This is a genomic window from Pseudothauera rhizosphaerae (assembly GCF_004801305.1).
Lineage (GTDB): Bacteria > Pseudomonadota > Gammaproteobacteria > Burkholderiales > Rhodocyclaceae > Pseudothauera > Pseudothauera rhizosphaerae.
Map to the genome: position 1 here is coordinate 54863 of NZ_SSOD01000005.1, position 113757 is coordinate 168619.

A 113757-nucleotide genomic window follows, 5' to 3' on the forward strand; every position below is an offset into this window, starting at 1 on the left:
CCGCCCGCCTAACCCCTTGCCCGAACCTGCCGCATCAGCGGCGCCAGAACGAGGGCGTGAGCACCACCAGGAAGGTGAAGATTTCCAGCCGCCCGAGGATCATCGTGAACGCCAGCACCCAGCTCTGGAAGGTGTCCATGGCCGCGTAGTTGGCGTCCGGCCCCGCTGCGCCCAGGCCCGGGCCGGTGTTGTTGATGCAGGCCACGACGGCGGAGAAGGCGGTGATGATGTCCAGCCCGGTGGCCGACAGCACCAGGGTCAGGGAGACGATGGACACCATGTACATGAAGGAGAAGCCCAGCACCGCGTGCAGGATGCTTTCGGACACCGGCTGGTCCCCCAGGCGCACCGGACGCACCGCGTGCGGGTGCAGCGAGCGCACGATCTCGCGGAACACCTGCTTGTAGAGGATGATCGCGCGCATCATCTTGATGCCGCCGCCGGTGGAGCCGGAACAGGCAATGAAGCTGCCGAGGAAGAGGATCCACAACTGGGCGAACATGGGCCACAGCGTGTAGTCGTAGGTGGTCAGGCCGAGCGAGGTGGCGATGGACACGACGTGGAAGGCGACGTAGCGCAGCGTGGCGGGCAGGTCGGCGTGGGCGTGCAACTGGTCCAGGTAGAGGGTGAGGCCGGCGATGCTCAGCGCGAGCACGGCGAAAAAGAAGGGAATCTCCGGATCGCGCAGATAGGGCCGGACGCTGCGGCGCACCAGCGCGAGGTAGTGGGTGGCATAGTTGAGCCCGGCCAGCAGCGCGAAGACGATGACGACGACTTCGACCTTGGGGTTGGCGAAATGACCGATGGAGGCGTCCTTGCTGGAGAATCCCCCCAGCCCGGTGACGCTGAAGGCGTGGATCAGCGCGTCCCAGCCGTCCAGCCCGGCGTACCAGAGGCTGAGGCCGCAGGCCACGGTGAGCAGGGTGTAGGTCATCCACAGGCCCTTGGCGGTTTCGGTGATGCGCGGGGTGAGACTGCTCTCCTTCATGGGCGTGGGGATCTCGGCCTTGAACATCTGCCGCCCGCCGATGCCCAGCAGCGGCAGGATGGCCACCACCAGCACGATCACCCCCATGCCGCCGATCCAGTGCATGAAGGTGCGCCACAGGTTGATGGAAATGGGCAGATCGTCCAGCCCGGAGAGCACCGTGGCGCCGGTGGCGGTGAGGCCGGAGACGGCCTCGAAGTAGGCCTGGGTGAAGGTGAGCTCGGGCAGGAAGGCGAGCAGGGGCAGCGCGCCGAACACGGGCAGCACCACCCAGGCCGAGGCCACCAGGAAGAAACCGTCGTGCACGCGCAGGTCGCGGGTATGGCTGCGGGTGAAGGTCCACAGCACCGCGCCGCAGCCGATGGTGAGCAGCAGCGCGCGGTCGTAGGCGAGCGTGGCGCCGTCCTCCAGCCAGGCCGAGACGCCGAGCGGGAAGCCCATCAGCAGGCCGAAGATCATGATGATCAGGCCGAGGGCGTTGAGGGCGGGATGGTAGGCGCGCATCGCGGATGCGGTCTCTGTCGGCCTACAGGAAGGTGAAACCGACCTGGAACAGCTTTTCCACCTTGCGCACCAGGTCCTTGTGCGTACAGAACACGATCACGTGATCCTCGGCTTCGATCAGCGTGTCGTGGTGGGGCATGATCACCATGCGGCGCAGCACCTTGCCGTCGATGCGCCGTTCGTCGCGAACGATGGCGCCTATGGTCGCGCCCTTGGGCAACTGGATTTCCTCGATGCGGTGGCCGACCACCTTGGAGTCCTTGGGGTTGCCGTGGGCGATGATCTCCAGCGCCTCGGCAGCGCCGCGGCGCAGGCTGTGCACGGCCACCACGTCGCCCCGGCGCACGTGGGCCAGCAGCGAGCCGATGGAGGTGTGGGCCGGCGAGATGGCGATGTCGATGGGCCCGCCCTGCACCAGGTCCACGTAGCTCTTGCGGTTGATCAGGGCCAGCGTACGGCGCGCACCCATGCGCTTGGCCAGCGACGCCGCCATGATGTTGTCTTCCTCGTCGTTGGTCAGCGCGACGAAGAGGTCCATCTCGTCGATTCCCTCGTTCTCCAGCAGCTTCTCGTCGGTGGCGTCGCCGCGCAGTACCAGCGCGTTGCCGAGCTGGGTGGCGAGGAGTTCCGCGCGGCGCTTGTCCACCTCCAGGATCTTCACGTGGTAGTCGGCCTCGATGCTGCGGGCGAGGCGAAAGCCGATGTTGCCGCCGCCGGCGATCATGATGCGGCGCATGGGCCGGTCGGTGCGGCGCAGCTCGCGCATGACCTGGCGGATGTGCACCGTGGCGGCGAGGCAGAACACCTCGTCGCCGGGCACGACCACGGTGTCGCCCTCCGGCATGATGGGCTCGCCATTGCGGTAGATGGCGGCGATGCGCACCTCCACGTTGGGCAGGTGGAAGCGCAGGCTCTTCAGCGGATGCCCCACCAGCGGGCCGCCTTCGAAGGCCTTCACGCCGATCAGGCTGACCACGCCGTTGGCGAAGTCGAGCACCTGCAGCGCCTCGGGGAAGGCGATCAGGCGCTTGATGTAGTCGGTGACGATCTGCTCCGGACAGATGGAAAAATCCACCGCGAAGTTGTCCTCGCCGAGCAGCTCCGGGTACTCGACGAAGTCGGTCGAGCGCAGGCGTGCGATGCGGGTGGGCAGGTTGAACACCGCCTTGGCGATGCGGCAGGCGCACAGGTTGGTCTGGTCCGACTGGGTCACCGCGATCAGCAGGTCGGCGTCGTCCGCGCCGGCTTCGCGCAACACCGAGGGTGCGGCGGCGTTGCCGCACACGGTGCGTATTTCGAGCCGGTCGCGCAGCGCGGCCAGGCAATCCGCGCTGGTGTCCACCAGGGTGATGTCGTTGGCCTCGGAAACCAGGTTCTCCGCCACCGACGCGCCGACCTGGCCGGCACCGAGGATGATGATCTTCACAGACAGTACCCAGAGAGGGGTGAGGCGGCCGATTCTACGCCCGCGTTTCCCGTAGATGAAACACGTTGTTGCGCCGCATCAACGGCATCTCCTCACCGCCGTACCTACGTAGGTACGGGACGGCCACCTCACGTCATCCTTCCTCGTTGCGCCGCCCGGCCTGCAGGCCGAGCTGCTTGAGCTTGCGGTACAGATGGGTGCGCTCCAGCCCGGTCTTCTCCGCCAGACGGGTCATGTTGCCGCCTTCCAGGCGCAGGTGGTGCTCGAAGTACAGGCGTTCGAAGGCCTCGCGCGCCTCGCGCAGGGGCTGGTCGAGGGGCAGCCCGTAGCAGGAGGCTTCGGCCGGCTGGGCGATGATGCGGCGCACGTCGTTGAGCGAAATCTCCTCCTCCAGCGTACCCAGCGCGATGGACTTCACCGCCGCGCGCAGTTCAGCGTAGCCGCCCGGCCACGGGTGGGTGCGCAGCGCATTGAGCGCCGCGGTGGAGAAGTGGTGGCGCGGCACCTCGCCGGCCTCGACCAGGTGCAGCAGGATCTGTGCCGCCAGCTCGGGCAGGTCGTCGCGGATGTCGGCCAGCGAAGGCGGCACCAGGCTGACCTCGAACAGGCGGGCAAGCAGCAACTCGTCCCAGCCCTCGCGATGCAGGCTGTCCTGGCCGTGGTCGGTGGCGACCACCATGCGCAGGTCATAGCGCTCCAGGCGTTCGAGCACGAAGGCCAGGTTCTTCTGCTGCGGACGCGACAGGCGCGCCAGTTCGCCGGCGAACACCACGCCGCCGTGGGCGGCCTGCAACTGGCCGATGTCGATGGGCGCGTGCAGGGTCGCCAGGTCGATCCAGTGCGGGCTGGTGGCGAACACGCTGCGCGCGGCGAGTTCGGCGATGCTGCCGCCGCCGACCTTGAGCAGCAGCACGCGGGAGCTCTCGCCGATCTGCTCGATGCGCCGGCGCAGTTCGCGCAGCGGCACCGAGCGCGTGAACGCGGCCAGCGACAGCGCCACCGGCGCGCCCGGCGTGGCGGGGCGCTGCAGGCCGCGCTTGACCGCGGCGAGCAGCTTCTGCAGCGCGATGGGCTTTTCCAGGTAGTCGATGGCGCCGATGCGGGTGGCCTCGACCGCCGTGTCTATGGTGCCGTGCCCGGACATCATCACCACCGGCATGCTGAGCTGGCCGTTGGCCGCCCATTCCTTGAGCAGCGTGATGCCGTCGGTATCGGGCATCCAGATGTCGAGCAGCACCAGGTCGGGCCGCGCCGTATTGCGCGCCGCGCGCGCCGCGGAGGCGTTCTCGGCCAGCACCACGTCATGACCTTCGTCGCGCAGAATCTCCGAGAGCAGCTCGCGGATGCCCATTTCGTCGTCAACAATCAGTATGTTCGCCATGTTTCCGTCGTATCAGTGTTGCGCCTCGGCCAGCCGCAGGCGGATGCGCACCTCGGCGCCGCCGCCGTCGCGATTGGCCAGCCGCACGTCGCCGCCGTGTTCGTCGGCGATCTTCCTGACGATCGCCAACCCCAGCCCGGTACCGCGCGACTTGGTGGTGAAATAGGGTTCGAAGGCGCGCGCCAGGATCTCCGCCGGGAAGCCCGGCCCATTGTCGCGCAGGATGAGTTGCGCGCGCTCGCCGTCGCGGCGGGTGATGATCAGCAGTTCGCCGTTGTGGTGGCCGGCCAGCGCATCCTCGGCGTTCTGCAGGAGATTGTGGATGATCTGCCGCAGCAGCGTGGGGTCGCCCAGCACCGGCGGCAGGTCGCGCGCCAGTTCGGTACGGATGGTGATGGGCGTGCTCTCGTACAGGTTCAGCACTTCCTCGATGAGCGCGTTCAGGTCCAGCGCGCCCAGGTGCGGCGCGGGCAGGCGGGCGTAGTCGCGGAAGGCGTTGACCAGCTTCTTCATCGCCTCGACCTGATTGACGATGGTGCGCGTGGCGCGTTCGAGCATCTGCCGGCCGTCCGCGTCGAGGCGGTCGTGCAACTTCTGCATCAGGCGTTCGGCGGAGAGCTGGATGGGGGTCAGCGGGTTCTTGATCTCGTGCGCCAGGCGGCGCGCCACTTCCGCCCACGCCGCGGTGCGCTGCGCGGCGATCAGGCTGGAGATGTCGTCGAACACCACCACCGCGCCGCCGCCGGAACTCGCCGGCAGGCGGGCGCCGTGGATCAGCAGGGTCTGCGGCGTGGCATCGCTGCGCTGCAGCTCCAGCTCGCAGTGCCAGTCGCCCTCGTTGTCGGCGAAGCCTTCCAGCAGCGTATCGCGGAAGTCCAGGTGGCGCGGCCACTTCGCCAGCGGCAGCTCCTCGAAGCCTTCCAGGCGGTCGCCGAGGATGTCCATCGCGCCCCGGTTGGCGGCGCGCAGCGTGCCGTTCTCGGCGAAGGCCAGCACGCCGGTGGACAGGTTGGCGAGCACGCTTTCCAGATAGGCGCGCGCGGATTCCACCGCGGCGCGGTTGCGCTCGGCGACGGCGCGCGCATCGTCGAGCTGGCGCGTCATCTGGTTGAAGGACTGGGTGAGCACGCCCAGTTCGTCGCGCGCGGGCAGCGCACGCCGCGGCGAATAGTCGCCCTGAGCCACGGCCTGCGTGCCTTCGGCAAGAATCAACAGCGGCGCCACCAGCCGCCGCGACAGCACGAAGGCCAGCGCCACCGCGGCGAGCAGGGCAAGCAGCAGCGACAGGGTCAGCGTCAGCAGGTAGATGCGGGTCAGCCCCTGGCGGCCGAGGGTGAGCTGCTGGTAGTCGCGGTAGGCTTCCTGCACCGCGTCCACGTGGCGGGCGAAGGTTTCCGGCACCGGCTGGCTGAGCATCAGGAAGGGCGGCTCCTCGGCCAGCGAACGCCCGGGCAGCGGCACCACCACGCGGATCAGCAGGCTGCCGTCGGGGCGGCTGTCCACCAGGCTGAACTTGCGGAACTGGCGCGCCTGGCGCAGGTGCGAGAGCGCCGGCAGATCGGGGATCAGGCTGCCGCGGCCGTCGGACACGGTGGCGATGAGCTGGCCGTTGGCCGAGACCACGGTCGCGGTCGCCACCCCGGCGTTCTCGCGCAGGCGATTCAATTGCGTGGTGGACACCGCCGGCCCGTCGATTTCGAGGGCCATGTCGTCGGCCTTGTCGCCCACCTGGCTGACCAGGTAGTCCAGTGCGTTCTGGCCCAGCGCGATGCCGCCTTCCAGGGCCGAATCCACGCGCACGTCGAACCAGGACTCGATGCTGCGCACGACGAACTGCAGCGACACCGCATACACCACCAAGCCGGGCAGCAGCGCCATCACCGCGAACATCAGCATCAGCCGGTAGGTAAGGCGGGAGCCGAACTGGCGCGCCTGGTACTCGCGCCACAGCCCGCGCAACTGCACGGCGACGAGACCCGCCAGCGCCACCGCCACCACGCCGTTGAGTGCCAGCAGGTAGGGATAGGCGCCGGCGAACAGCTCGGTGTTCGCGCTCGCCGAGGCGAGCAGGAAGAGCGAGATGCCGGCGACGGCCGCGGCGACGATGAGCGTGACGCGTTTCATCGGGCTACCGGTGCTCCGGCGAGGAAGGTCCAGGTCATCCAGTCCGTGTCGAGGCGCCAGTCGCGGCTGCCGATGGCGGTGACCTGGAAGGGCTTGGGCAGTTGCGAGGTGTCCAGGCGGAAACGCAGCGCGGCGTTGTAGGACTGGCCGCCGCCCAGCGTGTCGCGCTCGGCCACCTGCCAGTTGCGCACGCGCTGGATGGTGCGCACCGCGCCTTCCAGCGTGTCGAAGCTCTGGTGGAAGCTGCCCAGGGACAGGCGGTAGCTGCGGGTGATGGCGTGGTAGGCGATGCGGTAGTTAAGGCGGCGCTCGACCACCACCTCGTCGAACCAGTACCAGCGCGGCCGCTCGATGACGAACTCGGTGACGAAGTACAGGGACACGCCCCGGTTGATGGCGTCGGTGAGGCGGGGGTTGAGCTCGAAGTCGATGTCCGCGTTAACGACGTAGCCCTCCTCGCGCAGCACGATCTCGCTCTGGCGCAGCACGGCCTCGTCGGCCGCCGCCGGCAACGGCAGCCAGAAGGCGAGCAGCAGCAGGCAGCGCAGCAGGCGCTCAGGCAAGCTTGGAGAGGAGGGCGTAGTAGAAGCCGTCATGTTCGGCGGTGGGCAGTAGCTGATGCTCCAGCCGACCGCCAGTGGCCACGCGGCGGGCGTCGGCGTGGCGGGCGCAGAAGCGGGCGATCTGGCCGCGGTTCTCCTCGTCGAAGACCGAACAGGTCACGTAGAGCATTGTGCCACCGGGCCGCAGGATATGCCAAAGCGCATCGAGGATCTCCGCCTGCTGCGCGGCGAAGCGCGGGATGTCCTCGCGCCGGCGCAGCCACTTGATGTCCGGGTGGCGGCGCGCCACGCCGGACGCCGAGCAGGGCACGTCGGCCAGGATGCGGTCGTAGGGGCGGCCGTCCCACCACTCCGCCGGCCGGCGCGCGTCGCCCACCTTGACCTCGCCGGCCAGGCCGAGGCGGGCGAAGTTCTCCGCGATGCGGCGCGCCCGGCGCGGATCGAGCTCCAGCGCGGTGAGCTGCACGTCCGCCAGTTCCAGGATGTGGGCGGCCTTGCCGCCAGGCGCGGCGCAAGCGTCCAGCACACGTCCGGCCTGCACCCCCAGCCACTGCGCCGCCCATTGCGCACCGGCATCCTGCACCGAGATCCAGCCCTCGGCGAAGCCCGGCAGGCGGTCCACCGGACACGGGCGTTCGAGCAGCAGCGCGCCGTTGTCGAGTTCCCGCGCCGCGATGCCCTGCTCGGTGAAGGCGTCCAGCACCTGCGCCGGCGTGGCGCGGCGGCGATTGACGCGCAGGGCCATGGGCGGATGCAGGTTGCCGGCCGCGAGCGCGGCCTCCCACTCCGCGGGCCAGGCGGCGCGCAGGCGGGCGATCCACCAGTCGGGGTGGCGGTGGCGCGCGACCTCGTCGGCCCCGCGCCAGCGTTCCACCTGGTCGGCCTGGCGGATGACGTTGCGCAGCACGCCGTTGATCACGCCCTTGAGGCCGGGCGCGCCGTGGGCCGCGGCCTCCACCGCCTGGTCCACCAGGGTGTGCAGGTTCTCGGGACGGGTTTCCATGCGGTGCAGCGCTACCTTCAGCAGCGCCTGCCAGGGCTCGACCAGGGGTTTCTGCATCAGCCGGCGCAGCACGGGGTCGGCGCGGCCGTAGTCGCGCAGCGTGCCCCAGGTCAGGTCGCGCACCGCGCCACGGGTGGCGTCGCTCCACTCGGGGTGGGCGCGCAGCAATTCCTCCCAGGCGTCGGTCAGGTTGGCGCCGCCGCCGACCGCGCTCACCAGCTCTGCCGACCGCAGCAGGCTGTAGGCCAGGCTGTCCGGGGGCAGGGGCGCACGCGGGGCAGCGGGACGGGGGCGGGACGGCGCTGGCCGCACGGAGTGGCGGCTGGAATTCGGGGAACGGGTCACGGTGACGGGGGCAGTCGCCGCCCGTGCTCAGGCGAGCAGGCGGCGCAGGTGGTTGGGCAGCGCGAACTGGGCGCAATGGACCGCGCCATTGTAGTGCTGAAGCGGCGCCAACTGGCGCTCGGCGATGCGCGCATTCACCTCGGCGGCAGCCAGGGCGGCGGGGTCCAGCGCATCGGACGCGCAGGCCATGCCCCACAGGCTGCCGTACAGGGGGATGTAGAGAAAGTAGGGCTGCACGCGGGCGAAGGCCGCGCGCAGGTTGTCCACCAGTTGACGCACCCGTTCGGGGTGGAAGATGGGTGCGCCGATATGCAGGGTGATCGCACCCTGCTCGGTGAGCAGGGCCTTGCAGTCGGCTAAGAATTCGCGCGAATAGAGCGCTTCGGCGGGACCGACAGGGTCGGTCAGGTCGAGCACGATGAGGTCGAAACGCTCGCCGATGGCGGGCGCGACTTCCCGCACGTAGTGCAGTCCGTCTTCCACGCGCAGTTCCAGGCGCGGATCGTCGAGAGCACCCTTGTGCACCGCCTGCAGGTGTTGGCGGGCGATGTCGATGACCTTCGCGTCCAGCTCGACCAGCACCACGCGCTGCATGGTCGGATGCTTGAACAGTTCCTCGGCCGAGCCGCCATCGCCGCCGCCGATGATCAGCGCGGAGCGCGGATCGGGGTGGGCGATGGCGGGCACGTGGATGAGGTTCTCGTGGTAGAAGAACTCGTCGCGCTCGGAGGTCATGAAGCAGCCGTCGAGGCGGAACAGCTTGCCGAACTGGGGCGTGTCCCACACCTCGTAGCGCTGGAAGGCCGATTCGCCTTCGTCGAGCAGACGGCCCTTGCGGTAGAAGAAACCGGCGTCTTCGTTGAGCCACTCCAGCAGCAGCTCGTCGGTCGCCTTGCCGTCGTGTCCGCTCACGGCGATACCTCGGTGGCGATCCGGCCGCGGATCACGTCGTGGCGGGCGTCGTCTTCCGGCTTCAAGGTATCGATCACGCGCCGGAACACGCGGCGGGCGCGGCCGCTGTTGTCGCGGGAGAAGTTGCACACGTAGACATCGAGGGTGACATCGCCGCTTTCTGGCCAGGTATGGATGGCCAGGTGCGATTCGGCGAGGACTACGGTGCCGGTCACGCCGGCTTTCTCCCCGTCGTCGTGGGTGAATTGGTAGAAGTAGGCTCCCAGCGGCGTTAGGCCGGCGGCACGGCATTCGTCGACGCACAGCGTCTCCAGCACGGCACGGTCCTTGAGCAATTCGGGAGGGCAATGACAGCGGTACAAATCCGCAATCAGATGAAGTCCGTTCATGGTGCGCTTCGATCCAACCACAGAAAAGCGGCCGATTTTACCACGCCGGAGGCGGAAATATTCCTGCCAATGGATCCCGGCCGTTGAGGCCGGCGTCCGCGCCGGCCTGTTCCACGTGGAACACAGCCGGACTCAGGCGGCGATCAGATCGTAGGCCAGCTTGGCGATCAGCACCGCCACCACGCCGAGAAACATCTTGCGCACGAAGGCCGTGCCGTGGCGCAGCGCCATCCGCGAACCGCTCACGGCACCGGCGAGATTGCATGCCGCCATCAGCAGTCCGAGCTGCCACAGCACTTCGACGTTGAATGCGAAGTAACTGATGGCCGCCAGATTGGTCGCCACATTGAGCACCTTGGCGGTCACCGACGCGCGCAGGAAGTCCATGCCCAGCGTGCGGATGAACAGGAAGATAAGGAAGCTGCCAGTGCCTGGACCGAAGAAGCCGTCATAGAAACCGACCGCCAGGCCGATCGCGACCGCAACCGCGGCGGTGCGCAATGGCGACGCGTATTCGCGCGAATGCAAGCCGAGATCCTTCTTGACGAAGGTATATGCGGCGACGCCGATCAGCAGCACGAGGATCAGCGGCCGCAGCACTGATGGCGGCAAATAGGCCACCGCCTTGGCACCGTACCAGGCACCGACCAGCGCCGCGAGGGCTCCGGGCGCCGCCGCTGCCCAGGGAATGCGCACCCGGCGCGCGTATTGCACCGCCGCGCTCGCCGTGCCGATGATGCTGGCGATCTTGTTGGTGGCGAAAAGGCTCGCTGGTGCAGCCGACGGGTAAGCCGCGAACAGGGCTGGAACCTGGATCAGCCCCCCCCCGCCGACCACCGCGTCGACGAAGCCGGCGAAGAACGCTGCGAGACCGAGAGCGAGAAAGACGAAGTCGTAGTCCATTCAGTTCCGTTTCACGTGAAACAATGTCCGCCGCCCGACCCGTCTATTTGCCGATGCAGAAACGGGAGAAGATGACACCCAGCAGATCGTCCGAGGAGAACTCGCCGGTGATTTCGCCGATGCTCTCCTGAGCGAGGCGCAGCTCCTCCGCGAACAGTTCAAGCGCTCCGACCTCCCCGGCCGCGTTGCCCACGTGCTCCAGTGCCGTACGCAATGCCTGCAGATGACGTTCGCGGGCGAGCACCAGATCTTCACCGTGGGCGTGCCAGCCAGCCACCCGCAGCAACTCCGCACGCAGCAGATCGACACCCTCGCCCGAGCGCGCCGACAGATATACCCCGACCGCACCGCCCTCTTCGACCCGCCATGCGCGCTCGCCGTACAGATCGATCTTGTTGTGCACGGTGATGCGCTCGACGTCCTGCGGCAAGCGCGCATCGATCCCGGCCGCCTCGCCTTCATCCGCGCCGGCGCCGGCATCGACCAGCCGCAAGATGACATCGGCGCGTTCGATCTCGCGCCAGGTGCGGGCGATGCCGATGCGCTCCACCTCGTCCGTGGTCTCGCGCAGACCCGCGGTATCGATGACGTGCAGCGGGATGCCTTCGAGCTGTATGGTTTCGCGCAGCGCGTCGCGCGTCGTGCCGGCGATCTCGGTGACGATGGCCCGCTCCTCGCCCACGAGCTGGTTGAGCAGGCTGGACTTGCCGACATTGGGCTGGCCCACCAGGACCACGTTTAGCCCGCTGCGCAGCAGCGCCCCCTGGCGGGCGCGGTCGAGCAGACCTTCGAGGCGGGCGCGCAAATGCGCCAAGCGGCCGAAGGCGTCGGCCTTTTCCAGAAAGTCGAGTTCCTCTTCGGGAAAATCCAGCGTCGCCTCAACCAGCATGCGCAGGTCGATCAGGGCGTCGCGGATCTGCGTGACCTCGGCCGAGAACGCACCGGACAGCGAGCGCAGTGCCGAGCGTGCCGCCGCGGCCGTAGACGCCTCGATCAGGTCGGCCACACCTTCGGCCTGCGCCAGATCCAGCTTGCCGTTGAGAAAGGCGCGCTTAGTGAACTCACCGGGTTCCGCGAGCCGCGCCCCCAGTTCCAGGCAACGCCCCAGCAGCATCCCCATGACCACGGGGCCACCGTGACCCTGCAGCTCGATGACGTCCTCGCCGGTAAAGGAATGGGGTGCCGGAAAGTACAGCAACAGCCCTTCGTCGATCGCCTCGCCCGCCTCGTTGCGGAAGCGGGCGAACAGGGCCGTACGCGGTTGCGGCTCGCGACCGCAGAGCGCGCGCGCGAAGGGCAGCAGATCGCCGCCGGACACGCGCACCACGCCGATGCCGCCCCGGCCCGGCGCGGTGGCGACGGCCGCTATGGTGTCACGCGGCCTTGCTGCCGGGCTTTGCACCCTCGATCATCCGGGTGATCTGCCACTGCTGCGCAATGGACAGGATGTTGTTCACCACCCAGTACAGCACCAGGCCGGACGGGAACCACAGGAACATGAAGGTGAACACGATGGGCAGCGCCATCATGACCTTGGCCTGGATCGGGTCCGGCGGCGTCGGGTTGAGCTTCATCTGCACCAGCATGGACACACCCATGATGATGGGCAGGATGAAGTACGGGTCCTTGGACGACAGGTCCTGAATCCAGCCCAGCCAGGGCGCGTGGCGCATCTCCACGCTGCCCAGCAGCACCCAGTACAGCGCGATGAACACCGGAATCTGCACCAGGATGGGCAGGCAGCCGCCGAGCGGATTGATCTTCTCCGTGCGGTAGAGATTCATCATCTCCTGCTGCATCTTGGCCTTGTCGTCGCCGTACACTTCCTTCAGGCGCTGCAGGCGCGGACCCAGCACGCGCATCTTGGCCATGGACTTGTAGCTCGCCGCCGACAGCGGGAAGAACACCGCCTTGATCGCCACCGTCACCAGGATGATCGCCCAGCCCCAGTTGCCAGTCAGGCGGTAGAACCAGGACAGCACCCAGAACAGCGGCGCGGCGATGACCGTGAGGAAGCCGTAGTCCACCACCAGGTCGAGGCCGGGGGCGATGTCTTCCAGCTTGTCCTGCTCCTGCGGACCGGCGTACAGGCGCAGCGCGATGCTTCCCTTCTGGCCGGGTGCAACCTCGGCCACCGGCAGCATCACCCCGGCGCGGTACAGGCCCTGCCCCAGCGGATCGGCGTAGAACTCGCGCTGCAGGCCGTCCTGCGGCAGCCAGGCGCTGACGAAATAGTGCTGCACCATGGCCACCCAGCCGTCGGCGGCCTGGCGTGCGAACTTCGCCTTGCTCTCGGCGATGTCCTCGAACTGCACCTTCTGGAAGCGCTCCGCGTCGGTATAGAAGGCCGGCCCGGTAAAGGTCTTCACGCCGTACAGGTCCACACCCTCGGCCGGCTTGCCGTCACGGGTGAACTGGAAGTAGGCGCGGGGCGCGATCGCCCCTTCTCCAAGGTTGTCGATCTCGTAGGCGATGTCCACCAGATAGCTGCCACGATGGAAGGTCAGCAGCTTGGCTACCTTGATTCCATTCTCGCCGCCCTGCGCCTCGAGGCGCACGGTCAGGCTGTCCTGGCCGTCGGCCAGTGCAAGCTCGTCGCCCGGCAGCGCAAACAGCGTCTTGTGGTTGGGCAGGCCATCGCCGATCAGCCCCGACTGCGCGGCATACACGTGCCGCCCGCCGTCGTCGAAGAGCACGAAGTTCTGCGTGCGATCCTCGTTCGACTTGTGCGCCGGCAGCTCCATGCGCACGATGTCGCCGCCCTGGGCGGAGATGTCCACCACCATCAGGTCGGTGCGCACCTTCAGGCGCTGCGCCGTGTCCGGAACAGCCGCGGCCTGCTGTCCGCCGGGCAGGCTCGCCGCCGCGTCCAGGCTGCCACCGGCAGTGGGCGTGGGTAGCGATGCGGCGCCCGTGCCGGAGGCCTGCGGCGCCACCGCGGCCGGCTGCGGCCGGTTGTACTCCAGCCAGTTGGACCACAGCATCACCAGCGCGAACGAGAAAACAAGGAAGAGGATGAGGCGACGTTGGTCCATACCGGCTGTCATCGATTGTGTATTCGTTGGTCGAGGAACGGAATCATACCCGCCCCGTGTGCACCGTGTGCGGTGCTTCAGCCCCCGCTTTCCGGCTGCTGCGTCGCGCGCGGCAGCCGGGCCAGCAGCCGGCTCACGTCTTCGTTGAGCATCGCGCGCGTCGCGTCGTCGGCCTTGGCATGCAGGCGCACGATCAGGTCGCAGGCCGGCAGCCCGGCGCGCATCTTGCGGAAGTTCTCGCGCACGATGCGCTTGAGCAGATTGCGCAGACTTGCACGCCGCGCCAACTTCTTGGCCACCACCACGCCGAGCCGCGCGCTATCCAGCCCGTTGGGGCGGTAATGGACGATGAACCAGCGCCCCTTCAACGCCCGCCGAAAAGCAAAAACGGATGAATACTCATCCGTTTTGCGTAGTCTGTGGGCGTCGCGAAAACTGAGGTCAACGCCCGGAAGGCTCGTCACCTCAGACAGCGAGGCGATGACGGCCCTTGGCGCGACGGGCACGGATCACCGCACGGCCGCCACGGGTCTTCATACGGACCAGGAAACCGTGGGTGCGCTTGCGGCGGACGACGGAAGGTTGGTAGGTGCGTTTCATTTTTCAGCTTGCCTGAGGAAAGGTCAAACGCGGTATTTAATTGTGTAATCCCATGTTTGTCAAGCATAATTTTTGGCCCAAGCTGTGGATAAGTCCGCCCGCGGGGAGTAGAATCGCCCGGGTCGCCTCCGCCGGCTCAAGGAGGGGTCCGGTCCGCCCGCTGTGGCAGGCAGGCCCGCCGGCCCAGGCATCCCTACAACACATCAGGCCGCCGACTCCCCTCGTGTGCCCCGCGGCACATCCGCGGGCGGGCGCGTTTTGATTACCGTGTCGCATGCACAGACCGCACGTTCCGTGAACCAAGACTTCTGGCCCTTCTGCCTGGCCCGCCTCGAACAGGAACTGCCCGCTCAGCAGTTCAACACCTGGATCAGGGCTCTCGCCGCCAGCGAAGAGGATGGAACGCCCGCGCCGTGCGTCCGCCTGCACGCGCCCAACCGTTTCGTGCTGCAGTGGGTACGCGAGCGCTACCTGAACCGCATCGGCGAGCTCGCCGCCGAGTTCTTCGGCATCGCGCCGCAGATCGAACTCGCCCTGCCGGCGGCCGGCGGGCCCAGGCCGGCTGCAGCCGCCATGCCCAGCCAGCCGGCCGCTGCCGGCGAACCGGCGGCCGCACCCGAGCCCCCGCCCGAGCCCGAACCGCTGATCACCACCGCCGACCTGGCCTACGAGAAGACCCGGCTGAACCCGGACTTCACCTTCGACACCCTGGTCACCGGGCGCGCCAACGACCTCGCCCGCGCCGCGGCCATGCAGGTAGCGCAAAACCCCGGCACCTCCTACAACCCGCTCTTCGTCTATGGCGGCGTCGGCCTGGGCAAGACCCACCTGATCCACGCCATCGGCAACGCGGTGTACCGCGCCAACCCGCGCGCGGTGATCCGCTACGTGCACGTGGAGGACTACTACGCCGACGTGGTGCGCGCCTACCAGCAGAAGAGCTTCGACGCCTTCAAGCGCTACTACCGCTCGCTGGACCTGCTGCTGATCGACGACATCCAGTTCTTCAACAACAAGAACCGCACCCAGGAAGAGTTCTTCCACGCCTTCAACGCGCTGACCGAGGCACGCAAGCAGATCGTCATCACCTGCGACACCTACCCCAAGGACATCCAGGGCCTGGAAGACCGCCTCATTTCCCGCTTCGACTGGGGCCTCACGGTGCAGATCGAACCGCCCGAACTGGAAATGCGCGTCGCCATCCTGAAGAAGAAGGCCGAGGCCCTGCGCGTGGCCGTGGACGACGACGTGGCCTTCCTCATCGCCAAGAACCTGCGCTCCAACGTGCGCGAGCTGGAAGGCGCCCTCAACAAGGTGGTGGCCTACGCCCGCTTCCACGGCCGCGGCATCTCGCTGGAAGTGGCCAAGGAGGCGCTCAAGGATCTGCTCAACGCCCACAACCGCCAGCTCACCATCGAACACATCCAGAAAACGGTGGCCGACTACTACAAGATCAAGGTCGCCGACATGCACTCCAAGAAACGCACCCGCGTGGTCGCCCGCCCGCGCCAGGTGGCCATGTGGCTGGCCAAGGAGCTCACCCCCCTGAGCCTGCCCGCCATCGGCGACGCCTTCGGCAACCGCGACCACACCACCGTGCTGCACGCCTGCCGCACCATCACCGAGCTGCGCCTGGGCGACCACCAGCTCAATCACGACGTCCACGTGCTGACCCAGGTTCTCCGCGGTTAAGCTTACCGATCAACCTTCACTCAACGAGACGCCATGCTCCTGCTCAACACCACCCGCGACGCGCTCCTCGCCCCGCTGCAGTCGGTGGCCGGCATCGTCGAAAAGCGCCACACCCTGCCCATCCTCTCCAACGTGCTGATCGAGAAGCAGGGCGATACGCTGACGCTCCTCGCCACCGACATCGAGATCCAGATCCGCACCGCCACCGGCGGCCACCAGGGCGGGGCGGACGCGTCCATCACCGTGGGCGCGCGCAAGCTGCAGGACATCCTGCGCGCCCTGCCGGACAGCGCCGAAGTCGCCCTCACCCTGGACGACAAGCGCCTCACCGTGAAGGCGGGAAAAAGCCGCTTCGCGCTGCAGACCCTGCCCGCGGCCGACTACCCGCGCCTGAACCTGCCGGACGGCGACGCCGTGCGCCTCACCGTCAGCCAGCGCACCTTCAAGCGCCAGCTCGCCCAGGTCGCCTACTCCATGGCGCAGCAGGACATCCGCTACTACCTCAACGGCCTGCTGGTCATCGCCGACGGCCCTGAGCTGCGCATGGTGGCCACCGACGGCCACCGCCTCGCCTACGCCGCCAGCGCCCTCGACACCCCGGTGGAGCAGCGCACCGAAGCCATCCTGCCGCGCAAGACCGTGCTCGAACTCTCCCGCCAGCTCGCCGACAACGACGATCCGCTGGAAGTGCTGCTGGCCGGCAACCAGGTGGTGTTCCGCTTCGGCGCCATCGAGCTCATCTCCAAGCTCATCGACGGCAAGTTCCCCGACTACGAACGCGTGATCCCGCAGAACCACCCGCGCATGATCACCTTCGACCGCCTGCCGCTGCTCGCCGCCCTGCAGCGCGCCGCCATCCTCACCAACGAGAAGTTCCGCGGCGTGCGCCTGGTGCTCTCCGACGGCAGCCTGAAAATCCTCTCCACCAACGCCGAACAGGAAGAAGCCGTCGAGGAACTGGAAGTGGACTACCACGACGTGCCGCTCGACATCGGCTTCAACGTCACCTACCTGCTCGACGTGCTCAACAACCTGTCCACCGAACAGGTGGAATGGCGCTTCAACGACGGCAATTCCAGCGCGCTGATCACCCTGCCCGGCAATGAGCAGTTCAAGTACGTCGTGATGCCGATGCGCATCTGACGACTCCCGCCCGATGATCAGCGGCACCTGACTCCTCCCCCTTCAAGGGGGAGGTTGGGAGGGGGATGGGTTTCCATACAGGCAGCAACCCATCCCCACCCTGGCCCTTCCCTTGCAGGGGAGGGAACTCCGTTCTTTATGAATCACCCGAGATGACCATGTCCGAACCGCAACAGCCCCAAGGCAACCCCGCCGACAACGCCTACGACGAATCCAGCATCCAGCAGCTCGAAGGGCTGGAAGCGGTACGCAAACGCCCCGGCATGTACATCGGCGACACCTCCGACGGCACGGGCCTGCACCACATGGTCTTCGAAGTGGTGGACAACGCCATCGACGAGGCCCTGGCCGGCTACTGCGACGACATCGTCGTCACCATCCACGCCGACAACTCCATCTCCGTCACCGACAACGGCCGCGGCATCCCGATCGGCGTCAAGATGGACGACAAGCACGAACCCAAGCGCTCCGCCGCCGAGATCGTCATGTGCGTGCTGCACGCCGGCGGCAAGTTCAACCAGAACAGCTACAAGGTCTCGGGCGGGCTCCACGGCGTCGGCGTGTCCTGCGTCAACGCCCTGTCCAAGTGGCTGCACCTGACCATCGCCCGCGACGGCAGGAAGTATCTGCTCGAATTCGAGCGCGGCGCACCGCAGAACCGCGTCATCGAAATCGTCGACGGCGTGGAAACCAGCCCCGCGCGCATCGTCGGCGAAACCACCAAGCGCGGCACCAGGGTGCACTTCCTCGCCGACGACGAAATCTTCGGCACCGTGGAATACCACTACGAGATCCTCGCCAAGCGCCTGCGCGAACTGTCCTTCCTCAACAACGGCGTCAAGATCCGCCTCCTCGACCAGCGCACCGGCAAGGAAGAGGACTTCGCCTTCGCCGGCGGTGTGAAGGGCTTTGTCGAATTCATCAACCGCAGCAAGACCGTGCTCCACCCCACCGTGTTCTACGCCGCCGGCACCACCCGCATCCCCACCGGCGCCGGCCACGACGCCGAACTGGCGGTGGAAGTCGCCATGCAGTGGAACGACAGCTACCAGGAACAGGTGCTGTGCTTCACCAACAACATCCCGCAGTCCGACGGCGGCACCCACCTCACCGGCCTGCGCGCGGCGATGACCCGCGTCATCAACAAGTACATCGAAGAAAACGAGATCGCCAAGAAGGCCAAGGTGGACATCACCGGCGACGACATGCGCGAAGGCCTCGCCTGCGTGCTCTCGGTCAAGATGCCCGACCCCAAGTTCGCCAGCCAGACCAAGATGAAGCTGGTCTCCTCCGAAGCCCGCCCCGCGGTCGAGGAAGTCGTCGCCGACAAGCTCACCGACTTCCTGCTGGAAAACCCCATCGACGCCCGCACCATCTGCAACAAGATCGTCGAAGCCGCCCGCGCCCGCGACGCCGCCCGCAAGGCGCGCGAAATGACCCGCCGCAAGGGCGTGCTCGACGGCGTGGGCCTGCCCGGCAAGCTCGCCGACTGCCAGGAAAAGGACCCGGCCCTGTCCGAGCTCTATCTGGTCGAGGGTGATTCCGCCGGCGGCTCCGCCAAGCAGGGTCGCGATCGCAAATTCCAGGCCATCCTGCCGCTCAAGGGCAAGATCCTCAACGTCGAGAAGGCCCGCTTCGACAAACTGCTGCAGAGCCAGGAAATCGCCACCCTGATCACCGCGCTGGGCACCAGCATCGGCAAGGACGACTACAAGCCCGAAAAGCTGCGCTACCACCGCATCATCCTGATGACCGACGCCGACGTGGACGGCGCCCACATCCGCACCCTGCTGCTCACCTTCTTCTACCGCCAGATGCCCGAACTGGTGGAACGCGGCCACATCTACATCGCCCAGCCGCCCCTCTACAAGATCAAGCACGGCAAGACCGAGCTCTACATCAAGGACGACCACGAACTCAACAACCACCTGCTCAAGCTCGCCCTGGACGGCGCCGCCCTGATCCCGCGCGAAGGCGCCGAACCCATAGCCGACGAAGCCCTCGGCGGCCTTGCGCGCAGCTACCTGCTTGCCGAAGCCGTCACCCGCCGGCTGGCCAGCCTGATCGACCCCGAAGTGCTGCAGGTCATGCTCGCGCACAACATCGAAGTCAGCCTGGAAGACGAAGCATCCGCCCAGGCCTCCGCCGCCCGCATCGCCCCCCACCTGCCGGACGACATTGGCATCCGCGCCCAATTCCACGACGAAAGCGAAGCCTGGCGCCTCCTCATCGAGCGCATGCACCACGGCAACCGCAAGTTCGGCTGGATCGAAGAAGACTTCCTCGTCTCCGGCGACTACCGCAGCATCCGCAACGCATCGGAAGCCATCGCCGGCCTCATCGGCCCCGGCGCCGAAATCCGCCGCGGCGACAAGCGCCAGCCAGTCACCCGCTTCGCCGACGCCATCGGCTGGCTGCTCGCCGAGGTCGAACGCGGCCTCACCAAGCAGCGCTACAAGGGCCTCGGCGAAATGAACCCCGAACAGCTCTGGGAAACCACCATGGACCCCGCCGTCCGGCGACTCCTGCGCGTGCAGATCGACGACGCCATCGCCGCGGACGAGATCTTCACCACGCTGATGGGCGACAACGTTGAGCCCAGGAGGGCTTTCATCGAGGGCAATGCGCTGTATGCGCAGAATATCGATGTGTGACCCCATCTACTGACTGGACGGGCACTGTTCATGCAGAAGGGCGGTAACCCTATTCGGGCTACCGCCCTTTTTTTGTATGGATGCGACGGAGAATTGGAGCAGCTACAAACCCAGCTTGCGCCGAACCCCGCCGTATTCTTTATGCAATGACTACTGTTCGGCCATTGCGGTCGTCTGGACTCGTCGATATGGCCGGCAGCTTCGCGAAACAAAGCGACCTCCTGATGATCAACGTATTCAATATTGTGGGAATACTGGTGGATACTGTAAAGTGCAGTACATTTACTGTGGTTCCTGGAGAGGTTATGGCCACCGTCAAGACTGCCACGCTCACATTTCGTATCGACCCCGGCCTGAAAGAGGCACTTCGCATTGCGGCGGATCAGGAGCATCGATCCATCGCGAACATGGTCGAAGTTCTGATTCGGGGCTACTGTGAGCGGCACGGCATTGCGATTCCGCACTCCGAGGAAACCAAGAACAACAACGGAGTTCGTCCATGATCAAGACGGTCGAGCAAGCTTGCCGGTTCAACCCCATCATCCACGACTAATCAAATGCAAGCGGATTTTCTGGATGCACATGAGCGTCATTGGGACGATGCCGAGAGGCTTTTTGCAGAAGGGCGCTACGCCAACGCGGACCACCTCTACGGTATGGCAGCAGAGTGTGGACTGAAACGACTGATGGTGAGATTCGGGATGGCGGTTAATCCTGTGACAGGAAGCCCTACGGATAACAAGGACTGGAAGCACGCCAACAATATATGGGCCCGCTTCGAGAGTTACCGCAGCGGCAAAGTGGAAGGAAATGACTACGGACTGCCTACGCCTAGTCCATTTGATAATTGGGATGCCTCTGACCGTTACGCGCACCAATCCAACTTTAACCAGGCGGGTGTTCAAGTTCACCAGGCCGGTGCAGCGGCCATCTGTGAACTCATAAAGAAAGCACAACGGGAGGGGTTGCTGGTATGAAAAAGAAACTTTTCGATCTGTTTCCTGAGCCTATCCCAACCTTTGATCTGATTTTGCCGGCGGTTCGGGATTGGCTGCAGGCTTATAGGGGGTCGTTGAATGATTTTCTGAGCAATGAAGATGATTGGCTGCTTGTCAATCGCGATCTCAACGGGCGCGTGCGTCTGATCTTGCCCGAGCGGATTAAAGAAAGTGAACAGCGCATGCTGTGGGATCATCTGGCGTCAAACTTGATGCAACGTCTGGGTAAGCACGCCTATCCGAAAAATGCCGAAATTCTTTTCGAAACAAACCGGAAGCAGGCGCTCCAAGGGGCAACCAGTTATTTGGTAGATGGTTTCATTAATGTATGGGTGGTGGATCGGCTGGCGACAGAGGCCAACTGGGCACGCATTGCGCCAGAAACCGAGGGTGTGCCACGTATTGTGTTTTTCTCTATCAAAGGTGGTGTCGGCCGCTCGACAGCTTTGGCAGCCACTGCCTGGAGTCTTGCACAGAAGGGCAAGCGTGTCTTGGTGCTTGATCTTGATCTTGAATCTCCCGGCTTGTCTTCTGCGCTGCTGCCGCCAGAACGTCAGCCTATGTACGGCATTACCGATTGGCTGATTGAAGACCTGGTAGACAACGGGAATGTCATTTTCGAAAGCATGGCCGCCACCAGTAATCTTTCCCATGACGGAGAAATTCATATCGTGCCCGCGCATGGGGCAGATCACGGCGAGTATATTGCCAAGCTGGGCCGTGTCTGGATGCCCAAGTTGCAGGTGGATGGAACGCGTGAGGCGTGGTCGTCTCGGCTAGATCGCTTGCTGAGGGATCTGGAGAAACGAATTCAGCCCGACGTGGTGCTGATCGACTCGCGTTCCGGTATCGATGAGATTGCTTCTGCGTGTATTACTGAATTGGGTGCCAATCTGATTCTGTTGTTCGCACTGGAAGGTGAGCAGACATGGAACGGCTATCGGATGTTATTCGAGCAATGGCTGCGTGCGGGCATCGCGCAACAAATACGCGAGCGGTTGCAGGTAGTCGGGGCCATCGTTCCCGAGCTTGATCGAGCCGAGTACCTTGCGGGCTTGCGCGAGCATTCATATGAAGTTTTCGTCGACACACTTTACGATGAAATTGCGCCAATCAAGATAGGCGAGGTTGGACGCAGACTTGATGGTACGTGGTGGGTTGGCGGTTTAAGCGAAGGCTGGAACTTCGACGAGGCTGATGAAGCTGCTCCGCACCATCCATGGGCAGTGAACTGGCATCGCAGTTTTGCAGGGCTACTCTCCTTGCAAGGGAGGCTTGCTGCTATCGACACCCAAGAGGTGAAGTCTGTTTTTGGGGCATTAATCGATGGCGTAAGCAATGCCGTTGATGGGAGGGAAACGCCATGACGCAAACCCAGCAACTACGCGAAGCCATCTTGGCTGCGCCATTGGAGACCAGCAGCTTCGGCGAAACCCCACAACCCGGAACTTTGTATTTACCTCCTTCACATCTCAAGGCATTGAGATTAGATGTGCACATCGTTGTCGGTGGCCGAGGGGTTGGTAAGTCGTTCTGGACAGCTGCGCTGCAATCCGAACCGCTTCGCGGTCAACTTGGAACGGTTTCGTCCGAACTGCAGGGTATCGAAGTGTTTGCTGGCTTCAGCAGCTCAGAAGCCATAGAAAGTTATCCAAATGCAGACGTATTTTTCGCTTTTCTTGCCCAGAATGGTGACCCCTACGATTTGTGGCGTGCAGTGGTCCTGCGTTGGGTCGCACGGCGGGTAGGCGAAAATATTCCCAGCGACAACTGGCAAAGTACCGTGGAGTGGTTGAAATCCGATCCGGAGGCTGCCGCGCGTCTGATGCAACGTCAGCGGGATTGGAAGGGACTGATTCTCTTTGACGCGCTGGATCGCACGAGCTCAGAGTGGCGGCGGATGGATGAGATCGTGCGGGGGTTGTTGCGCACGATTCTTTGGTTGAAAACCTTTCCCGGCCTATACGCCAAGGTATTCTTGCGTGAAGATCAGGCGGAGCGCACGGTGTTCAACTTCCCGGACGCATCCAAACTGACTGCGACCAAGGCTGAATTGGCATGGGCCAGACATGACCTGCATGGCTTGCTCTGGCAACGACTCATCAACGCACCGGATATTCATGGCGAGCGTATGCGCAATGTCTGCCCAAGCGTCAAGCTGGGTGATGTGTGGCGTGTTGCGCAAGACATGAAATCGGAGTCCGAGGCGCAGAAGAAGGCTTTTGAAGCGCTGGCTGGCCCATGGATGGGGCGCGACAAGCGTCGTGGCGTACCATACACATGGTCGGTCGGGCATTTGGCTGATGGGCGTGGACAGACGTCACCACGATCTTTCCTTGCCGCAATCCGACAGGCGGCGGAAGACTCCAGTGAGCGTTATTTGCAGCATAACTATGCCTTGCACTTCGAGAGCATCAAGCGCGGCATCCAGAAGGCGTCCGAGATTCGCGTCCAAGAGATGGCCGAAGATTACCCATGGGTGCCTGACGTTCTGTCTGCCTTGAGCGGCATGAACGTACCCGTGGCATTCGATGCCGTGAAGAAGAAATGGGAGGAACAATTTCCCGCTGGCGTGCAAAGCATCAGTTCTACGCGTCTCCCTGCACAGCACGTTGATCGTGGCTGGGACGGGGTGCGTGAAGATTTGCAGCGTCTTGGCTTGCTGGAAACTAAGAAGGACGGGCGCATCGACATGCCCGACCTTTACCGCGTCGGTTTCGGCCTCGGCCGCAAAGGTGGTGTTAAGCCCAGGAATTAAACCAATGGCCATTTGCCGCCTCTCGTCGCGCGCCCATCGGTGGCGCCAGCTTTCTGATGCAGCATCTGGCTGATGCCAGGAGTTACAGACGCAGCACGGGCTACTTCACCAGCTCTTTTTTTGAGGTGGCAGGTGAGGCGCTGGAGTACATCCCCGAGGTCAAGATCGTCTGCAATGTGGATATCCCCCCGGACGACCTGAAAGTGGCGCAACTGCGTGAAAATAAGATGCTGGGCTGCTGGAACAAACACGGCAGGGTAGCTTCCGGTCAAGCCTTACTCAGGGGCGGGCGACCGCAGTACTTGCCAAAGCTGCCGCCAGTATCAAAGCGGCTGGCCGGTAGCAATGGCCGAAGAGCAGCCGGTTAAAGCCCGTCGTTGCACATAATGCCTACGATATCCAGCAGGCGCCCACTTGGTAAGAAGTGCAGCTTTTTTTCTATGAGCTAAGAAACTCGACGACTTCCTCACATTCAACGAGTACACCATCCCGCCTGACGCGGGCAAGGTATTGAAGAAAGAGGCCGGCACGCACGCCAGAGCCGGGTATGAACGTCACGCCACCCCATGCCCCACCTTGCCCCCAAGCTCCTCTACACCGACGACGCCCTCATCGTCGCCGACAAGCCCGCCGGCCTGCGTTCCGTCCCGGCCGGCGGCGAGGATCGCCAGGATTGCCTCGCCCGCCGCGTGCAAGCCGAGTACCCGGATGCACTCATCGTCCATCGGCTGGATGCCGCCACCTCCGGCCTGGTGCTGCTGGCGCGCGGGGTGGAGATGCTGCGGCGCATGAGCCTGGCATTTGAACAGCGGGTGATCGGCAAGCGCTACATGGCGCTGGTGCACGGCCATGTCGCGCAGGACGAAGGCGAGATCGCCTTGCCGCTGGCCGCCGACCCGGATGATCGGCCGCGGCAGATCGTGGATGCTGTGCACGGCCGGCCGGCGCTGACACGCTATCGGGTGGTGGAACGGCTGGGCGAGGGCGAGGCGGCCGTGACGCGGCTGGAGCTGAAGCCGCTCACCGGGCGCTCGCACCAGTTGCGGGTGCATCTGCTGTCCATCGGCCACCCCATCGTCGGCGATCCCCTCTACGCGCCACCCGAGAGCGCTGCCGCGCACCCGCGCATGTATCTGCACGCGGCGGGCATCGCCTTCATCCATCCGGAGAGGCGGGTGCCGATGCGGTTCGACAGCCCGGCGCCGTTCTGACTGCACACCGTTCGGGCTGAGCCTGTCGAAGCCCGCTTGCCGCGAATGCCCTTCGACAGGCTCGGGGCGAACGGTGTCGCGCCCCGCTCAGGCCTCCGCCTTGATCCTCTCCAGCAGCAGCGGCCTGACCTGCGCGACCCAGGTGTCGATACGGTCGTTGGTGTACATGCCCTGGGTGCGCTCGTCGATCACCAGGCCGACGAAGCGGCCGTTCCTGACCGCGGCGGACTGCTGGAAGGTGTAGCCGTCGGTGGGCCAGTCGTCGGCGACGATTTCCGCGCCGTAGCCCTGAAAGATTTCGTAGATGCGCATCAGCGAGCTGCAGAAGCGCTCGGAGTAGCGTTCCTGCGCGCCCAGGCCGAAGAGCGCGATGCGCTTGCCGGAGAAGTCCGGTTTGTCCATCTTCACCAGGAATTCCTCCCAGTTCGGCTCCAGGCAGCCGGCGCTGCGCCCCGGGACTTCTTCCACGCCGTAGCTGGGCGTGCCGAGGATGAGGGCGTCGTACTTCAGCATGTCCGCCGGTTCGATGCGATTCACATTGACCGGCTTGTCGGCGATCCCGTCGCCGAGTTTCTTGTGGATCTTTTTCGCGATCAGGCGCGTGGTGCCGGTTTCGGTGCCGAAGAAAATGCCTATCTTGTCCATGCTTTCCGCCGTTTCGAGGTGGCCGCGCCGGTTGGGGATGCGACGCCGTTGCCCGGGTTGTCGTGAGCCCGACACGCGCGGCGACGACAAGGCGCCGTGCGCGGGGTCCAAGGGGCAACGGAAGCAATCCCCATACCGGCCGCCGCACCGGGACAACCCGTTCCGGGTTGTGAAATTCGTCACACCTCGTGACATTTTTCACGCTCTTGGAGGACAATGCCGGACGGCGCCTTACCTTCACCAAAGATGAGACGTCATACGCACCAGACATAGACGTCCGGGATGCCCGCCCCGCCCGCCGTTGCTGAATGCGGCAGCGCTGCAGGCCTGGCGGACGGCCATCGAAAACAGTGAAACAGTGGATCGATCGAAGGGGAATTGAGATGAAGACGACTGCCCAGCGCGTGACGATGGCGGCCGTGGCGCTGCTCGCTGCCGCGTGTGCGACCAAGCCGGTGGATACACCGTCCGTCGTGGAGGTGCCGCAGGGAACCACCGACGGACAACTGGAGTTCAAGCTGGCGGGCGGCAACTACGCCTGCGACCAGGGCGTTCGTGTCGGTGTGGAGCGCGAGCACGACGGCGCCAAGAACCACCGCGTCGCCGTGAACTGGAAGGGCAAGCGCCACGTGCTCGAGCGCGATCCCTCCTACTCCGGCCTGCCCCGCTTCGAGGACAACCGCAGCGGACTGGTGTGGATAGACCTGCCGTGGAAGAGCGTGCTGCTCGACGGCCGTACCCACAAGCCGCTGGCCACCGAGTGCAAGCTGAGCTGACCGGCGCGGCAACCGGATACCGTTCGGGCTTCGACAGGCCTGTCCTGAGCGAAGTCGAAGGGTTCAGCCCGAACGGTAGTTGATTGGCGAATCCGCGCCCGGCGGCGCCCGCACCAGCATCGCGCCCAGCCTGACCAGCAGCCACATCGCCAGCAGCGGCAGCACCAGCGTCTGCAGCAGGAACACCACCGCGATGCGGATCACGTCGTCCACGATGCGCTCGGCGGCGAGCTTGAGATTGTCGATGTGCCTGTCGAACTCCCAGGCGCGCGGGCGCTCGCCGTCGGCCGCGGCACCGAGGCCGCGCAGGCTCTGTTCGGCGCCTTCGATGCTCGCCTGCTTGGCCTCGTATTCCTCTTCCATGAAGGCGCGATAGGCCAACTCGCTGCCCAGCGCTGCGAGCGGGACGATGAAGCGCACCAGCAGGAGCGCCACGAAACCGCGCAGCAGCCAGGCCGGCGGCCGTCGCCCGCGCCAGCAATTCCACGCCACGCCGATGGCCGCCGTGCTCAGCACCGCGCTGATCACCCACGACGCGCCGATCTTCATCAGCAGCAACTGCGCCCCGAAGGCGATGCTGGCCGCCAGCATCAGGGAGGAAAACTGCTCCACGAGGTCGTTGAGCGGGTCCAGCACCTGCCCCGGCGCGAGGGTCACCCCCACCACCACCCCGCCGCTGACCTCCGTGCCCTGGACCACCGAGATCACCGCGTTGAGCGCGCGCGCCGTGGCAAAAGTGGCGACCGCGCGCTTCAGACCGGCATCCGCATAGCGCTCCGCCAGCCCGTCGAGCGGCCTCAGCCACGCCAGCAGCGCCACCACCAGCAGGGCTGCGACGAGCAGCGCACGCCGGGCCATCAGCACGCTCCCCGTGCCGCACGGATCGGCGTTGCGAAGGGCGGGCGGCCTGTGGCGACGGCGGGGGAAAACAAGGTATCGGCCATGGCGGGATCGGGCGGCGAAAGAACACATATTATTGGCCCGACAACGAAATGCGCCACACCCGCGCCGCGCAGAACCACGCCCGCACCCCGCTGTCTCGTCCATTGGCACCGCGACACCGGCGACACCCCATCGAAAGGACCACCGACATGCACCCGCGCAAAGCGCTCCTGGGCGGAACACTGGCACTGCTGACGCTGTCCTTCGGCCTCGGCGTGGCCGGCGATCCGCCCCGCGCACCGGGCGAACGCGGGAGCTGGCGCACGGCGCCGCGCCACTCCAGCGGCATGGCGCCGGACCCGGTGGCCCATGCCGGCACGGCCATCGTGCAGGTCTATGCCGCGCCCACCTACGGCTGGCGGCGCTATTTCGCGGTGCATCCGTGGATCATCTACAAGCGCAGCGGCGCAACCGCCTTCGTGCGTTACGACGTGATCGGCTGGGGCCGCGGCGGCGACGTGGTGCGGCGCGACTACGCGCTGCCCGACGGACTGTGGTTCGGCGCGCGCCCCAAGCTGCTGGCCGACCACCGTGGCGCCCACGTGGACGCGATGATCACCGCCATCGAAGCGGCCATCGCCAGCTACCCCCACCGCCACGAATACTGCAGCTATCCCGGCCCCAACAGCAATACCTTCCTCGCCCACATCGGCCGCGAAGTGCCGGCGCTGCACCTGGACCTGCCTGCCAACGCCATCGGCAAGGACTACCGCCCGCTCGGCCGCGCCCTGGGCCTGTCGCCTTCCGGCAGCGGCGTGCAGGCTTCGCTGCTGGGCCTCCTGGGCCTCAGCGTGGGGCTGGAGGAGGGACTGGAGATCAACCTGCTGGGCCTGAACTTCGGCATCGACTTCAAGCGCCCGGCCCTGCGCCTGCCGTCCATCGGCCGCCTGGGCATGGACGACCTCGCCACCACCGCGCCCTGACATGCTTCAGCCGCGACGGTCCTCGCCGGCGCCGTCGGCGGTGTAGGTTTCGCGCACCTCGCGGATCACCTCGCCTTCGATCACCAGCCCGCCGGACGGATGCTGGCCCGGCGGCGGGTTGTCGCGCATCTTCTGCATGTTCTTCCTGATCGCGCGCGTCTTCCACCACAGCCAGCCCCAGACCACGGCACCCACGGTGAGCACGGCGGCGAACAGCACCACCGAGAACATCAGCGCCAGCACGAACAGGCCGCCGCCGGCGATGGCGGCGGCGATCTTCTTCCACGGGCTGAGCGGGGCGCCGGCCTGGAAAGGGATGCGGCCGAAGGGCGGGGTGTTGCGGAACCTGGAATGCATGCTGTGTCCTCGTCGTGATGCGTGGCGGGGGTGGCCCCCGCGCGGATGGAGTCCGACTGCCGGCGCGCGGAAAGATTCCCGCGCGCGCCCCGCCAGTCCATCGTCGTTACCCGCTACCATACAGCGCTTTTTCGTCAACGCGCTTCCTTTCGCCCGGTCCTTCCGCCGCCATGAACCTGGAAATGCTGTGGGTCTTCACCCTGCTCGCCGCCTGCGTGGTTGCCTTCATCGCCAACCGGCCGCGCATGGACGTGGTGGCGCTGACCGCGCTGGTGGCGCTGGTGCTGGCCGGCACGCTGGAGGTGGACGAGGCCCTGGCCGGCTTCAGCGAGCCCAGCGTGATCCTGATCGCCGCCTTCTTCGTCATCGGCGAAGGCCTGGTGCGCACGGGCGTGGCCCACCGCGTCGGCGACTGGCTGGTGAGCACCACGCGCAGCAGCGAAACGCGCCTGCTGGTGCTGCTGATGCTGGCGGTGGCGGGGCTCGGCTCGGTGATGAGCTCCACCGGCGTGGTGGCCATCTTCGTCCCGGTGGCGCTGAGCGTGGCCGCGCGCATCGGTGCCGGTCCGGGGCGGCTGATGATGCCGCTTTCCTTCGCCGGGCTGATCAGCGGCATGCTGACCCTGGTCGGCACGCCGCCCAACCTGGTGGTCAATAGCGAACTGCAGCGCGCGGGCCTGGAAGGTTTCGCCTTCTTCGACTTCACCCCGGCCGGGCTCATCGTGCTCGCCCTCGGCATCGCCTACATGCTGTTCGCGCGGCGCTGGCTGCCCGCCGGGCCCGAGGCGCCGCCCGGCGCCGGCCAGCGCCGCCGCCACCTGCGCGAACTGGCGGAGGACTACCACCTGGTCAGCCGCGTGCGCCGCATGCTGGTGAGCACGGATTCGCCGATGATCGGCCACACCCTGGGCGAGCTGCAGTTGCGCGCCCGCTACGGCGCCAACGTGATCGCCATCGAACGCCTGCGCCAGTTCGGCCAGGTGACGCTGACGACCTCGGCCAACCGCGAAATCCTCGCCGGCGACATCCTCATCGTCGACTTCGTCCGCCCCGAGCTGGACATCGACCGTTTCCGCGCCGAGATGCGCCTGCAGGAGCGCGCCTTCAAGCGCGACTACTTCACCGACATGTCGCGCGAACTGGGCCTGGCGGAAGTCATCATCCCGCCCGGGTCCACCCTCATCGGCCACTCCATCCTCGAACTGCGCATGCGTTCGCTGCGCGGCATCAACGTCATGGGCCTGCGCCGCAACGGCCGCTCCCTGGACGAGACGTTGCTGCACCGGAAGCTGAAGATGGGCGACACGCTGCTGATCGCCGGCACCTGGAAAGCCATCCGCCTGCTGCACACGCAGCCGCAGAACTTCCTCGTGCTGACCCTGCCGGCCGAGATGGACGAGGCCGCCCCGGCCGCGAAGCGCGCACCCTTCGCGCTGCTGACGCTGGCGCTCACGGTCGGGCTGATGGTTTCCGGCGCCGTGCCCAATGTCATCGCCGCGCTGCTCGGCTGCCTGCTGATGGGCGCCTTTCGCTGCATCGACCTCAACAGCGCCTATCGCAGCCTGCACTGGCAGAGCCTGATCCTCATCGTCGGCATGCTGCCCTTCGCCATCGCCCTGCAGAAGACGGGCGGCATCGACTTCATCGTCGCCGCGCTGCTCGGCCTCACCGGCGAGGCTTCGCCGCGCACGGTCATGGCAGCCCTGTTCGTGCTCACCGCGATCGTGGGGCTGTTCATCTCCAACACCGCAACCGCCGTGCTGATGGCCCCGATCGGCGTCGCCCTCGCGCAGCAGCTCGGCGTCTCGCCCTATCCCTTCGCCATGACGGTGGCGCTGGCGGCCTCGGCGGCCTTCATGACCCCGGTGTCCTCGCCGGTCAACACCCTGGTGCTGGGCCCCGGCCACTACCGCTTCACCGACTTCGTGCGCGTCGGCGTGCCGTTCACGGTGCTGGTGCTGCTGGTGTGCGTGGCCGTGCTGCCGCTGCTGTTCCCGTTGTGAGCCTCAGATCAGTCCCATGCTGCGCAGCACGGTGACCGCCGCACTGGTGGTGAAAAGCGAACCCAGCGTCGTCAGCGCGATGATGTTGGCCGCCAGCGGCGCGTTGCCGCCCATCGCCCGCACCATCACGTAGCTCGCCGCGGCGGTGGGTGCCGAGGACATCAGCAGCAGCACGCCCAGTTCGATGCCGCGAAAACCCAGCGCCGCGCCGCCCGCGACGAAGAGCAGCGGAATCGCCGCCATCTTGGCAAGGCTGGCGAACAGCGTGCTGCGCAGATCCTCCCGCAGGCTGCGGAAGTCCAGCGAAGCGCCGGTACACAGCAGCGCCAGCGGCAGGGTGAGGTCGGCCAGGTACTGGCCGGACTGCAGCGCGACCTTGGGCAGCGGAAGGCCGGTGGCCGACACCACCAGCCCCGCGACGATGCCGATGATCAGCGGATTGCGCACGATGCCCTTGAACACGCGCGCCATGCCGCCCCCGCCGCGGTGCAGCGAGCGCTGCAGCGTGATCACCGCCAGCACGTTGAACAGGATGGTGATCAGGCCCAGGTAGAGGGAAGACGCCACCAGCCCCGCCTCGCCGTAGGCATTGATGCAGTAGGCCAGGCCGATGATGCCCATGTTGGAGCGGAACGCCCCCTGCACCACCACGCCGCGGTCGCGCTCCGGCTCGATGAAACAGCGCGCCAGCCATTCCAGCAGCACGAAGGCGGCGAGCGTCGCGGCGGCGCCGTAACCGACCAGGCCGAAGTTGGCCGCCTCCTCGATGCGGGTGCCGCTGATGCTGACGAACAGCAGTGCCGGCAGCGCGATGTTGAACACCAGGCGCGAGCCGCCATCGACGAAGGCGTCGGTGAGCATGCCGGTGCGCAGCAGCAGCACCCCCAGCGCCAGAATCACGAAGATCGGCCCGGTCACCGAAAAGGAAAAAGACAGATTGGCAAGAAAATCGGACATCGTCGCGCCGGCCCTTGATCGAAGAATCAAATATTGTCGCCAAGCGGCCGGAAGCGTGCATCCGCACAAATACCGACGCATCCTTCAAACATATTTTCGAATCCTCTCAAACATATCGACGCATTCCTCAAACAAAGCGCGGAAATCCTTGCGCCCGGTCCATTAGGTAATGTAATAATAATCATTCTTGTTAATATCGCCGCGCAGACACGCGCGCCCCACGCCATGTCCGCCGCAAACAAACTCGCCCGGCGCGACATCGCCGAGCTCTACATCGAACACCACGGCTGGCTGCAGAGCTGGCTGCGCAAGAAGCTCGGCAACGCCGCGGACGCGGCCAACCTGGCCCACGACACCTTCGTCCGTCTGCTCGGCAAACAGCACGACCTGGAAATCCGCGAGCCCCGCGCCTACCTCACCCGCATCGTCGGCGGCCTGCTCAACGACCACTGGCGCCGGCAGGCGCTGGAACAGGCCTGGCTCGAAACCCTAGCCGCGCAGCCCGTGCCCCTGGCCCCCTCGCCGGAAGAACGCTGCCTCATCATCGAAACCCTGGAAGAAATCGCCCGCCTGCTCGACGGCCTTCCCCCTCGCACGCGCGACATCTTCCTGCTCTCCCAGCTCGACGGCCTCACCTACCCGCAGATCGCCACACAACTCGGCCTCACCCTCAACATCGTGCAAAAAGCCATGACCTGCGCCGTCACCCGCTGCTACAGAGCCCTCTACCCGGCGGCCTGAACCCGCCGGCACCGCACGCCCATGACGACCCTGCCCGACACCATCGACCCCACCGACGACGCCAGCCCGCTGCCCGAGGCCGTCACCGACCAGGCCATCCGCTGGTACGTCCGGCTCTCCTCCGGCCTGCAGACCGACCGCGACACGGCCGAATTCACCCGCTGGCATGCCGCCCATTCCGATCACGCGCGCGCCTGGAAGCGCCTGCAGAACATGGGCAGCCGCCTCCAAAGCAGCGCCGCGCAGATACCCGCCCCGCTCGCCCGCGGCATCCTCCGCCGCATCGGCGCCGCCTGCGGCACCCGCCGCGCCTTCATCCGCGGCCTCATCGTGGCCGGCAGCGGCGGCGCGGCGCTGCACCTGGCGCAAGGCCAGATTCCGCTTCAAACCCTCCTCGCCGGCACCCTGGCCGACGCACGCACCGCTACCGGCCAGCGCCAGCGGCACACCCTGGCCGACGGCACGCAACTGCTGCTCAACACCGCCACCGCCGTGGACGTTCGCTACAGCGCGCACGAGCGCCGCATCGTCCTGCTCCACGGCGAAATCATGGTCGGCACCGCCCCCGACGACGCCGGCCGCCCCCTCCTCGTCGCCACACCGCACGGCATCCTGCGCCCCGTTGGCACCCGCTTCAGCGTGCGCCACGACGGCACGGCCGGCCACGCCACCGAAATCGCCGTCGCCGAAGGCGCCGTGGACATCCACCCCGCCGCCCTCGCCAAACCCCTGCGCCTCAACGCCGGGCAGCAGACCCGCTTCACCCCCCACCACGTCGACGCCCCCGCCGCGCTCGACGAATCCCGCCAGTCCTGGACCACCGGCACCCTCTCCGCCGAAGGCATGCGCCTGGCCGACTTCATCGCCGAACTGGACCGCCACCGCCCCGGCCGCCTGCGCTGCGCCCCCGAAGTGGCCGGCCTGCGCATCACCGGCTCCTGGCCCCTGGAAGGCCCGGACCCCGCCGACCCCACCGCCCACATCCTCGCCTCGCTGGAACGCCACATGCCCGTGCGCATCCGCCACCTCACCCGCTACTGGGTCAGCGTCGAAGCCCGGCCGGCCGGCTGAAAGGCTGCCCGGTGCTCAAATCTCGATGACAGTGTCGCTGTAAAGCGCAACCAGCGGATCATGGGTCATCAGGCGCATCGGCTCGACCAGCGCCTGCGCGACGAGAATGCGGTCGAACGGATCCTGATGGTGCTGCGGCAACTCTTCGACAGCCACTGCATGTTCGGCCGCGACCGGCAGAAAGCGATAGCCCGACTCCCGGAAATAACGCATCGCATCCTGACCGGACACCGGCATGTCGCCGCGTCCAAGCGAATGTTTGATGGCGATTTCCCAGATGTTTGCGGCACTGACCCATACGGTGGTCTTGGGCGAGGCGATCAGCTCGCGCGCCTTGCGCGACAGTCGCGGGCTATCGGTAATGGCCCACAAGGCAACGTGCGTATCGAGCAGGAGATTCAAGACTGCCCCCCGTCCATGAACAGGCGAGCCACCTCGTCGTTGCTGGCATCGATGGAATCGGGCACCTCAAACACCCCCTTCGCCACGCCGATGCGCTTCCCGGCGGGAACGGTATCCATCGGCACCAGCTTGGCCGCAGGGCGGCCGTTGCGGGCGATGATGATCTCGCGCTCCTGCCCTTGTTCAATAGCCTCGACCAAGCGGGACAATGAAGACTTGGCCTGCAACATGTTGACGGATTGCATCGCACTCTCCGGTCTAGTCAATATCGAGGTTAGTCTAGTCTAGCTAATCACTACAAACAAGCTGCTGCCATACCCCTTGACCACCGGCCACGCACAAGCCGGATGGTGTTCGGGTAGCCCTTGCCGGAGAGTTTGACTGCCGCGCCCGCATCGATCAGAGCCTCCAGCCAGCGGATACCCTCGGCTCCGTCCTCCCACATTGCCAGGTCAGGCGGTGGCGAGCGTCAGATGCCCGATCGGCTCGGCCGCCGGACGCACCTTGATTTCGATGTCGTAGCCGAGGCGGTTCAGGCAATCCATCAGCTTGCGTTCGGACAGGTTGGTGAAGTCGCCGCGCATCATACCCGACACCTTCGGTTGCGGGATGCCCATGCGCTTGGCCGCCGCTTGTTGCGTCAGGCCGAGGGCACGCATCGCCTTCCTGATCTCGACCACCAGGCCGGTCTTGATCTTCAGTTTCTCGGCGTCGGGCAGTCCAAGATCGGCGAAGACGTTGCCCGAGCTGCGTTGAACTTCGACGCCTTCAATGATTCGTTTTTGCATCTCGTAGCTCCTGTGCCATTGCCTCGGCCACCTTCAGCCGAGCGCGGATGATGTCCATGTCCACCTTCGGCGTGGCGATCCCGCTCTTGCTCTTCTTCTGGAAGCAATGGAGGACGAACACCGCTTCCGCAAACTCAACGATCCTCGCGGGTGTGCCACAGCCGCAGCATGTAGATGGTCGATTCCCGAATCTCGTAGCGCATCTCATAGTGCCCCACGAGCAGCCGCCTGACCTCACGCGGCTCGAACTCGAAGAGTTGCTCACCGATTCGTGGATTGGCTGGCAGCATGGCCGGAGCCTTGGTCAACGCCTGTACCGCCCGTGCAGCAGCCGGCTTGTTCACCGGAGCCAGGAATTCGTACAAACGCGCCAGATCGGCAAGCGCCTTGCTGGTCCACTTCAACTCCATCAGCGCGGCACCGGCAGCGGCACCTCGGTGCTCAGGCTATCGGCCCATGCCTGTACGGCCTGGTGATCGACGACCAGGCCCGCGTCCACATCGGCAAGAGCCTCGCGGGTCAACCGCTCGCGCTCTTCTTCCTGGTCGAGCCAAGCCGACAGCGCCTGCTTCACGATCCAGCCACGTGAGCGTTCCAGCCGCCCGGCCATCTGATCCACTTTCTTCGCTAGCGCAAGCGGTACGTGCGCGGTAAGCACCTTGGTATCGGTTCCTGCCATGTTGAACTCCTCCATCGAAACTTGAGCTTGCCGAGGCCGGCCTGAAATCAACCAACTTGCCGACGCCAACCGATTCAAATTGAATCGTAGTGATTGACATTGAATCGGTCAAACCGATCGGTTCGTCAGTGTCCCCCTGCCCGCTCAACCCCCCCGCCCCAAAAAAACTTGGCAGTTTTTCCCATCTCATCCGGCTTTACCTCAGAAGCCGGACGCAGAAGGCGGGTTGCTCCCTCCGCGTGCGCCGTGCTTCCAGTCCCCGCCAAGGGTTTCGCCAATCACGCACACGCAAGGAAAGGAACTCGCACATGCAGGTCCATCGCAGCGCAAACCTCCCCGCCGCCAGACGGCTCACCCCCATCGCCCACGCCCTGCTGTGGCTCAGCGCCGGCGCCCTCGGCTGGGCATCCCCCGACGCCGCCTGGGCACAGAACGCGCCGGCCGCGGCGCAGGCCCAGGCGCAGCACGGCTTCGACATCCCCCCCGGCCCGCTGGACCAGGCCCTCGGCCGCTTCGGACGCCAGTCGGGCGCGCAGATCGTCGTGGATGCCAACCTCACCGCCGGCCTGCACAGCCCCGGCCTGAGCGGCAGCCACACCGTGCTGCAGGGCCTGAACCGCCTGCTGGCCGGCACCGGCCTGCAACCGGTGCTCACCGCCGAAGGCGAATACACCCTGCGGCCCATCCCCGTGGCCACCGGCGACAAGGTGCTCGGCGCCGTGCATGTGGTCGCCAACTTCGAACCCACCGCCGCCGAGGACGCCGCCACCAACTACACCGTGCGCCGCTCCTCCAACGCCACCAAGCTTGATCTCTCCATCAAGGAAACCCCGCAAAGCCTCTCCATCATTACCCAGAAGCAGATCGAAGAGCAGAACCTGGGCAACGTGGCCGAAGTACTCGACGCCACCCCCGGCGTCACCGTCAACCAGTACGGCCCGGCCGGCGCCGGGGCGGCCCAGTACTACTCCCGCGGCTACCAGATCAACAGCATGCAGATCGACGGCATGCCCACCGGCATCAGCAGCGCCGGCGGCATCGACCTGCTGGCGGGCTCGGACACGGCCATCTACGAGCGCGTGGAGATCATCCGCGGCTCCACCGGGCTGACCACCGGGGTAGGGGACCCCAGCGCCAGCGTCAACTTCGTGCGCAAGCGCCCCACCTACGAGCCGCAATACAGCGCCCGCGCCAGCTACGGACGCTGGGACAGGCGCCGGGCCGAAGTGGACGTCTCCACCCCGTTCAACGAATCGGGCAGCCTGCGCGGGCGGGTGGTGGCCGCCTACCAGGAAGGCGACAGTTGGGTCGACCGGGTCAGCGAGCGCAGCAAGGTGCTGTACGGGGTGGTGGAAGCCGATCTGCTCCAGGACACCACGCTGACCCTGGGCGGCACTTATTCCTTCCGCCGCGTCGATGATGCCGCGCTGCATGGCGCGAGCTATTGGTCCACAGCCACCAACGCATACGAAGGCATCGACTTCGGCCGCAGTTTCAACGCCGCCACCGACTGGTCCTATGCCGAACAGGAAAACCAGAATTTTTTCATCGGCCTGGAACACCACTTCAACGACGACTGGAAGATTAACGTCAATTACCAGTACACCGAGGTCGAAGCCGACCGCAAGTACGGCATCCTGGGTGCGGACCAAGGCTACAACCCGGCCACGCAGGAATACTACTACCTCATCAACCGGACCGCGCCGGAAAACGAACTAAAGAATCTGGACATCTATCTCAGTGGCAAATTCCAGCTATTCGGCCGCGACGCCCAACTCGTCGTCGGTGCCAACGGCTATAAGGGTGAAACCTTTTCGCCGAATTATTTCAACCTCCAAAACAGATACAACTGGAACTGGATAACGCTGGAGCAATGGAACAACGGCAATATCCCGATCAACGCCGCCTACCCCACTCGCCCGGACGGATATCCAACCAAATACCCGCTCGAAAAATATCTCACCTATTACAACTACCGGACGACCCACTACGGCGGCTTTCTCAGCACCAAATTCAGCCCGGTGGAACGTACAACCGTCATCCTGGGTACCCGATACATTGTATGGAAGGATGAAACAGAGTATTGCCAGAACGACGGAAAACATACTACTCCGCCTTACAAGATCACCTACGTTTGTCCCGGTTACGGTGCCGATTTCTTCAACTTCGAGGAAGACGGCAAGTTCGTTCCCTATGCGGGGTTGATCTATGACATCACCCCTAACACTTCGGCCTACATCAGCTATACGGGCATCTTTCAGCCTCATGATGCTACCGATGCCGCCTACGCGTATGACCCTGGATCTGCGCGAGGCTACAAGCCACTCGACGCCAAGACCGGCAATACCGTCGAACTGGGCGTCAAGTCCGCACTGCGTGACAACACGCTGAACCTGCATGCCGCCGTGTTCCGAATGAAAGAGAAGAACATTGCCTGCAACGATTCGACCATCTACCGGGATGAAAACGGAAACCAAATTACTCATCCCGACGGAGGTGTATGGACAAAAAACTGTGAGGGCCCCACCGTGAATGGTGCGGAACTCTCGATTGCCGGCCAGGTTACCCCGAAATGGCTGATCAATGCCGGCTATACCTATCTGCACGCAGACCCGGTAGATGTAAGCGGCGTAGGTAGTGCACTCAGTACCGTTGGTATTGACAGCAATGCGACCGTTTTCCCAAAACATGCGCTGAAGTTTTTCACCAGCTATCGCTTCACCGACAAGCTCACCTTGGGCGGAGGTATGAATTTCAAGTACAAGACGGAACTCTCTTCTAACGACTCAATGGCATGGACAGGAGAGCAGGGCCGCATATGGGCAGATAAACTTAGCCACGGTAGTTATGCCGTTGTGGATTTGATGGCCCGCTACGCCATCGACAAGCACTTCACCGTCGGGCTCAACGCCGGAAACATCTTCGACCGGGAATACCGCGTCAACAATCGCGGCAGCTATTACGGCACACCGCGCAACGTCACGGTATCCCTGCTCGCCAAATTCTGATCACTCTTCGATAAGGAGGCCACCATGCATTAGATTCAGTAAATAATTCTTGTTCTTGTTTCTTTTCTCATTTAGTCAGAAGGAGCATCACATGAAAACCACTTTCAAACTCACCGCCGTTGCTGCGCTCGTCGCCGCTTCCCTGAATGCTGTTGCGGCCGACAGCGACTTCCAGTTCTCGTCGATCGATCCGGAGGATTTCGTCTTCCGGGGTAGCGCGGTTTACCAAGGAGCTTTCGACTACAACGGCGTAACGTACAGCGCCGGTAGCGCCTTCGACTTGACCCAACTGCCGGATGGCGATACGCGGCTGGTCAAGCAGGTTACCGTCGGCGGCGCCCTCAGAAACGCCATCTTCCGCTTCTACAAGCAGGACTACTCGATCGTGGTCGGTAATACCCTGCAGGCGGACCTCAACCGCAGCTTCGTCAAGGACATCGTTGGGTTGAACACTGCTGAATCGGCGCTGCCCACCAGCGGCAGCTACACCTACACCGGCGTCGTGTTCAACCATAATGACAAGTACACCCAGCCGGGCACGGGCGCGACCATCATCAACGATGGCCAGTTCAGCTACACCATCGACCTGGCGGCGCGCACCGGTTCGGGCACGGTGTCCAACATCCGCGGCAACCGCCCCGTCTATGGCGAGTTCGAGTTGAACGGCACGCTGCATACCGCGGCCATCGCGGTGCAGGCCGACGGCACGCTGGGGGTGAAGAACGGCAACGTCACCCTGACGACGGACAACCTCGACCTCGAAGACGAGTTGGCCGCGGCCGGACCCAAGTATGACCTGGGTATTTTCGGCCCCAACGCCGAGGAAGTGGCCGGCCGCATCCACGGTCTGTCGGACTTCAACGGCATCGGCGGCTACGCCCTGGTGGGGAAGCGCTGATTGATACCTTGTAGCCCACCTAGCCGGGTATCGGTCGCAGTACCGGACCGATACCCGGCGCTTCTTTTTGCAAGACCGAAATCCACGCCCATGTCCGGAAAACGCGCCCTGCCCATCGCCCTGGCAACAGGCTTCATGCTCCTAACAACGCCGGCCGGCGCGCAAGGCACGCCGCCTTCCCCTTCTCCGGTCATCCAGCCCATAGACAGTCTGCGTCCCCTCGGGCCGGCCCCGGAAGAGCGCTTCCAGACGGACAGACCCCCCGCCCGCGACGACGAGGACAACGGCAAGGCCAAGAAGCAGCCCGTGACACTGAGCGACGAGGACGTGAAGAGCAACCCGCAGATCGCGGAATTCCTCCTTTCCACCGCCTTGCAGCGCCGGGACTGGAGCACGCTGGCGCGAGTGATCCCGATCTACCGCCAGATCGAAGGCCACGACCCGCTGCTGGTGCATTACACCCAGGGCGCCCTGTACCGCCAGCAGCGCCGCCATGACCTGGCGATTGCCGAATACCGCCAGATGCTGCGCGCGGACCCCGGCCTGAACAACGTGCGCTTCGACATGGCGGCCATGCTGTTCGAGAACAAGCAGTACCGCGAGGCGGCCGAAATCTTCACCGCACTGATCGACGACCCGGCGCTGGAAGAGCGCTTCCGCGAATTCTCGCTGCGCTTCCTGGAGCAAATCCGCGCCCAAGGCCGCCCCAGGACTCGCCTGCGCTTCCGCGTGCTGCACAACGACAACGTCAACCAGGCCACGGACGAACGCTTCCTGGAAATCGGCGGCTGGATCTTCCGCAAGAGCGATGAGTACATGCCGAAATCCTCCTACGGCACCAACTATTCGCTGTTTCTGGACCAGGCTTTCAACGTGCGCGGCAACCACTTCCTGACCTACGACCTGTCGCTGGACGGACTGCGCTACAACGGCCACGAGGATTTCAACGAGAAATCCGCCACCCTGGACCTGGGCTACAAGTACCAGGACGTGGATTCCTGGTTTTCCTTCGGCCCCCTGCTGAACAGGCGCTGGCTGGGCGGCGAGCACTACGGCGACAACTGGGGCCTGAACGCCGGCTACGGCAAATGGCTGACGAACAGGTGGCAGGCCACCTTGAACGCGCAGTGGATCAGGAAGGACTACGCGGACGAGGTGCTGAGTTCCTACAACGGCGACCAGTACGTGCTGTCGCCCGGCGTGGCGGTGGTGCTGTCCAACCGCAGCGTGGTGTTCGGCGGCCTGGCCGTGCAGCGGGAGCGGCTGGAACAGGAGGACGAGTCCTACCGCCAGTACGGCGCCAACCTAGGTTTCTCCCACGAATGGGAGTCGGGTTTCAGCGTGAACGGGTACGTGCAGTACGGGCGCAGGAAGTTCGACGAAACCCACTTCCTGTTCCTGCGCAAACGCAAGGACCACCGCATCAACGCGGTACTGAGCGTGGGCCACGCCAGGCTGAGCTTCTTCGGCATCGAGCCCCGGCTGAGCTACCAGTTGGAGAAGATCGACAGCAATATCCCGGCGCTGTATTCCAGGAAAACCAACCAGTGGATGCTGTCGCTGGAGAGGACGTTCTGACCCGGTAAGCGGCGAGTCCCGCGCTTTGCGCCGGTTGAGGCTGGCAAGAGTCAGCTTGTCTCTTCAGACTTCCGTGGCGGCCATTGCCTAGCCGCATGCAGCACGCGCAGCACGCGCACCAAGTCGCCGGCCATGTCATAGACCAGGATGTAATTCTGGTGCGCCACCAGTTCGCGGGTGCCGGCGACACGGCCAGGCCGGCCGAGGCCGGGATGATCGGCCAGGCGGCCGGCCTTCTCCGCAAACAACTCATCGAGGGCCAACGCGGCGGCTGGGTTGTCCTGCGCAATGTAGGCACGAATCTCCCGCCGGTCGGCGGCAGCCAGGCGCGTCCAGACCAATTTCACGATGCTGGGCCACCCATCATGCGCCGCGTTTCAGATCGCCAAGCGGCGGCTTCAGCTTCCACTTCCTCGGCCGGCACCAGGTCGCCGGCATTTGCCGAGTGCAAGCCGGCTTGCACTTGGCGGCGGAACCAGGCGTCATGTTCGGCCGCTTCCTGCTGTTGCCGCACGAAGTCCCGCATGAAGTCGCGCAGAAGTTGCGCGCCGGTGCGGTCGCGGGCCTTCGCAGCCACGGCGAACTCGTTTTTCAGGGCCTCATCGACCCGGAAGGTAAAGGTTGCCTCGCCCATGGTTTTGCCCTCATGTGTTGCATGGTCAGTACAGAGTAGCACATCACCGAACTCGTCATGACTCCGGCTGACCGTCCAGGGACGGCGGGATGACCTGATAGAATCGCGGCTTTCCCGCCTGTGGTGGGCGCTTGCGCGCTTCTACCCGCTCTTCCTTCGATGACTGACATTTCCGCTCCCTATCCGCCCGAGCTGATGCGCGACGTGGCCCGCCGCCGCACCTTCGCCATCATCTCCCACCCCGACGCCGGCAAGACCACGCTCACCGAAAAGCTGCTGCTGTTCGGCGGCGCGATCCAGCTCGCCGGCACCGTCAAGGCCAGAAAGAGCGCGCGCCATGCCACCTCCGACTGGATGGAGGTGGAAAAGCAGCGCGGCATCTCGGTGACCAGCTCGGTGATGCAGTTCGACTACGCCGGGCACACCATCAACCTGCTGGACACCCCGGGCCACGAGGACTTCTCCGAGGACACCTACCGCGTGCTCACCGCGGTGGACGCGGCGGTCATGGTGATCGACGCGGCCAAGGGCGTGGAAGCGCAGACCATCAAGCTGCTGGACGTGTGCCGCCTGCGCGACACCCCCATCATCACCTTCATCAACAAGCTGGACCGGGAAGTGCGCGAGCCCTTCGACCTGCTCGCCGAGATCGAGGACGTGCTGAAGATCCAGTGCGCGCCGGTGACCTGGCCGGTGGGCATGGGCAAGGCCTTCCGCGGCGTGTACCACCTGCTGGAAGACCGCGTGCTGCGCTTCACCGCGGGCGAGGAGAAGCGCACCGAGGCGGAGATGATCAAGGGCATTGCCAACGCCCAGCTCGACGAGCTGTTCCCGATGGAAATCGGCCAGTTGCGCGAGGACGTGGAGCTGATCCAGGGCGCCTCCAACCCCTTCATGCTCGGTGAATTCCTCGCCGGCAAGCAGACCCCGGTGTTCTTCGGCTCCGGGATCAACAACTTCGGCGTGCAGGAAATCCTGCAGGCCCTGATCGACTGGGCGCCGCCACCCCAGCCCCGCGTCGCGGGCACGGACACGGAAGCCACCCGCATGGTGCAGCCGGCCGAAGAGAAATTCTCCGGCTTCGTGTTCAAGATCCAGGCCAACATGGACCCCAAGCACCGCGACCGCATCGCCTTCTTCCGCATCTGCTCGGGGCGGTATCAGTCGGGGATGAAGGTGAAACACGTGCGCGCCGGGCGAGAGATGAAGCTCGCCAATGCGCTCACCTTCATGGCGAATGAACGGGTATTGAAGGACGACGGCGTAGCCGGCGACATCATCGGCATCCACAACCACGGCCAACTGCAGATCGGCGACACCCTGACCGAAGGCGAAGCCCTGGGCTTCAAGGGCATCCCCTACTTTTCCCCCGAACTCTTCCGCGCCGCCCGCCTGCGGGACCCGCTCAAGTCCAAGCAGTTGCAGAAGGGCCTGCAGGAACTGGGTGAGGAGGGCGCCATCCAGGTCTTCGAGCTGGAAGGCGGCAACATGCTGCTGGGCGCCGTGGGCGTGCTGCAGTTCGAGGTCGTCGCCCAGCGTCTGAAGGACGAATACAAGGTGGACGCCATCTTCGAACCGGCCGACATCCACACCGCGCGCTGGCTCACCTTCCCGGACGAGGTCACGCGGCGCAATTTCGAGCGCGAGCAGGTCATGCGCCTGGGCAAGGACGTGGACGGCAACCCGGTGTATCTGGCCAGCACCCGCTACAACCTGGAGGTGACCATGGAAAAGTGGCCCAAGGTGGCCTTCCACGCCACCCGCGAACACGGGCAGGTGCTGGCCTGAGGGCTGTGCAGTACGGCCGTCGGCCAGCCTATGGTTCTTTCGGCGGCTGCGCCCCCTCTCCCCGGCCCTCTCCCACGAGGGGAGAGGGAGAAAACCGGTGCCCGGACGAACGTTTCGGAAGCGAAACTCCCCTCTCCCCTCGTGGGAGAGGGGTTGGGGGAGAGGGGGTGCCCCCCAGGGGCGAAACGCTTGATCGAACCAACGAGTACGCACAATGAGCGTCACTGACACTACCCGCGGCCTCGGCCGGGTCATGACCTGGCTGGGCGCGCTGGCCCTGCTGGGCGTGCTGTGGATGGTCTTCAGCGACCAGCTCGAACGCCGCTACAACCCCAACCGCGACTTGGTGGTAACACCCGGCAGCGGCGGCGAACTGGTGCTGCAGCGCAACCGCCTGGGCCACTACGTGGCACCCGGCACCATCAACGGCCGGCCGGTGGTTTTCCTGCTCGACACCGGCGCCACCCAGGTCTCGGTGCCGGCCCACCTCGGCCCGGCACTCGGCCTGTCTCCCGGCGCCCCGGCCCAGGTCATGACCGCCAATGGCCCGGTCACCGTGCGCGGCACCGCGATCGCCGAACTCGCCCTCGGTCCCTTCCTGGTGCGCGACGTGCGCGCCCACCTCAATCCGGGCATTGGCGACAATCAGGTACTGCTGGGCATGAGCGTACTCAAACACCTGGAATTCACCCAGCGCGGCGACACGCTGATCCTGCGCGCGAACGGCGGCTGATCACCGCCCCCGAGGCTATTTCCAGCTCAGGTCCAATTTGCGGTGCGAGGCGGCGCAGTCGCGCAGGTACAGGTTGATGAGGCTTTGGTAGGGGATACCGACCTCTTCGGAAAGAGACTTGAAGTAGTCGATGGATTCTTCGTCCAGACGGATCGTCACCTGCTTTTTCAACTGGGAAGCGTAGGGATTCTTCCTGGCCTTGGAGAAATCGTATTCCTCACGCATGGGGGCACCTTTACGGGTAGGACTTCATCTCGCTGGTCGTCGCCTTTCGGGCGGAGATGCTCAGAAGGGCCGATCGCCCGCCGACGCCGACGCTTCCGCCGCCTTCAGCTCTCCGCCCAGCACCTCCACCAGCGCCGGCAGCAACTGGCGCAGTTCGCCGGTCATCAGCGCGAAGCCGGCATCGAACAGCACCTGGGCGTCGGTGTCCTTGTCATCGAGCTGCTCCTTGACCACATCCAGGAAGTCCAGGCGCTTGATCTCGGTCTTCTCGGTCAGCACGAAGCTCACCCGGTCGTCGAAGGTCAGCGCGAGGCGCGTGGGCAGCTTGCCGGCCGCCAGGTGGGCGCGTACATCCTCGCCGTCCAGGGCGTGGCGCACGTAGCGCACGGCGGCCTTCTCGTCGGCCACGGAGCGCAGTTCGCAATCCTGGTCGATGGTGAAGTTGCCCGCCGCCTCGCCGCCAGCCAGCCAGTCGGCCATGGCCGCCACCGGGCTGCGCTCGGTGCGCACCAGCGCCAGCGGCAGGCTGTCCAGGGTCTGGCGCAGCACTTCCAGCAGGTCTTCGGCGCGGGTCTGGCTGGGGGCGTCGATGCCCAGCCAGCCGCCCTCCGGGTCGATCCAGGCGTACATCTTGCGGCGACGCGTGAAGGCCCGGGGCATCAGCTCCTGCTGCACCTGCTCGCGCAGTTCCTTCATCTGCTTGCGGCCCGGCTTGTAGCCCTGCTGGGCGGCGATTTCCTCGGCGCGTTCGTCGGCCACCTGGCGCACCACCGAGGGCGGCAGCAGACGCTGCTCCACGCCCAGACTGATGAGCCACTGGCCGCCCACGGCATGCACCAGCCGGTCGTCACCGGTGGGCGAGACCCAGCCGCGGGACTCCGGGTCCTGGCTGCCGCAAGGCGCGAAGCGCCGGCGGGCGAGCTGTTCGTCGAGGGTGTCCGCGGTGATGTTCCACGGGGCGGGGAGGCGGTAGATCTGCAGGTTCTTGAACCACATGTTCGGTCGATTCCTGATGCTGAAAAAAACGAAACCCGCGCGGCGCACCACCGCAGCGGGGGTGAAAGGGAAAACCTGCTTACTGCAGCCGGCAGGACTCGGCGATCATGCGGATCACCCGCAGCGTGTCCAGATCGGACTCGTGGTAGGCAGAACGCACGTACCCGGCCACCTGCACGTCCTGCCCGGCACCTTCCGCCAGCGTGGTGGCGTACTGGAAGCGCAGGAAGACCTCGCCGGGCTCGGGTTCCTCGATCCTGATGGTCAGGCTGCCGCCGGCATGTTCCGCTGTGGCGGCGGACTCGAAACGCATCCAGTCCAGTTCGGCGAAAGTCACCTTGTCCTCGACCACCGCCCCGCCGAAGTGCAACTCGCGCGCCAGCGCGCCTTCGCTGCGTTCGACGATCACGCAGCGGTCCAGGCCGGGCAGAAAGGGCCGGGGATCCTCGGCCCGGCACAGCAGGCCGAACCACACCTCCTCCCGCGTCAGGTTGGCCTGCGCCGGATCGGCGAGGTCATTGACCTGGACCAGATGCTCGAACTTCACCCACGTGCTCCATCTCTTTTGGAGCGACAGTTTACCCCGTATAAGATCGGCCCATGAAACTCGAACGCCTCCTCCAATCCCAGGGCTTCGGTTCGCGCAAGGAATGCCGCGCCCTGATCCGCGCCGGACTGGTTGCCTTCGACGGCAACCCCGAAGACAACCCGTTCGCCGAAATCAGCCCCGAGAACTGCACCTTTTCGGTAGACGGCGAAGACTGGCAATACCGGGAGAACGCCTACCTGGTGCTGCACAAGCCGGCCAACCACGAATGTTCCCACCAGCCCCAGTTCCACCCCAGCGTGTTCGCCCTGCTGCCCGCGCCGCTGGTGGGGCGTGGCGTGCAGTGCGTGGGCCGGCTGGACCAGGACAGCACCGGCCTGCTGCTGCTCTCCGACGACGGCCAGTTCATCCACTACTGGAGCTCGGGCAAGAAGCGCGTACCCAAGGTCTACGAAGTCGCCACCGCCGAACCGGTCACCGACACCCAGATCGCGGCCCTGCTCGCTGGCGTGCACCTGCACGACGAACCGGCGCCGGTCGCCGCCGTGGCCTGCGGGCGGACCGGCGAACGGGCGCTGCGCCTCACCGTCACCGAAGGCAAATACCACCAGGTCAAGCGCATGGTGGCCGCGGCCGGCAACCACGTGGAACGCCTGCACCGCAGCCGGGTGGGCGGCTTTGACCTGCCGGCTGAACTGGCGCCCGGCGAATGGCGCTGGCTGGACGAGGCCGATCTCGTCCGCCTGGCCGACTTTCCCACCCCGTGATGGAGGCTGCCGACCCGCTGCTGCTGGCCGTCGCCTGGGCGGCGATCACCCTGTTCGGCATCTCCAAGGCCGGGTTCGGCGGCGGATTCGGCGTGCTGGCGGTGCCGCTGATGGCCCTGGTCACCTCGCCCGCCCACGCCGCCGCGCTGATGCTGCCCTCCCTGCTGGTCATGGACGCCATCGGCCTGGTGGTCTTCCGCCAGCGTTTCGATGCCGCCCTGCTGAAACTCATGCTGCCCGCCGGACTGGCCGGCATCCTGCTCGGCACCCTGGTGTTCCGCCTCATCGATGCCGCGGGACTCAAGCTCATCCTGGGTACCGTTTCCATCCTCTTCGTGCTGCAGCGCTGGCTCGGCACACCGCACAAACCGGTTGCGGAGTCGCGCCGGGAACGCTGGTCCGGCCGCTTCTGGGCCATGGTCTCCGGCTTCACCAGCTTCGTCGCCCACGCCGGCGGCCCGCCGATCTCCATGTATCTGATCCCGAAGCGCCTCGACCATGTGATCTACGTCGGCACCTGCGCCATGTTCTTCGCCGCGGTGAACGCAGCCAAGTGGGTCCCCTACGGCCTGCTCGGCCTGTTTCCGTCGCAGACTCTGCAGACCGGTCTGGTGCTGGCGCTCGCTGCCCCTTTCGGTTACTGGCTGGGTCTGCGCGTGTTGAAGGGCCTGGACGGCCACCTGTTCTACCGCCTGCTCAACCTCGCCCTGCTATTGACCGGTTTGAAGCTGGTATGGGATGGCTTGGCCGGTTGAAGGGAGAAGGATGGTTTTTCTGTTTTTGTTTCTTTATTAAAAGAATAGAAATACTAATAGTGCCCCTCTTTCTGTGGATAAGTTCCTCCATGCCTTGTCCGGAGAAGGATTCGGCCCCCTGAAAAACGCTTGGCAAGTCTGCCGTACGGCTGTGGAGAAAATGTAGACCGATTCGCCCGCTGCTTCCGTTCTGCCCTTTACCCACAAGCCTTCCCCATCGAGTTCGTCCACTTGTCCACTGCCATGCTCGCCACCGACCGTCCGGCCGTCCCCGATTGCGAAATCTTCTGCCGGGTTGTGGATAACCTCGGGGATATCGGCGTGTGCTGGCGCCTGGCGCGGGATCTGGCCACGCGCGGGCTGGGCGTCCGGCTGTGGGTGGACGGCTGGGCCACCCTGGTCGGGCTGTGTCCGCCGGCGGCGGACGGGGCGTGCGTGGCCGGCGTGGAACTGCGGCGCTGGACGGAGCCGTTTCCGGACGCCGTGCCCGCCCGCCTGGTGATCGAGGCCTTCGCCTGCGACGTGCCGCCACGCCACCTGGAAGCCATGGCTGCCCGCGAGCCGAAACCGGCCTGGCTGAATCTGGAATACCTGTCGGCGGAGGACTGGGTGGCCGGCTGCCACGGCATGGCCTCGCCCCATCCGCGCCTGCCGCTGACCAAGCGCTTCTTCTTTCCCGGCTTCGTGCCGGGCACGGGCGGTCTGGTGCAAGAAAGCGGTCTGGTGGATGCACGCCGTGCCTTCCAGGCCGATCCGGCGGCGCGTGCCGCGCTCTTCGCCGCCCTGGGCGTAGCGCCAGCGCCGGATGCGCTGGTGGTGTCCCTGTTCGCTTACGGCCACGGGCAACTGGCCGGACTGCTCGACGCTTGGGCGGCCGGCCCGCGCCCGGTCTGCCTGCTGGTGCCGGAAGGGCGCATGGCCGATGCCCTGGCCACCGCCTGCGGGCGCAGCGCCCTGGCGCCGGGCGAAGGCCTGCAACGGGGCGCGCTGGACATCCGGGTGCTGCCCTTCACCGACCAGGACGGCTACGACCGCCTGCTGTGGGCCTGCGACCTGAACTTCGTGCGCGGCGAGGATTCTTTCGTGCGCGCCCAGTGGGCCGCGCGCGCCCTGGTGTGGCAGATCTACCGTCAGCAGGAGGATGCCCACCACGTCAAGCTGGACGCTTTCATGGCGCGCTACACCGCTGGTCTGGACGCGGACGTGGCCGCTGCCTTGCGTCGTTTCTGGCGTGCCTGGAACGAGGTCGCCGAAACCGAAGGCGGCGCACCGGAAACCCCGGCGGCGTGCTGGCCGGCGTTCGCCGCCGCGCTGCCGCGCCTGGCCGCTCATGCACGGGAATGGAGTGCGGAACTGGAAGCTCTGCCGGACCTCGCGCAGGCACTGGCGAAATTTCTCGAACCGGCTGTAAAATGCTGAGTTTTTAATAGTTTGCAGCGGCGCTGCCGCGGCTGAAAGACTCCAGGGAACAGCATGAAAACCGCACAGGAACTTCGCTCCGGCAACGTCATCATGGTCGGCAACGACCCGCTCGTGGTGCAGAAAGCCGAATACAACAAGTCCGGCCGCAACGCCGCGGTCGTCAAGATGAAGCTCAAGAACCTCCTTACCGGCGCGCCGGCCGAGTCGGTGTACAAGGCCGACGACAAGTTCGAGATCGTCGTGCTCGAGCGGAAGGAAGTCACCTACTCCTACTTCGCCGACCCCATGTACGTGTTCATGGACGCCGACTACGAGCAGTACGAAGTCGAGGCCGAGAACATGACCGACGCGCTGAAGTACCTGGAAGACGGCCTGCAGTGCGAAGTGGTGTTCTACAACGGCAAGGCCATCTCCGTGGAACTGCCCAACTCCGTGGTGCGCGAAGTGACCTACACCGAGCCCGCGGTCAAGGGCGACACCTCTGGCAAGGTACTCAAGCCGGCCACGATCGGCACCGGCTTCGAACTGATGGTGCCGGCCTTCGTCGAGATCGGCGACAAGATCGAGATCGACACCCGTACCGACGAGTACAAGAACCGCGTGAAGTAAGCGTTTCGAGCCGTGACGCTCCGGGCCCGCAGTGCGGGCCTTTCGTTTTTGTGCCGCGCCTGCCGGCGTTTTTTCGCAACAGGGTGCAAATAGCGGATGGCCGGTGTTGAATTCGCGCTCGAAGCAGGTAGTTTTGCAGGAATGTTGCGTCCGCCCCATCCCGACCGGGAGCCGAAGATGAAATCCTTCGCGACGAGCCTCGCGGCCGTCCTAGTCCTCAGTCTTGCAGCCTGCTCGGCCGATGCGCCGGAACCCGAAGCGGCGGCTCCCGCTCCGGTCGGTACCCAGCCGCCGGCGCCGGTGGTGGAACGCATGATTCCGCCCGAGCAGCCCTCGGCGGTCGAGGCCGAAAGCGAGGCGGAACCGGCAGGCGCGGGAGCGCAGCGCGGCGACGACGAAGCCGGCGTGCGTGAGCGTGACGCCAAGGAAGCCACCGAGGAAGCCGCGCGCCGCATCCTCGGTGCCACTCGCGAGGCGGCGCAGAAGCTGCGCGATGCCGGTCTGGGCGCGGTGCAGTCGGTGCGCAAGGACGCCGGCGAGGGCGCAGCCGAGGCCACGGCGGCCGAGTAAGTTTCCCCACGGGCCACGGCGGCGGGCGGCCGCCTATAATCCCGACGCCTGCCCTCCACGCGTCGACCGCCACAACATGCCCACCCCGCCGCCCGACCGGATCCGCATCCGCGGAGCCAGCCAGAACAATCTGCGCCACCTGGATCTCGACATCCCCCTCAACCGGCTGATGGTGGTCACCGGGGTGTCCGGCTCGGGCAAGTCCTCGCTGGTGTTCGACACCCTGTACGCCGAAGGCCAGCGCCGCTACGTGGAGACCTTCTCCCCCTACGCGCGCCAGTTCCTGGACCGCCAGGACCGCCCGCGGGTGGACCGCATCGAGGGCGTGCCGCCGGCCATCGCCATCGACCAGACCAACCCGGTGCGCACCTCGCGCTCCACGGTCGGCACCATGACCGAGCTGGCCGACCACTTCAAGCTGCTCTACGCTCGCGCTGCCCACCTGTACTGCCGCGGCTGCGGCGCGCGGGTGGCGCGGGACATGCCGGACAGCATCGCCGACAGCATTACCGAGCGCGCCGCCGCGGCCGGCGACCCGCGCCTGGTGATCGCCTTTCCGGTCCCGGTGCCGGCCAACTACGGCGAAGCCGAGATCACCGCGCTGCTGGAACACCAGGGCTACACCCGCATCCACGCCCGCCAGGACGACACCCTGCTGGTGGTGCAGGACCGCCTGCGGGCGTCGAACGCGGAGCGCAGCCGTCTCGTGGAAGCCTTGGAAACCGCCCTGCGCCACGGCCAGGGGCGGCTGTCGGTGCATGCCCTGGGCCAGGCCGGCGAACAGGTGTGGCGCTATTCCGGCGACCTGCACTGCGCCGACTGCGACATCCACTACTCGGAGCCCACGCCCGGCCTGTTCTCCTTCAACTCGCCCATCGGCGCCTGCGACACCTGCCGCGGCTTCGGCCGCGTCATCGGGGTGGATTTCAGCCTGGTGATCCCGGACGAATCCAAAACGCTGGCCGGAGGCGTGGTGAAACCCTGGCAGACCGCCTCCTTCCGCGAATGCCAGGACGACCTGGCGAAGATGGCGAAGAAGTACGGCGTGGCCATGGACGTGCCCTTCCGCGACCTGCCGGAAGAGCATCGCCGGTGGGTGCTGGAAGGCGACCCCAAGTGGAAGAACTGGGACAGCTCCTGGCCGCGCCTTTGGTACGGCGTGCGCCACTTCTTCGACTGGCTGGAGAGCAAGGCCTACAAGATGCACATCCGGGTGCTGCTGTCGCGCTACCGCAGCTACACCGAGTGCCCGGCCTGCCACGGTGCGCGCCTGAAACCCGAGGCCCTGCTGTGGCGCCTGCCCATGGGCGGGGGCAGGGGGCTGGCGATCCACGAGCTGTTCGCGCTGCCCATAGACCGAGTGCGCACCGCGGTCGAACAGCTCGCCCAGCCCGGCCATGCCGTGCGCACCGGCGCCGATGAAGCCACCGAACTGGTGCTCGACGAAATCCGCAGCCGGCTGCGGTATCTGGCCGACGTGGGCCTGGGCTACCTCACGTTGGACCGCCAGTCGCGCACGCTCTCCGGCGGCGAGGTGCAGCGCATCAACCTCACCACCGCCCTGGGCACTTCGCTGGTCAACACCCTGTTCGTGCTCGACGAACCCTCCATCGGCCTGCATCCGCGGGACATCGGCCGCATCCTCGGGGTGATGACCCGGCTGCGGGACGCGGGCAACACCCTGGTGGTGGTGGAGCACGATCCGCAGGTCATGCTGGCTGCCGACGAACTGCTGGAGATCGGCCCCGGCCCCGGCGAGCGCGGCGGCAACATCGTCGCCCGCGGCACGCCGGCCGAGATCGCCGCCGATCCCGCGTCGGTCACCGGGCCGTGGCTGGCCGGACGCAAGCACATCGCCGGCGGGCGCAGCCCGCGCCCGGTGGATGAAGGCACGCCGCGCCTCGTGCTGCGGGGCGCGCGGGAACACAACCTGGCCGGCATCGACGTCGCCTTCCCGCTGCAGCGCCTGGTGTGCCTGACCGGCGTCTCCGGTTCGGGCAAGTCCACGCTGATCCAGGACGTGCTGTATCCCGCGCTCGCCAAGCACTTCGGCGAGGGCACCGAGGCGCCCGGCGCCCACGATGCCCTGGTCGGGCTGCAAGAGCTGGCGGGCGTGGTCCTGGTGGACCAGTCTCCCATCGGCAAGAGCTCGCGCTCCAACCCGGTGAGCTACGTCGGCGCCTGGGATTCCATCCGCAACCTGTTCGCCGCGCTCCCGGAAGCCAAGCAGCGGGGCTATTCCCCCGGCACCTTCAGCTTCAACTCCGGCAACGGGCGCTGCCCCACCTGCACCGGCTCCGGCTTCGAGCACGTGGAGATGCAGTTCCTCTCCGACGTGTGGCTGCGCTGCCCGGACTGCGATGGCAAACGCTACCGTCCCCAGGTGCTGGAACTGCAGTGGCGGGGCAAGTCGGTGGCCGATGTGCTGGAACTCACCGTGCGTGAGGCGCTGGACTTCTTCGCCGGCCAGCCCAAGGTGCATGCCGCGCTGGCACCGCTGGTGGAAGTGGGCCTGGACTACCTGCGCCTGGGCCAGCCGGTGCCCACGCTGTCCGGCGGCGAGGCGCAGCGCCTCAAACTTGCCGGCCACCTGGCCCAGGCCGCGCAGAAGAAGGGCGCCAAGCGCACCGGTGCGGGTAGCCCCGGCCTGCTGTTCCTGTTCGACGAACCCACCACCGGCCTTCACTTCGAGGACGTGGCCACCCTGCTCGGCGCCTTCAACACCCTGCTGGACGCGGGCCACTCCCTGGTGGTCATCGAGCACAACCTGGACGTGATCGCCGCCGCCGACTGGCTCATCGACCTGGGCCCGGAAGGCGGCGAGGACGGCGGCCACGTCGTTGCCGAAGGCCCGCCGGACGTGGTGCGGGAGCATCCCGAGTCCCACACCGCGGCCGCACTGCGCGACTACGCCGGGGCGATCGGCGAGATCGCGGTAGGAGCGGGCTTGCCCGCGATCACCCGGCAGGCAAACGAACCCCGCGCCATCTACCGTCCCGTCGCCGCCCCCGTCATCGACATCCGCCACGCCCGCGAGCACAACCTGAAGAACATCAGCCTGACGATCCCCCGCGACCGCTTCACCGTGGTCACCGGCCTGTCCGGCTCGGGCAAGTCCACGCTGGCCTTCGACATCGTGTTCGGCGAGGGCCAGCGCCGCTACCTGGAATCCCTCAACGCCTACGCCCGCCAGTTCGTCCAGCCCTCCAGCCGGCCGGACGTGGACGGCCTGTTCGGCATCCCGCCCACGGTGGCCATCGAGCAGCGCACCAGCCGCGGCGGGCGCAAGAGCACGGTGGCGACGCTCACGGAAATCCACCCCTTCCTGCGCCTGCTGTACACCAAGCTCGGCACCCAGTACTGCCCCGACTGCGGCGTGCCGGTGACGCCGCAGAGCTTCGACGCCATCGCCGCGCAGATCCTGCGCGACTTCGACGGCCGCTCGGTGGAGCTGCTGGCGCCGCTGGTGGTCAACCGCAAGGGCCTGTACACGGAGCTCGCGCGCTGGGCCAAGGGCAAGGGCCATGAGCAGTTGCGCGTGGATGGCGAATATCTCGCCACTGCCCGGTGGCCGCGCCTGGACCGCTACAAGGAACACGACATCGACCTGCCGGTGGGCATCGTGCTGGTCGGCACCACCCAGGAAGCTGTGCTGCGCAGTCAGCTCGCCGAGGCGCTGGAGCACGGCAAGGGCGTGCTCAAGGTGCTGGAACTGGGCAAGGTGGGCGCCGCGCCGGTGACCTTTTCGACGTTGCGCGCCTGCCCCTCCTGCGGCACCAGCTTCCCCGAGCCGGACCCGCGCCTGTTCTCCTACAACGCCAGGCATGGCTGGTGCCCGAGTTGCTACGGCACCGGGCTGAAGCTGGCCGGCAGGGTGGACGACCCGGATGCGCTGGATTTGGGAGTGCTGAAAAATGAGGTTGACGCCGCCACCGACGAACCCTGCCCGGCCTGCCAGGGCGCGCGCCTGAACCCGGTGGCGCGGGCGGTGCGCTTCCGCGAGCGCGGCCTGCACCAGCTCGCCGCCCTGTCGGTGGATGGCGCGGCCGGCTTCTTCGGCGAACTTGCCCTGAGCGGGCGCGAGGTGGACATCGCCCGCGACCTGGTCAGCGAAATCCGCGCCCGCCTGGACTTCCTGCGCCAGGTCGGGCTCGGCTACCTGGCCCTGGACCGGGCCGCGCCCACGCTCTCGGGCGGCGAGGCGCAGCGCATCCGCCTGGCCGCCCAGCTCGGCTCCAACCTGCGCGGCGTGTGCTACATCCTGGACGAGCCCACCATCGGCCTGCACCCCCGCGACAACCGCATGCTGCTCGACACCCTGGAGGCCCTGCGCGACCGGGGCAACACCCTGCTGGTAGTGGAGCACGACGAGGACACCATCCGCCGCGCCGACCACGTCATCGACCTCGGTCCCGGTGCCGGCGTGCGCGGCGGCCGTGTGGTGGCCGAGGGCGGGCTGGCCGAGCTGATGGCCGCCCCCGAATCGGCCACCGGCCGCTACCTGCGCGAACCGCTGGCGCATCCCATGGGCCGCCGCCGGGAGGTGCCCGCCGGCCATCCCGGCATCGAGGTGGCGGGCGCGTCCCTGCACAACCTGCGCGACATCGACGTGCGCCTGCCCCTGGGCCGCCTGACGGTGGTCACCGGCGTGTCCGGCTCGGGCAAGTCCACGCTGGCGCGGGACGTGGTGCATGCCAACCTGGTGCGCCTGCTGGGCGAGGCCGGGCCGGCGGGCCGGGGGAAGACACGCGGGGCCGCCAATACCGTTCGCGCTGAGCCTGTCGAAGCGCATTCCCAGCCGGCGAAACGGCCTTCGACAAGCTCAGGCCGAACGGTCACGGGTTATCCCACCGGCTGCCGCGAACTGCGCGGCTGGCAGCAGGTGGGCCGCGTGCTGGAGGTGGACCAGACCCCCATCGGCAAGACGCCGCGCTCCTGCCCGGCCACCTACGTGGGCTTCTGGGACGCCATCCGCAAGCTCTTCGCCGATACCTTCGACGCTCGCACGCGGGGCTGGAATGCCTCCCGCTTCTCCTTCAACACCGGCGCCGGACGCTGCCCGGCCTGCGAGGGGCAGGGCCAGATCACCGTGGAGATGAACTTCCTGCCCGACGTGAAGACGCCCTGCGAGGTGTGCGGCGGCGCCCGCTTCAACCCGGAGACGCTGGCCGTGCGCTGGCGGGAGAAGACCGTGGCCGAGGTGCTGGCGATGCCGGTGGAGGAGGCGGTGGACTTCTTCGCCGCCCACCCCTCCATCGCCCATCCGCTGCAACTGCTGCAGGACGTGGGCCTGGGCTACCTGACCCTGGGCCAGCCCAGCCCGACGCTCTCGGGCGGGGAGGCGCAGCGCATCAAGCTGGTCACCGAACTGGCCAAGGTGCGCGGCCGGGCGGGGGAGTCCGCCAGTACGGGCGGACGTCCGCTGCCGGCCGAAAAGCACACCCTGTACGTGCTCGACGAACCCACCGTGGGCCTGCACATGGCCGACGTGGAAAAGCTCATCCACGTGCTGCAGCGCCTGGCGGACGCCGGCCACACGGTGCTGGTCATCGAGCACGACCTGGACCTGATGGCCGAGGCCGACTGGATCGTGGACCTGGGCCCGGAAGGCGGCGAGGGCGGCGGCCGCGTGGTGGCCGCGGGACCGCCGGAGGCGATCGCCGCCGCCGATTCCCATACCGGGCGCCATCTGCGTGAATTCCTCGCCGCCCGCGCGGGGAACCCGGACGCCTCTTGAGCGATCCACAACGCATTACTGCATTGCAACAACAGGAGTCAGCGATGAATCGCAAGCGCATCCGCGTGTGGGACCTGCCCACCCGCCTGTTCCACTGGTCCCTGGTGGTGGTCGCCGTCGCGGCGGTCCTGACCGGCGTGAACGGCGGCAACATGATGGTGCACCACCAGCGCCTCGGCGTGATCCTGGTCGGCCTGATCGCCTTCCGCCTGACCTGGGGCGTCATCGGCTCCCAGACCGCGCGCTTCACCCGCTTCGTGCGCGGCCCCGGCGCCATCGCCGCCTACCTGCGCGGCCAGTGGCGCGGCATCGGCCACAACCCGGTGGGCGCGCTATCGGTGCTGGCCCTGCTGGGCCTGTTCGGCTTCCAGGCGGTGAGCGGCCTGTTCACCAACGACGACATCGCCTTCGAAGGGCCCCTGCGCGCGCTGGTGGACAAGGCCACCAGCGACTGGATCACCGGCGTGCACGGCAGCATGCTGTGGTGGCTGGCCGGGCTGGTGGCGGTGCACGTGGGGGCGGTGGTGTTCTACCTGCACGCCAAGAAGGACAACCTGGTCAAGCCGATGATCACCGGCTGGAAGGAAGTGGACGACCCGGAGGCCGACTCCACCCGCGGTGGCACTGTGGTGGCCTTCGTGATCGCGTTGGCCGTGGGGCTCGCTGCGGCGTGGATCGCCGCAGGCGGCCTGCTTCCTCCGCCCCCGCCGCCGCCCGAACCGGCCGCCGTGCCGGCCTGGTGAGGCGTCCGCCAAAGAAAAACGGCCACCCGGGGGTGGCCGTTTCCAAGTCCGGCTGCGCGCGGGCTTACTTGGCGCGGTAGCTGTCGTGACAGGCCTTGCAGGCCTTGCCGACTTCGCCGAAGGCGGCCTTGATGGCACCCTGGTCGCCGGTGGCGGCGGCGGCGGCGAGGTCGTTGGCAGCCTTGTTGAAGCTCACGGCGACCTTGGCCACACCTTCGCCGTCGGTGAAGAACTCGCCCTTGACCTTGGTTTCATGGAAGCCGCTGCCCTTGTCGCTGCCGGCGGGGTACAGCGCGCCCATGCCGGAGTTGGCGACCGCGGCGATGACGCTGGCGGCGGCGGCCACCTGGTCCTTGTTGTACGGCACGGCGCCGTCCACCACCTGGGCCTTGATCTTGCCCATGTTCCAGGCCATGAACGCGTAGCCGGCCTGGCGGAACTTGATCGCGTCTTCGGGCTTCGTCTGGGCCACCGCGGCGGTGGCAATGGACAGGGCGGCAACGCCGAAGACGGCGCCGGCAAGGAGTTTCTTCATGGATGACCTCTCAGTCTGGTTATTGGAAATGAATGCTGCGTTGCGGAAAACTGCGCACCGGACCCGACTGCGACAGCAGCGATGGGAAAATGGTTCAATCGAGTCTATCAGCAATTTATGATATTCCGTGAGCGTTCACTTCCGCGGCCTCCCGTCTTCTGTCGCGGAAACTGCTAAAGGAAGCGCCCCGAAGGTCGTAGATAATAGCGACTGCAACCGAAACACGCCGGCCGGGTGGCCGGGCACAGGGAGTACATCATGCGTCGCCTCGCCGACCTGCCGATCTGGTTCCGACTGACAGCCGTGATCTGGCTGATGCTGATCGTGGCGTGGACCACCATGATCATCTGGGAAACCCAGGTGAACCGCGATACCGCCATCGATCAGGCCAAGGATTTCGCCGCCACCGTCAACGAGATGACCATGGCCGGCCTGACCGGCATGATGATCACCGGCACGGTGGGCCAGCGCGACGTGTTCCTCGACCAGATCAAGGAGCTTTCCGCGGTGCGCGACCTGAAGGTGCTGCGCGGCGAGGCCACCACCCGCCTGTTCGGCCCGGGCAGCGATACCGAGCGTGCCACCGACGGGGCCGAGAGCGGGGTGCTGGCCGGCGGCGAGCCGGTGATGCGCGTCGAGCGCGACGCCCAGTACGGCGAGCACCTGCGCGTGGTGCTGCCGGCGAAGGCGTCGAAGAACTACCTGGGCAAGGACTGTCTGATCTGCCATCAGGTGCCGGAAGGTGCGGTACTGGGCGCGGTGAGCATGCGCATCTCGCTGGACAAGGTGAACGAGGCCGTGGTCGGCTTCCGCAACAAGATCTTCCTGTTCGCGATCCTGGTGTCCGTGCCGCTGCTCGGCTTCGTCGTGCTCTTCGTGCGTTCCTTCGTCACCCGCCCCCTGTCGCACCTGACCGACAGCCTGTCCGACATCGCCCGCGGCGAGGGCGACCTGACCCGCCGCCTGGACGTGCGCGGCCAGGACGAGATCGGTTTCACCGCCACCACCTTCAACCAGATGATGAGCACCATAGGCGGGCTGGTGCGCCAGGTCAGCCAGTCGGCCGAGGCGGTGGCGCAGTCGGCGCGCGGCCTGTCGGCGAGCGCGGCGCGGGTGGCACAGAGTTCACACCGGCAGAACGACCAGTCGGTGAGCGCGGCCGGCGCGGTGGAGGAGATGCTCGACAACATCACCCACATCGCCTCCAGCACCGAGGCCGTGCGCGACCGCTCCCGCGACAGCCTGGCCCGCTCGCAGGAAGGCAAGAGCAGCCTGGAGCAGTTGATCGGCGAGGTCGGCGAAGTCCAGCAGGCCGTGCGCCACATGGCCGAATCGGTGTCCGCCTTCGTGGACTCGACCAAGTCCATCACCAGCATGACGCAGGAGGTGCGCGAGATCGCCGAGCAGACCAACCTGCTCGCGCTCAACGCCGCCATCGAGGCCGCGCGCGCCGGCGAGCAGGGCCGCGGCTTCGCGGTGGTGGCCGACGAGGTGCGCAAGCTGGCGGAGAAGTCCGCGCGCTCGGCGAGCGAGATCGACGACATCACCCAGGAGATCACGCGCCAGTCGCAATCGGTGCAGAAGTCCATCCAGCGCGGCATGGAGCACCTGGATTCGAGCCGCAAGGCGGCCGATGAAGTGTCGGACGTGCTCGACGCGGCCAACGCGTCGGTGAGCGAGGTGGGCGAGGGCCTGGACCGCATCGCCGGCGCCACCGAGGAGCAGCGCCGCGCCAGCGAGCAGGTGACGCAGAACATCGACGCGATCGCCAACATGGCGCGGGAGAACAACCAGGCCATCGAGGACACGGTGGCCGCGGCGCAGGAACTCGAACGCCTGGCCGCCGGCCTGCAGGAATCGGTGTCGCGCTTCCGCGTCTAGCCGCCGCGCTGCAGGAAAAACCCCCGGCTCGCAGCCGGGGGTTTTTCGTTGACCGGCCGCCGTGCGGCCAAGGATCGCGCTCGACGCGTGGTCAGCCGAGGCGGATGGGCACGAACAGGCGCGCGTCGCCGCGCTGGATCAGCAGCGCGAAGCGGTTGCCGGCGCGGTCGAGCAACTGGCGGAATTCCTCCACCGTGCGTACCGGCTGGTTGTTCAGCGCGAGGATCACGTCGCCCTGCTGCAGGCCGGCGCGCGCGGCCGGGCCGCTGGCCCGCTCGACCACCAGGCCGCCGGCCACGCCGAGCTGGCTCGCCTCGCGGGGGTTCAGCGCGCGCGCCGCCAGCCCCAGGCGGCTGCCGGCGCTTTCGCCGGCAGCCGGCTCCGCCGCGGCCAGCGGCTCGCTGCTCATCTCGCCCAGCACCGCGGTGACGTCGCGCGTCTTGCCGTCGCGCCACAAGCGCAGGCGCACCTTGGTGCCGGGGCGCTTGTCGCCGATGATGCGCGGCAGGTCGGCCGAATCGGCCACTTCGGCGCCGTCCACGCCGAGCACCACGTCGCCCGCGCGGATGCCGGCCTTCTCCGCCGGGCTGCCCGGTTCGACGCTGGACACCAGCGCGCCGGCGGCCTTCTCCATGCCGAAGGATTCGGCCAGCTCGCCGCTGACGCCCTGGATGGTCACGCCCAGCCTGCCGCGCTGTACGCGGCCGAACTCGACCAACTGGTCCTTGACGTTCATCGCCACGTCGATGGGAATGGCGAAGGAGATGCCCATGAAGCCGCCGGAGCGGGAGTAGATCTGCGAGTTGATGCCGACCACCTCGCCCGCCAGGTTGAACAGCGGGCCGCCCGAATTGCCGGGGTTGATGGCCACGTCGGTCTGGATGAAGGGCACGTAGTTCTCGTCCGGCAGGCGGCGCGCCTTGGCGGAGATGATGCCGGCCGTGACCGTGTTGTCGAAGCCGAAGGGGGAGCCCACGGCCACCACCCATTCGCCCACGCGGGTGCGCTCCGGGTCGCCGATCTTCACCGTCGGCAGCCCGGTGGCGTCGATCTTGAGCAGGGCGACGTCGGTGCGCGGGTCGGTGCCGACCACCTTGGCCTTGAACTCGCGCTTGTCGATCAGGCGCACGGTGACCTCGGTTTCGCCCTCGCCCACGACGTGGGCGTTGGTCAGCACGTAGCCGTCGGCGCTGACGATGAAGCCGGAGCCGATGCCGCGGCTGATGCGCGGGCCGCTGCCGGGCATTCCCGGCATGCTTGGCACGCCCGGCAGCGGAATGCCGAAGCGGCGCAGGAAGTCGTAGAACGGGTCGTCGGCGAAGGGGCTGCCGTCGGCGATCGCCGGGGCCTGCTGGACCACGCTGATATTGACCACGGCGGCACCGACCTCTTCGACCAGGTCGCCGAAGTCGGGCAGGCCGTAGCGGCTGGGCGATGCGCCTACTGCGGGCGCGGGGGCGCTGGCGTGGGAGGACGATACCGTGAAGCCTTCGGGCAGGCAGGCGGCGAGAGTCAGGGCCAGGGTGCTGGCAACGATCAGGTTTCGCATCGTCATGGGGCTTCCGCGTTGAAAAAAGGACAGGGCTGTGGACGCGCAATCGCGCGCGCCGTTCCCCAGGCGGGGAAACTGGGGCCGATGCGCGCTGTTTCAAGCCTTGTCGTTCCCCTGCCGGGGCCGGTTCAGAAGCTCGCGCGTACGCTCAGGTGGACCTGCCGCCCGATTTCGTTGGCGGGGCGCTGCGTGCCGTGGAGGAACTGCAGCGGCCGGTGCGCCAACTCCTGGTGGCGGCCGAAGAGGTTGATGCCGGACAGGCGCAGTTCGACTGGTACGCCGCCCAGGCGGGTGCTGCGTGCGACGCTGAAATCCACCGTGGTATAGGCCGGCACGCGGTAGCGGAACTCGCGCACGTAGCCCGAGCCGGCGTCGATGGGCCCCATGCGCAGTACGCTCAGCGAACCCTGCCACAGGCCGAGGCGCTGCAGCAGCGTGAGCCCGGCGGTGTAGGGGGCCACGCTGTCGCGCACGCTGCGGTCGTTGCTGGAGACCCGGATCAGGCTGTGGTTGAAGATCAGCTCGCCGTCCCGCCACGGGTGCAGGTTCAGGCGGTACTCCAAGCCGTTCAGGCGCACCGTCCCGTCGAAGTTCTCCCAGCGCGTCGAGCCCAGCACCTGCTGCACCACCGGCGGGCTGGCCAGCGGCAGGCCGGTCACGTCTACCGGACGGCGCTGAACCAGATCGCGGATGCGCTCGTGGAAGAGGCGCAGGTCCAGCGTGCCGGCGGCCACCGGCAGCACGCCGAGATAGCCGACCTCGAAGGCATCGATGCGCTGCGGCTGGATGTCCGGGTTGGGAAGGTGGCGGTAGTTGAGCACCTGGCCCTCGTGCACGATGCGCACGTCGGCCTCGCGTTCGAACAGGGAGGGCTGGCGCCAGGCGCGCGACCAGCCGATGCGCACGGTCTGCGTCGCCTGCGGCTGCCAGTTCAGGAACAGGCGCGGGGCGAGGCGGGTGCGGTCGGCGTCGATGCGTTCGGCCATGGCGCCGGCGTTGACCAGCCACCGGGGCGCCAGGCGCCACTCCAGGTTGCCGAACAGGCGCCACTCGTGCTGGCTCTGGGCGCCTTTGCCATAGAACAGGTAAGGTGCGTCCAGCCAGTCGCGCCGCCATTCGGCGCCCCACAGCAGTTGTGTGGCGGCGCCGGCTCGGAAGCGGTGCTGCAGTTCCACGTTGTCGCGCCGGCTGTCGCGGTCGTTGTCCACGGGAATGCGCTTGGCATCGAGCAGGTAGTCGCGGACGGCGGGCGGCAGGGCTCCCTCGATGGTCTCGATATTGCGGCTCGAATCCACGAACCAGTCGTCGCGCGTGCGTTCGCGGTTGTGATAGTAGGCCAGCGACCACTCCTCGTCCGGCGCCGGGGTGTGGCGCCAGCGCAGGTGCAGGCTGCGGTCCAGGTGGCGCGCGGTGCGCGTGGCGCTGCTGTCGAACAGCACGCCGGAGTAGCCCATGTCGCGCTCACCCTCGCTGAGCCCGGCCAGCAGCGTGAGTTCGTCGCGCTCGCCCAGGCGCAGGTCGCCGCGCAGGTTGAGCACGCGGATGTCGCGCCCGTCGTGCATGTCCGGCATGCCGTCGTCGCGCTGGCGCTGCGCGGTCAGGCGCAGGCCGAGGGGTCCGTGCTGCATCACCGCGCGTGCGGTCACATCGGCGATGCCGCGGTTGCCCGCGTTCACCTGTACCGAGCTGCCGGACTCCGCCGCGGTGTGGCGGGTGATGATGTTGACCACGCCGAGGAAGGCGTTGGAGCCGTAGGCCGCTGAATCGGAGCCGCGCACCACCTCGATGCGCTCGATGTCCGCCAGCGCGACCGGCAGCGCGCCCCAGTCCGCGCCGCCGAAGAAGTAGGGCGAATAGATCGAGCGGCCGTCCACCAGCACCTGCATCTGGTTGGGGTAGTCGGAGCCCAGGCCGTGGTAGGTCACCCACTGGTCGTTGCCGCGTTCCTGGCCGACCTGCATGCCGGGCACCAGGCGCAGCAGGCGGGCGAGGTCGCGGTAGCCGGTGGCGGCGATCAGTTCGGCGTCGATGACGGTGGCCGCGCCCGGGGTGTCCTGCACCGGCTGGGGCAGGCGCGAGACGGTGAGCACCACCGGCAGCGCCTCGAAGAAGGATGCTTCGTCCCCCACCTCGGCACCCGCACCCGCGATCCCCGCGATGGCGGCCAGACCGAGTCCGCAGAGTGCACGGAGAGGTTCCCGTAGAAGCATGCCGTTGTCGTTTTCGTGGTCGGTGCGAATGTGTCCGTTATAAGCCGTTCGTCCCATCTGCGGCTCGTTCCGGAGTATATCGCCTTGCGCGCATGTACGCAGATCGGCGCCCGCGGGGTAACATCCGTCATCCGCAACAACAGACGCGCCCCGGCGTGGCAGGATTTGCCATGACGCTAACCGATCTCCGCTATCTCGTCGCGCTGGCCCGCGAACGCCATTTCGGCCGGGCGGCGGAAAAGTGCCACGTGAGCCAGCCGACCCTGTCGGTGGCGATCAAGAAGGTCGAGGAAGAGCTCGGCGTGCAGCTCTTCGAGCGCAGCGCCACCGAAGTGAAGATCACCGAGACCGGGCGGCGCATCGTCGCCCAGGCCGAGAAGGTGCTGGTGGAGGCCACCCAGATCCACGAGATCGCCGCCGCCGGCAAGGATCCGCTGTCCGGCCCGCTGCGCGTCGGCGTGATCTACACCATCGGCCCCTACCTGCTGCCGCGCCTGATCCCGCGCGTGCACCAGATCGCGCCGCGCATGCCGCTGATCATCCACGAGAACTACACCGCCCGCCTGGCCGACGCGCTCAAGCGCGGGGAACTGGACGTGATCATCATCTCGCTGCCCTTCGACGAGCCGGGCGTGGTGGCGCAGCCGGTATACGAGGAACCCTTCCGCGTGCTGCTGCCCAGCAGCCATCCGTGGACGGAGAAGTCGCACATCGACGCCGGGCAGCTCGCCGACGACCAGTTGCTGCTGCTCGGTGCCGGCAACTGCTTCCGCGAGCAGGTGCTGGAGGTCTGTCCGCAGTGCCGCAACGTGGGCGGCCTGCAGCGCACGCTGGAGGGCAGCTCGCTGGAGACCATCCGCCACATGGTGGCCACCGGCCTGGGCGTGACCGTGCTGCCCAGCTCGGCGGCCGACGAGCTGGAGGGGCAGAATCCCCTCGTCGCGGTGCGTCCGTTCACCGCACCGGAGCCCGCGCGCCGGGTGGCGCTGGCCTGGCGCGTGACCTACCCGCGCAGCGGCGCGATCGACGTGCTGCGCACCGCCATCTTCGAATGCGGCCTGCCTGGTGCGCGCCCGATCGGGCGCGCACCGCTGCCGGAACCCGCCTGAACGGGCGGGCAGCTAGAATAACCATCATGCCGCGATGGGTTTTCACGATGATGCCCATGCCGAGATTCAATTGGCTGGCGGCGCATGGATTGAATACGATGCAGCCATAAAGCATGCAGGTGTCCGGCACGGTGCCGGATGCCGTCGCGACAACGCCAACCGACCGTACAAGGAGAACGACCATGGACATCGACATCGGTATCAACAAGAAGGACCGCGCCAAGATCGCCGACGGCCTGTCGCGCCTGCTGGCCGACAGCTACACGCTCTACCTCACCACCCACAACTTCCACTGGAACGTCACCGGGCCGATGTTCAACACCCTGCACCTGATGTTCGAGGCGCAGTACAACGAACTGGCGCTGGCGGTCGATCTGGTGGCCGAGCGCATCCGCGCGCTGGGCTTCCCGGCGCCGGGCACCTACAAGGCCTTCCAGAAGCTCGCCAGCCTGCAGGAGCCGGAAGGCGTGCCGAGCGCGGAAGACATGATCCGCATCCTGGTGCAGGGCCAGGAAGCGGTGGTCAAGACCGCGCGCAGCGTCGCCCCGCTGGCCGACAAGGTGAGCGACGAGCCGACCCTGGACCTGCTGACCCAGCGCATGCAGGTGCACGAGAAGAACGCCTGGATGCTGCGCAGCCTGCTCGAAGCCTGAGCACGGCCGGCAGAAAGGACGACGGGCCCGCAAGGGCCCGTTTGTCTTGGTGCCGCGAGAGCGTCACCCCCCCTTGGCCGCGCGTTTCTTCGCCGCCGGTTTGTCGGCCGCGCCGGCCTTGGGCGCCCGCGGGGCTTTCGCCTCGAACTCGAAGCCGACCTTGCCGTCCGCGCCGCGCACCAGGAAGGCCGAGAACTTGCGCCGTGTGCGCGCCGAGACGAAGCCCTTGAGCAGCTCGGTCTTGCCGTCGGCGAGCAGCTTCGCCATCTGCTCACGCTCGATGGGCTGCTGCAGGATCACCTTGCCGGAACGGAAGTCGCAGGACTTCTGCGCCCCCACCGACTTCTCGCACACGTAGGCCATGCCGTGCTCGAACACCCGGCCGCCGCACTTGGGGCAGGCGCCGAGGGGCTGCTGGGCGGAGAAATCCACCTCCTCCCCGCCGTCCTCGTCCCTGGGCTGGCCGAAGTCGAAGGTGGGCTGCTTGTCCCCGTTGAGCACGATCTCGGCGTTGAACAGCCGCCCCATCTTGTTGCGGAAGCCGGTCAGCGGGCCGACCCGGCCTTCGCGCAGCAGGGTTTCGATCTCCTCGTACTCGAACTGGCGCCCGGCGACGATCTTCCAGGTGCTCCAGTCGCAGGCCTGGCAGGCGAACTTCTTGTAGTTCTCCCTGACCACCCCGCCGCATTTCGGGCACGGCGTCTTCAGGGTCACGAAGTCGCCCGGCACGGTGTCGGACTCGAAGCGCTTGGCGCGCTCCACCACCTCCCGCGCCATCTCGGCGATCTCGCCCATGAAGGCCTCGCGCGACAGCTCGCCGCGTTCCATGCGCGCGAGCTTGTACTCCCAGCCGCCGGTCAGTTCCGGCGAGGTCAGGGCATTGACGCCCAGGCCCTTCAACAGCGTGATCAGCGAGAAGGCCTTGGCGCTGGGGATCAGCTCGCGCCCCTCCCGGTGCAGGTACTGCTCGGTGATCAGCCCTTCGATGATCTGCGCGCGGGTGGCCGGCGTGCCCAGGCCGCGTTCGGCCATGGCGGCGCGCAGCTCCTCGTCGTCCACCATCTTGCCGGCGCCTTCCATGGCGGAGAGCAGCGTGGCTTCGTTGAAGCGCGCCGGCGGCTTGGTGACCAGGGACTTCAGGGCGATCTCCTCGGCGCACACCGTCTCGCCGGCCTGGATCGGCACCAATTGCGGGCTGCCGCCCTCGTCCTCGTCCACCGCCGCGGCCTTGCCGTAGATGGTCAGCCAGCCCGGACTCACCAGCACCTTGCCCTCGGTCTTGAAGGCCTCGTTCTCGATGCGCGTGATGCGGGTGGTGATGCGGTACTCGGCGGCCGGGTAGAACACCGCCAGGAAGCGGCGTGTGACCAGGTCGTAGATCTTCTGCTCCGCTTCCGACAGGTGCTTGGGCAGCGTGCCGGTGGGGATGATGGCGAAGTGGTCGGAAATCTTGGCGTTGTTGAAGATGCGCTTGTTGGGCCGCACCCAGCCCTGTTTGGCGATCTCGCCGGCGAAGGGGGTGTATTCCTCGGGCAGGGTGCGCAGCACGTCCTTGACCGTGGCCAGGTAGTCCTCGGGCAGCGCGCGGGCGTCGGTCCGCGGATAGGTCAGCACCTTGTGCTTCTCGTACAGGGCCTGGGCGATCTGTAGCGTGACCCGGGCGGAGAAGCCGAAGCGGCCGTTGGCCTCGCGCTGCAGGCTGGTGAGGTCGAAGAGCAGCGGCGAGAGCTGGGTGGAGGGCTTGGCCTCCTCGCTCACCGTGCCCTGTTTGCCCTCGCACTTGGTGCGGATGGCCTCGGCCTTGCTCTTGTCCCACAGGCGGAAGGCGGTGGCGTGCTCGTCGCCCTCGGGCTTCCTGAAGTTCTCGTCGAACCAGCGCCCCGGATAGTGGCCGGCGGCGCAGGCGAAGTCGGCCTCCAGCTCCCAGTAGTCGCGCGGCTTGAACTTGCGGATGCGCTCCTCGCGCTCCACCACGATGGCCAGCGTGGGCGTCTGCACGCGGCCCACGGTGGTGAGGTGGAAGCCGCCGGTCTTGGAGTTGAAGGCGGTCATGGCGCGGGTGCCGTTGATGCCGATCAGCCAGTCGCTCTCGGCGCGGCAGATGGCCGCCGAGCGCAGGCCCTCCACCTCCTGGGCGGCGCGCAGGTGGGCGAAGCCGTCGCGGATGGCCTGGGCCGTCATGGACTGCAGCCACAGGCGGCGCACCGGCTTGTCGGTCTTGGCGTGCTGCACGATGTAGTTGAAGATCAGCTCACCCTCGCGCCCCGCGTCGCAGGCGTTGACCAGGCCGTCCACGTCCTTGCGCTTGATCAGCCGGGTGAGCAGCTTGAGGCGGTCGTCGGTCTTTTCCACCGGCTTGAGGGCGAAGCGCGGCGGGATCACCGGCAGGTGGGCGAAGGTCCATTTGCCGCGCTTGACCTCGTATTCGTCCGGCACCACCAGTTCCAGCAGGTGGCCCACGGCCGAGGAGAGCACGTATTGGTCGGACTCGTAATGGTCCTTTTCCTTGGTGAAACCGCCCAGCGCGCGGGCGATGTCCGCCGCGACCGAGGGTTTTTCCGCGATGATCAGTTGCTTGCTCATGCCGTGGGGGAGTGGGTCGGGCGTGCCGGAAGGCAATGCCGACGGGTGGATGTGGAGCGGCGGATGATAAGCAGCCGGCCGTGACGCGCGCAAGCGGCGTTACGGCGAAGGGGGTTATTGCAGGGCAAGAACGTCTTCGTCCTCGCCGTTGAGCAGTTCGTCCAGAATCAGGCTGTCCAGCGGCTGCTCCTGTTGCCACAGCACCATCAATACGATGACCTTGAGGCGGTGGAGGTTGACGTTGAAGCGCTCCAGCGCCAGCGCGCGTTCGATGATCAGCTCGCGGGTGGTGGCGTCGAGCACGCCGGCGTTTTCCAGGAAAGCGATGAAGCCGCGGCATTCGGCGTTCAGACGGGCCATCTCGACGTCGGCGTAGATGCGCACCGAATCGCTGCGCGGCGAGATCTCGGGCCACGCCGCGTGGGCCATCTCGCGCAGGCCGGAGAGCCATTCGAGCGCTTCGGAGATCTCGTCGTCCTCGAAGCCGGCGGCCGACAGCTTGCGGGCGAGCTGCTCGGCGGCCGGACAGGCCCCGGCATGGACGTAGCTCTCGAAGAGGTAGACCAGAATATCGAACACGATGACCTCCTGCTGGGCGGCGGCGGGCGAGGGATGCTGCGGTACGGCGGACGCGGACCCGGCGGGCGGTGCGCTGCCGGCGGGGTTCAGCGGCGCTGGAACCGGCCCCCCGGCAAGCGGGCGACACGGCCGTCCAGTTCCATGGGGAGCAGGATGGCGTACAGCGCATCCACCGTCAAGCCGGTGCGTTCGGCCAGCGTGTCCAGGTCCACCGGGTCGTGGCCCAGGTGCGCGAGCAGGCCTTCGGCCTCGTCCGGGAGGGCCGTCTGCGCGGCGGGCGGGTTCGGGGCGGGTGCCGCCGGGCCGCCCCAGCGCAGCTCTTCGAGGATGTCGGCGGCCGTCTCCACCAGCTTGGCGCCGTCGCGGATCAGGCGATGGCAGCCGCGTGCCAGCGGCGAATGGATGGAGCCGGGAATGGCGAACACCTCGCGCCCGCTCTCGGCGGCCAGGCGGGCGGTGATCAGCGATCCGCTGCCCAGCGCCGCCTCGACCACCAGCACGCCGCGCGCCAGGCCGGCGATGAGGCGGTTGCGGCGCGGGAAGTTGTGCGGCAGCGGCGGAGTGCCGAGGGGGAATTCGCTGAGGATCAGCCCCCGTTCGGCGATGCTGCGCGCCAGGGCCTGGTTGCGTGCCGGGTAGATGCGGTCGGCGCCGGTGCCGATCACGGCGATGGTCCCGCCCCCGTCGGCGTCCAGCGCGCCGCGGTGGGCGGCCGCATCGATGCCCAGGGCCAGCCCGCTGACGATGGCGAAGCCCTGTTCGGCGAGATTGCGGGCGAAGGCGCGTGCGTTGTCCTGGCCCTGCGGCGTGGCCGAACGCGCGCCGACGATGGCGAGCGCGGGCCGTTCCAGCAGGGTGAGGTCGCCCTTGGCGTAGAGCAGCACCGGCGGGTCCGGCGCGTCGTAGAGGGCTTGGGGGTAGCCGGCGTCGGCCAGGGTGAGGACGTGGTTGCCCGGTTCTTCCGCCCAGGCCAGCGCCGTGTCGATGGCAGCCTGGTCGGGCGGGGCGAGCACGGCGTCGGCCGTCTCACGGCCGACCACCGCGACCAGGGCGCCGCGCCCGGCGGCGAACACCGATTCGGGCAGGCCGAAGGCGGCGAGCAGGCGGCGCTGGCGTTCCGGCCCGATGCCGGCCGCCAGCGTCAGCCGCAGCCAGGCGGCGAGATCCTGCGGCGGCCGCGGCAACTCAGGGCTTGCGCACGCCGTCGCCCACGGTGACCTGGCCGTCGGTATGCATCACCAGCGCGTAGGCGACGCGGTCGAAGACGCGGAACACGAAGGCCAGGCCGTAGCGCTGCTGCGGCAGGGCGAAGGTCTCGCGCTCGTACTTCACGCTGCCGCGGTTGCGCCACAGCGCCAGCACGTGGCCGCTTTCCAGGCCTTCGCGCTCGCCCACGTTGAGGATCACCACGCTGTGGGTGCCGGCCACTTCGACGCCCCGGTGGATGGCGATGATGCGGCCGTCGATCTCCGAGTCCGGCGCGTGCGGCACGTAGGAGAACACGGCGGGCCGATCACTGGGCAGCGCCAGGTCGCCCGCGCCGATTTCCTCCAGCGCGCTGGCCAGCCGCAACGTGGCCGGCGTGCCGTGTTCGGTGACACGGGCGGAGCCCAGGTGTACCGCCTCGTAGCCGAGCACTTCCTTGGTGAGCGGGTCGGTCAGCGGGCGGGACTTGCGATAGACCTGCCAGTTGTCCTTGCCGGGCTGCACGTTCTTGGCGAACACGGTGTCGTTGCCGCCGGCGAACACGCGCTCGCCGTCGACGGCGATGATGGTGGCCGATCCGGCAATGGCCTTGTCGTCGACCACCAGCGGGGCGACGAGGAAAGGTTCGATGACGTCCAGCGGGATGCTGGGGATGGGTTGCTCGGCGGATTCCGAATACACCTGCGGATAGAGCTTCTGGTCGCCGAGCCGCCGGCCGATGGAAAGCCAGGGGCCGTTGCGGTCGAGGAAGATGACCTGGCCCGGATAGATCAGGTGCGGGTTGCTGATCTGCTCCCGGTTCAGCCGCCACACTTCCGGCCAGCGCCACGGCTGCTTGAGGAAGCGCCCGGAGATGTCCCACAGGGTGTCGCCGCGCACGACGGTGTAGGTATCGGGGGCGTCGTCGGCGATTTCGACGGGCTGCTGCGCCGCCGCGGTACCGCTGAGCAGGGTCGCAACGCTGAGCAGGAGAGGGAATATAATGCGGATCATCGCTCGCTTCCGGTTGGTGCGGGCCGGGGCAGACCGGTCCGGAACGCAATGAGCCGGACGGGAGTCGAAGCGGCAGATTCCGGCGCCGTTGCGACCCGCATGCCCGGCCCAGCACGTGGGCATGTCAAAACGCTTGAAATTCTGCACGTAATGTCTTCACCCGGCAAGCATTTATGGCTCTACTACCCATTCTCCGCTATCCCGATCCCCGCCTGCACACCCGCGCCGCCCCCGTTGCCGTGGTGGACGACCACATCCGCAAGCTGGTGCGCGACATGGCCGAAACCATGTACGAGGCACCCGGCATCGGACTCGCGGCGACCCAGGTGAATGTGCACAAGCGGGTGGTGGTGATCGACGTGACCGAAGACAAGTCCGCGCTGATGGCCTTCATCAACCCGGAGATCGTCGAACGCGCGGGCGAGCAGGTGTGCGAGGAAGGCTGCCTGTCCGTGCCCGGCGTCTACGAGAAGGTGACGCGCGCCGAACGCGTCAAAGTGCGTGCCCTCGATGCCGACGGCAAACCCTTCGAGCTGGAGGCGGAAGGCCTGCTCGCGGTGTGTGTCCAGCACGAAATCGATCACCTGGACGGGAAGGTGTTCGTGGAATACCTGTCGCCGCTCAAGCTCAACCGCATCAAGGCCAAGCTGGTCAAGAAGGCGCGCATCACCGCCTGACTCGCCGGTGCCGCCCGGCGCCGACGTTTCCCCGACGAGACTCCCCATGTCCGAACTCAAGCTTGCCTTCGCCGGCACGCCCGAATTCGCCGCCTGCGCGCTGCGGGCCATCCTCGACGCCGGCTTCCGCGTCGCGCTGGTGCTCACCCAGCCCGACCGCCCCGCCGGGCGCGGCATGAAGCTCACCCCCAGCCCGGTCAAGCAGGTGGCGCTGGAGCACGGCATTCCGGTGGACCAGCCCGAGCGCCTGCGCACCCCCGAGCAGCGCGCGGCCCTGGCGGCGGCGGCGCCGGACGTGCTGGTGGTGGCCGCCTACGGCCTGCTGCTGCCGCCCGAGGTGCTGGCCCTGCCGCGCCTGGGCTGCATCAACATCCACGCCTCGCTCCTGCCGCGCTGGCGGGGTGCGGCGCCCATCCACCGCGCCATCGAGGCCGGCGATGCCGAGACCGGCATCACCATCATGCAGATGGACGAAGGCCTGGACACCGGTCCCATGCTGCTGGCGAAGCGCATCCCCATCCTGCCCGGGGACACCACCGGCAGCCTGCACGACCGTCTCGCCGTCCTCGGCGCCGGGCTGGGGGTGGAGGCCCTGCGGCGCCTGCCGGACGGCCTGCCGGCCACGCCGCAGCCGGCGGAAGGGGTGACCTACGCCGCCAAGATCGCCAAGGCCGAGGCCGCGCTCGACTGGCGCCGCCCCGCCGTCGAACTGGCGCGGGCGGTGCGTGCCTTCGATCCGTTTCCGGGCGCCCACGGCACGCTGCGCGATACCGGCGTCAAGGTCTGGCGTGCGGAGGTCGTGGACGGCCCGGGCCTGCCGGGCGAGGTGCTGGCCGCCGGCGCGGACGGCATCGTGGTGGCCTGCGGCGCGGACGCGCTGCGCCTCGCCGAGCTGCAGCGCGCGGGCAGCAAGCGCATGGCGGCGCGGGAATTTCTCGCCGGTTTTCCGGTCTCTGTGGGCGACCGCTTCGCACTCGCAGCGGATTGAAAACCCCCGTTCCGGCCCCAAATGAACGGGACGCTCACCGGAAACAAGGAAAGGAAGGACACACGCACATGTACGGCAACTGGATGAAGACCTCCATCCTCATGGCGGGGATCGTGGCCCTGTTCGGCGCGGTCGGCGCGATGATCGGCGGCCAGCAGGGCATGCTGATCGCGCTGCTGTTCGGCGGCGCCACCAACTTGTGGGCCTACTGGTTCTCCGACAAGATGGTGCTGAAGATGTACAACGCGCGCCAGGTGGACGCCACCACCTCGCCGTATCTGTACAACATGGTGCGCGAGCTGGCCCACCGGGCCAACCTGCCCATGCCCAAGGTGTACATCATCGACGAGGCCCAGCCCAACGCCTTCGCCACCGGGCGCAACCCCGAGAACGCCGCGGTGGCGGCCACCACCGGCATCCTGCGCATGCTCTCCGAGCGCGAACTGCGCGGCGTGATGGCCCACGAGCTGGCCCACGTGAAGCACCGGGACATCCTCATCTCCACCATGTCCGCCACCGTGGCCGGCGCCATCTCCATGCTGGCCCAGTTCGGCATGTTCTTCGGCGGGCGCGACGGCGAGAACCGCCCGCATCCGGCGCTGCAGATTCTGGTCATGCTGCTCGCTCCGCTGGCGGCGATGATCATCCAGATGGCCATCTCGCGCACCCGCGAGTTCGGTGCCGACCGGGGCGGTGCGGAGATCTCCGGCGACCCGGAGGCGCTCGCCAGCGCGCTCGCCAAGATCGAGGCCTACGCCAAGGGCATCCCCATGCACACCGCCGAGGAACACCCGGAGACCGCGCAGATGATGATCATGAACCCGCTCTCCGGCGGCGGCCTGCGCAGCCTGTTCTCCACCCACCCCTCCACCCAGGAGCGCATCGCCCGGCTGCGCGCGCTGGCGCGCTGAGCGGGCGGCGGGCCGTTCGGCGGCCCTGCCCGAGCAGTCGTTTCGCGTGCGGCTGTACCGAGCAGGCGGGCCGGCGTCATGGTTAAATGCGTCCGATCCCACGCCAGCCACCGCCAGCCATGTCCGAATCCGACCGCACGCTTCCGTCCTCTCCGCCGCCTGCCGGCGAACCGCGCTGGCAGGACTACGCGGTGCTGGTGGTGGACGACGAGGCCGGCATGCGCAGCTTCCTGGAGCGCGCCCTGTCCGCGCGCGGCTGTACCGTGGCGGTGGCCGAATCGGCCGAGGCCGGCGCCGCGCTGCTCGCCCAGCGCCATTTCGACGCCGTGGTGCTGGACATCGCCCTGCCCGGCAAGCCGGGCATCGCCTGGCTGCATGAACTGCGCGACAGCGGCTTCTCCGGCGACGTGGTGCTGATCACCGCCTTCGCCGACATGGAGACGGCCATCGATGCGCTGCGCGCCGGGGCCTCGGACTTCATCCTCAAGCCCTTCCGCGTGGACCAGATCGTCAACTCGCTGCGCCGCTGCTTCGAGCGCGCGCGCCTGGCGCGGGAGAACTTCGTGCTGCGCCGCGAACTGGCCGACCTGTCGGGCAAGGTGGACGGTCTGGTCGGGCGCTCGCCGGCCATGCAGCACCTGTGCGCGCTGCTCAAGCGCGTCGCGCCCACCCCGGCCACGGTGCTGATCCTGGGCGAATCCGGGGTCGGCAAGGAAGTGGCCGCCCGCGCCCTGCACCAGATGAGCCCGCGCGCCGAACGTCCCTTCGTGCCGGTCAATTGCGCGGCCATCACCCCCGAGCTGATCGAAAGCGAGCTCTTCGGCCATGTCAAGGGCGCCTTCACCGGCGCTGCCGACAACCGCCACGGCCTGTTCTACTACGCCAACGGCGGCACGCTGTTCCTGGACGAACTGGGCGAACTGCCGCTGCCGCTGCAGACCAAGCTGCTGCGCGTGCTGGAGGAAAAGCGCATCCGCCCGGTGGGGTCGGCCAAGGAGGTGCCGGTGGACGTGCGCGTGGTGGCGGCCACCAACCGCGACCTGCGCACCGAGGTGGCCGCCGGGCGCTTCCGCCAGGACCTCTACTACCGGCTGGAGGTGATGACCCTCACCATCCCGCCGCTGCGCGAACGCCCCGAGGACGTGGCGCTGCTCGCCGCCCACTTCAACACTCAGCTCGCCCAGCGCCTCGGCCTGCCGCCGTTGGCGCTTGGCGACGAGGCCCTGCGCCGCCTGGCCGCTTACGCCTGGCCGGGCAACGTGCGCGAGCTGCGCAACCTGATCGAGCGTTCCCTGATCCTCGGCCATCTGCCCCTCGACGCCGACGCCGCCATCCCGGGGGCCGGCGAGGCCCTGCCGGTGAGCCTGGCCGAAGTCGAGAAGCGCCACATCTTGTCCGTGCTCGCCGCCTGCCGCGGCAACAAGAGCCGCGCCGCGGACCTGCTCGGCGTGTCGCGCAAGACCGTGGAGCGCAAGTGCGTCGAATGGGGCATGGCTGCGGAATGAGCGCGTGGAGCCGGTAAGCCAGGGCCTGCTGCCGCGGCTTGCCGAACGCGCGCGCCGTTCGGTGCGCGCCAAGCTGCTGGCGCTGGTGCTGGCGCCGCTCGCGGTGGGTGTGCCGGTCCTGCTCGGCCTGGTGTGGACCTGGGGCAACCAGTCCTACCAGCGCCTGCTGACCTACAAGATCAGCTCCGACATGGTCACCGCCCACGAGTATTTCGACCGCGTGCGCATCGGCGTCGGCCACGAGGTGCAGGCCGCCGCCGAATCGCACCGCCTGGCGCTGCTGCTGCCGCGCCAGGGGCGCGACGCGGAGATGTCGGGGCTGCTCGCCAACCTGGCGGTGGCGCGCGGGCTGGACTTCCTGCACTTCCTCGACCGGGACGGGCGCATCCTCGCCAGCGCCCACAACGAGTTCGCGCCGGCCGATTCGCGCGTCGCCTGGCCGGTGGTGGCGGCCGCGCTCGCCGGCCAGGCCCACACCACGGTCGAACGCCTGAGTGCCGACCAGCTCGCCGGGATCGACCCGGCCCTGCGCCGCCGCGCCCGCCTCGACCTGGTGCCCACCCGCGCCGCCGCGCCCGATCCGCGCAGCTTCGAGGACCGCGGCCTGATCATCCACGCCGCCGCCCCGGTCGCGGACGCCCAGGGCCGGCCGCTGGGCGTGCTCGAAGGCGGGGTGCTGCTCAACGGCAACCTGGAGATCGTCGACCGCATCAACGCCATCGTATACCGCGACGGCTCGCTGCCCCTGGGCAGCCGCGGCACGGCGACGCTCTTCCTCGACGACGTGCGCATCGCCACCAACGTGCGCCTGTTCGAGGGCAAGCGCGCGCTCGGCACGCGGGTCTCCGCCGCGGTGCGCGAGCACGTGCTGGGGCGCGGCGAGACCTGGCTGGGCACGGCCTTCGTGGTCACCGACGACTACGTGTCGGGCTACGAGCCGGTGCTCGACGGACGCGGCGCGCGGGTCGGCATGCTCTACGTCGGCTTCCTCGAAGAACCCTTCCGCAACGCCATGCGCTTCGCCCTGGGCGCGCTGTTCGTGCTCTTCGCCGTGCTCTCCGGGTTGGGCACGGTGCTGTCCCTGCGCTGGGCGCGCAGCGTGTTCCAGCCCATCGAGCGCATGAACGCGGTGATCCAGCGCGCCCGCCAGGGCGAGGCCGGCGCGCGCGTGGGCGAGGTCGCCAGCCGTGACGAACTGGGCCGCCTGGCCGGCGAGTTCGATCACCTGCTCGACACCCTGGCCGCCCGGCGGGAGGAACTGCAGCGCTGGGGCGAGGAACTGGACGCCAAGGTGGCCGAGCGCACGCGGGAGCTGTCGGAGGCCAACGCCCATCTGCGCCACGCCCAGCAGCAACTGGTGATGAACGAGAAGCTGGCCGCCATCGGCGAGCTGACCGCCGGTGTCGCCCACGAGATCAACAACCCGGTGGCGGTGATCCAGGGCAACCTGGACGTGCTGCGCGACGTGCTGGGCGAAGCGGCCGACCCGGTGCGCGGCGAAATCCGCCTGATCCACCAGCAGGCCGACCGCATCCGCCAGATCGTCACCAAGCTGCTGCAGTTCGCCCGCCCCGGCGACTTTGCCGGCTACGTGGAGGCCGTGGACGTCAACGCCGTGCTGGCCGACTGCCTGCTGCTCACCCAGCACAACCTGGACCGGCGCAGCGTGGCCGTCGAACAGCGGCTGGAGGCCACGCTGCCGGTGGAGATCAACCGCAGCGAGTTGCAGCAGGTGCTGATCAACCTCATCGTCAATGCCATCCAGGCCATGCCGGACGGCGGCACGCTGACCCTGGCGAGCGAGAACTGGCTGGAGCACGACCAGCCCATGGGCGTGGTGCTGCGCGTGCGCGACACCGGCCACGGCATCGCGCCGGAGAACCTGTCCAGCATCTTCGACCCCTTCTTCACCACCAAACGCGGCAGCGGGACCGGCCTGGGCCTGTCCATCAGCTACACCATCGTCGAGCGCTACGGCGGGCACATCGAGGTGGACAGCCGGCCGGGCGAGGGCGCGGAGTTCGCCGTGCGCCTGCGCTGCGAGCCGATTTACGACGACGCGCCCGAAGCGCCGCACTTCGCCCGCCGCTGGGACATCGCCGGCAAGATCTAGGCACCCGCCGGATTGGGACAATATGTCCCGCCATCGGACAGAAAGTCCCATGCCGGGAATCGGGTAGCATCACCAAGTCCCTGTTACAGAAACTATTTCTCTTCTGGTATGTCTTTTGCGGTACGACAGCCGTTTTGTCCCATAACCAAAAGCGAAGGGGGAGAGACCATGCACGTCTCCAGACGCGGATTCTTCAAGGTCTGCGCCGCGGGCATGACGGGCTCCAGCCTGGCCACGATGGGCTTCGCGCCCACCGCGGTGCTGGCCGAAGTCCGCCAGTACAAGCTCGCGCACGCGACCGAAACGCGCAGCATCTGTCCGTATTGCTCGGTCAGTTGCGGCACCCTGGTGTATTCGATGGGCGACAAGTCCAGGAACGCCAAGGCGCGCATCTTCCACATCGAAGGCGACCCGGACAACCCGGTCAACCGCGGCAGCCTCTGTCCGAAGGGCGCCGGCCTGCTGGACATGGTCCACAGCCCGCTGCGCCTGACCCATCCGGAAGTGCGCGAACCCGGTTCCAACCAGTGGAAGCGCATCTCCTGGGATGAAGCCTTCGACCGCATCGCGCGGCACATGAAGGCCGACCGCGACGCCAACTTCGTCGACAAGAACGACGCCGGTCTCACGGTCAACCGCTGGACCACCACCGGATTCCTCGCCAGCTCGGCTGCTTCGAACGAACCGTCCTACCTGTCGATCAAGGTCATGCGCGCCCTGGGCGTGGTGGCCATCGACACCCAGGCGCGCATCTGACACGCTCCCACGGTAGCCAGTCTGGCTCCGACCTTCGGGCGTGGTTCGATGACCAACCACTGGGTGGACATCAAGAACGCCGACCTCGTCCTGATCATGGGTGGCAACGCCGCGGAAGCGCACATCTGCGGCTTCAAGTGGGTGCAGGAGGCCAAGCACGTCCGCCGCGCCAAGCTCGTGGTCGTGGACCCGCGCTTCACCCGTTCGGCCGCCGTTGCCGACTTCTACGCGCCGATCCGCGCGGGCACCGACATCGCCTTCCTCGCCGGGGTGATCAACTACCTGCTGGAAAACGACAAGCTCCAGCATGAGTACGTCAACGCCTACACCAACGCCGCCTTCCTGATCGATCCGGACTACGGCTTCGAGGACGGCCTGTTCACCGGCTACAACGCCGAGAAGCGCAGCTACGACAAGGCCACCTGGCGCTACCAGATGGGCGAGGACGGCTTCGCCAAGGTCGATCCCACGCTGCAGGACCCGAACTGCGTCTTCCAGTTGATGAAGAAGCACTTCGCGCGCTACGACGCGGACGCGGTCAGCAACATCACCGGCACGCCGAAGGACGCCTTCCTGAAGGTCTGCGAGATGATCGCCGAATGCTCGGCGCCCGACCGCGTGATGACCATCCTCTACGCGCTGGGCTGGACGCAGCACTCGGTGGGTTCGCAGAACATCCGCACCATGGCGATGATCCAGCTCCTGCTGGGCAACATGGGCATGCCGGGGGGCGGCATCAACGCCCTGCGCGGCCACGCCAACGTGCAGGGCGTGACCGACATGTGCCCCTTCACCGCCAACCTGCCGGGCTACCTGTCCGCGCCCACGGAGCGGGACGCCACCGCCGAAGCCTACGTCGCGGCGCGTACCACCAAGCCGCTGCGGCCCGGCCAGATGAACTTCTACGGCAACTTCCCGAAGTGGTGGGTGAGCCTGATGAAGACCTGGTACGGCGACGCGGCCACCGCGGAGAACGGCTGGGCCTACGACTGGCTGCCCAAGCCGGACGGCTCCTACGACGTGCTGGCCATGTTCGAGCGCATGCACCAGGGCCGCATGAACGGCTTCTTCTGCCAGGGCTTCAACCCGCTCGCCTCGGTGGCCCACAAGGGCAAGGTCTCGGCCGCGCTCGCCAAGCTCAAGTACCTGGTGGTAATGGACCCGCTGGCCACCGACACCTCCGAGTTCTGGAAGAACTACGGCGAGTACAACGACGTGGACCCGCGCCAGATCCAGACCGAGGTGTTCCGCCTGCCGGCCGAGCTGTTCGCCGAGCACGAGGGCAGCTTCACCAACTCCGGCCGCGTCATCCAGTGGCACTGGAAGGCCGCGGACGGTCCGGGCGAGACGCGCGGCGACCTGGAGATCATCGCGCAGCTCTACACCCGCCTGCGCGACCTCTACGCCAAGGAAGGCGGCGCGCTGCCCGATCCGGTGCTCAACCTGACCTGGCCCTACCGCCAGCCTACCAGGCCGTCCGCCGACGAAGTGGCGCGCGAAGTCAGCGGCCGCGCGCTGCGCGACCTCACCGACGCCGCCGGCAACGTGGTGGTCAAGGCCGGCGATCAGCTCGCGGGCTTCGCCCAGTTGCGCGACGACGGCTCTACCGCCAGCGGCAACTGGATCTATTGCGGCTCGTACTCCCAGGCCGGCAACCTCACCGCGCGGCGCGACAACTCCGACCCGTCCGGCCTCGGCCAGACGCTCAACTGGGGCTTCGCGTGGCCGGCCAACCGGCGCATCATCTACAACCGCGCGTCCTGCGATCCGAGCGGCAAGCCGTGGGACCCCAAGCGCGCCCTGCTGCGCTGGACCGGAACCGCGTGGGGCGGCAACGACGTGCCGGACATGCGGCCCAACGCCGCACCGGAAGAAGGCGTCGGCCCCTTCATCATGAACGCGGAAGGGGTGGCGCGGCTGTTCGCCCCGGGCATGATCGAAGGGCCTTTCCCCGAGCACTACGAGCCCTTCGAGACGCCGCTGGCACGCAACCCGCTGCACCCGGACAAGCCGGAAGTCACCAGCAACCCGGCGGCCCGCGTGTACAAGGGCGACATGGAACTGTTCGGCAAGGCCGACGAGTTCCCCTACGTGGCCACCACCTACCGCCTCGCGGAGCACTTCCACTTCTGGACCAAGACCTCGGTGATCAACGCGGTTCTCCAGCCGGAGCACTTCGTCGAAATCTCCGAAGAACTGGCCGCGGAGAAGGGCATCGGCAAGGGCGACGTGGTCAAGGTGCGCTCCAACCGCGGCGAGATCAAGGCCGTGGCGGTGGTCACCAAGCGTATCCCCGTGCTCCAGGTGGACGGCCGCAAGGTCCACACGGTGGGCATCCCGCTGCACTACGGCTTCAAGGGTGAGACCAAGCCTGGTTACATCACCAACACCCTGACGCCGTTCGTGGGCGACGCCAACAGCCAGACGCCGGAATACAAGGCGTTCCTGGTGGACATCGAAAAGGCATAGGGAGGCTCGCATGGCACTGCAATCGCTCGACATCGCGCGGCGCTCGGCGACCACCACCGAGGCGCCGCAGGTCCGCCACACCGAAGAGGTCGCCAAGCTCATCGACGTGTCCGCCTGCATCGGCTGCAAGGCCTGCCAGGCGGCCTGCATGGAGTGGAACGACATCCGCCCGGAAGTGGGTCACAACGTCGGCATCTACGACAACCCGCAGGACCTGGACGACAAGACCTGGACCCTGATGCGCTTCACCGAGGTGGAGGAGCACGGCAAGCTCGAATGGCTCATCCGCAAGGACGGCTGCATGCACTGCGCCGACCCCGGCTGCCTGAAGGCCTGCCCCTCCCCCGGCGCCATCATCCAGTACGCCAACGGGATCGTGGATTTCCACCAGGAGAACTGCATCGGCTGCGGCTACTGCGTCACCGGCTGCCCCTTCAACGTGCCGCGCATCTCCAAGACGGACAGCAAGGCCTACAAGTGCTCGCTGTGCTCCGACCGGGTCGCGGTGGGCCAGGCGCCGGCCTGTGCCAAGGCCTGTCCCACCGGCGCGATCAAGTTCGGCGCCAAGGAAGACATGGTCCATTACGCCGAAGACCGCATCGTCGACCTCAAGGAGCGTGGCTACCGGAACGCCGGCCTGTACGACCCGCAAGGGGTAGGCGGCACCCACGTCATGTACGTACTGCACCACGCCGACCGGCCCTCGCTGTACGCCGGCTTGCCGGACAACCCGCAGATCAGCCCCATGGTGTCCCTGTGGAAGGGCATCGCCAAGCCGCTGGCCATGGTCGCTCTGGGCGCCACGGCACTCGGCAGCCTGTTCCACTACGTCATGAAAGGCCCCAACGAAGTCTCCAAGGAACTGGAAGACGAGATGGACAAGGAAGCGGCCCTGGAGAAGGAGGACGCCAAATGATCCGCAATCCGCGCGACCTGCAACGCTACACGGCGTCCGAGCGGGCCAACCACTGGGTGCTGGGCATCTGCTTCATCCTGCTGGGCCTCTCGGGCCTCGCCTTCTTCCATCCGGCCTTCTTCCCGCTGGTGAATCTCTTCGGCGGCGGCACCTGGGCGCGCATCCTGCATCCGTGGATCGGCGTGATCATGGCCCTGTTCTTCCTCGTCATGTTCATCCGCTTCGCGCGCCTGAACCTGATGGGGCCGGTGGACTGGGACTGGCTGTCCAAGGTCGGCAAGATGGTGGACGGCGACGACCACGACATGCCCGAGCAGGGCAAGTACAACGGCGGCCAGAAGCTGTTGTTCTGGGGGCTCGCCCTCAGCATGCTGCTGCTCGCCGCCTCCGGCGTGGTCATGTGGCGCGCCTGGTTCAGCTTCCCGGTGGAGGTGGTGCGCGTCGCGATGGTGGTGCATGCGGCCACCGGAGCCTTCATGATCGGCCTGATCTTCGTGCACGTGTACGCCGCCATCTGGACCCGCGGCACCATCCGCGCCATGCTGTACGGCACCGTCACCCGCGCCTGGGCCAAGCAGCACCACCGCGGCTGGTACCGGCAGGTGACCGGCAAGAACTAGGTCACGAGGCATGAACCGTTCGGGCTGAGCCTGTCGAAGCCCCTTGGCAGCAATCGCCCTTCGACAGGCTCAGGGCGAACGGTTTGTCCCGATTCTCCGCACCGACACCCGAGACCGCATGAATCCTGCAAGTTCCGCCACGCCCGGCTCCGCCCTCAACCCCGGCCTCGAACCGCCAGCCGTCATCGCGCCGCCCGCCGATCTGTTCGCCGACCGCGCCGCGCGCTTCGAACGCCTGGCCGCCGGCCACGCCTCGGGTGACTGGCTGGCCTTCCTCGCCCGCCTCACCCGTGTGCAGCATGAGTTGCTGCAGCAGCACCCCGCGGTGCCGCTGCCCGACGCTGCCACCCTGGAGCAGGCGAGCCGCCACGCCATGCCGCCGCTGCCGGCCAACGGCTGGCCGCGCGACCCGGTGTGGCGCCGCCACCTCGCCACGCTGGCCGACCGCCTGATCCCCGCCGCGCCCGAGTCCCTGCGCCCGCAGCTCGCCGGCCTCGCGTCCGCCCCCGCGGAAGAACTCGAACGCCTCGCTGCGGCGGTGCTGCGCACCGAGTACGACCCGCGCGAAGCCGCCCGTCTGCCCTTCGTCGCCGCCGCGCTGCAGGTCTATTGGACCTGGATGGCCGCCCAGCCCGCCTTCGCCGGCCTGGCCCGGCTGGACGTGCCCGGCGTGTGCCCGTGCTGCGGCAGCCTGCCGGTGGCCAGCGTCATCCAGGCCGGCCAGTACGCCGGCACGCGCTACCTGCACTGTTCGCTCTGCAACACCGAATGGAACCTGGTGCGCGTCCAGTGCAGCGCCTGCGGCAAGGACGACAAGGTGTCCTACCGCGTGCTGGAAGAGGACGTCGCCGAGGGGGGTACGCAAAGGGAACTGGTCCGTGCGGAAGTCTGCGACGACTGCCATAGTTATCTGAAGGTCGTGTACCGCGACAAGGACGCGGCCGCCGACCCGGTGGCCGACGATCTCGCCACGCTGGCCCTGGACATCCTGGTGGACGAGGCCGGCTACATGCGCAGCGGCCCCAACCCGCTTTTCATCCCGGGAGACGCAGCCGCGTAACACCGGCCCCTCCCGCTGACAGACCTCCCTGCCCGGTCCGGGCGTCAGGCCATGACGACAAACCGCCTCGCATCGCTCCCCGCCGTAGATCGCCTGCTCGCCGAGCCCGCCCTCGCCGGGGAGATCGCCGCCCACGGCCGTGCGCTGGTCACCGGCTGCGTGCGCGCCGAACTGGCCGCTGCCCGCGAGGCTGTCCGTGCCGGTGCCGCGCTGCCCGACGTGGCGGCTCTGCTCGGCGCCGTCGCCCGCCGCATCGAGCGGGAAGTCCGTCTCAACCTGCGCCGCGTCTTCAACCTCACCGGCACCGTGCTGCACACCAATCTGGGCCGCGCTACGCTGCCGGAGGAGGCCATCGCCGCCATGGTCGAAGCCGCGCGTCATCCCTGCGCGCTGGAATACGACCTGGACTCCGGCGGCCGTGGCGACCGGGACGATCTGGTCAGCGACCTCCTCGCCGAACTCACCGGCGCCGAGGCCGCCACCGTGGTCAACAACAACGCCGCCGTGGTCTTCCTGCTGCTGAACACCCTGGCGCACAGGAAGGAAGTGGTCGTCTCCCGCGGCGAACTGGTGGAGATCGGCGGCGCCTTCCGCGTGCCCGACATCATGAAGCGCGCCGGCGCGAAGCTGGTCGAAGTGGGCTGCACCAACCGCACCCACGCCCGGGACTACGAAGGCGCCATCGGCCCGCGCACGGCGCTGCTGATGAAGGTGCACACCAGCAACTACGCCGTGGAAGGCTTCACCCACGCGGTGCCGCAGGCGGAACTGGCGGCCATCGCCCACGCCCACGGCCTGCCCTTCGTCGAGGACCTCGGCTCCGGCACGCTGACCGGGCTGGAGGCGTGGGGCCTGCCCCACGAGCCCACGCCGCGGGAGGCCATCGCCGTCGGCACGGACCTCGTCACCTTCTCCGGCGACAAGCTGCTGGGCGGCCCCCAGGCCGGCATCCTGGTCGGCCGCCGCGAGTTGATCGCCAGGATCAAGAAGAACCCCCTCAAGCGCGCGCTGCGCGTGGGCAAGATCACGCTCGCCGGGCTGGAGGCGGTGCTGCGCCTGTACCGGGACCCGGACCGCCTGCCCGAACGCCTGGAAACCCTGCGCCTGCTGACCCGCCCGCAAGGCGAGATTCTCGTCCAGGCCGAGCGCCTGCAGCCCGCACTGGCCGCTGCGCTCGCCGGCTGGCCGCTCACCGTCACCGTGGAGCCCATGCGCTCCCAGATCGGTTCCGGCAGCCTGCCGGTGGACCGCCTGCCCTCCGCCGGCCTGGTGTGCCGCCCACAGAAGAAGGGCGGGGCGCTGAACCGCCTGGAACAGGCCCTGCGCGAACTCCCCGTGCCGGTCATCGGCCGCATCGCCGACAACGCCCTGTGGTTGGACCTGCGTTGCCTGCGCCCCGCCGACGAGGCAGACTTCGCCGCCCAGCTCACGCGGCTGCCCGCCGGCGCCAAGCGCCGCGGCTGAAACACGAACGCTGCCCGACCGCTACGCGCGGCCGGGCGCTCCGGGCACATCCGGCCGATCCGCGTATCGGCTGCCCGGCCGGCGGCCTCCGTGCCGCCAACCCATGGGTCCGTCGCCATGGACCCCTTAAACCCCGGCGGCTTCCGCGCCGGGGTGGCTCACCACGACATCGGGAGGAGGAAGAAATGACCGAACAACACAACGCTTCGCGCAGGCGCTTTCTCGCCGCGGGCGGCAGCATCGCCGCCGCCGCGGCCGCCGGGCCGGCCCTGGCCCAGACGCCGGCCTCCGCCGGCACACGCCCGCTGCCGCCCCTGGTCGGGCGCAGCACCGACACCCTGCTCGCCCGCGGCAACGTCCGCCGCGTCGTGATCTGCGGCGGCGGCTGGGGCGGGGTCACCGCCGCGCGCTACCTGCGCCAGCTCGCCCCGCAGCTCGAAGTGGTGCTGCTGGAACGCAACCCGGTGTTCTTCTCCTGCCCCATGAGCAACAAGTGGCTGGTGGACATCGTGGACACCCAGTACCTCACCAAGGACTACCTGGCGGTGTCCGAGGCCCAGGGCTACCGCTTCATCCAGACCGAAATCCTGGAGATCGAGCGCGACAGGAAGCGCGTCGTCACCGCCGCCGGCGCGGTGGATTACGACTACCTGATCCTCTCCCCCGGCATCCGCTACAACTACGAAGCCTGGTTCGCCAACGACCGCCGCGCCGCGGAAGCCACCCGCGCCCGCTTCCCCGCGGCCTACATCCCCAACGCCGAGCACTTCCGCCTCAAGCAGGCCATCCACGACTTCAAGGGTGGCGACCTGGTGATGACCCTGCCGCCCCCGCCCCAGCGCTGTCCGCCCAGCCCCTACGAGCGCGCCTGCCTGATCGCCGCGCTGTTCAAGGCGAAGAAGCTGAAGGCGCGGGTGATCGTCCTGGACCACAAGGACGACGTGCGCCCCATCGGCCCGGGCTTCAAGGCGGCCTTCCAGGAACTGTACAAGGACATCGTCACCTACGTGCCCAACGCCCACGTGCAGGAAGTGGACCCCTTCAACAAGCGCATCAGGACCGCGGCGGGCGAATTCAACTTCGACCACGCCATCCTGATGGCCCCCCACCAGGCCGGCGACCTGGCGTGGAAGGCCGGCGTGGTCGGCAAGTCCGCCCTGGGTGGGCCGGATGGCTGGGCGAATGTCGATCCGCTCTTCCTCCACGCCCACGACGACAAGGACGTGTACGTCATCGGCGACGCGGTGGGCTTCGTCTCCCCCCAGTTCGCCTTCTATCCCAAGGCCGGCCACGTCGCCAACCGCCACGCCCGCATCGTCGCCAAGTACATCGCCGAGCGCGAAGCCGGCCGCGACCCCGTCCACGATCTGCCCAACAACCTGTGCTACATGATGGTCAGCACCGATCCGCAGGAAGCCATCTCGGTGCAGTTCGACTACAGCATCAACGCCCAGGGCGTCATCGAGCAGAAGCAGTGGGACTTCAACCAGCGCAAGCCGGAGACCGTGGGCGACGACTTCGAATGGGCGCGCATCATCTACGGCGACATGTTCGGATGATGCGCCCGGTTCGCCTGCGTGCCTTCCTGCTGGTGATGCTGGTGCCGGCTCTGGCCGGCGCCAGCCCCGAGCCGCAAGCCGTGGACGCACTTCCCGCCCCACCGCCGGCGCTGCAGCGCGCGCTCGACGCCGTGCCCGGCCAGGTCGTGCTGGTGAACTTCTGGGCGAGTTGGTGCGAACCCTGCCGCACCGAGATGCCCGCCCTGGTCGCCTTTGACGAGGCCGAGCCGGACATCGCCCTGGTCACCGTCGCGGTTTCCGACCGGGCGGCGGACACCAAGCGTTTCATCGAAGAGCACCTGCTGGACGGCCTCGCCGTCGTCGCTGACCCAGACCAGAGCATCGCCCGCGCCTGGCGCGCCCGCCTGCTGCCCACCACCTACGTCCTCGACGCCCGCCACCATCCGCAGTGGCGCCTGGTCGGCGAGGCCGACTGGCGTGACCCCGCGCTGCGCGCGCGGGTGCGCGCCCTGCTGCCCCCAACGGAAAAAGGAGACAAACCATGAACCGCCGCGACTTCCTCAAGACCTCCACGCTCGCCGCCAGCCTCGCTTCGCCCCTGCTGGCCCGCGCCGCCACGCCCGCCTTCCCGCCCTTCGCGCCCACGCCGAAAACCGGCTGGCGGACATTCGAAGTCACCACCCGCCTCGAACGGCTGGCCTCCGACGGCGTGCTGCGCGCCTGGGTGCCGCTGCCTTCCGTGTTCGAAGCGGCCTGGTTCCGCCCCATGGGCAATTTGTGGCAAGGCAACGCCGAAACCATGCGCGTGGTGCGCGAAGCCGACTACGGCGCCGAGATGCTGCTCGCCGAATGGCCCTCCGGCACTGCCGCGCCCGTGTTGGAAGTCGTCACCCGCTTCGCAACCCGCGACCGCGCCACCGACTTCACCCGCCCCGCGGCGCAGCCCCTCGCCCTGCCGGCGGCCCAGCACGCCCTCTACACCCGCGCCACCGAACTGCTGCCCACTGACGGCATCGTCGCCGACACGGCCCGCGACATCACCCGCGGCCTCAGCGGCGACGAGGACAAGGCGCGCGCCATCTACGAATGGATCGTGGACAACACTTCCCGCAACCCCGCCACCCGCGGCTGCGGCATCGGCGACATTGCCGCCATGCTCGAATCCGGCAACCTGTCCGGCAAATGCGCCGACCTCAACGCCCTCTACGTCGGCCTAGCCCGCGCCGCCGGCCTGCCCGCCCGCGACGTGTACGGCGTGCGCGTGGCCGACTCGCGCTTCGGCTACAAGAGCCTGGGCAAGAGCGGCGACATCAGCAAGGCCCAGCACTGCCGCGCCGAAGTCTTCCTGTCCCGCTACGGCTGGGTGCCCGTGGACCCCGCCGACGTGCGCAAGGTCGTCCTCGAAGAGCCCCCCGGCAACCTGCCCCTCATCGACCCCAAGGTCGTCGCCGCGCGCAAGCAGCTCTTCGGCGCCTGGGAAATGAACTGGCTGGCGTACAACGACGCCCACGACGTCGCCCTGCCGGGCAGCCAGGGCGCAACGCTGCCCTATCTGATGTATCCGCAGGGGGAAAGCGCTGCCGGCCGCCTGGATAGCCTCGACCCGGCCGCCTTCCGCTACAGCCTGACGGCGCGCGAAATCGCGTAAGCCCGTGCGGGGCGGCCGCCACCGCCCCGCCTTGCCTCTTACCATCTTTGCCACAGAAAATAATACGGCGTAAGATTTCTGCAGACAGGAGGTGAACCATGACCGTAACCGTCGCCCCCGCTACCGATCCCGCCGCCGCAACCGTGCTGAGCAAGGCCGTTGCCCGCGCCGCCGAACGCCTCGGCATCTCCCGCGCCCTGCTCGCCCGGGTGCTCGGCGTCAGCCCCGCCACCGTGACCCGCCTCTACGGCGGCAGCTACCATCTCGAACGCAGCCGCAAGGAATGGGACTTCGCCGTGCTGTTGCTGCGCCTGTTCCGTTCCCTCGACTCCATCGTCGGCGACGAAGCGGCCGCCCGCGCCTGGCTCAACAGCGCCAACCTCGGCCTCAACGGCCGTCCCATCGAACTGATCCGAGACACCGAAGGACTGGTCCGTGTCGTCCACTACCTGGACGCCTCCCGCGGTCGCATCTGAAGCGCGCGCGTGGGCCCAGGCCGCCTGGCGCATCGTGGAGGCGCAGCACGTTGCTTCCACGATGAAGCTGGTGGACGACGCAGCCGAACAGGATCTGCTCGAAGTCCTGCTGGAAGAAGGCAAGCCCCCGCTCCCGGCCGCAGCCGCCGGCCTGGACTACCTCCTCGCCACCCCCTTCCGCTATCCGCCCCTGCCGACCGGCTCGCGCTTTCGCGCGCCGACCGATCCCGGCGTGTTCTACGGCGCCCAGCACGTCCGCACCGCCTGCGCCGAACTCGCCTACTGGCGCTGGCGCTTCCTGATGGACGCGGTTGACCTTGAACGCCTGGAGCCGGTAGCCCACACCGCCTTCCGCGTGCGCATCGCCACCATGGCGGTCGACCTGCGCACGCCACCCTTCGACGCCGATGCCGCGGTATGGACCGACCCCCTCGACTACCGCGCCACTCAGGCCTTTGCTGCAGCAGTGCGCGAAGCCGACGTGGGCGCCATCGTCTATCGTTCAGTGCGCGACCCCGAACTCGCCTGGTGCGTGGCGCTGCTGAGTCCGGCCGGCTTTGCTTCCCCGCGCCCCGAGCCGCAGCGCCAGACTTGGTGGATCGCCGTGCAGCGCGACTCGGTGGTATGCCGGCGGGAGAACGAGGCGTTGATCTTCTCCGTCGCAACTTGGCGGGGACCATCCCATCGGTAAGAAGCTGAAGGCCGTTACGCTCTTACCGACGTCCCCGCACCCAACAACGGGAGAACGAAATGGTCAGCAAGAACACGATTTGTCTCTGGTACGACGGTACCGCCTTGGACGCCGCGCAGTTTTACGCCGAGACGTTTCCGGACAGCGCCGTAGGAACCATTCTTCGCGCGCCCGGCGACTATCCCGCTGGCAGGCAGGGCGATGTCCTGACGGTCGAGTTCACCGTCGTCGGCATCCCTTGCCTCGGACTGAACGGCGGCCCGGCGTTCAGCCACAACGAGGCTTTCTCGTTCCAGGTTGCAACCGACGACCAGGCCGAAACCGATCGCCTGTGGAACGCGATCATCAGCAACGGCGGCCAGGAAAGCGCATGTGGCTGGTGCAAGGACAAGTGGGGCTTATCGTGGCAGATCACGCCACGTGCCCTCACGGCCGCGATCGCCGACCCTGATCGCGCGGCGGCCAAGCGAGCCTTCGAAGCGATGATGCAAATGACGAAGATCGACATCGCTGTCATCGAAGCGGCTCGGCGGGGCTGACTGAAACAACGGCCTACCGCCCAACCGCATCCTCGACCACCGCCCGCCGCACACACACCGCCGTCGCCCGCGGACGCACCGCCACGCCCCGTGCCTCCACATTCGCCCGCGTAAACGCCGCCCCGAACAGCAGAATCAGCGACGAGTAGTTCACCCACAACAGCAGCAACACCAGCGAACCCGCCGCGCCGTAGGCGGAGGCGGCGCCGGTGGTGGACAGGTAGAGCGCGATCAGCGAGCGGCCGAAGACGAACAGCAACGCGGTGATGAAAGCGCCCAGCCATACGTCGCGCCAGTCCAGTAGCACGTCGGGCAGCACGCGGAAGATGGTAGCGAAGAGCAGCGTCACCACGGCCAGGGACACCGCACCGTCGATGCCCAGCAGCAGGGCGCCGGGAATGGGCAGCCAGTCCTGGGCGAACACGACCAGGGCGCGGACGGCGACGTTGAGCAGCAGCGACACGAGCAGCACGAAGCCGATGGCGAGCACCACGGTCAGCGACAGCAGGCGCCCTTTCAGGTAGATCAGGATGCTGCTGCGGGTGGGCTTGGGGGCGACGCCCCAGATGGCGTTGAGCGAGTTCTGCATCTGCGCAAACACGGTGGTGGCGCCGAACAGCATGGCGGCGATGCCGGCCAGGGTGGGCAGCAGGCCGCCGTGCTTGAGGCGGCTGCCGGCGACGGCGGTCTGCACGGCTGCTGCCGCCTGCGGGCCGATGGCCGCTTCGAGCTGCTGGGCGATCTGGCCCTGGGCGGCGCTTTCGCCCAGCACCAGGCCGACGATGGTCACGGCCACGATCATCACCGGCGCCACCGAGAACACGGTGAAGAAGGCCAGCGCCGCCGCGTGGATGAACACCTGCGCCCCGAGCCACAGCCGTACCGTGGCCTTCAATACGCCGATCCAGTAACCCGCCCAGTTCTTCATTGCCGGTTTTCCGTCGTCATTTCGCTCCTTTTAGCCGTTCGGGAGCCTGCGGGCAAGTGAAGTGCTTGGCGGAGAACACGATTGCGCAGGCGAGCGGGCGGTCCGCGCCTGGCGCTAAACTCTGCACCACGCAATTTCCGGAGCCCGCCATGCTGATCGGCACCGCCGGCCACATCGACCACGGCAAGACCACGCTGGTGCGTGCGCTCACCGGCGTGGACACCACCCATCTGCCGGAAGAGAAGAAGCGCGGCATCACCATCGAGCTGGGCTATGCCTATGCGCCCCTGCCCGGCGACGCGGGCGGGGGGCGCATGCTGGCCTTCATCGACGTGCCGGGGCACGAGAAGTTCGTGCCCACCATGCTCACCGGCGCGGCGGGCATCGACTTCGCGCTGCTGGTGGTGGCGGCCGACGACGGGGTGATGCCGCAGACGCGCGAGCATCTGGCCATCCTGCAGATCCTCGGCGTGGCGCGCGGCGCGGTGGCGATCACCAAGTGCGACCGAGTGGATGCGGCGCGTATCGCGGAGGTGGAAGCCCAGGTGCGCGCCCTGCTGGCGCCCACAACCCTGGCGGGCGTACCGCTGTTTGCGGTGGCCGCGTCCGGCGCCGACCACTTCCAACTCGACGCGCTACGCGATTGCCTGCACGCCGCGGCGCTGGCCGAACCGGCCCATGCCGTGCCGCCCGGCGCGGGTTTCCGCCTGGCGGTGGACCGCCATTTCGCCGTGGCCGGCGCCGGCACCGTGGTCACCGGCACGGCCTACGCCGGCCGCGTGCGGGTGGGCGACCGCCTGGTGCTGGCGCGCGGCGACGGTTTCACGCGCGAAGTGCGGGTGCGCGGCCTGCGCGTCAGCAACACCCCGGCGGAGGAGGGCTACGCCGGCCAGCGCTGCGCGGTGAACCTCGCCGGCATCGAACACGGTGCGGTGGAGCGCGGCGACTGGCTGTGCGACCCCGTGCTCGCCCGCCCCACGGACCGACTGGACCTGCGCCTCACGCTGCTCGCCGACGCCCCGCGCACCCTGGGCCAGTGGAGTGCGGTCACGCTGCACCACGCCGCCGGCCAGGCGCAGGCGCGCCTGGCGCTGCTGGACGATGCGCTTGAGGCCGGCGGCCTCGCCCCCGGCCGCGCCGCGCTGGTGCAGGCGGTGCTGGACCGGCCCATCCTCGCCTGCTGGGGCGACCGGGTGGTGATCCGCGACGCCGCCGGCCGGATCACGCTGGGCGGCGGCCGCGTGCTCGATCCTTTCCCGCCCGCCCGCCACCGCCGCCGGCCGGAGCGCCTGGTGTTGCTCGCGGCGCTGGAGAATGCCGACCCGGCGGCCCGCCTGGCTGCGTTGTTGGCCGCCGCGCCCTACGGCATCGATGCCGCCGAACTGGCCGCGGCGCACAATCTGGAGGCCTCCGCCTGGCTCGCCACGCTGCCGGCCGGCGCGGTACTCGCCATCGGCACTGCCCGTGGCACCCAGCTCTTCAATCCGGCTGCATGGGCGCAACTGGGCGAGCGGGTGCTGGGTCGGCTCGCCGCCCACCACGAGCAGTTCGCCGACGAACCCGGCGTGGAGCGCGAACGCCTGCGCCGCATGGCCGTGCCGCAACTGGCCTCGCCGGTCTTCCTCGCGCTGCTGGAGGCCCTGCTGGCCGAAGGCCGGCTGGCGCGTGCGGGTTCGGCTTGGCACTTGCCCGGCCACACGGTGGAGCTGTCGCCGGCCGACCGGGAGCGCGCCGATAGCCTGCTCGCGCGGCTCGCTGACGGCCGCTTCGATCCGCCCTGGGTGCGGGATCTGGCCGCCGCCACGGGCTTCACCGAGGCCGACGTGCGCCGCCTGCTGCGCCAGCTCGCCGCGCGGGGCGAGGCCTTCCAGGTGGTGCGCGACCTGTTCTATCCGGCCGCGACCGTGGCCGAACTGGCCGCCATCGTCGCCGACCTCGCGGCCCAGGACGAGAGCGGCCGCATCCGCGCCGCGGCCTTCCGCGACCGCATCGGCGGCGGGCGCAAGCGCGCCATCCAGATCCTGGAGTTCTTCGACCGCGTCGGCTACACGCGCCGGGTGGGCGAGGGCAACCGGCGCGCCCACCTGATCCGCGGCGAACCACCGGTGCTTCCCGGCACCTGATCCGCCGGATTCGACCGCAAGCAGCGGAGTGCCGACGCGCCGGTGAGGGGCTACAGTACAGACATGGCAACTCCCGTGCAGGACACAACCATGAACGCCTCCCTGCCCGCCGCGGCGCGGCACGCGGCCCTGGTGGCCGAGCTGTGCCGCTACATCGACGCGGCCGAAACGCCCCCGACGCTCGACCAACTGGCCGCGCGCGCGGGCCTGAGCGCCTGGCATCTGCAGCGCGTGTTCAAGGCCGCCACCGGCCTGAGCCCGCGCGCCTGGGCCGCCGCGCGCCGCGCCGAGCGGCTGCGCACGGCGCTGGCCGGCGGCGCTCGCGTCACCGATGCGCTCTACGAGGCCGGCTACGGCTCCAGCGGGCGCCTCTACGAGGACGCGGACGCGGCGCTCGGCATGAGCCCGGGCCAGTACCGTGCCGGCGGGCGCGACGCGGAAATCCGCTTCGCCCTCGGCCAGTGTTCCCTGGGCGCCATCCTGGTGGCGCGGAGCGTGCGCGGCGTGTGCGCCATCGCCCTGGGCGACGACCCGCAGGCACTGCTCGACGAACTGCAGGCCCGCTTCCCGGCCGCCACGCTGATCGGCGCCGACGCGGATTTCGAAGCGCTGGTGGCCCGGGTGGTGGGCCTCGTGGAAGCGCCCGCCACCGGCGCGGACCTGCCGCTCGACATCCGCGGCACCGCCTTCCAGCAGCGCGTGTGGCAGGCCTTGCGCCGGATTCCGCCGGGCGAGACCGTGAGCTATGCGGAACTCGCGCGGCGCATCGGCGCGCCGGCCGCGGTGCGTGCGGTGGCCGGCGCCTGCGCGGCCAATCCGCTGGCGGTGGCCATCCCCTGCCACCGCGTGGTGCGCAGCGACGGCGGGCTGGCGGGCTACCGCTGGGGCGTAGCGCGCAAGCGCGCGCTGCTCGAACGTGAAGGCGCGCGGTGAGCGAGGCCGCCGAAGGCCTTGCCTGCCGCATCCCGCTGCCGGCGGACTACCGCGCTGCCGATCTGCTGGCCCTGCATCGGCGCGACCCCCACGAGACCGCCGAACGGGTTGACGACAGGGGTTTCGCCAAGGGCATCGTCTGGCAAGGCCGTCCCGCCTGCCTGCAGGTGCGGCTCACGCCCAGCCGGGCAGAGGCCCGCCTGGCGGTAGACGGCGGGGCGGGTCCGGCATCCGATGAACTGGCCCGCCTGGTGCGTCACATGCTCGGACTGACCCAGCCGGTGGAGGACTTCGAGCACCGCCATCGCCGCCATCCGCAGCTCGGCACGCTGATTGCCGCCCGCCCCGGCCTGCGCGTGCCCCAGGCTGCAAGCCCGTTCGAGGCCCTGAGCTGGGCGGTCACCGGCCAGCAGATCAGCGTGCGCGCCGCGGTGGCGGTGCGCGGGCGGCTGATCCGCGCGGTGGGTGTGCGCCACAGCGGCGGGCTGTACTGCTACCCGGATGCCGCGCACCTGGCCGCGACACCCGAGCCGGCGCTGCGCGCAGCCGGCTTGTCCGGCTCCAAGGCCGCGACCCTGCTGGCGCTCGCCGCGGAGGTGGCGGAAGGCCGGCTGCCGCTGGATGACTGGCGCGACGCGCCGCAGCCGGACGAGATTCGTACCCGGCTGCGGCAGATTCGCGGCATCGGCCCGTGGACCGTCGACTATGCACTGCTGCGCGGCTTCGCCTGGCTGGACGGTTCGCTGCACGGCGACGTGGCGCTGCGCCGCGGTTTGCAGCGCCTGCTGGGAAGCACGGTTCCCCCCGTCGAGCGCGAGGCCGAGCAGTGGCTGAGGTCCTTCTCGCCATGGCGGTCGCTGGTGGCCGTCCATTTGTGGGCACTGCAGGCGGACCGCGACGGCGCGGGCGGGCAGAACTGATCCGGCATGCTGCGCTGCCGCTTGGCGCAGGTGGCGCAGCGGTTACAATCCGGCCGTGGCCAAGGAAGAGAGGCGTTCCCCGGTGGGGCGACCGGTCTTCAAAATCGGGTGGGGCCGTCAGCCGGTCCCAGGTGGGTTCGACTCCCATTCTCTTCCGCCACGCTGCCCGTTTCCTCTTGCCGGATCACCCATGGCCGAACTGCGCGGCTGCCCCTTCCCGGAAGACCTGCTCTACCACCCGGACACCCACCTGTGGTTCGCGGCGGAAGGCGGGGACCTCTACCGCGTGGGCGTCACCCCCTTCGGTGTGGCGATCGCCGGCGAGATCCTGCTGTTCACATCCAAGCCCATGGGCCTGAAGCTCACCGCCGGGCGCGCCTTCGGCCTGCTGGAAGCCGGCAAGACGGTGTTCCCGGTGAAGACCCCGGTGGGGGCGGAACTGGTCGTTGCCAACGAGGCGCTGGCGTCCTCGGCCGCGGAGATGAACCGCGACGCCTATGCCGCCTGGCTGGTGCGGCTGCGCATTGCGCCGGCCGAGGTGGCGACCCTGCTGCCCTGGCCGGCGGCGTGGACCGGCATCGAGGCGCAGATGGACCTGTGGCGCTTCGACGATCTGGCGTCCTTCCAGACCCCGCTGCTGGGCGCCGGGGCGCGGGAAATCTGATGGCGGACCGACTGGCCATCCTGGTGTGGGCGGCCGACCCGGCCGTGCCCGAACTGTGCGCCACGCCCTTCTACTTCGCGGCGGCGGCGGCGGCGATGGACGCCGAGGTGGAGATGTATTTCACCGCCCGCTCGGTGCGCCTGCTCGCCCGCGGCGTGGCCGAAACCCTGTACGCGGACGGCACGCGGGACGAGGTGGCGCCGGGCGGGCGCCGCGCGGTGGCCGACTTCCTGCAGGAGGCGCACCGCTACGGCGTGCGCTTCTACGCCTGCCCGAGCGCGATGCAGGCGCACGGCGTGGCCGCCGATGCGCTGCGCGCCGAGGTGGCGGGCCAGGCCGGCGCCGCCGCCTTTCTCGGCCGGGCGCTGGACGACGGCTGGCGCACGTTGACGTTCTGAACCGCCGGCGTGCCGCGTTCAGCCGGCGACGGCGAAGGCGAGGGAGCCCAGCATCGCCAGCGCGAGCAGGACCAGCGCCGCGCCGGTGATCCGTTCGAGCGCCGGCAGCCAGCGGGAGAAGCGCGCCAGCACGGCGCGGTGGCCGATGGCCAGCGCGACCAGCAGATCCCAGCCCAGCACCGCGCAGAACATCCACAGCCCGCAGGCCAGGCGCCAGGCCGGCGTGCCGGTGCCGGCCAGCATGGCCGCCAGGCTGGCGTAGAAGAGGGCGTTCTTCGGATTCAGCATGCCGGACAGCAGGCCCATGCCCAGCCCCTGCCGCCACGACGGGCCGGACGGCGCCGGGCCGGCGGTGCCGCCGGCCATGGCGTCGTGGCGCAGCGCGGCCTGCCCCGCGTGGCGGACGAACAGGTGGCCCAGGTGCAGCAGATAGAGGGCGCCCGCCCCTTGCAGGACCACGAAGAGCGTGCTGCCGGGGCGCAGCAGGGAGAGGCCGCCGAACGCGAGCGCGATGCAGGCGCCGTTGGCCAGGGCGATGCCCAGGCACACGCCGGTGGCGCGGCGCCATCCGCCCGCCAGCGCGGTGCGCGCGATGAGAAAGAAATCCGGTCCGGGCGAGAGCAGGGCGAGGAAGTGGATGCCGGCGACGAGGATGAACTGTTGCAGCAAGGGGAAACTCCGGCGCATGCGGGGCGAGTCCGGAGAGTCTGCGGCGCGCGGCGGCGGCCGGTCTTGAAGGAAATTGCGCGCCTGTTGAACCCAGCAACCCAATACCGTTCGCCCTGAGCCTGTCGAAGGGCATAGGCACGCATCGGGCTTCGACGGGCTCAGCCCGAACGGTGTCGCTAAGCCCGGTAGCGGCCCGGCGTGACGCCCACGTGGGCCTTGAACACGCGCTGGAAATGGCTCTGGTCGGCAAAGCCGAGGCGGTAGGCGAGCTCGGCCAGATCGTCCCCCGCGCGCAGCCGGGCGCGGGCGTGCTGGATGCGCAGGTTGAGCTGCCAGGCGTGCGGGGTCAGGCCGGTGGCGGCGCGGAAGGCGCGGATGAGCTGGTAGCGGCTCATGCCGGCGGCCTGCGCCAGTTCGGCGAGGGGCAGATCGGCGGCGCAATCCTCCCGCAGCCGTTGCTGGGCCTTGTGCACGCCCCGCCTTGCTGCGGCGCCGACCGGTGCCCCGCCGATGCGGCACACATGGGCGGCGTAGCGCGCACCGATGAATTCGATCAGGGCGGCTTCCTTCTCCCGCGGCCCGGCGGCGGAGAACAGCAGCGCGTTGAGCCGGCGGAAGTGTGCATAGTCGGCGGGGCGGGTGGAGATTGCGGCGCTTTCGGGCCGTCCGGCGGGCGCGTCGAACCCGGCCTCGCGGCGCACGGCGTCCACCCAGGCCGCGTCCAGGTGCAGCATCTGGTAGCTCCATGCCGCGCCGGGGGCGGGATTGCAGGCGTGGAGGCATTCCGGCGGCACATGGACCACCGTGCCCGTGGCGATGGGCGTGGTGGTGCCGGCGGCGGTGAACAGGCTGCTGCCTGCGTCCACGCAGCCGATGGACAGCGTGGGGTGGGTGTGCGGGCGGTAGCAGGCGCGGCTGGCGCAGGCCCGCCGGCTTTCCGCGAAAGGCAGTTCGGCGCAGCGCCAGAAGCGGGTGTCCGTCGCCATGCCGGGTTTTGGCCTCAGCCGCCCAGCCGGGCGCGCAGGATGTCGTTGACCTGGGCCGGGTTGGCCTTGCCGCGGCTGGCCTTCATGACCTGGCCGACCAGGGCGTTGAAGGCCTTCTCCTTGCCGGCGCGGAATTCCTCCACCGACTTCTGGTTGGCCGCCAGCACCTCGTCCACGATGGCTTCGATGGCGCCGCTGTCGGTGACCTGCTTGAGGCCCTGGGCCTCGATGATGCGGTCGGCGGCGTCCGCGCCTGCGCCGCCCTCGCCGTTCCACAGGGCCTCGAACACCTTCTTGCCGATGTTGTTGGAGATGGTGTTGTCGGCGATGCGGCGCACCAGGCCGGCCAGTTGCGCGGGGGAGACCGGCGAGTCGGCGATGTCCAGCTCCGCCTTGTTCAGGCGCGCGGCCAGGTCGCCCATGACCCAGTTGGCGCAGGGTTTCGCCAGCGCCACGCTGGCGGCGTCGATGACGGCCTGGTAATAGGCGGCGATCTCCTTGCTCGCGGTCAGCGTGGTGGCGTCGTAGGCGGACAGGCCCAGTTCCGCCACGAAGCGCGCCTTCATGGCGCCGGGGAGTTCCGGCATCTCGCCCTGCACGCGGGCGATCCACTCGGGGGAGATCACCAGCGGCAGCAGGTCCGGGTCGGGGAAGTAGCGGTAGTCGTGGGCGTCTTCCTTGCTGCGCATCATGCGGGTCTCGCCCGTGTCCGGGTCGAACAGCACGGTGGCCTGCTGGATGCTGCCGCCGTCTTCCAGGGTGGCGATCTGCCACTGCACTTCGTAGTCGATGGCCTGCTGCAGGAAGCGGAAGGAGTTCAGGTTCTTGATCTCGCGCCGGGTGCCCAGCGGGCCGCCGGGGCGGCGTACGGAGACGTTGGCGTCGCAGCGGAAGGACCCTTCCTGCATGTTGCCGTCGCAGATGGCGATCCAGCGCACCAGGGCGTGCAGCGTGCGGGCGTAGGCCACGGCTTCCGCGGAGGAGCGCATGTCCGGTTCCGAGACGATCTCCAGCAGCGGCGTGCCGGCACGGTTGAGGTCGATGCCGCTCATGCCGTGAAAGTCATCGTGCAGGCTCTTGCCGGCGTCCTCTTCCAGGTGGGCGCGGGTGAGGTTCACCATCGTCTCGTAAGCCTTGTCGCCTTCGCCCACGGTGATGGTGATCGCCCCGCCCTGCACCACCGGCAGTTCGAACTGGCTGATCTGGTAGCCCTTGGGAAGGTCCGGGTAGAAGTAGTTCTTGCGGGCGAACACGCTCCTCGGCGCCACGTGGGCGCCGATGGCGAGGCCGAAGCGGATGGCGCGCTCCACCGCGCCCCGGTTCAGCACCGGCAGCACGCCGGGCAGGGCGATGTCCACCGCGCTGGCCTGGCGGTTGGGCTCGGCGCCGAAGGCGGTGCTGGCGCCGGAGAAGATCTTGGAGGCGGTGTTGAGCTGGGCGTGGACTTCCAGCCCGATGACGACTTCCCAATCGGTTCTGCTCATGGTCGTTTCCGTTGTTGCAGGGGCCTATCCGCAGCGGCCGTTGCGCCGGTTGATGAGGATGGGCCAGACATATTCGAAAGTGCCACTGCTGCAGCGGCTGGCGCACTGGGCGAAGGACACGGTGACCTGCTGTCCCTGTTCCCACATGCGCACCGTGCAGCCGTCGGCGGCACGCAGTTCCACGTGGGGTTCCTTCTTCACCTGCCTGAAGCCGTTCATGTCGAACTGGCAACTGCCGCGCTTGGGCACGTCCACCGTGGCGGCGAAGTCGCGCACCTCGGCCTTGGCCACGTGCACGCGCGCACTGGCGGCGTAGCCGACCTCGTCCTTGAAGCGGCAGTCGGCCTTCACGTCCAGGGGGCGTACCGGCATGGGCTTCAACTGGCGGCGGGCAGTCGAGGGCTTGGCGAGTATCTTCTCGGACGGCATTGCGGCGTCGGCATCCGGCTTGGATTCCGCCGGCGCCGGTGGCGGCGGCGTGGCGCAGGCGCCCAGCAGCAGCGCGGCGAGCGCTGCGGCGGAGCGGGGGCCGAAACCGGGCACGCGCATGGCTCAGGCCGGCCGGCGGGTGTGCCAGTCGGTGGCCTGCTGGTAGCGGTGGGCGGCGTTGAGCAGGCGGCCTTCCGCGAAGTAGTCGCCGATCAGTTGCAGGCCCACCGGCAGGCCGCCGGCGCCGAAGCCGGCCGGGTGAGACAGGCCGGGCAGGCCTGCCAGGTTTACCGCGATGGTGTAGATGTCCGACAGATACATCTGCACCGGGTCGTCGCTCTTCTCGCCGATGGCCCAGGCCGTGGTGGGACTGGTGGGGCCGGCGATGACGTCGCACCGGGCGAAGGCAGCCTGGAAGTCCTGGGCGATGAGGCGGCGCAGCTTCTGCGCCTTCAGGTAGTAGGCGTCGTAGTAGCCGTGGGAGAGCACGTAGGTGCCCACCAGGATGCGGCGCTTGACCTCGGCGCCGAAGCCCTGGGCGCGGCTCTTGCCGTACATGTCGGCGAGGTCGCCGTATTCCGCGGCGCGGTGGCCGTAGCGCACGCCGTCGAAGCGGGAGAGGTTGCTGGAGGCTTCCGCCGGGGCGATGACGTAGTAGGCCGGAATCGCCAGCCTGGCGTTGGGCAGGCTGACGTCCACCGTGGTGGCACCCAGCTTGCGGTACTCGGCCAGGACCGCTTCGATGGCGGCGCGCACGTCATCGGCCATGCCGGGGCCGAAGAACTCCTTCGGCAGGCCGATGCGCAGGCCGGCGAGGGGGTGGTCGAGATCGCGGGTGTAGTCCTCCCGCGGGCGCTCCAGGCTGGTGGAGTCGCGCGGGTCGAAGCCGGCCATGGCGGTCAGCAGCGCGGCACAGTCGGCCGCCGAGGCCCCGAAGGCGCCGGCCTGGTCCAGGGAGGAGGCGTAGGCCACCATGCCGTAGCGGGAACACACGCCGTAGGTGGGCTTGATGCCGGTCACGCCCGTCAGCGCGGCGGGCTGGCGCACCGAGCCGCCCGTGTCGGTGCCGGTGGCGATGGGCGCCAGGCGCGCGGCCACGGCCACCGCCGAACCGCCGGAGGAGCCGCCGGGCACGCGGGTCGCGTCCCAGGGGTTGCGGGCCGGGCCGTAGTGGGAGTTCTCGTTGGACGAGCCCATGGCGAACTCGTCCATGTTGGTCTTGCCCAGCATCACGGTGCCGGCTTCCTTCAGCAGGCTCACCACGTGGGCGTCGTAGGGGCTGACGAAGTTGGCCAGCATCTTCGAGCCGCAGGAGGTCAGCACGCCTTCGGTACAAAACACGTCCTTGTGGGCGATGGGGATGCCGGTGAGCGGGCCGGCGGTGCCGGCGGCGATGCGGGCGTCCGCGGCGCGGGCGGCGGCGAGCGCCCCTTCCCGGTCCACGGTGATGAAGGCGTTGAGCCCGGGGTTGGCCGAGTCGATGCGGTCCAGGAACAGGGTGGCCAGTTCGACGGCGGAAATCTCGCGCGCGTCGAGGGCGCGGCGCAGGGCGGTGACGGAAGCGTTGATCATGTCAGGGAAGGGGCGAACAGGAGCGCGGGGCGGCTCACTCGATGACCTTGGGCACCAGGTAGAGGCCGTTTTCGGTTTGCGGCGCGATGCGCTGGAAGGCTTCGCGGCGGTCGGTTTCGGTGACCGCGTCGTCCCGCAGCCGGGTGGCGAGGTCCTGGGGATGGCTCATGGGTTCGACCCCGGCGGTGTCCACCGCCTGCATCTCTTCGATGAGTCCGAAAATGCCGTTGAGCTTGGCCAGGGTGGCCTCGGCGTCGGCGTCGGTGAGTTCGATCCGGGCGAGCCGCGCAACGTGCCGGACCTGTTCGAGGGAAAGCGACATGGGGAAACAAAACCTGCTTAAGCCACAAAGGTTTGTAGGTTATCATAACCGTCTTTGGGCCTGCCCGGCCGCCCGTTCCCCGTTGGGGGGTGGGGCGACCCCCGGGCCGTTTTCGTATTTCTCGCCACCTGTCGCCACCCTGTCGGCCTCGGACCAATTTTATGTTCGGCTTCCTGCGTTCCTATTTTTCCAACGACCTGGCCATCGACCTCGGCACCGCCAACACCCTGATCTACGTGCGCAGCAAGGGCATCGTGCTCGACGAGCCCTCGGTGGTGGCGATCCGCACCGAAGGCGGCCCCAACGCCAAGCGCACCATCCAGGCGGTGGGCCACGCGGCCAAACAGATGCTCGGCAAGACCCCCGGCAACATCACCGCGATCCGCCCCATGAAGGACGGTGTGATCGCCGACTTCGTCGTCACCGAGCAGATGATCAAGCAGTTCATCAAGCGGGTGCACGACTCGCGGCTGTTCTCTCCGTCCCCGCGCATCATCATCTGCGTGCCCTGCGGCTCCACCCAGGTGGAACGCCGCGCGATCCGCGACGCGGCCCTGGCGGCCGGCGCTTCGCAAGTGTTCCTGATCGAGGAACCCATGGCCGCGGCCATCGGCGCCGGGCTGCCGGTGTCGGACGCCACCGGCTCCATGGTGGTGGACATCGGTGGCGGCACCACCGAGGTGGGCGTGATCTCCCTGGGCGGCATGGTCTATGCCGGCAGCGTGCGGGTGGGCGGCGACAAGTTCGACGACGCCATCGTCAATTACATCCGCCGCAACTACGGCATGCTGATCGGCGACACCACCGCCGAGAACATCAAGAAGGAAATCGGCTCCGCCTTCCCCGGCTCCGAGGTGCGTGAGATGGAGGTCAAGGGCCGCAACCTGGCCGAGGGCATTCCGCGTTCCTTCACCATTTCCTCCAACGAGATCCTGGAAGCCCTCAACGAACCGCTCAACCAGATCGTCTCCGCGGTCAAGATCGCGCTGGAGCAGACTCCGCCGGAATTGGGCGCCGACATCGCCGACCGCGGCATGGTGCTGACCGGCGGCGGCGCGCTGCTGCGCGACCTGGACCGCCTGCTGATGGAAGAGACCGGCCTGCCGGTCATCGTCGCCGACGAGCCGCTGACCTGCGTGGCGCGCGGTTGCGGCCTCGCGCTGGAGAAGATGGACAAGCTGGCGTCCATCTTCGCTTCCGAGTAACACCCGCGACGGGCCCGCTCCCACGGGCCCGGCCTGCCGCCGAGAGATAGACGCAAGACATGTCCCTGGTCGGTCATCAGGCGCCCCCCATCTTCCGGCGAGGCCCCACTCCGCTCGCCCGCCTGATCCTGCTCGTCTCCATATGCCTGGCGATGATGGTGGCGGACATCAAGTTCCGCTACCTGGACGTGCTGCGCCAGGGCATCTCGGTGGTCACCTATCCGCTGCAGATGGCGGCGGCCGCGCCCGCCGACTTCGTACTCAACGCATCGCACTATTTCGCCACCCTGATCGAAGTGCAGATGGAGAACGCCGAGCTGCGCCGCCAGTTGCTCGACGCGGCGCAACTGCTGCTGCGCTTCGACCATCTGCAGCGCGAGAACGAGCAGTTGCGCGGCCTGGTCCAGATGGCGGAGCGCGTGCCGCTGAAGAGCGTCAGCGCGGAAATCCTCTACAACGCTCCCGATCCCTTCGCGCGCAAGGTCATCCTCAACCGCGGCACCCAGCACGGCGTGGAAGCCGGGCTGGCGGTGGTCGATGCGCGCGGCGTGATCGGCCAGGTGACGCGCGTCTATCCGGTGCAGGCCGAGGTGACGCTGCTCACCGACAAGAACCAGGCCATCGCGGTCGAAGTGGTGCGCAACGGCCTGCGCGGCGTGCTGTTCGGCAGCGGGCAGGGACGGCTGGAAATGCGCTTCGTGCTCGCCGGCGCGGACATCGTGCCGGGCGACGAACTGGTCACCTCCGGGCTGGACGGCGTGTTCCCGTCCGGCCTGCCGGTGGCCACCGTCTCCCGCGTGGAGCGCGAGAGCCAGGGCCAGGCCTTCAACAGCATCGCCTGCGAGCCGGCCGCCGGCATCGAAAGCAGCATCCAGGTGCTGGTGGTCGGGCGCGCCGAACTGCCGCCGCCTCCGCCCTCCGCGCAGAAAGCGCCGGCCGCGCCGCCGGGGAGGTCCTGACCCGTGCAGCCGACCAACCGTTCCAGCCGCATCCTGCTGCCGGTCAAGTTCTGGTTCGTGTGGCTCAGCCTGATCGTGGCGGTCGGCCTGCGCTACATCCCCACCGGCCTGCTGCCCGCCGTGCCCGACTGGGTGGCGCTGGTGCTGGCCTTCTGGTGCATCCGCGAACCGCTCAAGGTGGGCATGGGCACGGCCTTCCTGCTCGGCCTGCTGGTGGACATCGGCCTCGGCGCGGCCATGGGCCAGCATGCGCTGGCCTACGTGGTGATCGCCTACCTGGCCACGGCGCTGTCGCGCCGCGTGCTGTGGTTCCCGCCGCTGGAACAGGCGCTGCACGTGCTGCCGCTGCTGCTGATCGGCCAGATGCTGATGGTGCTGGTGCGCCTGGTGGCCGGCGCCGAGTTCCCGGGCTGGTGGTACTTCCTGTCCAGCTTCAGCGGAGCCGTGCTGTGGGTGCCGCTCACTTTCCTGCTGCTGCTGCCGCAGTACCAGCCGGTGGAGCGCGATGAGCACCGGCCCATCTGAGCTGGCCGCGCGATGACCGAGTTCCGCTCGCCCGACCAGGAACTGCAGGGCTTCCGCGTCCGCGTGGTGGTGTCGCTGCTGTTCATCCTGGCCTGCTTCGCGGTGCTGGCCGGGCGCTTCTACCATCTGCAGGTGGTGCGCCACGAGTATTTCCACACCCGCGCCGAGGACAACCGCATCGCCCTGCTGCCGGTGGTGCCCAACCGCGGCACCATCGCCGACCGCAACGGTGCCGTGCTGGCGCGCAACTATGCGGCCTACACGCTGGAGATCAACCCCTCCCAGGTGCGCAGGCTGGACGAGACCATAGACGCGCTGGCGGAGATCATCGACATCCTGCCGCGCGACCGTGCCCGCTTCCGCAAGATCCTGGAAGAGAGCCGCAACTTCGAGAGCGTGCCGATCCGTACCCGCCTCACCGACGAGGAGGTCGCTCGCTTCGTGGCGCAGCGCTACCGCTTCCCCGGCGTCGAGGTGCAGGCTCGATTGTTCCGCGACTATCCGCTGGGGCCGGTGGCCTCGCACCTGATCGGCTACATCGGGCGCATGAACGAGCGCGACCAGCAGCGCGTCGAGGAGCGCGGCGAAGCCGCCAACTACCGCGGCACCGACCACATCGGCAAGGCCGGGCTGGAGCTGTCCTACGAAGCCGATCTGCACGGCACCACCGGCTTCGAGCAGGTGGAGGTCAACGCCGGGGGACGCGCGGTACGCCTGCTCGCCAGCCAGACGGCGCTGCCCGGCAACGACCTGGAGCTGACCCTGGACGTCGAGTTGCAGCAGGTTGCCGAACACGCCTTCGGCAACCGGCGCGGTGCCCTGGTGGCGATCGACCCCGCCACCGGGGGCGTGCTGGCGCTGGTGTCCATGCCCACCTTCGACCCCAACCTGTTCGTGGATGGCATCTCCACCAAGGACTGGCAGGCGCTCAACGAGTCCGAGGACCTGCCGCTGCTCAACCGCGCCATCTACTCCGCCTATCCGCCGGGCTCCACCTTCAAGCCCTTCATGGCGCTTGCGGGCCTGACCACCGGCAAGCGCACGCTGGAACAGCGCGTGCCCGATCCGGGCTATTTCATCTACGGCGGCCACCGCTTCATGGATCACAAGGCCCGGGGCAGCGTGAACCTGCACGAGTCCATCGTGGTGTCCAGCAACACCTACTACTATTCGCTGGCCAACGACCTGGGCATCGACAACATCGCCGGCTTCATGAGCCAGTTCGGCTTCGGCGCGCGCACCGGCATCGACGTGCCGGGCGAGGCCGAGGGCGTGCTGCCCTCGCCGGAATGGAAGCGCAACCGCTTCCGCAAGCCCGAGCAGCAGCGCTGGTACGGCGGAGAGACCATCTCGGTGGGCATCGGCCAGGGCTACAACGCCTACACGCCGCTGCAGCTCGCCAATGCGGTGGCGACCATGGTCAACGGCGGCCGCCTGTTCCGGCCGCACCTGGTGAGCCACGTCGTCTATGCGGGCAGCGGCGTGCGGCGGGCGGTGGAGCCCCGACCGGTGCGGCAGATCGAGCTCGATCCGCGCCACGTGGAGGCGGTGCGGCGCGCGATGGTGGAGGTGAACAAGACCGGCACCGGCGCGCGCGCCTTCGCCGGCGCGCCCTACGCCGCGGGCGGCAAGACCGGTACGGCCCAGGTCTACTCCCTGCGCGGGCAGCGCTACGAGGAAGGCAAGGTAGCCGAGCGCCTGCGCGACCATTCGCTGTTCATCGCCTTCGCCCCGGCCGAGGCGCCGACCATCGCGCTGGCGGTGCTGGTGGAAAACGGCGGCTTCGGCTCCCAGTCGGCCGCACCCATCGCGCGCCAGGTGATCGACTACCATCTGCTCGGCCGCAAGCCCGAACAGCCGGCCAGCGAGGACGCGGAAGGAGCGGACGTCCAGTGACCGACAACCGCTTCCACCCCTTCAACCTGATCCGCGGCCTGGTGCGCCCCATCGACCCGGTGCTGCTCGGCATCCTCGCGGTGCTGCTGGGCGCCTCCTTCCTGCTCATGCTCTCCGCCTCGCCCGAGCGCCAGCAGGCCCAGCTCGTCAATACCGGGGTGGCGCTGGGCGCCATGTGGGTGGCGGCCCGCCTGTCGCCGCAGCGCCTGATGAACCTGGCGGTGCCGCTCTACGCCCTGGGCGTGATCCTGCTGTTCGCGGTGGCGGCCTTCGGCGAGACCTCCAAGGGCGCCCAGCGCTGGCTGCACATCGGCGTCACCCGCATCCAGCCTTCCGAATTGATGAAGATCGCCGTGCCGCTGATGCTGGCCTGGTATTTCCAGCAGCGGGAAGGGGTCGCCAACCTGCAGACCTTCGTCGTCGCCGGCGTGCTGCTGGCCGTGCCGGTGGGCCTCATCGTGCAGCAGCCCGACCTGGGCACCAGCCTGCTCGTGGCCGCCGCCGGCATCTACGTGATCTACTACGCCGGCCTGTCGTGGAAGCTGATCGTTCCCATGCTCCTGCTCGGCCTGCTCGGGCTGGGGGCGATCGTGCTGTTCGGCGACCAGTTGTGCCAGCCCGGGGTGGACTGGCACGGCCTGCGCGAATACCAGAAGCAGCGCGTGTGCACCCTGCTCGATCCGACCCGCGACCCGCTCGGCAAGGGCTTCCACATCATCCAGTCCACGATCGCCATCGGCTCGGGCGGCCTGTTCGGCAAGGGCTGGATGGATGGCACCCAGACCCACCTCGCCTTCATTCCGGAGCGCCACACCGACTTCATCTTCTCGGTGCTGGCCGAGGAGTTCGGCCTGGTCGGCGCGCTGGCGCTGCTGGGCGTGTACATCCTGCTGCTGGTGCGCGGCTACCAGATCGCCATGCGTGCGCCCTCCGTCGCCTCCCGCCTGCTCGCGGGGGCCATCACCACCATCTTCTTCACCTATGCCTTCGTCAACATGGGCATGGTCAGCGGCATCCTGCCGGTGGTGGGCGTGCCGCTGCCCTTCATCAGCTACGGCGGTACCGCGCTGGTGACACTGTGCCTGGGCGTCGGTATCCTGATGAGCATCCACCGCCATCGGGTGAGCACTCCGGACTGACCCGAGCCGCCATGAACACACGCCTTGCCCCGACCGTCCAATCGCGCGCCGGCCTGCTTGCCGCCGCGGTGCTGTGCCTGGTGCTGGCCGCCTGCGGGTCGACCCCGCGCGTGGGTGACTCCGCCGGCGCCGGGCCCCAGGGCGGCGGCTACTACAAGAACGACGGCCCCGGCGCCAATCCGCCGCCCGACCTCGACCGCGTCGCCGATGCGGTGCCGCGCGCGGAGCCGCTGCACCGCTACGCCAACCGGCCCTACAGCGCGCTCGGGCAGAACTTCGTGCCGGCCACCGCGGTGAAACCTTTCCGCCAGCGCGGCACGGCGAGCTGGTACGGGCGGCGCTTCCACGGCCAGCCCACGTCCAGCGGCGAGCCCTACGACATGTACGCCATGACCGCCGCCCATACGACGCTGCCCATCCCGAGCTACGCCCGCGTGACCAGTCTCGCCAACGGGCGCTCGGTGGTGGTGCGCATCAACGACCGCGGACCCTTCCTGCGCGGGCGCATCATCGATCTGTCCTACGCCGCGGCGAACCGGCTCGGCTACGTCAATGCCGGGCATGCGGAGGTGGAGGTGGAGGCCCTGGTGCCGGGCGCCGCCGGATTCGACGCGGTGCAGACGGCAGCCGCGCAGCCGTCCGTGAATGCCGTGCCGGGTGAAGGGGTCTACCTGCAGCTCGGCGTGTTCGCCGAGCGCAGCAACGCCGAAGACCTGAAGACCCGCGTGCAGCGCGAACTGGCCGGGCTGTCCGACCGCCTGCTGCTGGTGGCCGACGGGGCGCGCTTCCGCCTGCACCTCGGTCCCTGGAGCAGCGAAGGCGAGGCGCGCGGCGTGGCCGAGCAGGTCGCGCGCGTGCTCGGCCTGCAGCCCTACCTGCTCGTCCGGTAACACTTTGAACCAACCATGGGCGTCCCGGTCTGCTTCGGGGCGTGTATCGTTTCCGCCCTTCCCGCTCGCCGTTCTTCGCGCCGTTTTCCATATTCCCCCGCCATTCCACAGGTTTCCGTAGCCCATGCGTTTCATCCTGCCCCTGCTGCTTTCGCTGTTCGCCCTCACCGCTTCCGCCCAGAACGTGCCCGCGCCGGTACTCGCCGCCCGTGCCTGGCTGTTGCTGGACCACGCCACCGGCCAAGTGCTCGCCGCCCACGAGCCGGATGCCCGCATCGAACCGGCCTCCCTCACCAAGCTGATGACCGCCTACGTCACCTTCTCCGCCCTCAGGGCCGGCACCATCGCCCTCGACCAGCCGGTGCCGGTGTCGGAGAACGCATGGCGGCAGGAAGGCTCGCGCATGTTCATCGAGCCGCGCAAACCGGCCACGGTCGGCGAACTGCTGCGCGGCGTGATCGTGCAGTCGGGCAACGATGCCTGCGTGGCCCTGGCCGAACTCGTGGCCGGCGGCGAGCAGGCCTTCGCCGAACTGATGAACCGCGAGGCGCGCCGCCTGGGGATGGCCGACACCCACTTCACCAACGCCACCGGCCTGCCCGACGAGCAGCTCTACAGCACGGCGCGGGACCTCTCCGTGCTCGCCGCGGCCATCGTGCGCGACTTCCCCGAGTACTACCCGCTCTACTCGGAGAAGGAATACACCTACAACAAGATCACCCAGCCCAACCGCAACCGCCTGCTGTGGCTGGACGGCACCGTGGACGGCATCAAGACCGGCCACACCGCCGGCGCCGGCTACTGCCTGATCGCGTCCGCCCAGCGCGGCTCGCGCCGCCTGATCTCGGTGGTGGCCGGCACCGACTCGGACGCCATCCGCGCCCAGGAATCCCTCAAGCTGCTCAACTTCGGCTTCCAGTTCTTCGACACGGTGCAGTTGTATGCGGCCGAACAGGCGCTGAGCGAGTTCCGCATCTGGAAGGGCAAGAGCAAGGAAGTGCCGGTGGGCTTCACCAGCGATTTCGTCATGTCCCTGCCCAAGGGCCAGGCCGACAAGATCACCGCCACGCTGACCAGCCAGCAGCCGCTGGTGGCGCCGGTGCAGAAGGGCCAGCAGGTCGGTACCATGCAGCTCGCCCTCGACGGCCGCGTGCTCGGCGAATATCCCGTGGCCGCGCTGCAGGAAGTGCCGCTGGCCGGCTTCTTCGGCCGCCTGTGGGACGCGCTGGTGATGTGGATCAAGAGCCTCTGAGCCCGCCGGGCGCGGAGAACCCTGGGGAGGCACGCATGAGCATCTGCCATCTCGACGGCCGCTACCTGCCCCTGCGGGAGGCCCGCGTGTCGCCCATGGACCGTGGCTTCCTGTTCGGCGACGGCGCCTACGAGGTCATCCCGGTCTATTCGCGCCGGCCCTTCCGCCTGGAAGAGCACCTGGCGCGCCTGGCCCGCACGCTGGCCGCGCTGCGCCTGCCCGACCCCCACGGCGCGGCCGGGTGGGCGGAGATCGTGCGGGAGATCGTCGCGCGCAACGCGTGGGAGGACCAGTCGGTGTACCTGCAGGTCACCCGCGGCGCGGACGACAAGCGCAGCCACGCCTTCCCCGTGCCCATCCGCCCCACCGTATTCCTGATGAGCGAGGAGCTGGTCACCCCGCCCGCCGCCCAGCTCGAAACCGGCGTGGCCGCGGTCGGCGCGGCGGACTTCCGCTGGCTGCGCTGCGACCTCAAGACCGTGGCCCTGCTCGCCAACTGCCTGCTGCGCCAGCAGGCGGTGGACCACGGCTGTGCGGAGACCGTGCTGTTCCGCGACGGCTTCCTCACCGAAGGCTCGGCCTCCAACATCTTCATCGTCCGCGACGGCGTCGTGCTCGCCCCGCCCAAGAGCCACCTCATGCTGCCCGGCATCACCTACGACGTGGTGCTGGAACTGGCCGAACGCCACGGCCAGCCGCACCAGGTACGCGAGATCCTGGAGGACGAGGTGCGCAGCGCGGACGAGATCTGGATGACGTCCTCCACCAAGGAAGTGCTGGCGATCACCACGCTGGACGGCCGCCCGGTGGGCAGCGGCAGGCCCGGCCCGGTGGGCCGGCAGATGTACGCCTGGTATCAGGACTTCAAGAACACGGTGATGCGCAGTGGCTGACAACACGCCCGACGAAATCCAGGGCCGCCAGACCCTGATCGAATACCCCTGCGACTTCCCCATCAAGGCCATGGGCCTGCGGGTGGAAGGCTTCGCCCAGGTGGTGGTGGAAGTGGTGCAGCGCCACGCGCCGGATTTCGACGTCGCCACCGCCGAGATGCGCCCCTCCGCCAAGGGCAACTACCTGTCGGTGACCTGCACCTTCCGCGCCGTGTCCCAGGAGCAGGTGGACGCCCTGTACCGCGAGCTGACCTCGCATCCCATGGTCAAGGTGGTGCTGTGAGCGGTGCCCCGCTGGTGAAGCGCCTCGGCCGGGTGGACTACGCCCCGGCCTGGGAGGCCATGCAGCACTTCACCGCCGCGCGCACGGACGACACCGGCGACGAAATCTGGCTGCTGGAACACCCGCCCGTCTACACCCTGGGCCAGGCCGGCCGGCCCGAGCACCTGCTGCCGGCCGGGCGCGAGTCCGGCATCCCCCTGGTCCACATCGACCGGGGCGGGCAGATCACCTACCACGGCCCCGGCCAGCTCGTGGCCTACCTGCTCATCGACCTCGCCCGCCGCCGCCTCAAGGTGCGCGAGCTGGTGCACCTGATGGAACAGGCCCTGATCGACTGCGTGGCCGACTACGGCCTCGCCGCAGAACGCAAGGCCGGTGCACCGGGCGTGTACATCGACGGCGCCAAGGTCGCCGCCCTCGGCCTGCGGGTCAGGAACGGCTGCAGCTACCACGGCCTGGCGCTCAACGTGGATGTGGATCTGGCCCCTTTCGGCTGGATCAACCCCTGCGGCTACGAGGGCCTGCAAACCATCCGGCTGAAGGATTTCGGGGTCGACGAGGACGTGGCCGCGGCGGGCGAGCGCCTGCTCGGCCATCTGCAGCGCCTGCTGCCACCCGTGGCCGTGCCCGCGGATACCCCCACTGCCCCGGCCAACCCATAACAGGGCACAATACGCCCCACCCCCGCAGAATCACCGAGACTGCCTCCATGGAAACCCCCGTGCGCAAGCAGCGCGGCGCCGACAAGACCGCCCGCATCCCGATCAAGATCGTCCCCGCCGAACGGCTCAAGAAGCCCGAGTGGATCCGCATCAGGCTCGGCGCCGGCCAGGAAGCCGAACGCTTCAACGAGATCAAGACCACCCTGCGCGGCCACAAGCTGCACACCGTGTGCGAGGAAGCCTCCTGCCCCAACATCCACGAATGCTTCGGCAAGGGCACGGCCACCTTCATGATCATGGGCGACATCTGTACCCGGCGCTGCCCCTTCTGCGACGTGGGCCACGGCCGTCCCGAGCCGCTCAATCCGGATGAACCGCGCGAACTCGCCGCCACCATCGGCGCCATGCGCCTCAACTACGTGGTGATCACCTCGGTGGACCGGGACGACCTGCGCGACGGCGGCGCCCAGCACTTCGTGGACTGCATCCGCGAAACCCGCGCCGCCTCGCCCAGGACCGCCATCGAGGTGCTGGTGCCGGACTTCCGCGGGCGCATGGAGATCGCCCTGGAAATCTTCGACCAGGCCCCGCCCGACGTCATGAACCACAACCTGGAAACCGTGCCGCGCCTCTACAAGCAGGCCCGCCCCGGCGCGGACTACGCCTGGTCGCTGAAGCTGCTGAAGGAATTCAAGGCCCGCCGCCCCGAGGTGCCCACCAAGTCCGGCCTCATGGTCGGCCTGGGCGAGACCGACGAGGAAATCCTCGAAGTCATGCGCGACCTGCGCGCCCACGACGTGGACATGCTCACCATCGGCCAGTACCTGCAACCCTCCGGCGGCCACCTGCCGGTGCTGCGCTACGTGCATCCGGACACCTTCAAGATGTTCGAGCGCGAGGCGCTGGCCATGGGCTTCAGGAACGCCGCCTGCGGCCCGATGGTGCGTTCTTCCTACTGGGCCGATCAGCAGGCCCACGGCGCCGGGGTGGTCTGACCGTTGAGCTACGGCGACTGGCTGCGCGGCTCCCTGTGGGCCTGGCCGGCGCTGGAAGTGGTACACATCGCCGGCATCGCGCTGCTGGTCGGCAGCCTGGTGGTGCTGGAACTGCGGGTGCTGGGCCTCGCCCGCGCCCTGCCGCTCCCCGCGCTGGCGCGGCTCGCGCTGCCGGTTTCGCTCGCCGGCTTCGGCCTCGCCGCGGCGAGCGGCTTGCTGATGTTCGCCGCCGATACGGACACCCTGCTCGTCCATCCCGCCTTCCGCGCCAAGATGCTGCTGCTGATGGCCGCCGGGCTCAACGCCGCCCTGTTCCACGCCCGCGGCGGCCTCGTCCGCGTTGACGCCACCGCCCGCCTGCAGGTCGCTGGCTCCCTGCTGCTGTGGCTGGCGGTGATCGTTGCCGGCCGGCTGATCGCCTACATCTGAATTGCCCCGGGGCGGCGAACTCCGGGACGCTCGCGCCATCGAAAGGACATCGCCCCGCATCGGTCTGGAGTGCGCCATGGATCGCCGCCTGTTCCTGCTCGGTGTTGCCGCCGCCGGCACCGCTCCACTGCTCGCCCGCGCCCATCACGGCTGGAGCGGCTTCGACACCGCCACGCCCATGTATGTGGCCGGCACGGTGAAGCGTGCGAAGTGGCAGAACCCCCACGTGGAACTGGTCGTCGCCCCCGACGACCCGCTGGCGTTGCCCGCGGACCTGAAGGGCCGGCCGCTGCCCGCCCAGAGCGCCAACGTGGACGGCGCCGCGCTGCTCGCCCGCACCCGCCTGCCGCCGCGCCTGGGCGGCGAATGGACGCTGGAACTGGCGCCGCTGTTCCGCATCAACGCCTGGCGCATCCCGGAGATCGGCACCGGCGAGCGGGTGGAGGCGGTGGGCTACGTCCTGCGCATGGACAACGTGCCGCCCTTCATGCGCGTGGAGTACCTGTTCCACGCCGGGCGCGCCTATGGCCTGCGCTCCGCGCCGGTTTGATTTCCGTCAGGCGAAATGGCAGGCGACCCAGTGTTCGCCTGTGGCAGGGTACAGGATGGGTTCTTCTGCCCGGCAGCGCGGTGCGGCGAAGGGGCAGCGGGTCTGGAAGCGGCAGCCGGCGGGCGGGTTCAGCGGGCTGGGCAGGTCGCCCTGCAGCGTGATGCGCGCGCCGTTTCTTTGCTCGGGATGCACGCGGGGAATCGCGGACATCAGCGCACGGGTGTAGGGGTGCCGCGGCTCGCGCCAGAGATCGTCCCGCGGCGCGATCTCCACGATCCTGCCCAGATACATGACGGCCACGCGGTCGGACATGTGGCGGACGATGGAAAGATCGTGGGAGATGAACAGGTAGGCGACCCGGTAGTCCTTGCGCAGGTCGAGCAGCAGATTGAGGACCTGCGCGCGGATGGACACGTCCAGCGCGGAGACCGCCTCGTCGCAGACGATGAGTTCGGGACGCAGGGCCAGCGCGCGTGCGATGCCGATGCGCTGGCGCTGGCCGCCGGAGAATTCGTGGGGGTAGCGCTGCGCGGCGTCCGGCTTGAGGCCCACGCGCTCCAGCAGCCAGGCCACGCGCTCCGCCCGCTCCTTCCGGTTGCCGCGGCGGTGGATGATCAGCGGTTCTTCCAGCGTGCGGCCGATGCGGTGGCGGGGGTTGAGGGAGGAAAAGGGGTCCTGGAAGACCATCTGCAGGCGGGCATGGCGAGCCTTTCTCGCGTCCCGGCCGGCTTTGGCGATGTCTTTCCCGTCGAAATGCACCGTGCCGGAGGTCGGCGGGTACAGGTCCATCACCAGGCGAGCGACCGTGGACTTGCCGCAGCCGCTTTCCCCCACCAGGCCCAGGGTCTCGCCGCGCCGGATGGACAGGCTGACGCCTTCCAGCGCGTGCACCGTGCCGGCGCCGGTGTCGAAGCGTTTGACCACTTGCCGCAGTTCCAGAAGCGGCTTTTCTTCCGCGCCGTCCCGCCGGCCGTCCGCCCCCGTTTCCGTCCTCCGCCGAGCTGCGGTGTTCATGCCACGACCCTTGCCGCTGCATCCAGCGGAAGAAGGGCGCCGGCGGCCTCGCCCGTTGCCTCCGCGTGCAGCGGGGGCCTTGGCGTTGGAGGCGTCCGGAAGCAGGCCACGCGGTGATCGTCTGCGACCGGCAGAAAAGCCGGCGCGTGGTCGAGGCAGCCGTCCGTGCCGGCGGCGTACGGGCAGCGCTCGGCGAAGGCGCAACCCCGCGGCATGACGAGGAGGGAGGGCACGGTGCCCGGAATCTCCGGCAGACGCGCACCCGGCGGCAGGTCGTCGATGGACACCGAGGCGAGCAGGCCCGCCGTATAGGGATGGAAGGGGCGGGTGAACAAGGTCGCCACCAGGCCCTCTTCCACCACGCGGCCCGCGTACATGACGGCGGCGCGGTCGGCGGTCTCGGCGACCACGCCCAGATCGTGCGTGATGAGCAACAGGCCCATGCCGTTCTCGGCCTGCAGGGATTTCAGGAGTTTCAGGATTTGCGCCTGCGTGGTCACGTCCAGTGCCGTGGTCGGTTCGTCGGCGATCAGCAAATCCGGCTCGCAGGCGAGCGCCAGCGCGATCATCGCGCGCTGGCGCATCCCGCCGGAAAGCCGGTGGGGGAACTCATGCACCCGCTTGGCGGGGGAGGGAATGCCCACCTGTTCCAGCAATTCCATGGCGCGGTGGTAGGCCGCGCGGCGGCCGATGCGCCGATGCAGGCGGATGGCCTCGACGATCTGCGCGCCGACGGTCTGCACGGGATTGAAGGCGGAAAGCGGTTCCTGGAAGATCATGGCGACGCGATCGCCGCGGATGCTGCGAATGCCCTTGTCGTCGAGTTTCAGCAGGTCCGTGCCGTTGAACAGGATCTTCCCTGCTTCGATGCGGCCGGGCTCGTTGATGAGGCGCAGGATGGAGTAGGCTGTCACCGATTTGCCGCTGCCGCTTTCCCCCACCAGTGCGAGCGTTTCGCCCGGCTGGATGGCGAAGCTGACGTCATTGACGGCGCGCGCCACGCCCGCCCGGGTGTGAAACCAGGTGCGCAATCCCTGGATGGCGAGAAGATCGGCCATGGGCGCCTCACCTTTCCTTCAGATGCGGATTCAGGGTGTCGTTCAACCCCTCGCCCAGCAGGCTGAACGCCAGCACGATGATCACGATGGCGATCCCCGGCAGTCCGCAGATGTACCAGGCGTCCACCACCTGCTCGCGGCCGTTGCCGATGATGGTGCCCCAGCTCATGACGTTGGGGTCGCCCAGGCCGAGGAAGGAGAGCGCAGCCTCGGTCTGGATGGCCGTGGCGATGTTGAGCGCGGCGATGACGATGACCGGCGGCAGGGCGTTGGGCAGGATCTGCGTGAGGATGAGCCGCCCATCGCCCATGCCGAGGGTGCGGGCGGCCTGGATGAATTCCCGTTCGCGCAGCAGCAGGAATTCGGAACGCACCAGCCGCGCGGTGGGCGGCCAGGAGACGATGCCGATGGCGAAGGTCGCGGTGGCGACGGAAGGCTTGAAGATGGCGACCAGCACCACCGCCAGCACGAACTGCGGCACGGTCTGGAACAGTTCGGTGACGCGCATCAGGAAGGCGTCGATCCAGCCCCGGTAGAAACCGCCCAGGGCGCCGAAGGTGATGCCGACGACGGCGGAGATCAGCGTGCTGACGAGGCCGATCAGCAGCGACACCTTGGCGCCGGAGACGAGGCCGGTCGCCATGTCCCGGCCCATGATGTCCGTTCCCAGGGGGTTGGCGGGGTCTTCGCCGGGCCACAGCATGGGCGTGCCGACCATGTCCCACGGATCGCCGGGAAACCAGACGTGGCCCAGGGTGGCGGCGCACATCACGAGAGCGAGCAGGATCAGCCCCGTCAGGGCGGAGCGGTTTCTCAGCAGTTCCTTCAGGAGGGCCGGATACATCGTTTCAGCCGCTCAAAGCTCGATGCGCGGGTCGAGAACGGCATAGACCACGTCGACGAAGATATTGAGGATGGTGACCATCACCGAACTGAACAGCAGGATGCCCAGCAGCAGGTTGAAGTCCCGCGCCAGGATGGATTCGAACGCCAGCCGCCCCA

General features: G+C 68.0%; 109 protein-coding genes and 1 tRNA gene (1 of these 110 running past the window's edge). 64 read left to right on the forward strand and 46 right to left on the reverse strand.

From position 1 onward, the window contains the following. Window positions 1-34: 34 nt before the first annotated feature. The 13 genes from E6O51_RS07605 to rpmH form a co-directional block, all read right to left on the reverse strand. Window positions 35-1492, reverse strand: coding sequence for a TrkH family potassium uptake protein (locus tag E6O51_RS07605; RefSeq protein WP_136384386.1), 1458 nt, complete (start codon window positions 1490-1492; stop codon window positions 35-37). Window positions 1493-1514: 22 nt separating this feature from the next. Next, window positions 1515-2918 carry a Trk system potassium transporter TrkA gene (trkA, locus tag E6O51_RS07610; protein ID WP_136384387.1) on the reverse strand — a complete coding sequence of 468 codons (1404 nt, stop codon included), beginning with the start codon at window positions 2916-2918 and terminating at the stop codon, window positions 1515-1517. A 133-nt stretch (window positions 2919-3051) separates the two neighbouring features. After that, window positions 3052-4299: a sigma-54-dependent transcriptional regulator gene (locus E6O51_RS07615; RefSeq protein WP_136384388.1), complete on the reverse strand. Its 1248-nt coding sequence runs from the start codon at window positions 4297-4299 to the stop codon at window positions 3052-3054. Between the two features lie 12 nt (window positions 4300-4311). Beyond that, the gene (locus tag E6O51_RS07620; RefSeq protein ID WP_136384389.1) at window positions 4312-6423 is read right to left on the reverse strand and encodes a sensor histidine kinase; all 2112 of its coding nucleotides are present in this window, start codon (window positions 6421-6423) and stop codon (window positions 4312-4314) included. Continuing rightward, window positions 6420-7019: a DUF4390 domain-containing protein gene (locus E6O51_RS07625; protein WP_136384390.1), complete on the reverse strand. Its 600-nt coding sequence runs from the start codon at window positions 7017-7019 to the stop codon at window positions 6420-6422. The genes E6O51_RS07620 and E6O51_RS07625 overlap by 4 nt, the downstream gene beginning before the upstream one ends. Continuing rightward, window positions 6979-8334: a 16S rRNA (cytosine(967)-C(5))-methyltransferase RsmB gene (gene rsmB, locus E6O51_RS07630; protein WP_408003400.1), complete on the reverse strand. Its 1356-nt coding sequence runs from the start codon at window positions 8332-8334 to the stop codon at window positions 6979-6981. The genes E6O51_RS07625 and rsmB overlap by 41 nt, the downstream gene beginning before the upstream one ends. Window positions 8335-8361: 27 nt before the next feature. Continuing rightward, a complete protein-coding gene (speE, locus tag E6O51_RS07635; protein ID WP_136384391.1) occupies window positions 8362-9246 on the reverse strand; it encodes a polyamine aminopropyltransferase in 885 nt (294 codons plus the stop codon). After that, window positions 9243-9635, reverse strand: coding sequence for an adenosylmethionine decarboxylase (gene speD / locus E6O51_RS22230; RefSeq protein ID WP_136384392.1), 393 nt, complete (start codon window positions 9633-9635; stop codon window positions 9243-9245). Before speD ends, speE begins: the two co-directional genes overlap by 4 nt. A 132-nt stretch (window positions 9636-9767) precedes the next feature. After that, entirely contained in the window at window positions 9768-10538 is a 771-nt protein-coding gene (locus E6O51_RS07645) for a TSUP family transporter (RefSeq protein ID WP_136384393.1), read from the reverse strand. 43 nt (window positions 10539-10581) lie between these two features. After that, window positions 10582-11940 (reverse strand): tRNA uridine-5-carboxymethylaminomethyl(34) synthesis GTPase MnmE, encoded by a 1359-nt coding sequence (mnmE, locus tag E6O51_RS07650; RefSeq protein ID WP_136384394.1) that lies wholly within the window; start codon window positions 11938-11940, stop codon window positions 10582-10584. Then, entirely contained in the window at window positions 11912-13573 is a 1662-nt protein-coding gene (gene yidC / locus E6O51_RS07655; protein WP_136384395.1) for a membrane protein insertase YidC, read from the reverse strand. The genes mnmE and yidC overlap by 29 nt, the downstream gene beginning before the upstream one ends. A gap of 77 nt (window positions 13574-13650) precedes the next feature. Beyond that, window positions 13651-14079, reverse strand: coding sequence for a ribonuclease P protein component (rnpA, locus tag E6O51_RS07660; RefSeq protein WP_230976726.1), 429 nt, complete (start codon window positions 14077-14079; stop codon window positions 13651-13653). After that, window positions 14039-14173 carry a 50S ribosomal protein L34 gene (gene rpmH, locus E6O51_RS07665; RefSeq protein ID WP_002926183.1) on the reverse strand — a complete coding sequence of 45 codons (135 nt, stop codon included), beginning with the start codon at window positions 14171-14173 and terminating at the stop codon, window positions 14039-14041. The genes rnpA and rpmH overlap by 41 nt, the downstream gene beginning before the upstream one ends. Window positions 14174-14467: 294 nt before the next feature. Between rpmH and dnaA the strand changes: the two genes are divergently transcribed. The 9 genes from dnaA to E6O51_RS07710 all read left to right on the forward strand — a co-directional run bounded on the left by dnaA (window position 14468) and on the right by E6O51_RS07710 (window position 24629). Next, window positions 14468-15865, forward strand: coding sequence for a chromosomal replication initiator protein DnaA (gene dnaA, locus E6O51_RS07670; RefSeq protein WP_230976727.1), 1398 nt, complete (start codon window positions 14468-14470; stop codon window positions 15863-15865). A gap of 33 nt (window positions 15866-15898) precedes the next feature. Next, window positions 15899-17008, forward strand: a complete 1110-nt coding sequence (gene dnaN / locus E6O51_RS07675; protein ID WP_136384398.1) for a DNA polymerase III subunit beta — start codon at window positions 15899-15901, stop codon at window positions 17006-17008. 158 nt (window positions 17009-17166) lie between these two features. Then, window positions 17167-19662 (forward strand): DNA topoisomerase (ATP-hydrolyzing) subunit B, encoded by a 2496-nt coding sequence (gene gyrB, locus E6O51_RS07680; RefSeq protein WP_136384399.1) that lies wholly within the window; start codon window positions 17167-17169, stop codon window positions 19660-19662. 188 nt (window positions 19663-19850) lie between these two features. Further along, window positions 19851-20165 carry a hypothetical protein gene (locus E6O51_RS22235; RefSeq protein ID WP_230976728.1) on the forward strand — a complete coding sequence of 105 codons (315 nt, stop codon included), beginning with the start codon at window positions 19851-19853 and terminating at the stop codon, window positions 20163-20165. 54 nt (window positions 20166-20219) lie between these two features. After that, on the forward strand, window positions 20220-20639 hold the full coding sequence (locus E6O51_RS07690; RefSeq protein WP_136384400.1) for an SAM-dependent methyltransferase: 420 nt from the start codon (window positions 20220-20222) through the stop codon (window positions 20637-20639). Beyond that, window positions 20636-22027 (forward strand): ParA family protein, encoded by a 1392-nt coding sequence (locus tag E6O51_RS07695; RefSeq protein ID WP_168735219.1) that lies wholly within the window; start codon window positions 20636-20638, stop codon window positions 22025-22027. Before E6O51_RS07690 ends, E6O51_RS07695 begins: the two co-directional genes overlap by 4 nt. Further along, window positions 22024-23418, forward strand: coding sequence for a hypothetical protein (locus E6O51_RS07700; protein ID WP_136384401.1), 1395 nt, complete (start codon window positions 22024-22026; stop codon window positions 23416-23418). The genes E6O51_RS07695 and E6O51_RS07700 overlap by 4 nt, the downstream gene beginning before the upstream one ends. Before the next feature lie 56 nt (window positions 23419-23474). Next, window positions 23475-23786 (forward strand): phospholipase D-like domain-containing protein, encoded by a 312-nt coding sequence (locus E6O51_RS22050; protein ID WP_211091351.1) that lies wholly within the window; start codon window positions 23475-23477, stop codon window positions 23784-23786. Between the two features lie 198 nt (window positions 23787-23984). After that, entirely contained in the window at window positions 23985-24629 is a 645-nt protein-coding gene (locus E6O51_RS07710; RefSeq protein ID WP_136384402.1) for an RluA family pseudouridine synthase, read from the forward strand. Window positions 24630-24716: 87 nt separating this feature from the next. On the opposite strand, the gene E6O51_RS07715 is transcribed toward E6O51_RS07710, so the two are convergent. Then, complete coding sequence (locus tag E6O51_RS07715) at window positions 24717-25274, reverse strand: flavodoxin (protein WP_136384403.1); 558 nt, start codon at window positions 25272-25274, stop codon at window positions 24717-24719. A 383-nt stretch (window positions 25275-25657) separates the two neighbouring features. Between E6O51_RS07715 and E6O51_RS07720 the strand changes: the two genes are divergently transcribed. Beyond that, window positions 25658-26050 carry a hypothetical protein gene (locus E6O51_RS07720; protein WP_136384404.1) on the forward strand — a complete coding sequence of 131 codons (393 nt, stop codon included), beginning with the start codon at window positions 25658-25660 and terminating at the stop codon, window positions 26048-26050. A gap of 63 nt (window positions 26051-26113) precedes the next feature. Here E6O51_RS07720 and E6O51_RS07725 read toward each other — a convergent pair whose 3' ends face one another. After that, entirely contained in the window at window positions 26114-26908 is a 795-nt protein-coding gene (locus tag E6O51_RS07725; RefSeq protein ID WP_136384405.1) for a hypothetical protein, read from the reverse strand. Between the two features lie 233 nt (window positions 26909-27141). Here E6O51_RS07725 and E6O51_RS07730 point away from each other — a divergent pair, with 233 nt between their 5' ends. Then, on the forward strand, window positions 27142-27915 hold the full coding sequence (locus E6O51_RS07730) for a DUF3750 domain-containing protein (protein WP_136384406.1): 774 nt from the start codon (window positions 27142-27144) through the stop codon (window positions 27913-27915). 6 nt (window positions 27916-27921) lie between these two features. On the opposite strand, the gene E6O51_RS07735 is transcribed toward E6O51_RS07730, so the two are convergent. Continuing rightward, complete coding sequence (locus E6O51_RS07735) at window positions 27922-28272, reverse strand: hypothetical protein (protein ID WP_136384407.1); 351 nt, start codon at window positions 28270-28272, stop codon at window positions 27922-27924. A 17-nt stretch (window positions 28273-28289) separates the two neighbouring features. On the opposite strand from E6O51_RS07735, the gene E6O51_RS07740 reads away from it, so the two are divergent. Beyond that, the gene (locus E6O51_RS07740; protein WP_136384612.1) at window positions 28290-30275 is read left to right on the forward strand and encodes an SLC13 family permease; all 1986 of its coding nucleotides are present in this window, start codon (window positions 28290-28292) and stop codon (window positions 30273-30275) included. A 3-nt stretch (window positions 30276-30278) separates the two neighbouring features. Here E6O51_RS07740 and E6O51_RS07745 read toward each other — a convergent pair whose 3' ends face one another. Continuing rightward, a complete protein-coding gene (locus tag E6O51_RS07745; RefSeq protein WP_136384408.1) occupies window positions 30279-31232 on the reverse strand; it encodes an AEC family transporter in 954 nt (317 codons plus the stop codon). 225 nt (window positions 31233-31457) lie between these two features. Here E6O51_RS07745 and E6O51_RS07750 point away from each other — a divergent pair, with 225 nt between their 5' ends. Next, window positions 31458-31973 (forward strand): sigma-70 family RNA polymerase sigma factor, encoded by a 516-nt coding sequence (locus E6O51_RS07750; RefSeq protein ID WP_136384409.1) that lies wholly within the window; start codon window positions 31458-31460, stop codon window positions 31971-31973. Window positions 31974-31994: 21 nt separating this feature from the next. Beyond that, complete coding sequence (locus tag E6O51_RS22375) at window positions 31995-33044, forward strand: FecR domain-containing protein (protein WP_136384410.1); 1050 nt, start codon at window positions 31995-31997, stop codon at window positions 33042-33044. 15 nt (window positions 33045-33059) lie between these two features. On the opposite strand, the gene E6O51_RS07760 is transcribed toward E6O51_RS22375, so the two are convergent. The 6 genes from E6O51_RS07760 to E6O51_RS07785 all read right to left on the reverse strand — a co-directional run bounded on the left by E6O51_RS07760 (window position 33060) and on the right by E6O51_RS07785 (window position 34913). Next, window positions 33060-33446 carry a type II toxin-antitoxin system VapC family toxin gene (locus tag E6O51_RS07760; RefSeq protein ID WP_136384411.1) on the reverse strand — a complete coding sequence of 129 codons (387 nt, stop codon included), beginning with the start codon at window positions 33444-33446 and terminating at the stop codon, window positions 33060-33062. Further along, entirely contained in the window at window positions 33443-33691 is a 249-nt protein-coding gene (locus tag E6O51_RS07765) for a type II toxin-antitoxin system Phd/YefM family antitoxin (RefSeq protein ID WP_136384412.1), read from the reverse strand. The genes E6O51_RS07760 and E6O51_RS07765 overlap by 4 nt, the downstream gene beginning before the upstream one ends. Window positions 33692-33898: 207 nt before the next feature. After that, entirely contained in the window at window positions 33899-34234 is a 336-nt protein-coding gene (locus E6O51_RS07770) for a helix-turn-helix domain-containing protein (protein WP_136384413.1), read from the reverse strand. Continuing rightward, window positions 34215-34442 carry a type II toxin-antitoxin system RelE/ParE family toxin gene (locus E6O51_RS07775; RefSeq protein ID WP_230976730.1) on the reverse strand — a complete coding sequence of 76 codons (228 nt, stop codon included), beginning with the start codon at window positions 34440-34442 and terminating at the stop codon, window positions 34215-34217. Before E6O51_RS07775 ends, E6O51_RS07770 begins: the two co-directional genes overlap by 20 nt. Beyond that, a complete protein-coding gene (locus tag E6O51_RS07780) occupies window positions 34369-34644 on the reverse strand; it encodes a type II toxin-antitoxin system RelE/ParE family toxin (protein WP_136384414.1) in 276 nt (91 codons plus the stop codon). Before E6O51_RS07780 ends, E6O51_RS07775 begins: the two co-directional genes overlap by 74 nt. After that, window positions 34644-34913 (reverse strand): CopG family ribbon-helix-helix protein, encoded by a 270-nt coding sequence (locus E6O51_RS07785; RefSeq protein ID WP_136384415.1) that lies wholly within the window; start codon window positions 34911-34913, stop codon window positions 34644-34646. Before E6O51_RS07785 ends, E6O51_RS07780 begins: the two co-directional genes overlap by 1 nt. Before the next feature lie 308 nt (window positions 34914-35221). Here E6O51_RS07785 and E6O51_RS07790 point away from each other — a divergent pair, with 308 nt between their 5' ends. The 3 genes from E6O51_RS07790 to E6O51_RS07800 all read left to right on the forward strand — a co-directional run bounded on the left by E6O51_RS07790 (window position 35222) and on the right by E6O51_RS07800 (window position 40397). Continuing rightward, window positions 35222-37921 (forward strand): TonB-dependent siderophore receptor, encoded by a 2700-nt coding sequence (locus E6O51_RS07790; RefSeq protein WP_136384416.1) that lies wholly within the window; start codon window positions 35222-35224, stop codon window positions 37919-37921. Between the two features lie 91 nt (window positions 37922-38012). Then, on the forward strand, window positions 38013-38819 hold the full coding sequence (locus E6O51_RS07795) for a factor H binding protein domain-containing protein (RefSeq protein ID WP_136384417.1): 807 nt from the start codon (window positions 38013-38015) through the stop codon (window positions 38817-38819). A gap of 90 nt (window positions 38820-38909) precedes the next feature. Then, entirely contained in the window at window positions 38910-40397 is a 1488-nt protein-coding gene (locus tag E6O51_RS07800) for a surface lipoprotein assembly modifier (RefSeq protein WP_136384418.1), read from the forward strand. A 50-nt stretch (window positions 40398-40447) separates the two neighbouring features. Here the strand turns inward: E6O51_RS07800 and E6O51_RS07805 are convergent, their stop codons facing one another. Next, complete coding sequence (locus E6O51_RS07805) at window positions 40448-40744, reverse strand: type II toxin-antitoxin system RelE/ParE family toxin (RefSeq protein ID WP_136384419.1); 297 nt, start codon at window positions 40742-40744, stop codon at window positions 40448-40450. Continuing rightward, the gene (locus E6O51_RS07810; RefSeq protein ID WP_136384420.1) at window positions 40741-41031 is read right to left on the reverse strand and encodes a CopG family ribbon-helix-helix protein; all 291 of its coding nucleotides are present in this window, start codon (window positions 41029-41031) and stop codon (window positions 40741-40743) included. The genes E6O51_RS07805 and E6O51_RS07810 overlap by 4 nt, the downstream gene beginning before the upstream one ends. A 159-nt stretch (window positions 41032-41190) precedes the next feature. On the opposite strand from E6O51_RS07810, the gene E6O51_RS07815 reads away from it, so the two are divergent. Next, window positions 41191-42819, forward strand: a complete 1629-nt coding sequence (locus E6O51_RS07815) for a peptide chain release factor 3 (RefSeq protein WP_136384421.1) — start codon at window positions 41191-41193, stop codon at window positions 42817-42819. Window positions 42820-43033: 214 nt separating this feature from the next. Next, window positions 43034-43552: a retropepsin-like aspartic protease family protein gene (locus tag E6O51_RS07820; RefSeq protein WP_136384422.1), complete on the forward strand. Its 519-nt coding sequence runs from the start codon at window positions 43034-43036 to the stop codon at window positions 43550-43552. Between the two features lie 15 nt (window positions 43553-43567). On the opposite strand, the gene E6O51_RS07825 is transcribed toward E6O51_RS07820, so the two are convergent. The 3 genes from E6O51_RS07825 to E6O51_RS07835 all read right to left on the reverse strand — a co-directional run bounded on the left by E6O51_RS07825 (window position 43568) and on the right by E6O51_RS07835 (window position 45320). Further along, window positions 43568-43777, reverse strand: a complete 210-nt coding sequence (locus E6O51_RS07825) for a BrnA antitoxin family protein (RefSeq protein ID WP_136384423.1) — start codon at window positions 43775-43777, stop codon at window positions 43568-43570. Between the two features lie 60 nt (window positions 43778-43837). After that, window positions 43838-44773 carry a recombination-associated protein RdgC gene (locus tag E6O51_RS07830; RefSeq protein ID WP_136384424.1) on the reverse strand — a complete coding sequence of 312 codons (936 nt, stop codon included), beginning with the start codon at window positions 44771-44773 and terminating at the stop codon, window positions 43838-43840. A gap of 79 nt (window positions 44774-44852) precedes the next feature. Next, window positions 44853-45320 (reverse strand): SRPBCC family protein, encoded by a 468-nt coding sequence (locus E6O51_RS07835; RefSeq protein ID WP_136384425.1) that lies wholly within the window; start codon window positions 45318-45320, stop codon window positions 44853-44855. 53 nt (window positions 45321-45373) lie between these two features. Between E6O51_RS07835 and E6O51_RS07840 the strand changes: the two genes are divergently transcribed. From E6O51_RS07840 to E6O51_RS07870, 7 genes are all read left to right on the forward strand, one after another. Further along, complete coding sequence (locus E6O51_RS07840) at window positions 45374-46087, forward strand: pseudouridine synthase (RefSeq protein ID WP_136384426.1); 714 nt, start codon at window positions 45374-45376, stop codon at window positions 46085-46087. After that, the gene (locus E6O51_RS07845; RefSeq protein ID WP_136384427.1) at window positions 46087-46842 is read left to right on the forward strand and encodes a sulfite exporter TauE/SafE family protein; all 756 of its coding nucleotides are present in this window, start codon (window positions 46087-46089) and stop codon (window positions 46840-46842) included. Before E6O51_RS07840 ends, E6O51_RS07845 begins: the two co-directional genes overlap by 1 nt. Before the next feature lie 231 nt (window positions 46843-47073). Further along, on the forward strand, window positions 47074-48261 hold the full coding sequence (earP, locus tag E6O51_RS07850) for an elongation factor P maturation arginine rhamnosyltransferase EarP (protein ID WP_330997911.1): 1188 nt from the start codon (window positions 47074-47076) through the stop codon (window positions 48259-48261). Window positions 48262-48315: 54 nt separating this feature from the next. Then, on the forward strand, window positions 48316-48873 hold the full coding sequence (efp, locus tag E6O51_RS07855) for an elongation factor P (protein WP_136384428.1): 558 nt from the start codon (window positions 48316-48318) through the stop codon (window positions 48871-48873). A gap of 177 nt (window positions 48874-49050) precedes the next feature. Then, window positions 49051-49443 (forward strand): hypothetical protein, encoded by a 393-nt coding sequence (locus E6O51_RS07860; RefSeq protein WP_136384429.1) that lies wholly within the window; start codon window positions 49051-49053, stop codon window positions 49441-49443. 76 nt (window positions 49444-49519) lie between these two features. After that, complete coding sequence (gene uvrA, locus E6O51_RS07865; protein WP_136384430.1) at window positions 49520-55180, forward strand: excinuclease ABC subunit UvrA; 5661 nt, start codon at window positions 49520-49522, stop codon at window positions 55178-55180. 44 nt (window positions 55181-55224) lie between these two features. Next, a complete protein-coding gene (locus E6O51_RS07870; protein ID WP_136384431.1) occupies window positions 55225-55923 on the forward strand; it encodes a cytochrome b/b6 domain-containing protein in 699 nt (232 codons plus the stop codon). A gap of 64 nt (window positions 55924-55987) precedes the next feature. On the opposite strand, the gene E6O51_RS07875 is transcribed toward E6O51_RS07870, so the two are convergent. Beyond that, window positions 55988-56458: a c-type cytochrome gene (locus E6O51_RS07875; RefSeq protein ID WP_136384432.1), complete on the reverse strand. Its 471-nt coding sequence runs from the start codon at window positions 56456-56458 to the stop codon at window positions 55988-55990. Window positions 56459-56716: 258 nt separating this feature from the next. On the opposite strand from E6O51_RS07875, the gene E6O51_RS07880 reads away from it, so the two are divergent. Beyond that, the gene (locus tag E6O51_RS07880) at window positions 56717-58339 is read left to right on the forward strand and encodes a methyl-accepting chemotaxis protein (RefSeq protein ID WP_136384433.1); all 1623 of its coding nucleotides are present in this window, start codon (window positions 56717-56719) and stop codon (window positions 58337-58339) included. Window positions 58340-58430: 91 nt separating this feature from the next. On the opposite strand, the gene E6O51_RS07885 is transcribed toward E6O51_RS07880, so the two are convergent. Beyond that, complete coding sequence (locus tag E6O51_RS07885; protein WP_136384614.1) at window positions 58431-59888, reverse strand: DegQ family serine endoprotease; 1458 nt, start codon at window positions 59886-59888, stop codon at window positions 58431-58433. 131 nt (window positions 59889-60019) lie between these two features. Continuing rightward, window positions 60020-62020, reverse strand: coding sequence for a TonB-dependent receptor plug domain-containing protein (locus tag E6O51_RS07890; protein ID WP_230976731.1), 2001 nt, complete (start codon window positions 62018-62020; stop codon window positions 60020-60022). Between the two features lie 251 nt (window positions 62021-62271). Here E6O51_RS07890 and E6O51_RS07895 point away from each other — a divergent pair, with 251 nt between their 5' ends. Together E6O51_RS07895 and E6O51_RS07900 are read left to right on the forward strand one after the other, a co-directional pair. Further along, window positions 62272-63210, forward strand: a complete 939-nt coding sequence (locus E6O51_RS07895; RefSeq protein WP_136384435.1) for a hydrogen peroxide-inducible genes activator — start codon at window positions 62272-62274, stop codon at window positions 63208-63210. A gap of 182 nt (window positions 63211-63392) precedes the next feature. Then, the gene (locus E6O51_RS07900) at window positions 63393-63863 is read left to right on the forward strand and encodes a Dps family protein (RefSeq protein ID WP_136384436.1); all 471 of its coding nucleotides are present in this window, start codon (window positions 63393-63395) and stop codon (window positions 63861-63863) included. Window positions 63864-63926: 63 nt separating this feature from the next. Here E6O51_RS07900 and E6O51_RS07905 read toward each other — a convergent pair whose 3' ends face one another. From E6O51_RS07905 to E6O51_RS07920, 4 genes are all read right to left on the reverse strand, one after another. Continuing rightward, window positions 63927-66446, reverse strand: a complete 2520-nt coding sequence (locus E6O51_RS07905) for a DNA topoisomerase III (RefSeq protein ID WP_136384437.1) — start codon at window positions 66444-66446, stop codon at window positions 63927-63929. A gap of 114 nt (window positions 66447-66560) precedes the next feature. Continuing rightward, on the reverse strand, window positions 66561-67025 hold the full coding sequence (locus E6O51_RS07910; protein WP_136384438.1) for a DUF494 family protein: 465 nt from the start codon (window positions 67023-67025) through the stop codon (window positions 66561-66563). Window positions 67026-67111: 86 nt separating this feature from the next. Further along, window positions 67112-68209 carry a DNA-processing protein DprA gene (gene dprA, locus E6O51_RS07915; RefSeq protein ID WP_136384439.1) on the reverse strand — a complete coding sequence of 366 codons (1098 nt, stop codon included), beginning with the start codon at window positions 68207-68209 and terminating at the stop codon, window positions 67112-67114. Between the two features lies 1 nt (window position 68210). After that, a complete protein-coding gene (locus E6O51_RS07920) occupies window positions 68211-69224 on the reverse strand; it encodes a LysM peptidoglycan-binding domain-containing protein (RefSeq protein WP_136384440.1) in 1014 nt (337 codons plus the stop codon). A 173-nt stretch (window positions 69225-69397) separates the two neighbouring features. Here E6O51_RS07920 and def point away from each other — a divergent pair, with 173 nt between their 5' ends. From def to E6O51_RS08000, 16 genes are all read left to right on the forward strand, one after another. Then, entirely contained in the window at window positions 69398-69901 is a 504-nt protein-coding gene (def, locus tag E6O51_RS07925) for a peptide deformylase (RefSeq protein WP_136384441.1), read from the forward strand. Between the two features lie 46 nt (window positions 69902-69947). Further along, window positions 69948-70889 (forward strand): methionyl-tRNA formyltransferase, encoded by a 942-nt coding sequence (gene fmt / locus E6O51_RS07930; protein WP_136384442.1) that lies wholly within the window; start codon window positions 69948-69950, stop codon window positions 70887-70889. Between the two features lie 68 nt (window positions 70890-70957). After that, a complete protein-coding gene (htpX, locus tag E6O51_RS07935; protein WP_136384443.1) occupies window positions 70958-71800 on the forward strand; it encodes a zinc metalloprotease HtpX in 843 nt (280 codons plus the stop codon). A gap of 119 nt (window positions 71801-71919) precedes the next feature. Next, complete coding sequence (locus E6O51_RS07940; RefSeq protein WP_211091352.1) at window positions 71920-73305, forward strand: sigma-54-dependent transcriptional regulator; 1386 nt, start codon at window positions 71920-71922, stop codon at window positions 73303-73305. A gap of 4 nt (window positions 73306-73309) precedes the next feature. Further along, window positions 73310-75418, forward strand: a complete 2109-nt coding sequence (locus E6O51_RS07945; RefSeq protein WP_230976732.1) for a sensor histidine kinase — start codon at window positions 73310-73312, stop codon at window positions 75416-75418. Window positions 75419-75586: 168 nt separating this feature from the next. Then, a complete protein-coding gene (fdnG, locus tag E6O51_RS07950; protein ID WP_136384445.1) occupies window positions 75587-78643 on the forward strand; it encodes a formate dehydrogenase-N subunit alpha in 3057 nt (1018 codons plus the stop codon). 10 nt (window positions 78644-78653) lie between these two features. Next, on the forward strand, window positions 78654-79559 hold the full coding sequence (gene fdxH, locus E6O51_RS07955) for a formate dehydrogenase subunit beta (RefSeq protein ID WP_136384446.1): 906 nt from the start codon (window positions 78654-78656) through the stop codon (window positions 79557-79559). Further along, window positions 79556-80179, forward strand: coding sequence for a formate dehydrogenase subunit gamma (locus tag E6O51_RS07960; RefSeq protein WP_136384447.1), 624 nt, complete (start codon window positions 79556-79558; stop codon window positions 80177-80179). Before fdxH ends, E6O51_RS07960 begins: the two co-directional genes overlap by 4 nt. Window positions 80180-80297: 118 nt before the next feature. Next, window positions 80298-81239, forward strand: a complete 942-nt coding sequence (gene fdhE, locus E6O51_RS07965) for a formate dehydrogenase accessory protein FdhE (protein WP_136384448.1) — start codon at window positions 80298-80300, stop codon at window positions 81237-81239. Window positions 81240-81290: 51 nt separating this feature from the next. After that, window positions 81291-82703, forward strand: coding sequence for an L-seryl-tRNA(Sec) selenium transferase (gene selA, locus E6O51_RS07970; protein WP_136384449.1), 1413 nt, complete (start codon window positions 81291-81293; stop codon window positions 82701-82703). Between the two features lie 185 nt (window positions 82704-82888). Beyond that, on the forward strand, window positions 82889-84262 hold the full coding sequence (locus E6O51_RS07975; protein ID WP_136384450.1) for an FAD-dependent oxidoreductase: 1374 nt from the start codon (window positions 82889-82891) through the stop codon (window positions 84260-84262). Continuing rightward, a complete protein-coding gene (locus E6O51_RS07980) occupies window positions 84259-84768 on the forward strand; it encodes a TlpA family protein disulfide reductase (protein ID WP_136384451.1) in 510 nt (169 codons plus the stop codon). Before E6O51_RS07975 ends, E6O51_RS07980 begins: the two co-directional genes overlap by 4 nt. Next, complete coding sequence (locus E6O51_RS07985) at window positions 84765-85871, forward strand: transglutaminase-like domain-containing protein (RefSeq protein ID WP_136384452.1); 1107 nt, start codon at window positions 84765-84767, stop codon at window positions 85869-85871. The genes E6O51_RS07980 and E6O51_RS07985 overlap by 4 nt, the downstream gene beginning before the upstream one ends. 98 nt (window positions 85872-85969) lie before the next feature. Continuing rightward, entirely contained in the window at window positions 85970-86347 is a 378-nt protein-coding gene (locus E6O51_RS07990; protein ID WP_136384453.1) for an antitoxin Xre/MbcA/ParS toxin-binding domain-containing protein, read from the forward strand. After that, window positions 86307-87038, forward strand: a complete 732-nt coding sequence (locus E6O51_RS07995) for an RES family NAD+ phosphorylase (protein ID WP_211091353.1) — start codon at window positions 86307-86309, stop codon at window positions 87036-87038. Before E6O51_RS07990 ends, E6O51_RS07995 begins: the two co-directional genes overlap by 41 nt. Window positions 87039-87097: 59 nt before the next feature. Further along, complete coding sequence (locus E6O51_RS08000; RefSeq protein ID WP_136384454.1) at window positions 87098-87577, forward strand: VOC family protein; 480 nt, start codon at window positions 87098-87100, stop codon at window positions 87575-87577. 13 nt (window positions 87578-87590) lie between these two features. Here the strand turns inward: E6O51_RS08000 and E6O51_RS08005 are convergent, their stop codons facing one another. Further along, window positions 87591-88505 carry a YihY/virulence factor BrkB family protein gene (locus tag E6O51_RS08005; protein ID WP_136384455.1) on the reverse strand — a complete coding sequence of 305 codons (915 nt, stop codon included), beginning with the start codon at window positions 88503-88505 and terminating at the stop codon, window positions 87591-87593. A gap of 149 nt (window positions 88506-88654) precedes the next feature. Here E6O51_RS08005 and selB point away from each other — a divergent pair, with 149 nt between their 5' ends. From selB to E6O51_RS08030, 6 genes are all read left to right on the forward strand, one after another. Then, a complete protein-coding gene (gene selB / locus E6O51_RS08010; RefSeq protein WP_136384456.1) occupies window positions 88655-90628 on the forward strand; it encodes a selenocysteine-specific translation elongation factor in 1974 nt (657 codons plus the stop codon). 90 nt (window positions 90629-90718) lie between these two features. Then, window positions 90719-91561: a bifunctional DNA-binding transcriptional regulator/O6-methylguanine-DNA methyltransferase Ada gene (gene ada, locus E6O51_RS08015; RefSeq protein WP_211091354.1), complete on the forward strand. Its 843-nt coding sequence runs from the start codon at window positions 90719-90721 to the stop codon at window positions 91559-91561. Next, entirely contained in the window at window positions 91558-92481 is a 924-nt protein-coding gene (locus tag E6O51_RS08020) for a DNA-3-methyladenine glycosylase family protein (protein WP_136384458.1), read from the forward strand. Before ada ends, E6O51_RS08020 begins: the two co-directional genes overlap by 4 nt. A 63-nt stretch (window positions 92482-92544) precedes the next feature. After that, window positions 92545-92641, forward strand: a tRNA-Sec gene (locus tag E6O51_RS21825). A 30-nt stretch (window positions 92642-92671) separates the two neighbouring features. After that, the gene (locus tag E6O51_RS08025; protein WP_136384459.1) at window positions 92672-93145 is read left to right on the forward strand and encodes a glycine cleavage system protein H; all 474 of its coding nucleotides are present in this window, start codon (window positions 92672-92674) and stop codon (window positions 93143-93145) included. Then, the gene (locus E6O51_RS08030; protein WP_136384460.1) at window positions 93145-93543 is read left to right on the forward strand and encodes a DsrE family protein; all 399 of its coding nucleotides are present in this window, start codon (window positions 93145-93147) and stop codon (window positions 93541-93543) included. Before E6O51_RS08025 ends, E6O51_RS08030 begins: the two co-directional genes overlap by 1 nt. Before the next feature lie 18 nt (window positions 93544-93561). Here the strand turns inward: E6O51_RS08030 and E6O51_RS08035 are convergent, their stop codons facing one another. The 6 genes from E6O51_RS08035 to gatC form a co-directional block, all read right to left on the reverse strand. Beyond that, a complete protein-coding gene (locus tag E6O51_RS08035; protein ID WP_168735220.1) occupies window positions 93562-94212 on the reverse strand; it encodes a LysE family translocator in 651 nt (216 codons plus the stop codon). Between the two features lie 176 nt (window positions 94213-94388). Next, window positions 94389-95198: an AraC family transcriptional regulator gene (locus E6O51_RS08040; RefSeq protein ID WP_136384461.1), complete on the reverse strand. Its 810-nt coding sequence runs from the start codon at window positions 95196-95198 to the stop codon at window positions 94389-94391. 14 nt (window positions 95199-95212) lie between these two features. Further along, on the reverse strand, window positions 95213-96682 hold the full coding sequence (gatB, locus tag E6O51_RS08045) for an Asp-tRNA(Asn)/Glu-tRNA(Gln) amidotransferase subunit GatB (protein WP_136384462.1): 1470 nt from the start codon (window positions 96680-96682) through the stop codon (window positions 95213-95215). A gap of 24 nt (window positions 96683-96706) precedes the next feature. Then, on the reverse strand, window positions 96707-97231 hold the full coding sequence (locus E6O51_RS08050; RefSeq protein ID WP_136384463.1) for a hypothetical protein: 525 nt from the start codon (window positions 97229-97231) through the stop codon (window positions 96707-96709). A gap of 3 nt (window positions 97232-97234) precedes the next feature. Further along, entirely contained in the window at window positions 97235-98683 is a 1449-nt protein-coding gene (gene gatA, locus E6O51_RS08055) for an Asp-tRNA(Asn)/Glu-tRNA(Gln) amidotransferase subunit GatA (RefSeq protein WP_136384464.1), read from the reverse strand. 34 nt (window positions 98684-98717) lie between these two features. Further along, window positions 98718-99005, reverse strand: coding sequence for an Asp-tRNA(Asn)/Glu-tRNA(Gln) amidotransferase subunit GatC (gatC, locus tag E6O51_RS08060; RefSeq protein WP_136384465.1), 288 nt, complete (start codon window positions 99003-99005; stop codon window positions 98718-98720). 161 nt (window positions 99006-99166) lie between these two features. Between gatC and E6O51_RS08065 the strand changes: the two genes are divergently transcribed. The 13 genes from E6O51_RS08065 to E6O51_RS08125 all read left to right on the forward strand — a co-directional run bounded on the left by E6O51_RS08065 (window position 99167) and on the right by E6O51_RS08125 (window position 110683). Next, entirely contained in the window at window positions 99167-100210 is a 1044-nt protein-coding gene (locus E6O51_RS08065; RefSeq protein ID WP_136384466.1) for a rod shape-determining protein, read from the forward strand. Between the two features lie 59 nt (window positions 100211-100269). After that, on the forward strand, window positions 100270-101169 hold the full coding sequence (mreC, locus tag E6O51_RS08070; protein ID WP_136384467.1) for a rod shape-determining protein MreC: 900 nt from the start codon (window positions 100270-100272) through the stop codon (window positions 101167-101169). A gap of 3 nt (window positions 101170-101172) precedes the next feature. Beyond that, window positions 101173-101694: a rod shape-determining protein MreD gene (gene mreD, locus E6O51_RS08075; RefSeq protein WP_136384468.1), complete on the forward strand. Its 522-nt coding sequence runs from the start codon at window positions 101173-101175 to the stop codon at window positions 101692-101694. Between the two features lie 12 nt (window positions 101695-101706). Next, window positions 101707-103590, forward strand: coding sequence for a penicillin-binding protein 2 (gene mrdA / locus E6O51_RS08080; protein WP_136384469.1), 1884 nt, complete (start codon window positions 101707-101709; stop codon window positions 103588-103590). Beyond that, window positions 103587-104729 (forward strand): rod shape-determining protein RodA, encoded by a 1143-nt coding sequence (gene rodA, locus E6O51_RS08085; protein ID WP_136384470.1) that lies wholly within the window; start codon window positions 103587-103589, stop codon window positions 104727-104729. The genes mrdA and rodA overlap by 4 nt, the downstream gene beginning before the upstream one ends. Before the next feature lie 11 nt (window positions 104730-104740). Beyond that, window positions 104741-105619 (forward strand): septal ring lytic transglycosylase RlpA family protein, encoded by an 879-nt coding sequence (locus tag E6O51_RS08090; protein WP_136384471.1) that lies wholly within the window; start codon window positions 104741-104743, stop codon window positions 105617-105619. 124 nt (window positions 105620-105743) lie between these two features. Continuing rightward, the gene (locus E6O51_RS08095) at window positions 105744-106871 is read left to right on the forward strand and encodes a D-alanyl-D-alanine carboxypeptidase family protein (protein WP_136384472.1); all 1128 of its coding nucleotides are present in this window, start codon (window positions 105744-105746) and stop codon (window positions 106869-106871) included. A 35-nt stretch (window positions 106872-106906) separates the two neighbouring features. Further along, window positions 106907-107764, forward strand: coding sequence for a D-amino acid aminotransferase (locus E6O51_RS08100; protein ID WP_136384473.1), 858 nt, complete (start codon window positions 106907-106909; stop codon window positions 107762-107764). 70 nt (window positions 107765-107834) lie between these two features. Continuing rightward, window positions 107835-108047: a YbeD family protein gene (locus E6O51_RS08105; RefSeq protein ID WP_230976740.1), complete on the forward strand. Its 213-nt coding sequence runs from the start codon at window positions 107835-107837 to the stop codon at window positions 108045-108047. Continuing rightward, window positions 108044-108709 carry a lipoyl(octanoyl) transferase LipB gene (lipB, locus tag E6O51_RS08110; RefSeq protein ID WP_211091356.1) on the forward strand — a complete coding sequence of 222 codons (666 nt, stop codon included), beginning with the start codon at window positions 108044-108046 and terminating at the stop codon, window positions 108707-108709. Before E6O51_RS08105 ends, lipB begins: the two co-directional genes overlap by 4 nt. 47 nt (window positions 108710-108756) lie before the next feature. After that, entirely contained in the window at window positions 108757-109704 is a 948-nt protein-coding gene (gene lipA / locus E6O51_RS08115) for a lipoyl synthase (protein ID WP_136384475.1), read from the forward strand. A gap of 3 nt (window positions 109705-109707) precedes the next feature. After that, window positions 109708-110133, forward strand: coding sequence for a hypothetical protein (locus E6O51_RS08120; RefSeq protein ID WP_211091357.1), 426 nt, complete (start codon window positions 109708-109710; stop codon window positions 110131-110133). Between the two features lie 76 nt (window positions 110134-110209). After that, window positions 110210-110683: a DUF6152 family protein gene (locus E6O51_RS08125; RefSeq protein WP_136384476.1), complete on the forward strand. Its 474-nt coding sequence runs from the start codon at window positions 110210-110212 to the stop codon at window positions 110681-110683. A gap of 6 nt (window positions 110684-110689) precedes the next feature. Here E6O51_RS08125 and E6O51_RS08130 read toward each other — a convergent pair whose 3' ends face one another. The 4 genes in view from E6O51_RS08130 to E6O51_RS08145 are tightly spaced (at most 12 nt apart) and all read right to left on the reverse strand, a layout consistent with a single transcriptional unit that may run on beyond the window. Next, window positions 110690-111697, reverse strand: coding sequence for an ABC transporter ATP-binding protein (locus tag E6O51_RS08130; protein ID WP_136384477.1), 1008 nt, complete (start codon window positions 111695-111697; stop codon window positions 110690-110692). Beyond that, window positions 111694-112755 (reverse strand): ABC transporter ATP-binding protein, encoded by a 1062-nt coding sequence (locus E6O51_RS08135; protein ID WP_136384478.1) that lies wholly within the window; start codon window positions 112753-112755, stop codon window positions 111694-111696. The genes E6O51_RS08130 and E6O51_RS08135 overlap by 4 nt, the downstream gene beginning before the upstream one ends. Window positions 112756-112762: 7 nt before the next feature. Then, on the reverse strand, window positions 112763-113599 hold the full coding sequence (locus E6O51_RS08140; RefSeq protein WP_136384479.1) for an ABC transporter permease: 837 nt from the start codon (window positions 113597-113599) through the stop codon (window positions 112763-112765). A gap of 12 nt (window positions 113600-113611) precedes the next feature. Further along, window positions 113612-113757, reverse strand: the end of a protein-coding gene (locus E6O51_RS08145; RefSeq protein ID WP_136384480.1) for an ABC transporter permease. The gene runs 844 nt beyond the window's last position; 146 of the gene's 990 nt are visible here — the last part of the coding sequence; the start codon falls outside the window, past its right edge; its stop codon occupies window positions 113612-113614.

Coding starts and splice junctions, on each gene's coding strand:
- E6O51_RS07605 (WP_136384386.1), bottom strand. CDS start 1,492: ATGCGCGCCTACCATCCCGCCCTCAACGCCCTCGGCCTGATCATCATG.
- E6O51_RS07615 (WP_136384388.1), bottom strand. CDS start 4,299: ATGGCGAACATACTGATTGTTGACGACGAAATGGGCATCCGCGAGCTG.
- E6O51_RS07620 (WP_136384389.1), bottom strand. CDS start 6,423: ATGAAACGCGTCACGCTCATCGTCGCCGCGGCCGTCGCCGGCATCTCG.
- E6O51_RS07625 (WP_136384390.1), bottom strand. CDS start 7,019: ATGACGGCTTCTACTACGCCCTCCTCTCCAAGCTTGCCTGAGCGCCTG.
- speD (WP_136384392.1), bottom strand. CDS start 9,635: ATGAACGGACTTCATCTGATTGCGGATTTGTACCGCTGTCATTGCCCT.
- E6O51_RS07645 (WP_136384393.1), bottom strand. CDS start 10,538: ATGGACTACGACTTCGTCTTTCTCGCTCTCGGTCTCGCAGCGTTCTTC.
- yidC (WP_136384395.1), bottom strand. CDS start 13,573: ATGGACCAACGTCGCCTCATCCTCTTCCTTGTTTTCTCGTTCGCGCTG.
- rpmH (WP_002926183.1), bottom strand. CDS start 14,173: ATGAAACGCACCTACCAACCTTCCGTCGTCCGCCGCAAGCGCACCCAC.
- dnaN (WP_136384398.1), top strand. CDS start 15,899: ATGCTCCTGCTCAACACCACCCGCGACGCGCTCCTCGCCCCGCTGCAG.
- gyrB (WP_136384399.1), top strand. CDS start 17,167: ATGTCCGAACCGCAACAGCCCCAAGGCAACCCCGCCGACAACGCCTAC.
- E6O51_RS22235 (WP_230976728.1), top strand. CDS start 19,851: ATGGCCGGCAGCTTCGCGAAACAAAGCGACCTCCTGATGATCAACGTA.
- E6O51_RS07690 (WP_136384400.1), top strand. CDS start 20,220: ATGCAAGCGGATTTTCTGGATGCACATGAGCGTCATTGGGACGATGCC.
- E6O51_RS07695 (WP_168735219.1), top strand. CDS start 20,636: ATGAAAAAGAAACTTTTCGATCTGTTTCCTGAGCCTATCCCAACCTTT.
- E6O51_RS07700 (WP_136384401.1), top strand. CDS start 22,024: ATGACGCAAACCCAGCAACTACGCGAAGCCATCTTGGCTGCGCCATTG.
- E6O51_RS22050 (WP_211091351.1), top strand. CDS start 23,475: ATGCAGCATCTGGCTGATGCCAGGAGTTACAGACGCAGCACGGGCTAC.
- E6O51_RS07710 (WP_136384402.1), top strand. CDS start 23,985: ATGCCCCACCTTGCCCCCAAGCTCCTCTACACCGACGACGCCCTCATC.
- E6O51_RS07715 (WP_136384403.1), bottom strand. CDS start 25,274: ATGGACAAGATAGGCATTTTCTTCGGCACCGAAACCGGCACCACGCGC.
- E6O51_RS07720 (WP_136384404.1), top strand. CDS start 25,658: ATGAAGACGACTGCCCAGCGCGTGACGATGGCGGCCGTGGCGCTGCTC.
- E6O51_RS07725 (WP_136384405.1), bottom strand. CDS start 26,908: ATGGCCCGGCGTGCGCTGCTCGTCGCAGCCCTGCTGGTGGTGGCGCTG.
- E6O51_RS07730 (WP_136384406.1), top strand. CDS start 27,142: ATGCACCCGCGCAAAGCGCTCCTGGGCGGAACACTGGCACTGCTGACG.
- E6O51_RS07735 (WP_136384407.1), bottom strand. CDS start 28,272: ATGCATTCCAGGTTCCGCAACACCCCGCCCTTCGGCCGCATCCCTTTC.
- E6O51_RS07740 (WP_136384612.1), top strand. CDS start 28,290: ATGCGTGGCGGGGGTGGCCCCCGCGCGGATGGAGTCCGACTGCCGGCG.
- E6O51_RS07745 (WP_136384408.1), bottom strand. CDS start 31,232: ATGTCCGATTTTCTTGCCAATCTGTCTTTTTCCTTTTCGGTGACCGGG.
- E6O51_RS07750 (WP_136384409.1), top strand. CDS start 31,458: ATGTCCGCCGCAAACAAACTCGCCCGGCGCGACATCGCCGAGCTCTAC.
- E6O51_RS22375 (WP_136384410.1), top strand. CDS start 31,995: ATGACGACCCTGCCCGACACCATCGACCCCACCGACGACGCCAGCCCG.
- E6O51_RS07765 (WP_136384412.1), bottom strand. CDS start 33,691: ATGCAATCCGTCAACATGTTGCAGGCCAAGTCTTCATTGTCCCGCTTG.
- E6O51_RS07770 (WP_136384413.1), bottom strand. CDS start 34,234: ATGCAAAAACGAATCATTGAAGGCGTCGAAGTTCAACGCAGCTCGGGC.
- E6O51_RS07775 (WP_230976730.1), bottom strand. CDS start 34,442: ATGAGATGCGCTACGAGATTCGGGAATCGACCATCTACATGCTGCGGC.
- E6O51_RS07780 (WP_136384414.1), bottom strand. CDS start 34,644: ATGGAGTTGAAGTGGACCAGCAAGGCGCTTGCCGATCTGGCGCGTTTG.
- E6O51_RS07785 (WP_136384415.1), bottom strand. CDS start 34,913: ATGGCAGGAACCGATACCAAGGTGCTTACCGCGCACGTACCGCTTGCG.
- E6O51_RS07790 (WP_136384416.1), top strand. CDS start 35,222: ATGCAGGTCCATCGCAGCGCAAACCTCCCCGCCGCCAGACGGCTCACC.
- E6O51_RS07795 (WP_136384417.1), top strand. CDS start 38,013: ATGAAAACCACTTTCAAACTCACCGCCGTTGCTGCGCTCGTCGCCGCT.
- E6O51_RS07800 (WP_136384418.1), top strand. CDS start 38,910: ATGTCCGGAAAACGCGCCCTGCCCATCGCCCTGGCAACAGGCTTCATG.
- E6O51_RS07810 (WP_136384420.1), bottom strand. CDS start 41,031: ATGGGCGAGGCAACCTTTACCTTCCGGGTCGATGAGGCCCTGAAAAAC.
- E6O51_RS07815 (WP_136384421.1), top strand. CDS start 41,191: ATGACTGACATTTCCGCTCCCTATCCGCCCGAGCTGATGCGCGACGTG.
- E6O51_RS07820 (WP_136384422.1), top strand. CDS start 43,034: ATGAGCGTCACTGACACTACCCGCGGCCTCGGCCGGGTCATGACCTGG.
- E6O51_RS07825 (WP_136384423.1), bottom strand. CDS start 43,777: ATGCGTGAGGAATACGATTTCTCCAAGGCCAGGAAGAATCCCTACGCT.
- E6O51_RS07830 (WP_136384424.1), bottom strand. CDS start 44,773: ATGTGGTTCAAGAACCTGCAGATCTACCGCCTCCCCGCCCCGTGGAAC.
- E6O51_RS07840 (WP_136384426.1), top strand. CDS start 45,374: ATGAAACTCGAACGCCTCCTCCAATCCCAGGGCTTCGGTTCGCGCAAG.
- E6O51_RS07845 (WP_136384427.1), top strand. CDS start 46,087: ATGGAGGCTGCCGACCCGCTGCTGCTGGCCGTCGCCTGGGCGGCGATC.
- efp (WP_136384428.1), top strand. CDS start 48,316: ATGAAAACCGCACAGGAACTTCGCTCCGGCAACGTCATCATGGTCGGC.
- E6O51_RS07860 (WP_136384429.1), top strand. CDS start 49,051: ATGAAATCCTTCGCGACGAGCCTCGCGGCCGTCCTAGTCCTCAGTCTT.
- uvrA (WP_136384430.1), top strand. CDS start 49,520: ATGCCCACCCCGCCGCCCGACCGGATCCGCATCCGCGGAGCCAGCCAG.
- E6O51_RS07870 (WP_136384431.1), top strand. CDS start 55,225: ATGAATCGCAAGCGCATCCGCGTGTGGGACCTGCCCACCCGCCTGTTC.
- E6O51_RS07875 (WP_136384432.1), bottom strand. CDS start 56,458: ATGAAGAAACTCCTTGCCGGCGCCGTCTTCGGCGTTGCCGCCCTGTCC.
- E6O51_RS07880 (WP_136384433.1), top strand. CDS start 56,717: ATGCGTCGCCTCGCCGACCTGCCGATCTGGTTCCGACTGACAGCCGTG.
- E6O51_RS07885 (WP_136384614.1), bottom strand. CDS start 59,888: ATGCGAAACCTGATCGTTGCCAGCACCCTGGCCCTGACTCTCGCCGCC.
- E6O51_RS07895 (WP_136384435.1), top strand. CDS start 62,272: ATGACGCTAACCGATCTCCGCTATCTCGTCGCGCTGGCCCGCGAACGC.
- E6O51_RS07900 (WP_136384436.1), top strand. CDS start 63,393: ATGGACATCGACATCGGTATCAACAAGAAGGACCGCGCCAAGATCGCC.
- E6O51_RS07905 (WP_136384437.1), bottom strand. CDS start 66,446: ATGAGCAAGCAACTGATCATCGCGGAAAAACCCTCGGTCGCGGCGGAC.
- E6O51_RS07920 (WP_136384440.1), bottom strand. CDS start 69,224: ATGATCCGCATTATATTCCCTCTCCTGCTCAGCGTTGCGACCCTGCTC.
- def (WP_136384441.1), top strand. CDS start 69,398: ATGGCTCTACTACCCATTCTCCGCTATCCCGATCCCCGCCTGCACACC.
- fmt (WP_136384442.1), top strand. CDS start 69,948: ATGTCCGAACTCAAGCTTGCCTTCGCCGGCACGCCCGAATTCGCCGCC.
- htpX (WP_136384443.1), top strand. CDS start 70,958: ATGTACGGCAACTGGATGAAGACCTCCATCCTCATGGCGGGGATCGTG.
- E6O51_RS07940 (WP_211091352.1), top strand. CDS start 71,920: ATGTCCGAATCCGACCGCACGCTTCCGTCCTCTCCGCCGCCTGCCGGC.
- fdxH (WP_136384446.1), top strand. CDS start 78,654: ATGGCACTGCAATCGCTCGACATCGCGCGGCGCTCGGCGACCACCACC.
- E6O51_RS07960 (WP_136384447.1), top strand. CDS start 79,556: ATGATCCGCAATCCGCGCGACCTGCAACGCTACACGGCGTCCGAGCGG.
- fdhE (WP_136384448.1), top strand. CDS start 80,298: ATGAATCCTGCAAGTTCCGCCACGCCCGGCTCCGCCCTCAACCCCGGC.
- selA (WP_136384449.1), top strand. CDS start 81,291: ATGACGACAAACCGCCTCGCATCGCTCCCCGCCGTAGATCGCCTGCTC.
- E6O51_RS07975 (WP_136384450.1), top strand. CDS start 82,889: ATGACCGAACAACACAACGCTTCGCGCAGGCGCTTTCTCGCCGCGGGC.
- E6O51_RS07980 (WP_136384451.1), top strand. CDS start 84,259: ATGATGCGCCCGGTTCGCCTGCGTGCCTTCCTGCTGGTGATGCTGGTG.
- E6O51_RS07985 (WP_136384452.1), top strand. CDS start 84,765: ATGAACCGCCGCGACTTCCTCAAGACCTCCACGCTCGCCGCCAGCCTC.
- E6O51_RS07990 (WP_136384453.1), top strand. CDS start 85,970: ATGACCGTAACCGTCGCCCCCGCTACCGATCCCGCCGCCGCAACCGTG.
- E6O51_RS08000 (WP_136384454.1), top strand. CDS start 87,098: ATGGTCAGCAAGAACACGATTTGTCTCTGGTACGACGGTACCGCCTTG.
- E6O51_RS08005 (WP_136384455.1), bottom strand. CDS start 88,505: ATGAAGAACTGGGCGGGTTACTGGATCGGCGTATTGAAGGCCACGGTA.
- selB (WP_136384456.1), top strand. CDS start 88,655: ATGCTGATCGGCACCGCCGGCCACATCGACCACGGCAAGACCACGCTG.
- ada (WP_211091354.1), top strand. CDS start 90,719: ATGAACGCCTCCCTGCCCGCCGCGGCGCGGCACGCGGCCCTGGTGGCC.
- E6O51_RS08025 (WP_136384459.1), top strand. CDS start 92,672: ATGGCCGAACTGCGCGGCTGCCCCTTCCCGGAAGACCTGCTCTACCAC.
- E6O51_RS08030 (WP_136384460.1), top strand. CDS start 93,145: ATGGCGGACCGACTGGCCATCCTGGTGTGGGCGGCCGACCCGGCCGTG.
- E6O51_RS08040 (WP_136384461.1), bottom strand. CDS start 95,198: ATGGCGACGGACACCCGCTTCTGGCGCTGCGCCGAACTGCCTTTCGCG.
- gatB (WP_136384462.1), bottom strand. CDS start 96,682: ATGAGCAGAACCGATTGGGAAGTCGTCATCGGGCTGGAAGTCCACGCC.
- E6O51_RS08050 (WP_136384463.1), bottom strand. CDS start 97,231: ATGCGCGTGCCCGGTTTCGGCCCCCGCTCCGCCGCAGCGCTCGCCGCG.
- gatA (WP_136384464.1), bottom strand. CDS start 98,683: ATGATCAACGCTTCCGTCACCGCCCTGCGCCGCGCCCTCGACGCGCGC.
- gatC (WP_136384465.1), bottom strand. CDS start 99,005: ATGTCGCTTTCCCTCGAACAGGTCCGGCACGTTGCGCGGCTCGCCCGG.
- E6O51_RS08065 (WP_136384466.1), top strand. CDS start 99,167: ATGTTCGGCTTCCTGCGTTCCTATTTTTCCAACGACCTGGCCATCGAC.
- mreC (WP_136384467.1), top strand. CDS start 100,270: ATGTCCCTGGTCGGTCATCAGGCGCCCCCCATCTTCCGGCGAGGCCCC.
- mrdA (WP_136384469.1), top strand. CDS start 101,707: ATGACCGAGTTCCGCTCGCCCGACCAGGAACTGCAGGGCTTCCGCGTC.
- E6O51_RS08090 (WP_136384471.1), top strand. CDS start 104,741: ATGAACACACGCCTTGCCCCGACCGTCCAATCGCGCGCCGGCCTGCTT.
- E6O51_RS08095 (WP_136384472.1), top strand. CDS start 105,744: ATGCGTTTCATCCTGCCCCTGCTGCTTTCGCTGTTCGCCCTCACCGCT.
- E6O51_RS08100 (WP_136384473.1), top strand. CDS start 106,907: ATGAGCATCTGCCATCTCGACGGCCGCTACCTGCCCCTGCGGGAGGCC.
- E6O51_RS08105 (WP_230976740.1), top strand. CDS start 107,835: ATGGGCCTGCGGGTGGAAGGCTTCGCCCAGGTGGTGGTGGAAGTGGTG.
- lipA (WP_136384475.1), top strand. CDS start 108,757: ATGGAAACCCCCGTGCGCAAGCAGCGCGGCGCCGACAAGACCGCCCGC.
- E6O51_RS08125 (WP_136384476.1), top strand. CDS start 110,210: ATGGATCGCCGCCTGTTCCTGCTCGGTGTTGCCGCCGCCGGCACCGCT.
- E6O51_RS08130 (WP_136384477.1), bottom strand. CDS start 111,697: ATGAACACCGCAGCTCGGCGGAGGACGGAAACGGGGGCGGACGGCCGG.
- E6O51_RS08135 (WP_136384478.1), bottom strand. CDS start 112,755: ATGGCCGATCTTCTCGCCATCCAGGGATTGCGCACCTGGTTTCACACC.
- E6O51_RS08140 (WP_136384479.1), bottom strand. CDS start 113,599: ATGTATCCGGCCCTCCTGAAGGAACTGCTGAGAAACCGCTCCGCCCTG.